Annotated in this window: 72 protein-coding genes, 5 tRNA genes and 1 other RNA gene; 37 read left to right on the forward strand and 41 right to left on the reverse strand. The window is 57.9% G+C overall.

Annotated elements, in window-relative coordinates:
* From K3180_RS10715 to phoB, 9 genes are all read left to right on the forward strand, one after another.
* Window positions 1-75: transfer RNA gene (locus K3180_RS10715), tRNA-Glu, on the forward strand.
* A 68-nt stretch (window positions 76-143) separates the two neighbouring features.
* Window positions 144-1,313 (forward strand): ATP-binding protein, encoded by a 1,170-nt coding sequence (locus K3180_RS10720; protein WP_221540757.1) that lies wholly within the window; start codon window positions 144-146, stop codon window positions 1,311-1,313.
* Window positions 1,314-1,451: 138 nt separating this feature from the next.
* Complete coding sequence (locus K3180_RS10725) at window positions 1,452-2,807, forward strand: porin (RefSeq protein WP_221540759.1); 1,356 nt, start codon at window positions 1,452-1,454, stop codon at window positions 2,805-2,807.
* 126 nt (window positions 2,808-2,933) lie between these two features.
* On the forward strand, window positions 2,934-3,983 hold the full coding sequence (locus K3180_RS10730; RefSeq protein ID WP_221540760.1) for a substrate-binding domain-containing protein: 1,050 nt from the start codon (window positions 2,934-2,936) through the stop codon (window positions 3,981-3,983).
* Window positions 3,984-4,001: 18 nt separating this feature from the next.
* Window positions 4,002-5,387, forward strand: coding sequence for a phosphate ABC transporter permease subunit PstC (gene pstC / locus K3180_RS10735; RefSeq protein WP_221540763.1), 1,386 nt, complete (start codon window positions 4,002-4,004; stop codon window positions 5,385-5,387).
* Window positions 5,380-6,630: a phosphate ABC transporter permease PstA gene (gene pstA, locus K3180_RS10740; RefSeq protein ID WP_221540765.1), complete on the forward strand. Its 1,251-nt coding sequence runs from the start codon at window positions 5,380-5,382 to the stop codon at window positions 6,628-6,630. Before pstC ends, pstA begins: the two co-directional genes overlap by 8 nt.
* The gene (gene pstB / locus K3180_RS10745; protein WP_221540767.1) at window positions 6,624-7,415 is read left to right on the forward strand and encodes a phosphate ABC transporter ATP-binding protein PstB; all 792 of its coding nucleotides are present in this window, start codon (window positions 6,624-6,626) and stop codon (window positions 7,413-7,415) included. The genes pstA and pstB overlap by 7 nt, the downstream gene beginning before the upstream one ends.
* 12 nt (window positions 7,416-7,427) lie before the next feature.
* On the forward strand, window positions 7,428-8,099 hold the full coding sequence (gene phoU, locus K3180_RS10750; protein WP_160726436.1) for a phosphate signaling complex protein PhoU: 672 nt from the start codon (window positions 7,428-7,430) through the stop codon (window positions 8,097-8,099).
* A 61-nt stretch (window positions 8,100-8,160) separates the two neighbouring features.
* Window positions 8,161-8,850, forward strand: coding sequence for a phosphate regulon transcriptional regulator PhoB (gene phoB / locus K3180_RS10755; RefSeq protein WP_221540874.1), 690 nt, complete (start codon window positions 8,161-8,163; stop codon window positions 8,848-8,850).
* On the opposite strand, the gene K3180_RS10760 is transcribed toward phoB, so the two are convergent.
* The gene (locus K3180_RS10760; RefSeq protein WP_221540769.1) at window positions 8,851-9,576 is read right to left on the reverse strand and encodes an extensin-like domain-containing protein; all 726 of its coding nucleotides are present in this window, start codon (window positions 9,574-9,576) and stop codon (window positions 8,851-8,853) included.
* A gap of 277 nt (window positions 9,577-9,853) precedes the next feature.
* Here K3180_RS10760 and K3180_RS10765 point away from each other — a divergent pair, with 277 nt between their 5' ends.
* A complete protein-coding gene (locus K3180_RS10765; protein ID WP_221540771.1) occupies window positions 9,854-10,339 on the forward strand; it encodes a pyridoxamine 5'-phosphate oxidase family protein in 486 nt (161 codons plus the stop codon).
* Window positions 10,340-10,407: 68 nt separating this feature from the next.
* Here K3180_RS10765 and K3180_RS10770 read toward each other — a convergent pair whose 3' ends face one another.
* Window positions 10,408-11,985, reverse strand: coding sequence for an amino acid permease (locus tag K3180_RS10770; protein ID WP_221540773.1), 1,578 nt, complete (start codon window positions 11,983-11,985; stop codon window positions 10,408-10,410).
* A gap of 102 nt (window positions 11,986-12,087) precedes the next feature.
* Window positions 12,088-13,518 carry a sodium-dependent transporter gene (locus tag K3180_RS10775; protein ID WP_221540775.1) on the reverse strand — a complete coding sequence of 477 codons (1,431 nt, stop codon included), beginning with the start codon at window positions 13,516-13,518 and terminating at the stop codon, window positions 12,088-12,090.
* Between the two features lie 128 nt (window positions 13,519-13,646).
* Between K3180_RS10775 and panB the strand changes: the two genes are divergently transcribed.
* A complete protein-coding gene (gene panB / locus K3180_RS10780; protein WP_221540777.1) occupies window positions 13,647-14,519 on the forward strand; it encodes a 3-methyl-2-oxobutanoate hydroxymethyltransferase in 873 nt (290 codons plus the stop codon).
* Window positions 14,520-14,533: 14 nt separating this feature from the next.
* Complete coding sequence (locus K3180_RS10785; protein WP_221540779.1) at window positions 14,534-15,601, forward strand: DUF475 domain-containing protein; 1,068 nt, start codon at window positions 14,534-14,536, stop codon at window positions 15,599-15,601.
* Here the strand turns inward: K3180_RS10785 and K3180_RS10790 are convergent.
* The 5 genes from K3180_RS10790 to K3180_RS10810 all read right to left on the reverse strand — a co-directional run bounded on the left by K3180_RS10790 (window position 15,534) and on the right by K3180_RS10810 (window position 21,990).
* On the reverse strand, window positions 15,534-16,535 hold the full coding sequence (locus K3180_RS10790; protein ID WP_221540781.1) for a bile acid:sodium symporter family protein: 1,002 nt from the start codon (window positions 16,533-16,535) through the stop codon (window positions 15,534-15,536). The genes K3180_RS10785 and K3180_RS10790 overlap by 68 nt on opposite strands.
* 29 nt (window positions 16,536-16,564) lie before the next feature.
* The gene (prsR, locus tag K3180_RS10795; RefSeq protein WP_221540783.1) at window positions 16,565-17,929 is read right to left on the reverse strand and encodes a PEP-CTERM-box response regulator transcription factor; all 1,365 of its coding nucleotides are present in this window, start codon (window positions 17,927-17,929) and stop codon (window positions 16,565-16,567) included.
* Window positions 17,929-20,037, reverse strand: a complete 2,109-nt coding sequence (prsK, locus tag K3180_RS10800) for an XrtA/PEP-CTERM system histidine kinase PrsK (protein ID WP_221540785.1) — start codon at window positions 20,035-20,037, stop codon at window positions 17,929-17,931. The genes prsR and prsK overlap by 1 nt, the downstream gene beginning before the upstream one ends.
* A gap of 188 nt (window positions 20,038-20,225) precedes the next feature.
* Entirely contained in the window at window positions 20,226-20,522 is a 297-nt protein-coding gene (locus tag K3180_RS10805) for a hypothetical protein (RefSeq protein ID WP_221540787.1), read from the reverse strand.
* 85 nt (window positions 20,523-20,607) lie between these two features.
* Window positions 20,608-21,990, reverse strand: a complete 1,383-nt coding sequence (locus tag K3180_RS10810) for a helix-turn-helix domain-containing protein (protein WP_221540788.1) — start codon at window positions 21,988-21,990, stop codon at window positions 20,608-20,610.
* 153 nt (window positions 21,991-22,143) lie between these two features.
* Between K3180_RS10810 and K3180_RS10815 the strand changes: the two genes are divergently transcribed.
* On the forward strand, window positions 22,144-23,742 hold the full coding sequence (locus K3180_RS10815; protein WP_221540790.1) for an isocitrate lyase: 1,599 nt from the start codon (window positions 22,144-22,146) through the stop codon (window positions 23,740-23,742).
* Window positions 23,743-23,753: 11 nt separating this feature from the next.
* Window positions 23,754-23,945 (forward strand): hypothetical protein, encoded by a 192-nt coding sequence (locus tag K3180_RS10820; protein ID WP_425594526.1) that lies wholly within the window; start codon window positions 23,754-23,756, stop codon window positions 23,943-23,945.
* A gap of 111 nt (window positions 23,946-24,056) precedes the next feature.
* On the opposite strand, the gene K3180_RS10825 is transcribed toward K3180_RS10820, so the two are convergent.
* The 6 genes from K3180_RS10825 to efp all read right to left on the reverse strand — a co-directional run bounded on the left by K3180_RS10825 (window position 24,057) and on the right by efp (window position 29,383).
* Window positions 24,057-25,397, reverse strand: coding sequence for an amidohydrolase (locus tag K3180_RS10825; protein WP_221540792.1), 1,341 nt, complete (start codon window positions 25,395-25,397; stop codon window positions 24,057-24,059).
* A 126-nt stretch (window positions 25,398-25,523) separates the two neighbouring features.
* Window positions 25,524-27,359 (reverse strand): SLC13 family permease, encoded by a 1,836-nt coding sequence (locus K3180_RS10830; protein ID WP_221540793.1) that lies wholly within the window; start codon window positions 27,357-27,359, stop codon window positions 25,524-25,526.
* A 103-nt stretch (window positions 27,360-27,462) separates the two neighbouring features.
* Window positions 27,463-27,547, reverse strand: a tRNA-Leu gene (locus K3180_RS10835).
* A gap of 79 nt (window positions 27,548-27,626) precedes the next feature.
* On the reverse strand, window positions 27,627-28,445 hold the full coding sequence (locus tag K3180_RS10840; protein ID WP_221540794.1) for an inositol monophosphatase family protein: 819 nt from the start codon (window positions 28,443-28,445) through the stop codon (window positions 27,627-27,629).
* Between the two features lie 9 nt (window positions 28,446-28,454).
* Window positions 28,455-28,808 (reverse strand): hypothetical protein, encoded by a 354-nt coding sequence (locus K3180_RS10845; RefSeq protein ID WP_221540795.1) that lies wholly within the window; start codon window positions 28,806-28,808, stop codon window positions 28,455-28,457.
* Window positions 28,809-28,819: 11 nt separating this feature from the next.
* Window positions 28,820-29,383 (reverse strand): elongation factor P, encoded by a 564-nt coding sequence (gene efp, locus K3180_RS10850; protein ID WP_221540796.1) that lies wholly within the window; start codon window positions 29,381-29,383, stop codon window positions 28,820-28,822.
* A 141-nt stretch (window positions 29,384-29,524) separates the two neighbouring features.
* Between efp and K3180_RS10855 the strand changes: the two genes are divergently transcribed.
* A complete protein-coding gene (locus tag K3180_RS10855; protein WP_345719468.1) occupies window positions 29,525-29,890 on the forward strand; it encodes an elongation factor P in 366 nt (121 codons plus the stop codon).
* Here the strand turns inward: K3180_RS10855 and K3180_RS10860 are convergent.
* From K3180_RS10860 to thiE, 3 genes are all read right to left on the reverse strand, one after another.
* A complete protein-coding gene (locus K3180_RS10860; RefSeq protein ID WP_221540797.1) occupies window positions 29,887-30,597 on the reverse strand; it encodes a M23 family metallopeptidase in 711 nt (236 codons plus the stop codon). The two genes, K3180_RS10855 and K3180_RS10860, sit on opposite strands and share 4 nt — an antisense overlap.
* Window positions 30,598-30,614: 17 nt before the next feature.
* Window positions 30,615-31,754: a L,D-transpeptidase family protein gene (locus K3180_RS10865; RefSeq protein ID WP_221540798.1), complete on the reverse strand. Its 1,140-nt coding sequence runs from the start codon at window positions 31,752-31,754 to the stop codon at window positions 30,615-30,617.
* Between the two features lie 106 nt (window positions 31,755-31,860).
* A complete protein-coding gene (thiE, locus tag K3180_RS10870; RefSeq protein WP_221540799.1) occupies window positions 31,861-32,493 on the reverse strand; it encodes a thiamine phosphate synthase in 633 nt (210 codons plus the stop codon).
* Window positions 32,494-32,572: 79 nt separating this feature from the next.
* Here thiE and K3180_RS10875 point away from each other — a divergent pair, with 79 nt between their 5' ends.
* A complete protein-coding gene (locus K3180_RS10875; RefSeq protein WP_221540801.1) occupies window positions 32,573-32,965 on the forward strand; it encodes a hypothetical protein in 393 nt (130 codons plus the stop codon).
* Window positions 32,966-32,983: 18 nt separating this feature from the next.
* Here the strand turns inward: K3180_RS10875 and K3180_RS10880 are convergent, their stop codons facing one another.
* Window positions 32,984-33,871: a fructose bisphosphate aldolase gene (locus K3180_RS10880; protein WP_221540804.1), complete on the reverse strand. Its 888-nt coding sequence runs from the start codon at window positions 33,869-33,871 to the stop codon at window positions 32,984-32,986.
* Between the two features lie 125 nt (window positions 33,872-33,996).
* Here K3180_RS10880 and K3180_RS10885 point away from each other — a divergent pair, with 125 nt between their 5' ends.
* On the forward strand, window positions 33,997-34,755 hold the full coding sequence (locus tag K3180_RS10885) for a flavodoxin family protein (RefSeq protein ID WP_221540806.1): 759 nt from the start codon (window positions 33,997-33,999) through the stop codon (window positions 34,753-34,755).
* Here K3180_RS10885 and K3180_RS10890 read toward each other — a convergent pair.
* From K3180_RS10890 to tkt, 4 genes are all read right to left on the reverse strand, one after another.
* Window positions 34,752-35,873 (reverse strand): serine hydrolase domain-containing protein, encoded by a 1,122-nt coding sequence (locus K3180_RS10890; RefSeq protein ID WP_221540808.1) that lies wholly within the window; start codon window positions 35,871-35,873, stop codon window positions 34,752-34,754. The genes K3180_RS10885 and K3180_RS10890 overlap by 4 nt on opposite strands.
* Window positions 35,825-37,024, reverse strand: a complete 1,200-nt coding sequence (locus K3180_RS10895; protein WP_221540810.1) for a phosphoglycerate kinase — start codon at window positions 37,022-37,024, stop codon at window positions 35,825-35,827. The genes K3180_RS10890 and K3180_RS10895 overlap by 49 nt, the downstream gene beginning before the upstream one ends.
* A gap of 111 nt (window positions 37,025-37,135) precedes the next feature.
* The gene (gap, locus tag K3180_RS10900; protein WP_221540811.1) at window positions 37,136-38,143 is read right to left on the reverse strand and encodes a type I glyceraldehyde-3-phosphate dehydrogenase; all 1,008 of its coding nucleotides are present in this window, start codon (window positions 38,141-38,143) and stop codon (window positions 37,136-37,138) included.
* Between the two features lie 15 nt (window positions 38,144-38,158).
* Window positions 38,159-40,159 carry a transketolase gene (tkt, locus tag K3180_RS10905; RefSeq protein WP_221540813.1) on the reverse strand — a complete coding sequence of 667 codons (2,001 nt, stop codon included), beginning with the start codon at window positions 40,157-40,159 and terminating at the stop codon, window positions 38,159-38,161.
* Window positions 40,160-40,338: 179 nt separating this feature from the next.
* Here tkt and K3180_RS10910 point away from each other — a divergent pair, with 179 nt between their 5' ends.
* The 6 genes from K3180_RS10910 to K3180_RS10930 all read left to right on the forward strand — a co-directional run bounded on the left by K3180_RS10910 (window position 40,339) and on the right by K3180_RS10930 (window position 43,468).
* Window positions 40,339-40,521: a hypothetical protein gene (locus K3180_RS10910; RefSeq protein WP_221540816.1), complete on the forward strand. Its 183-nt coding sequence runs from the start codon at window positions 40,339-40,341 to the stop codon at window positions 40,519-40,521.
* Window positions 40,518-40,850 (forward strand): cell division protein ZapA, encoded by a 333-nt coding sequence (locus K3180_RS10915; protein ID WP_221540818.1) that lies wholly within the window; start codon window positions 40,518-40,520, stop codon window positions 40,848-40,850. The genes K3180_RS10910 and K3180_RS10915 overlap by 4 nt, the downstream gene beginning before the upstream one ends.
* A gap of 11 nt (window positions 40,851-40,861) precedes the next feature.
* Window positions 40,862-41,029, forward strand: a non-coding RNA gene (gene ssrS / locus K3180_RS13030) — 6S RNA.
* A gap of 184 nt (window positions 41,030-41,213) precedes the next feature.
* Entirely contained in the window at window positions 41,214-41,786 is a 573-nt protein-coding gene (locus K3180_RS10920) for a 5-formyltetrahydrofolate cyclo-ligase (protein WP_221540819.1), read from the forward strand.
* The gene (locus K3180_RS10925; protein ID WP_221540822.1) at window positions 41,783-41,998 is read left to right on the forward strand and encodes a DUF2842 domain-containing protein; all 216 of its coding nucleotides are present in this window, start codon (window positions 41,783-41,785) and stop codon (window positions 41,996-41,998) included. Before K3180_RS10920 ends, K3180_RS10925 begins: the two co-directional genes overlap by 4 nt.
* A 48-nt stretch (window positions 41,999-42,046) precedes the next feature.
* Window positions 42,047-43,468, forward strand: a complete 1,422-nt coding sequence (locus K3180_RS10930; RefSeq protein WP_221540824.1) for an MFS transporter — start codon at window positions 42,047-42,049, stop codon at window positions 43,466-43,468.
* Between the two features lie 108 nt (window positions 43,469-43,576).
* Here the strand turns inward: K3180_RS10930 and K3180_RS10935 are convergent.
* Window positions 43,577-43,653, reverse strand: a tRNA-Asp gene (locus K3180_RS10935).
* 39 nt (window positions 43,654-43,692) lie between these two features.
* Here K3180_RS10935 and K3180_RS10940 point away from each other — a divergent pair.
* A complete protein-coding gene (locus K3180_RS10940; protein ID WP_221540826.1) occupies window positions 43,693-43,917 on the forward strand; it encodes a hypothetical protein in 225 nt (74 codons plus the stop codon).
* 46 nt (window positions 43,918-43,963) lie between these two features.
* On the opposite strand, the gene K3180_RS10945 is transcribed toward K3180_RS10940, so the two are convergent.
* From K3180_RS10945 to thyA, 4 genes are all read right to left on the reverse strand, one after another.
* On the reverse strand, window positions 43,964-45,283 hold the full coding sequence (locus tag K3180_RS10945; RefSeq protein ID WP_221540828.1) for a dihydrolipoamide acetyltransferase family protein: 1,320 nt from the start codon (window positions 45,281-45,283) through the stop codon (window positions 43,964-43,966).
* Window positions 45,284-45,288: 5 nt separating this feature from the next.
* The gene (locus tag K3180_RS10950; protein WP_221540830.1) at window positions 45,289-46,350 is read right to left on the reverse strand and encodes an alpha-ketoacid dehydrogenase subunit beta; all 1,062 of its coding nucleotides are present in this window, start codon (window positions 46,348-46,350) and stop codon (window positions 45,289-45,291) included.
* Window positions 46,347-47,651, reverse strand: a complete 1,305-nt coding sequence (locus tag K3180_RS10955) for a 3-methyl-2-oxobutanoate dehydrogenase (2-methylpropanoyl-transferring) subunit alpha (protein ID WP_221540832.1) — start codon at window positions 47,649-47,651, stop codon at window positions 46,347-46,349. Before K3180_RS10955 ends, K3180_RS10950 begins: the two co-directional genes overlap by 4 nt.
* Before the next feature lie 90 nt (window positions 47,652-47,741).
* On the reverse strand, window positions 47,742-48,683 hold the full coding sequence (gene thyA, locus K3180_RS10960; RefSeq protein ID WP_221540833.1) for a thymidylate synthase: 942 nt from the start codon (window positions 48,681-48,683) through the stop codon (window positions 47,742-47,744).
* 141 nt (window positions 48,684-48,824) lie between these two features.
* On the opposite strand from thyA, the gene K3180_RS10965 reads away from it, so the two are divergent.
* Window positions 48,825-48,901 (forward strand) — tRNA-Pro (locus tag K3180_RS10965).
* Window positions 48,902-49,144: 243 nt separating this feature from the next.
* Here the strand turns inward: K3180_RS10965 and K3180_RS10970 are convergent.
* From K3180_RS10970 to K3180_RS10985, 4 genes are all read right to left on the reverse strand, one after another.
* Window positions 49,145-49,678: a DUF3251 domain-containing protein gene (locus tag K3180_RS10970; protein WP_221540835.1), complete on the reverse strand. Its 534-nt coding sequence runs from the start codon at window positions 49,676-49,678 to the stop codon at window positions 49,145-49,147.
* A gap of 29 nt (window positions 49,679-49,707) precedes the next feature.
* Window positions 49,708-50,265, reverse strand: coding sequence for a hypothetical protein (locus K3180_RS10975; RefSeq protein WP_221540837.1), 558 nt, complete (start codon window positions 50,263-50,265; stop codon window positions 49,708-49,710).
* Window positions 50,266-50,310: 45 nt separating this feature from the next.
* A complete protein-coding gene (locus K3180_RS10980; protein ID WP_221540838.1) occupies window positions 50,311-51,264 on the reverse strand; it encodes a hypothetical protein in 954 nt (317 codons plus the stop codon).
* Between the two features lie 89 nt (window positions 51,265-51,353).
* A complete protein-coding gene (locus tag K3180_RS10985; RefSeq protein WP_221540840.1) occupies window positions 51,354-51,935 on the reverse strand; it encodes a recombinase family protein in 582 nt (193 codons plus the stop codon).
* A 228-nt stretch (window positions 51,936-52,163) separates the two neighbouring features.
* On the opposite strand from K3180_RS10985, the gene K3180_RS10990 reads away from it, so the two are divergent.
* Window positions 52,164-52,505: a hypothetical protein gene (locus K3180_RS10990; protein ID WP_221540842.1), complete on the forward strand. Its 342-nt coding sequence runs from the start codon at window positions 52,164-52,166 to the stop codon at window positions 52,503-52,505.
* 504 nt (window positions 52,506-53,009) lie between these two features.
* Here the strand turns inward: K3180_RS10990 and K3180_RS10995 are convergent.
* The 5 genes from K3180_RS10995 to K3180_RS11015 all read right to left on the reverse strand — a co-directional run bounded on the left by K3180_RS10995 (window position 53,010) and on the right by K3180_RS11015 (window position 59,942).
* A complete protein-coding gene (locus K3180_RS10995; protein WP_221540844.1) occupies window positions 53,010-54,065 on the reverse strand; it encodes a hypothetical protein in 1,056 nt (351 codons plus the stop codon).
* Window positions 54,066-54,429: 364 nt separating this feature from the next.
* Window positions 54,430-54,699, reverse strand: a complete 270-nt coding sequence (locus tag K3180_RS11000) for a hypothetical protein (protein ID WP_221540846.1) — start codon at window positions 54,697-54,699, stop codon at window positions 54,430-54,432.
* Between the two features lie 197 nt (window positions 54,700-54,896).
* Window positions 54,897-56,630, reverse strand: a complete 1,734-nt coding sequence (locus K3180_RS11005; protein ID WP_221540847.1) for a site-specific integrase — start codon at window positions 56,628-56,630, stop codon at window positions 54,897-54,899.
* 325 nt (window positions 56,631-56,955) lie between these two features.
* Entirely contained in the window at window positions 56,956-58,260 is a 1,305-nt protein-coding gene (locus K3180_RS11010; protein ID WP_221540849.1) for a sigma-54-dependent transcriptional regulator, read from the reverse strand.
* Window positions 58,257-59,942 (reverse strand): ATP-binding protein, encoded by a 1,686-nt coding sequence (locus tag K3180_RS11015; protein ID WP_221540850.1) that lies wholly within the window; start codon window positions 59,940-59,942, stop codon window positions 58,257-58,259. The genes K3180_RS11010 and K3180_RS11015 overlap by 4 nt, the downstream gene beginning before the upstream one ends.
* A gap of 202 nt (window positions 59,943-60,144) precedes the next feature.
* On the opposite strand from K3180_RS11015, the gene K3180_RS11020 reads away from it, so the two are divergent.
* The 5 genes from K3180_RS11020 to K3180_RS11040 all read left to right on the forward strand — a co-directional run bounded on the left by K3180_RS11020 (window position 60,145) and on the right by K3180_RS11040 (window position 67,294).
* Entirely contained in the window at window positions 60,145-61,530 is a 1,386-nt protein-coding gene (locus K3180_RS11020) for a dicarboxylate/amino acid:cation symporter (protein ID WP_345719469.1), read from the forward strand.
* Complete coding sequence (locus K3180_RS11025; RefSeq protein ID WP_247710500.1) at window positions 61,527-62,477, forward strand: alpha/beta hydrolase; 951 nt, start codon at window positions 61,527-61,529, stop codon at window positions 62,475-62,477. The genes K3180_RS11020 and K3180_RS11025 overlap by 4 nt, the downstream gene beginning before the upstream one ends.
* 17 nt (window positions 62,478-62,494) lie before the next feature.
* Window positions 62,495-65,560: a TonB-dependent receptor plug domain-containing protein gene (locus K3180_RS11030; protein WP_221540852.1), complete on the forward strand. Its 3,066-nt coding sequence runs from the start codon at window positions 62,495-62,497 to the stop codon at window positions 65,558-65,560.
* Window positions 65,561-65,684: 124 nt separating this feature from the next.
* Entirely contained in the window at window positions 65,685-66,755 is a 1,071-nt protein-coding gene (locus K3180_RS11035; protein WP_221540854.1) for a M14 family metallopeptidase, read from the forward strand.
* 65 nt (window positions 66,756-66,820) lie between these two features.
* Window positions 66,821-67,294 (forward strand): low molecular weight protein-tyrosine-phosphatase, encoded by a 474-nt coding sequence (locus K3180_RS11040; protein ID WP_221540856.1) that lies wholly within the window; start codon window positions 66,821-66,823, stop codon window positions 67,292-67,294.
* Window positions 67,295-67,312: 18 nt separating this feature from the next.
* Here the strand turns inward: K3180_RS11040 and recG are convergent, their stop codons facing one another.
* Complete coding sequence (gene recG, locus K3180_RS11045) at window positions 67,313-69,376, reverse strand: ATP-dependent DNA helicase RecG (protein ID WP_221540884.1); 2,064 nt, start codon at window positions 69,374-69,376, stop codon at window positions 67,313-67,315.
* A gap of 55 nt (window positions 69,377-69,431) precedes the next feature.
* Between recG and K3180_RS11050 the strand changes: the two genes are divergently transcribed.
* Both K3180_RS11050 and mfd read left to right on the forward strand, forming a co-directional pair.
* The gene (locus K3180_RS11050; protein WP_221540858.1) at window positions 69,432-69,710 is read left to right on the forward strand and encodes an FAD assembly factor SdhE; all 279 of its coding nucleotides are present in this window, start codon (window positions 69,432-69,434) and stop codon (window positions 69,708-69,710) included.
* A 36-nt stretch (window positions 69,711-69,746) separates the two neighbouring features.
* Window positions 69,747-73,238, forward strand: coding sequence for a transcription-repair coupling factor (gene mfd / locus K3180_RS11055; RefSeq protein WP_221540860.1), 3,492 nt, complete (start codon window positions 69,747-69,749; stop codon window positions 73,236-73,238).
* Between the two features lie 9 nt (window positions 73,239-73,247).
* On the opposite strand, the gene K3180_RS11060 is transcribed toward mfd, so the two are convergent.
* Window positions 73,248-74,426 carry an EAL domain-containing protein gene (locus K3180_RS11060; protein WP_247710501.1) on the reverse strand — a complete coding sequence of 393 codons (1,179 nt, stop codon included), beginning with the start codon at window positions 74,424-74,426 and terminating at the stop codon, window positions 73,248-73,250.
* Between the two features lie 267 nt (window positions 74,427-74,693).
* Here K3180_RS11060 and K3180_RS11065 point away from each other — a divergent pair, with 267 nt between their 5' ends.
* From K3180_RS11065 to K3180_RS11075, 3 genes are all read left to right on the forward strand, one after another.
* On the forward strand, window positions 74,694-75,476 hold the full coding sequence (locus K3180_RS11065) for an NAD kinase (RefSeq protein ID WP_221540864.1): 783 nt from the start codon (window positions 74,694-74,696) through the stop codon (window positions 75,474-75,476).
* Between the two features lie 97 nt (window positions 75,477-75,573).
* A tRNA-Asn gene (locus tag K3180_RS11070) sits at window positions 75,574-75,648 on the forward strand.
* A gap of 929 nt (window positions 75,649-76,577) precedes the next feature.
* On the forward strand, window positions 76,578-77,906 hold the full coding sequence (locus tag K3180_RS11075; protein ID WP_221540865.1) for a glycosyltransferase family protein: 1,329 nt from the start codon (window positions 76,578-76,580) through the stop codon (window positions 77,904-77,906).
* On the opposite strand, the gene K3180_RS11080 is transcribed toward K3180_RS11075, so the two are convergent.
* The 3 genes from K3180_RS11080 to K3180_RS11090 are packed head-to-tail and all read right to left on the reverse strand — an operon-like array spanning window position 77,851 to window position 79,902.
* Window positions 77,851-78,231 (reverse strand): GtrA family protein, encoded by a 381-nt coding sequence (locus K3180_RS11080; protein ID WP_221540867.1) that lies wholly within the window; start codon window positions 78,229-78,231, stop codon window positions 77,851-77,853. The two genes, K3180_RS11075 and K3180_RS11080, sit on opposite strands and share 56 nt — an antisense overlap.
* Window positions 78,228-78,956 carry a methyltransferase domain-containing protein gene (locus K3180_RS11085; protein WP_221540869.1) on the reverse strand — a complete coding sequence of 243 codons (729 nt, stop codon included), beginning with the start codon at window positions 78,954-78,956 and terminating at the stop codon, window positions 78,228-78,230. Before K3180_RS11085 ends, K3180_RS11080 begins: the two co-directional genes overlap by 4 nt.
* Before the next feature lies 1 nt (window position 78,957).
* On the reverse strand, window positions 78,958-79,902 hold the full coding sequence (locus tag K3180_RS11090; RefSeq protein ID WP_221540871.1) for a glycosyltransferase family 2 protein: 945 nt from the start codon (window positions 79,900-79,902) through the stop codon (window positions 78,958-78,960).
* A gap of 89 nt (window positions 79,903-79,991) precedes the next feature.
* On the opposite strand from K3180_RS11090, the gene K3180_RS11095 reads away from it, so the two are divergent.
* Window positions 79,992-81,482: a hypothetical protein gene (locus K3180_RS11095; protein WP_221540872.1), complete on the forward strand. Its 1,491-nt coding sequence runs from the start codon at window positions 79,992-79,994 to the stop codon at window positions 81,480-81,482.
* Window positions 81,483-81,815 lie beyond the last annotated feature (333 nt).

Genomic DNA, 81,815 nt, shown 5'->3' on the forward strand with positions numbered 1-81,815 from the left:
GGCCCCTTCGTCTAGCGGTTAGGACGCGGCCCTTTCACGGCTGAAACACGGGTTCGATTCCCGTAGGGGTCACCATCTCTTTGATGACAAATCGACGCTCGCACTAGCGCGCCCGGTTCTGCCTCGCTAAGCGCAAGCACGCAATGAGCGAAAGCCCCTTTCCCTGGTCCGGTTTTGCGCTGGCTCTCGCAACGGCAGTTGGCCTCGTTGCGCTTGGTCTTCCTCCGCTCCCCATACTTCTCATGCTGTTCGTCTGGGCGGGTTCGCTCTGGCTCGTGGGATCGACCCCGCCACCACCAGCGCCTACGAATGGAAACGGGGGTATTTCGCGCGATATGATGGGCGACTTAGTCGAGCATTCCGAGACTCCGGTGATCGTGACGGAGGCTGGCCGCGTGATCATCGCCAATCTCGCCTCGCGGCGTCTTCTTGGTTCGCACATTCTCGGCCAGGACGTGCGTATGGCGCTCCGCCAGCCCGAAGCAGTCAGCCTGCTCGAAAGCGACGAAGATGGAGCGGCAGTGGTCCGGGGACTTGCACGGCGTAAGGACATCTGGCGGATCAACCGCAAGAATCTGGATGGCGGGCTTTCCATTGTCGAATTCGTGAACAAGACGGCCGAGGCGGACATCAGCCGCGCGCACACCGATTTCGTGGCCAATGCCAGCCACGAGTTGCGCACACCCCTCGCCTCGATCCTCGGCTATGTCGAAACACTGCGCGAGGACGTCGACAATTTCGATCCGAAAATCGGCGACAAGTTCCTGGCCACGATACAGCGCGAAGGGCGCCGCCTACAGGATTTGGTCAGCGACCTCATGTCGCTCTCGCGGATCGAGGCGGAAAAGCACGATTTGCCCAGCGATGCGCTCGATTTCGGCAGGTTGGTCGAACGCGCCGCCCGAGACGCTGCGGGCGACCGCGTTGAAAGACTGGATATCGAAGCGCATGGGCAATTCACCGTCTGCGGCGATGAACAGCAGCTGGAGCAGCTGGTGCGCAACCTCGTGGACAACGGTCTCAAATATGGAGACGAGGACAAGATGGTCACCGTCCGCCTCCAGCCGCAGGGCGACAAGCGTGTGGTGCTATCGGTCCAGGACCGCGGCGACGGGATCGCCCCCGAACACCTTCCACACCTGACCCGCCGGTTCTATCGAACTGATCCTGGCCGGAGCCGCGCTTCGGGAGGTACGGGTCTCGGACTCGCCATCGTGAAGCACATCGTCGAGCGCCACCGTGGCAAACTGGCGATCGAAAGCGCGCTCGGCGAAGGCACGCGCGTCAAGGTCACGCTTCCGCTGGACTGTTGAACCTTCTGGGTCGACAATATGCATGTTTCGGTTTGGCCCTGGCTACCGGGCGCGACGCTACACGAACTATGTCACAAAGACGTAATAGAGTGGTCATAGAGGCGACGCCGGATCGTAACCTTGTAAGAGATTCGCAACATGAGTACCGCATACCGGCTCTCCGTCCTCACGACGGCACTGAGTTGCACCGTGGCCACCCCGGTGCTTGCGCAAGATACGACTGTCCCCGCCGAAGACGAACTGGCGGCGATGCGCTCGCAACTTCAGACTTTGGTTACGCGCATCGATCAGCTCGAAAGCGAGCTCGCGGAAACCAGAGCCGAAAATGCCGAGCGGGACACTGTGATCGTGGCCCAGGCGCAAAGCGCCGAGTCCACTGCCAATTCCACGCGAGCTGACGAACTCGCGAATTCCGACGGCTGGAGCTTCAAGCCTCGCGGTCGGCTGATGTTTGATGCCGGTACGCTGAGCGCCCCCGAAACGATCGGTGCCGACGATGGCTTCGGCAATGAAGTGCGCCGCGCCCGCCTCGGCGCTTCGGGCGACATCCCGGGCGGCTTTGGATACAAGTTCGAGCTCGACTTTGCCGGAAACGAAGTCGAGGCCGCCGACGCCTATCTTTCCTATGGCGACGGGCCGTTGGAAGTGATCGTCGGTCATCACAACAATTTTCAGTCACTCGAAGAACTGACCAGTTCGCTCCATACCAGCTTCATCGAACGCGCGGCTTTCACCGATGCTTTCGGCTTCGAACGGCGTATCGGTATTTCGGCTAGCTACGAAGCAGGTATCGTGCTCGCGCAGGTCGGGGCTTTCACCGATAATTTCGCCGACACAGGTACAAACAATCGCGGTGTTGATGGACGCTTGGTGATCAGTCCGAATACGGAAAATACCCAGCTGCATTTCGGCGGTTCGCTGCATTACAACGATCTCGGCGAGGAGGACGCAGCAGCAGTTCGCTATCGACAGCGCCCACTGGTCCATTTCACCTCGACCCGTTTCGTCGACACGGACACTCTCGCTGCAAACAGCGAATTCGGTGCTGGTCTTGAAGCCGCAATTATTTCCGGCCGGTTGCACGCTGTAGCCGAGGGCTATTGGCAAAATGTCGATCTGCCGCTGGCCGACGACAACCTGACCTTTTTTGGGGGCTACGCCGAAGTCGGCTATTTCCTGACCAAGGGCGACTCGCGCGGCTACAAGGGCGGAAAGTTCGATCGCACCAAGCCAGTTGATCCGGTCGGCAAAGGTGGAATCGGATCGGTCCAACTGAACCTTCGCTATGACCACCTCGATCTCAGCGACGCCGGTATCATCGGCGGAATCCAGAACGGATACCTGGCATCGCTTGTATGGAAGCCGACCGATTATACCCTCATCAGCCTGAACTATGGCAGGATGGATTATGAGAACGCCGTGCTGCCGACCCAAGGAGACGAGACCGATTATGGTGTCGACGCGTTCGGTGTACGCGCGCAGGTCGATTTCTGATCCCAACAACCGTATGGGGCGCCCACAGATTCGTGTCGCCTCACAACGAAAGTCACACTCTTGTCGTCAACATGTAACAATTTCGCGCTTCTGCGCGGCTAGTGGACATCTAAGGGGTACCTACCAATGACCAAGACTTTCAAATTCGTTTTCGCTGCGGCTTCGGCCCTAGCACTTGTGGCTTGCGGCAGTAATGGAGCAGGCGGCGGCGCCTCGCGTGACCAGATCAAGGCCGTTGGCTCTTCGACCGTCTATCCGTTCGCCAAGTCGGTTTCGGAAACCTTCACCCGCTCAAACCCGAATTTCAAATCGCCGATCATCGAATCGACCGGGACCGGTGGCGGCATGAATTTGTTCTGCCAGGGCGTGGGTGCGGAAACACCCGACATCGCCAATGCATCGCGCCGCATGAAGGCGAGCGAATTCGAAACCTGCCAGCAGAACGGCGTGACCGACATCATCGAAATTCAGGTTGGTCTCGACGGTATTGCACTTGCTTCTGCACAGGGTGGCATCCAGATGGATCTAACCCCGAAGATGGTCTACGAGGCATTGGCAGCAGCGCCCTATGGCGGCGAACAGACCAATCAGACGTGGTCCGACGTCGATCCTTCACTCCCAGATGTGGAAATCCTCGTCTACGGTCCCCCGAGCACTTCCGGTACGCGCGACGCACTCAAGGAATTGATCCTCGAGATCGGCTGCGAAACCAATCCTGAAATGGAAGCGCTCAAGGAAAGCAACGAAGATCGTTATGCGCAGGTCTGCACAGAAGTCCGAAGTGACGGGAAATACGTCGATCAGGGCGAGCAGGACAATCTGATTGTCCAGAAGATCGAAGGAAATCCCAATGCCGTGGGGATTTTCGGCTACTCCTACCTTGAGGAAAACGCCGACAAGGTGCAGGGCCTCAACATGAACGGCGTCGCCCCGACCTACGAGAATATCGCCAGCTTCGAATATCCGGGCGCCCGTCCCCTCTACATCTATGTCAAGAAGGCGCACCTGGAAGCCATCCAGGGTCTCAAGGAATTTCTCGCCCAGTGGACCACGATGTGGGGACGTGACGGCCAGCTTGCCAAGATCGGGCTCGTCACCAATCCGGAGGATGTGATGGCCCGTTCGATGTCAGCTGCCACCAACTTCGACACCCTCGACGGTTCAGAACTCAATTAAAGGCTGAATGCACGCACGATGTCGCTGACTCTCCTGCTCCTCCTGGCCCTCGGGCTCGGGCTCGCCGGATGGTTGGCGGCTCGTGCGCGTGCTTGGTCGTTCCGGCGCGCCAGCCCCAACGGGCGGTTGGCGAGTCTCCCAACCTACCACGCCTGGTATGTAGCGCTCTGGATAATCCTGCCCGTACTGATCTTTGTCGGCATTTGGAGCGCGATCGCACCGGGTCTTATCACCCAAGCGGTCCTGACTGCGCCAGCGGCCGACCAACTTCCCGCATTCGGCTTCCAGCGACAGACTATCCTCAACGAAGCGCGCGCTGTCGCTACCGGGGCCGCACAGGGGGTCTTCAACCCCCTTGCACGCGAGTTTGTGGAACCCTATCGGGAAGCAATTGGCCGCTATAACTGGATTGGTGTCATCGTCACACTGGCGATCGCCTTCCTCGGCGGAGTTTATGCTTTCCTCCGCCTCAAGCCCGATTTCGCCGCGCGCAACCGCGTCGAAAAGATCGTCATGGCGATCCTGCTTGGCGCATCCCTTGTTGCCATTCTGACCACATTGGGGATCTTCGTCAGTCTCGTATTCGAGACCATTCGCTTCTTCGGAATGGTAAATCCGATCGATTTCCTCTTCGGTCTTCATTGGGGTCCCGACCCCATGTCCAATGCGGAGAATCCGGATTCGAGCCGCTATGGCGCAATTCCGCTCTTCTGGGGGACGCTGTTCATAGGTGCGATCATTGCGATGATCGTGGCCATTCCGCTTGGACTGATGAGCGCGATCTACCTTACGCAATACGCCAATCCGAAGTTCCGCGCATGGGTGAAGCCTGCGCTTGAGATCCTCGCCGGCGTCCCGACAGTGGTTTACGGCTACTTCGCCGCACTTACTATTGCGCCTGCTATCCGCGATTTTGCGATCTCGCTCGGTGCATCGAGCGCTTCGAGCGAGAGCGCGCTCGCTGCAGGTCTCGTGATGGGCGTGATGATCATTCCCTTCGTCAGCTCGATGGCCGACGACAGCATCGCAGCCGTACCACAGGCAATGCGAGATGGGAGCCTCGCCATGGGAGCCACCACCAACGAGACTATTCGCCGGGTTCTCGTACCCGCTGCACTTCCAGGTATCGTTGCTGGCGTGATGCTGGCGATCAGCCGGGCAATCGGGGAAACGATGATCGTCGTCATGGCAGCTTCGACAGCCGCGAACCTTAGCGCGAACCCACTGGATTCGATGACTACGGTGACCGTGCAGATCGTCGCAATGCTGACCGGCGAAGGCAGTTTCGACCACCCGGCAACGCTGAGCGCATTTGCGCTGGGTTTCGTACTGTTCCTTGTTACTCTCGGCTTGAATTTCATCGCCCTGCGCGTCGTGAAGAGGTTCCGCGAAGCTTATGAGTGAGCAAATCGCCCCCACGCGGACGCCCGTCTTCGAGGCGCGGCTGAAAAAGCGCTACGCAGCTGAGAAACGCTTCAGGACCATGGGCCTTGGGGCGATCGTTTTCTCGATCACCGTGCTCCTCTACCTTCTGGGAACGATGACGCTGAACGGCATCGGGGGCTTCCAGCGCGCCGAAGTGGCCGTGCCAATCGACTTCACACAGGCAGGCATTTCTGCCGATCCCGCTGTAATGGACTCTTCCGGGGCGATGCAGTCGCTCGAAGACCAGGGCTTGCCGCAGGTTGTACAATATTTCGCGGATGAAGCACTCGGTGAAGAGGGGGCTGCCCAGATAGGCGGTCAGGCCTGGCGCGATGTCGCGGCTGCGATTGCAGCCGATCCGGGAATTGTCGAGCGACAAGAGACCTTCTGGCTTCCAGCAAGCGCCAATCTCGCTTCGGGATACGAGGGCGAAGGATCGCAGGAAATGCAGGCGCTGGCGGCCAGCCTTGCCGCCGAGGGGAAGCTGGAGAAGAACTTCGACGTAGGTTTCTTCAGCCGCGCCGATGCAACCAATCCCCAGCAAGTCGGCATCTGGGGGGCGTTGAAAGGCTCGATCCTGACAATGATCGTGACGCTGGCGCTCGCCTTTCCGATCGGGGTGCTCGCGGCGCTTTATCTCGAAGAGTACGCACCCAAGAACAAGTGGACAGATGTGATCGAGCTTTCGATCAACAACCTCGCCGCAGTGCCTTCTATCATCTTCGGTCTACTAGGCCTTGCGGTCTTCCTGACTGTCTTTCCCAATTTCCGCTCCGCACCCCTTATCGGGGGTATGACGCTGGCGCTGATGACCATGCCGGTTATCGTGATCGCCGGTCGCAACGCGATTAAGGCAGTCCCGCCAAGCATTCGTGACGGCGCACTGGCTGTTGGTGCGAGCCCGGTGCAGGTGGTGTTCCACCATGTCTTACCCCTCGCCCTACCCGGCATCCTAACCGGCACGATCATCGGCATGGCCCGCGCGCTCGGTGAAACCGCTCCGCTTTTGATGATCGGCATGCGTGCCTTCGTAGCTTCACCACCCGACGACTTCACTTCGCCCGCAACGGTCCTCCCGATGCAGATTTTCCTCTGGTCGGACGAGATCGACCGAGGTTTCGTGGAGCGAACCAGTGCTGCTATCATTGTCCTATTGCTGTTCCTCCTCGTGATGAACGGCCTCGCAATCTACCTGCGCAACAAATTCGAGAAAAAATGGTGACTGTAGTTCACGAAAACCTTGAGAGCACCGAAGCCAAGATGAGTGCGCGGGACGTCTCCGTTTTCTATGGAGACAAGAAAGCGATCGACAATGTCTCGATCGACATCCCCACAGAATACGTGACGGCCTTCATCGGTCCTTCTGGCTGCGGCAAGTCGACCTTCCTGCGTTCGCTGAACCGGATGAACGACACCATCCCCTCGGCGCGGGTCGAAGGCGAAATCACTCTGGACGGCGAAGACATCTACTCGCCCAAGCTCGACGTCGTGCAGCTTCGTGCCCGCGTCGGCATGGTGTTCCAGAAGCCCAACCCCTTTCCCAAGTCGATCTATGAAAACGTGGCCTATGGCCCGAAAATCCATGGGTTTGCAGAGGGCAAGGACGAACTTGATGCGATAGTCGAGAAGTCGCTCCGCCGTGCAGGCCTGTGGGAAGAGGTAAAGGAGCGCCTTCAGGACAGCGGCACTGCGCTTTCAGGCGGACAGCAGCAGCGCCTGTGTATCGCACGGGCCATTGCAGTCGATCCCGAGGTCATCCTGATGGATGAACCCTGCTCTGCCCTCGATCCGATCGCCACGGCCAAGATCGAGGAATTGATCGACGAACTGAATGGTCGTTATGCCATCGTGATCGTTACCCACTCGATGCAGCAGGCAGCCCGCGTCAGTCAGCGCACTGCGTTTTTCCATCTGGGAAAGATGGTGGAATATGGGCGTACTTCTGACATATTCACCAACCCGATCGAGCAGCGGACCCAGGATTACATTACCGGACGCTATGGCTAAGGCCCTGAGACTATGAACGAACATACCGTAAAAGCCTTCGACGAAGACATTACCCGCCTTCGCGGCTTGATCGCGGAAATGGGCGGACTGGCCGAAGTCGCCATTCAGGAAGCGCTCGATGCGCTGGTCAGAGGCGACGACGAACTCGCCAAGAAAGTCGTCAAGAACGACAAGAAGATCGACAAGCTCGAGAGCGAAGTGGACAAGCTGTCGGTTCGCATCATCGCGCTGCGGGCGCCGATGGCGGACGACCTGCGCGAAGTGATCGCCGCGCTGAAGATCGCCGGCGTCGTCGAACGCATCGGTGACTATTCGAAGAATATCGCCAAGGCGAGCCGCCAGATCGGCGACAATCGCAAGAAATTCGAACCGCTGACCCTGCTCCCGGCAATGGCCGAAGTCGCCAGCGAAATGGTTCATGACGTGCTGACCGCCTACGCTGCCAGAGATGCCGAACTCGCGCGGGAGGTCATCGCAACGGATGAGAAGGTAGACGCCTTCTACAATTCCATTTTCCGTAACCTTGTCAGCCACATGGTCGAGAATCCTTCCACGATTTCGAGTGCTGCGCAATTGCTGTTCGTCGCTCGCAATCTGGAACGCATCGGCGACCATGCCACCAACGTGGCCGAAATGGTTCATTTCGCCGCCACGGGCACTTATCCGCCCGACGAGGACGGTTGACACAATTCTGTAGCTTGAGGGTCATACTGCTGTGTCGAAGAAACTGCAGGAAGGGGCCAAGGTGCAGGCTGGCAAGCTACTTCTCGTAGAGGACGATCCCGCCCTCTCGGAACTTCTCGAATACCGCTTTTCGAACGAGGGCTATGGCGTTCGCACCACCGCGGATGGCGATGAAGCACTGCTCCTCGCTTCCGAAGATGTGCCGGATCTGGTCATCCTGGACTGGATGATCGAAGGTACTAGCGGGATCGAAGTCTGCCGCCGTCTTCGGCGAGACAAGACTACCGCCCATGTTCCTATCATCATGCTCACCGCACGCGAAGCGGAAGACGATCGTATCCGCGGACTCGAAACCGGTGCCGACGATTACCTGACAAAGCCGTTCTCGCCACGAGAACTGCTCGCGCGTGTCGCAGCGGTGATGCGTCGCATCCGTCCGGTACTGGCAGGAGAATCGATCGAGGTCGGTGATCTTACCCTCGACCCGGTGGCGCATAAGGTGACGCGCCGAGGCAAGGTGCTCAAGCTAGGCCCTACCGAATATCGCCTGCTCAAGTTCTTTATGGAAAGCCCGGGCCGCGTCTTCAGTCGCAACCAGTTGCTCGACGGGGTCTGGGGTACCGAAAGCGACATCGAATTGCGTACCGTCGACGTGCACATTCGCCGGTTGCGCAAGGCGCTCGAGATCGACGGCGCCAAGGACCCGGTACGCACCGTGCGCAGCGCAGGCTATTCGCTCGAAGCCGCCTGATCAGCGGCAGACGCTCGTCCAGCTATCGTCCATGTCGAAATGGAAATGGTCGGCATGGGCAGCGTTGTAATCGGGTGAAAGCACGGTGGAAAAGGCTCCGCAGGCACCATCTCGCACTTCGCGCAGAAAACGCTGTTTTTCGCCTTCGCCATCCCAGTCTGCCAAAACGCTAATTCGCGTGCCGTCTTCAAGTTCAAATCCGGCGATATCGAGTGCATTGGCGGTGGCATGCTCACTCCAAGGGCCTGCGCTTCGGCCGTACAATCTGCGGCAGGAATATACGCCCAGATGCTCGATAAGTGTGACCTCGCTGCCGAATATCTCCCATGCCAGCGGATCGAGCGTGTCGCGTCTCCACAGCTCCATGGCAACAGCAATTGGACACGTTGAGGCGGGAACGTCCGGGCCGAGTGGATAATATGTCAGCCTGGTGCGGTCTTCTCGACGGCATCCGCCTTCCCCTGCCGGCTCGAGCACGTCGAAAGGCACATCGCTTCGTTCCAGTACTGCGCGGCAGGCCAATACGTCGTCCCTTAGCGCTACCAGTTTCTGCTGCGTAGCCCAGCCCTTCGGATCATTGAGGTCGAGCGGTGCCCAGGGATTATGTTCGGGGTGCACGGCAAGCCAGCTGCGTCCGGCAATGAACAGCCCTACCAGCACCAGCAGCAGCAATACCCGCCGGTCAAAGACGAATTTTCCGATGCGCCGCGAGATCGTAAGTTTCAAAGCTGCGTCCCATAGAGATCGACCGCGATTGCAACCGCTATCAGGATAAATACGATCCCGATGCCAAGATCGATCCAGCGACGCGTGGCAGCGTGCTCCATCGCTTTGCCAACTCTTGCCTCCGCCGATGTACGGTCAGTCGATAAGTCGACAGTTCATGAAGAGTCCGACTCTATTGGTCTGGTTCCGTTTCAAGACTGACGTAATCGTACCTCATGGCGGGACCGAACCCACGCCTCACTCATTGAGAAGATAAACCCATTCTCAGGAGACCATCATGAAACACGCAGAAGGCAATCCCGACGAACTCAAGAAGAAATTCTGGCAAGCGCTGGCCGACAGCCCGGTTCTTTTTCTGCAGCTAGAGGGTGACAGTTCAACAGCCGTGCCGATGAGCCCCCAACTTGACAAGGACGCAAACAGCTCGATCTGGTTCTTTACCCATACCAAGAGCGACTTCTGCAGGCTCGGGCCGGTGACCGCTACCTTCGAAAGCAAGGGCCACGATATCTTCGCCCGCTTCAACGGAAATCTGGTCAGGGAAACCAGCCAGAAACGCTTCGACCAGTTCTGGAACAACTTCGTCGAAGCCTGGTACGATGGCGGCAAAGACGATCCCGACATCTTCTTCATGCGCATGGATTTGGGCGACGCCGAAATCTGGAACAGTGATCTCGGCCTGCTCAACACCGCAAAAATGGCGCTCGGCATAACCGTTCATGAAGAGGCCGAAGAACGCCATGTCGACAAAGTCGATATCTAACCCGGCCCGGCAGCAATGATAAAAATCGAAAGGGCTGCTCCGAATTGGAGCGGCCCTTTCTTGTTACCTCACGCCTTGGGTGGGTGGATGGGGATCATCGTTTCCTCACCTGCAACGTCATCGACCACCTCCACAATGCCACGTCCGAGATGGCTGTTCCTCCGACCGTAGGCGAAATAGACAACCAGCCCGATCGCCGTCCACACCGGCAGCACCAGCATGGCAGCGCTCGGCAGGTTGAGGAAGAGGTAGGCACATCCGCCAATGGTGGCGGGTCCGACAAACCAGAGCATGGGTGTACGGAAATCGCGCTTCCTGTCGGGCGCAGTACGGCGCAACACCATCACTGCAACAGCCACCATCAGAAAGGCATACAGCGTGCCTGCATTGGCAATATCCGCCAACTGGCCGACCGGGAAGAAAGCCGCGCCCACGGCTACGATTAAGCCTGTCAGAATAGTTACGACGTAAGGAGTCTTCCAACGCGGATGCACCTTGGAAAGACCTTCGGGCAACAGCCCGTCACGGCTCATCACGAAGAAGATACGGGTCTGCGCGAACAGCAGGACGAGAATTACCGAGGGCAGAGCAAGGAAAGCGGCAATACCCAGCATATTGCCGATGCCCGAAAAACCGATCTGGCGAAGGACATGGGCCAAGGCTTCGTTCGAACAGACCAGCGCATCGGAATAGGCCGGAAGCGCACACTGACGGGCCAGTTCTTCCGACCCTGCCGGGAAGGGAATTCCCCCCGGTCCCATGATCGGTTGCCCGCCGATAGTGCCGATCGCACCTGCCGCGACGAGGATGTAGAAGACGGTGCAGAAAACGAGCGAACCGACAAGTCCTATCGGCACATTGCGCTGCGGATTCTTGGTTTCTTCCGCGGCCGTGGAAACCGCATCGAAACCGACATAGGCGAAGAAGATCGTCGCCGCCGCGCCGACGGCTCCCACGCCCGTTCCGAAACCGCCAAAAATGCCGGCGGGCAGGAACGGGTTGAACCTGTCGGGATCGAAATAAGCGCTGGTCAAGGTCAGTCCGATAAAGGTTGTGAGCGCCGCCACCTTTATCGCCACCAGGATCGCGTTGACCTTGGCGCTTTCACTGGTGCCGATCATCAGTAGCCAGGTCACGAGTAGAGCGATGACGAGCGCAGGGAGGTTTATCAATCCTCCAGGCTCGCCGCCCAGTGCAAGAGGACCAGCGGACAACCATTGTGGCAATTCAATGCCGAGAAATTCGTTCAGGATCGTCCCGCTGAAATAGCCCGACCAGCCTACGGACACTGCCGATGCGGCAATGGCATATTCGAGGATGAGCGCCCAACCAACTGTCCAGGCGAGCAATTCACCCATTGTGGCATAGCTATAGGTATAGGCCGAGCCTGCCACGGGTATCATCGAGGCGATTTCGGCGTAGCACAATGCGGCAACGATGCAGACCGCCCCCGCTATGACAAACGCCAGCATCAATCCGGGACCCGCTTTCTGGGCCCCGGCAGAAGTGAGCACGAATATCCCCGTGCCGATGATGCAACCTATGCCGAACAACATGAGCTGCAGAGCGCCTAACGAACGGTGCAGCGACTTCTTTTGCGCCGCCGCCAGAATGGCGTCGAGCGGCTTCACTCTGTCGAGGATCATTTCTGGCCGATGGGCTCCACCGGCCCGCAGCGGGCCCTCCCCGCTCTGCCAACCGGAGTGCGCTCATTACGCGCGATTCTCCGGTTGGAAAAGAGAGATTCGTCAGGCGCCGAGGATGCTCGGGAAAAGTCCGGTCACCAGGATGATTGTAACCGCAATCGGGCACAGCCATGCAATGAGAAAGCGCCACAGGCCGAACGCCAGCGGCGAAAGACCGGTAGTCGTCCGCAACAGGTTGGCATCGGCCTTCCAGCCGATGAAGATCGAGGTCAGCAAGGCGCCCAGCGGCAGCATGACCTTCCCGGTGAAGCCATCTATCGTATCAAGGATATCGGTGTTTTCGAACAGCGGCCAGAAACCGAGCGGGCGTACGTCCGACAGCACATTGTACCCAAGCAGACAAAACACCCCGATCAGCAGGGCACCGACGCCGAACACCAAGGCGGATTTCGTCCGACTCCAGCCCAGTTCTCCGATACCCCATGCAGTAGGCACCTCGAGTAGCGAAATCGAGCTGGTGATCGCCGCGACAAGGATCAGAACAAAGAAAAGGAAGCCGAACAGGGCGCCGCCCGGCATGGTCTGGAAAGCAAAGGGGAGAGTCTGGAATACCAAGGTTGGACCCGCCGCCGGGTCGAGACCCACCGCGAAAACGATCGGGAAGATCATCAGGCCCGCAAGCAGCGCCACGCTGGTATCGGCGACTGCGATTATCGCAGCCGTGCCGCCGAGATTGCTCTTTTCCTTGATGTAAGAACCATAGGTGATGAGGCCGGCCACGCCAAGCGAAAGCGAGAAAAGCGCCTGACCCAGCGCAGAGTTCATCACCTCGGGGGTCAGCTTCGACCAGTCTGGCGTGAACAGGAAGGCGAATGCTTCGGCGATATCGCCTTCGATCGCGCCATAGACCACGAGGCCCAGCAGCAGCATGAAGAATACAGGCATGAGATAGGTTGCCGCCTTTTCGATCCCCGAGCTCACCCCGCGCGCGACGATGTAAAGCGTCATACCCATGAAGACGAGATGCATGGCAAGCAGCAAGCCGGGACTTGCAAACATATCGCCAAGTCTTTGCTGGATCTGGGCTTCGCTTTCACCTGCCAGTGCGCCGCGGAATGGATCGGCCGCCATGATAGCTTGAAGAAAATCCCAGCCCATCAAGCCGGCGTAGTAAAGCACCCAACCGGCAACAACCGAATAGAAAGATACGATCAGGAAGGCGGCAACCGCACCGACTCCACCGAAAATCGACCACTTGTGGGAGGCGTTTGAGGATTGCGCCACCTTGCGAATCGAGCCAACCGCATCGGTCTGCCCGACACGCCCTATGAAGATTTCGGACAGCACCAGCGGCAATCCGAGGAGAAAAACGCAAGCAATATAGAAGATCACAAAGGCCCCGCCTCCGCTTTCGCCGGCAAGCGTCGGGAAGCGCCAGATATTTCCAAGACCAACCGCTGCACCGACGGCAGCAAGAATGAATGCGGAACGTGAGGACCAACCCTCACCCGTGGTTTTGCCGGCGGCGACCATTTACGTGATATCCCTCTCGGTTGTCGGCGCTTGCCGCGCCCTTATGTACGAGAGGCTTAAAGCACGGAAATCCGCCAGTGTCCAAGCCTCGCTTCCAACTGTCGACAGGGCTTGCTAGGGCAGCCCCCATGTCGACGACCTTCCAGCTCGATACGAGCACCAGCCGGGCCAATCCCACTCCGCAACCGATGAAGCGGTTGACCGTGCCGAAAATCCGCGCCCACAAAGCGGACGGCGAAACCAAGGAACCGCTGGTCATGCTCACCGCCTATACGGCGCGACAGGCCCAGTTACTCGATGCACATTGCGATCTTTTGCTGGTGGGCGATTCGCTGGGACAAGTAATCTACGGCCTTCCCTCCACCATTCCCGTTACGATGGAGATGATGTCGAACCATGCAGCCGCTGTGGTACGCGGAAGCTATCGTTCGGTGGTCGTGGTAGACATGCCATTCGGCTCTTACGAAGCTTCGAAAGAACAGGCTTTCGCGAGCGCATCGCGCCTCCTCAAGGAAAGCGGCGCTGCAGCTGTGAAGCTCGAAGGTGGGGAGCAGATGGCCGAAACCGTTGCGTTTCTGAACCATCGCGGCATCCCGGTAATGGGGCATGTCGGTTTGACCCCGCAGGCAGTCAACGTGCTGGGCGGCTATATGGCACGCGGGCGCGACAATGCCGAAGCGGACAAGATCGTCGGCGATGCAAAGGCACTGGACGAGGCCGGGGCCTTCGCCATCGTTCTCGAAGGTGTTCTCGAACCCATAGCCATCGAAGCGACAAAGGCAGTGTCGTGTCCCACGATAGGCATCGGGGCCTCGGCCCAATGTGACGGACAGGTTCTTGTGACTGACGACATGCTGGGCATGTTCGAACGTGTGCCCCGCTTCGTGAAGAAATACGAAAATATCGCTGAGGTCATCGAGAATACCGTCGCACAATATGCACAAGAAGTGCGTGACCGAAGCTTCCCGACGTCCGAACAAACCTACCAGCCCAAGGGCTGAGGAACCCCACCCCAATGAACACGATACGCCAGTACTACACCTTTTCGCTCGCCTTCACGGCAGTCTGCTTTGCCCTGGCTGCCTGGTACGGATGGAGCAGCACGGGATCGATCACAGCCACCCTGGGCATCCTCTGGATCGTGCTGGTACTGTCCATTCTCGAAGTTTCGCTCAGCTTCGATAATGCCGTGGTCAACGCCACGGTGCTGCGTGAGATGGATCCGGTATGGCAGCAACGCTTCCTCACCATCGGAATCCTGATTGCAGTGTTCGGCATGAGGATCGTGTTTCCAATCGCGATTGTTGCGATTGCGGCGGGCGTCGGCCCCGTCGAGGCGATTTCCCTCTCGCTGAACGATCCGCAGGAATACGAGCGGATTGTTTCATCGGCGCACATAGGCATTGCGGGGTTCGGCGGCGCATTCCTCGCTATGGTCGGTCTGACTTTCTTTTTCGACAGCGACAAACAAGTCCACTGGATCGCTGTACTCGAGCGGGCAATTAACAAGTTTTCCAATGTCCCGGCTGTGGAGATCGGGCTTGTCTTGCTGCTGATTTATGGCGTCTCGACAATGCTCGCGCCTGCCGATGCGATCGTTTTCCTGACAGCCGGGATTCTCGGCCTCGTCACCTTTATCGGTGTGCACGCCATTGCAGCGATCATCGAACAGCGTGAAGCACGCAAGAAAGCGGCGGGCGAAATCGTGAAGTCCGGTTTCGGTGGATTTCTCTACCTTGAAGTACTTGATGCGAGTTTCAGTTTCGATGGCGTCATCGGCGCATTCGCGCTCTCGAACAACATGGTGATCATCGCGCTCGGCCTTTCAGTCGGCGCGATGTTCGTTCGCTCGATGACCATCCACCTCGTTCGCACCGGGACGCTTGCCCAGTATCGTTATCTCGAACATGGCGCCTTCTGGGCCATCATTGTACTCGGTATGATCATGCTTCTGTCGGCGCGCTACCACATACCGGAAACCATCACCGGGCTCCTCGGAGCGACCCTGATCGGCCTCAGTTTTCTGTGGTCCGTCCATCATAACCGGAAGCATGGTGATGAACCGATCCAGCTAGATAGCTAGCCATAGGAGCTGCCAAGACCAGCTGAAAAAAGTGGTAGAGCAAGAGTGGCAGAACGATAAAGCCTGCCACTTCCGGTGCGAAGAGCACCGTCGCCAACGGCGCACCGATCGCCGCCGATTTTTGCCCGCCCGCGAAAAGAAAGGCGATGCGGTCGGGTGGCTCCAGTCGTAGGGCCGAGCTTGCCAGCCATGCCCCGCCGTGGCCCACGACCAGAAAGACGAGGACCAGGATGCCGGTCCATAACCAGCCGGTGCTATCGATGCGGGTCCAGACGTCCTGCTCGACCGCACCGGAAAACGCCACGTAAACAGCCAGGGCGATTACCATCCGATCGAGCGTGACGATTCGTGGCTTGTGGAGCGCAATAAAACTCTGGATGCGGTTCTGCACCAACTGGCCGATGGCAAAGGGCACAATCAGCATTACAATGATCTTGAGAACGGCATCGGACCCGACCACTCCTTCGCCTGCCCCACCCAGCGCCAGAAACAAAGGCACGCTCAGAAATACTCCGATGAGACTGAGCAAGGCAGCTGAGATGATCGACAGGGCCACATTGCCGCGCGCAAGCGAGCTATAGGAAGTCGACGACTGGATCGTAGTCGGCAGTACGCCGAGATAGAGGAAACCGGCCGCAACGATAGGAGGGACGTCAGCCGGTGCCAGACGCGAAAGCTCTAACCCGACAAGCGCCATAGCCCCGAATACCCAAAATATTAGTGGCAGCAGGAAGCGCAAATTGGCGGCACCGGCGGCAATCTCGCTGCGTCGGATGCGCATACCGTTGAGCAGAAACAGCGCAAAGATGCCGATATTCGCGGCTACTTGAACAACGCCTCGCGCTGTGCCCGTCGCTGGCAAAAGGGCTGCCAAGGCAATAGCCAGCGCAAGCATGCGCAGCATAGGATCGGAGATGATACTGCGTAGTGCCATAATTGAGCTAGCGACGGCGTTTGCCGAAGTCAGGTCTGCAAATCGTACTGCTTGAGCAGATCGTAGAGTGTGGGGCGACTAATACCGAGCAGCTTGGCGGTCATCGAAATGTTGCCCTGGCTGCGGGCCAGAGCCTGACGGATCATCCTTCGATCGGCAGCCTCTCGCGCTTGCTTCAGGTTCAGAGCCATTTCGCCATCCTCGGCGCGTTCCCCAAGATCAAGGTCTTCCGCACTTACCAGCTTGCCATCGGCCATGATCACCGCGCGCTTCACACGGTTTTCAAGCTCGCGCACATTACCCGGCCAATTCCAGGAGTCGATCGCTGCGAGTGCATCCGGGGCAAAACCTTTAACCTGCGGATTCATCTCGGCGGCAAAGCGGGCGAGAAAATGCTTGGCCAGCAAAACCGCGTCACCTGGACGCTCGGACAGGGTAGGAATTTTCACTACCACCTCGGCCAGGCGATAGAACAGATCCTCGCGAAAGGTTCCTTCGCCGATCATGGCCTCGAGATTTTGATGGGTGGCGCAGACGATGCGGGTATCGACCGAAATTGGTTTGCGACCGCCGATACGCTCGATCACGCGTTCTTGTAGAAAGCGCAGCAACTTCACCTGCAACGGGAGGGGAATGTCTCCCACCTCGTCCAGGAACAACGTACCGCCGCTTGCCATCTCTATCTTGCCTTCAGTCGTTTTGACGGCGCCGGTGAAAGCCCCCTTCTCATGTCCGAACAATTCGCTCTCGAGGAGGTTCTCCGGGATGGCTGCACAGTTTATCGCAACGAACGCGCCGCTTCTGCGATCGCTGGCCTGATGCAGTCCCTTTGCCAGGAGTTCCTTGCCCGTCCCGCTCGCTCCCAGCAGCATGACCGAGACGTTGGTCGGGGCCACGCGTTCGATGGTTCGAGCCACTTTCGCCATTTCCGGTGCGGCCGTTATCATTGTGCCAAGTACGGTCTTATCTTCGCCCACCTTCTCGGCCAGGCGACGGTTTTCTCCCTCGATCTGACTGAGCCGGAACGCCCGGTTCACTATTAGCCCAAGTTCCTCGATATCGACCGGTTTCTGATAGAAATCATAGGCTCCACGTTCGATTGCCTGCAGGGCACTCTCGCGAGCGCCATGCCCCGATGCGACGACGACCTTGGTATCCGGCTTCATCGCCATGATCGCATCGAGGACGGCAAAACCCTCGCTCGTCCCGTCAGGATCGGGCGGCAGTCCGAGATCGAGCGTAACCACCGCCGGCTCCTCGCTGCGCAGGGCCGCCAATGCCTGATCGCGATTGCCCGCGATAATCACCTCGTAATCGTCATAGGCCCATTTGAGCTGCGCCTGCAGGCCCTCGTCATCCTCCACGATCAGCAGCTTCGGTGCGTTTTGGGCCATCAGGCGATTTCCTTTCGCTCGGCGGAGCAGGAATTCCCAAGAAGTTCATGCGCCGATTGGAGAGGCAGGTTGAGGGTGAAACGAGTGCCGAGATCCACCCGGGATTCCACCTCTACACGGCCGCCCATCGAACGGATCATCTCGCGCGCTTCGTATGCACCGATACCGAAACCGTCCTCCCTTGAGGAAACAAAAGGCTTGAACAAGCCCGTACGGAGGAACGTCGGGGTCATGCCTCGTCCGCTATCGATAATCTGGACCACTCCGGAAATTCCATCACTATAGGATTCAATCATTACTGCACTGCCGTCGACGCTGGCATCGATGGCATTCTGCACGATATGCGAGAGCGCCTGCTCGAAAGCTTCCGGCTGGCCATTGACCTGCATCGGCTCGCTTCGAACGAGCAGAACCTGATGGTTTTTCGCGAATCTTTTGCAGGTTGCACGGATGATCGCAGACATATCGAATGCGCCCATTTCTTCCTGCCCTCCTTTGGCATAGCGGCCAAGACGTGAAAGCATCGTGTTTAGCTTATCTGCGCTATTGCGCAGGGTGATCAGCATGTCCTTGCGGAACTCAGGATTGTCAGCGTGCTTTTCGGCGTTGCGCAGCAAGAGCGACATCTGACTGGAGAGATTCTTGATATCGTGCATTACGAAGGCCATGCGGCGGTTGAATTCATCGAACCGCGCGGCTTCGGAAAGCGCTTCCTGGCTGGCCTGCTCCGCCAGATAACTGGCCAGTTGCCGGCCAACAATCGCAAGAAGATCGAAGTCCTCCCAATCGAGTTTTCGTTCGATTGCAGGCCGTGCGAGAATGATGATCCCGATCAGTCGATCGAAATGCAGAAGCGGAACCGCCGCCCACACCCGCAAATCTTCCAACAGCCATGCAGGCACATGCTCCAGTTCACCTTGATGTTCTATCCCCGAACGAGCTTCGTCTAAATCGAGGATCAGTCCTTCCTTCTCGAAAATGGTTGCCAATGCGGGAGGGATCGGATGAGCAGGTACTTCCAGCTGCGGCCAACGCCAGTTCGCACCTTGCTCGACCTGTCCTTCCTCGTTCACAAGCAGAAGCAGACCGGCAGGACTGTCCGTGATGTCTGCCAGTGACCTGATTGCACGCTCCGGCAAGCTGGCTTCTTCGGAGCTTCCGAGGCCGATGGTATGTGTGAAACGGATCCATTCGTTGCGATAATCGAAGCGGTGCTTGAACAGATGCTTCACCGCCGTGACCCGTAACCAGCCGCGCAAGCTGTGCGAAGGTAGCCAGATAAGTGCCAATGCACCCGCTGCAATGACGAGACCGACCTGGGTCATTCGCGCAACGCTGCCGGATAGCACATCCAGCCAGCTGGCAAGGCCAACCATCGCAAGCAGATAAACACCGATCACCAACAGCGACAGGAAATGAAAGGTCACGGCCCGCGACGGCCTGAAAGTCAATCCGGCTACACTCTTGTTGAAGCCTGTTGCAAAGGGAACGGCGATGATCGTCACTGCCAGTCCCCGAAGAGCCACCAGCTCGATCGGAAATGATCCGACAAGATATGCGATGGTGTAGAAATTCAGCGTAAAAGCCCAGAATCCCGCCATAGCTGCTGCGTTCCAGCGCAAGATCCTGCGTGATTCCGGGGCGGCGCCTACATAAAGATTGTGCAGCAATACCAGGGCCCCGACTGCCACGAGAACGCGAAAAAGCGCAGAAGTTTGCGTGGCAAGTAACTGAACATCGGCAGCAAACGGATGCCGATGTTCGATGCCGAGAAGCGCAAATTGCAGTATCTCCACGAATGCCAGAGCCGCCACGACCGGCCTGACGAGCCGAAGGCTTTCATCGCGGCCATCGTTGGCAAAGATACGGAAGAGAAAGAAAATCCACGCGAGATTAGCGAATATTTCGGTAAGCCCGACAATGGGATGGTCGAACGCGAGACTTGCAGCCGCAATGCACCAGTTTGCAGTGAATACCAGTGCAACGGCGCCCGCCCAGCGGTCCGATCGATCAGCCGCGCCCTTCCGAGCGATCCAGAACGCAGCGATCCCGCTGACAATCGCACCGATCGAATAGCATATGTACGAAAGGGATGCGGCCCAATCCATCAGACCGGTCCTGCCCCTTCTTTCGCCAGGCTCACCATTTTCGTTCCTCACCTGCGCAACCGAACATGCTGTTCTCTGCCTAGCGGGAGATTGGTGAAATGTCGGTAAATTTTACAACATACGAATCAAAAGGACGAAGCGCGTCCGGAGACGAGCCTCGCCCTTATGTACTATCGGGTGCGGAAATCTCAGTTTTCGACCGCGTCCTGCACTGCCTCGCCAGCATTTTGTGCAGCGTCGCCAACCTGCCCAGCCGCTTCACCTACCTCGGTCGCCGCCTCTGCGACTGCATTGTCCTTGGCAACCTCGGCCCCACTCATCTGCGAGAAGATGAAGATGGCACCAACGGCCAGTACCAGAACGATGAGCGCGATTACCCAGCCAGATCCACCGCCCCTTCGGCTTTCACCGTCGGTTACCACCGTATGGGTTGTATGCGTGTCACCCGAGGGAGTGCGCGTTTCCGTAATGCGTTCTTCGGTCATTTCAATAGTCCTTCCTGAAACCTATTGTGACGAAAACGCGGCGACTTGCAGTGCGGTTCCGCAGGAAGGGGGTTAACCGCGCAATCTAGGGTTCGCCGAACTCGAACGGCGTCGTCCCCCTGCGCATACGGTCGAAACGCAGCTTTCGCCCACGGGGCGGCAAAGATCGTTGAGAGCAATTCTCGCGGTGGCAACGTGCACAGCCGGGGCCGATGGGTTGGGCATCGGCAGGCCGTAGAGATATTCCGCGCGCCTGGGCCAACTCGCTGGCAAGCACAGCTTCGATCCCGACCGCTATGACAAATCGCGCCGAGCCTGCAGCCCCGCTACCTTCGACGCTCCTCATCATGGTCAGCCATCCTCCCTGTCCCTCGCTCGTCTCTTCAAGCGAGACAAATTGCACCACCAGTTCTCCACCACGCTCGAAGGCGCGGTGCGCATCCCAGAGAGGGCAGGAAACATCTTCTCCGGCAAAACGGGCGGTGCTCGCGCCCATAAAGCTCTTGGAGAACTGCCCTGCTCGATCAAGCCGAACCATAAAAAAGGGCAAACCGCGCTGGCCCACGCGCTGAAGCGTAGTGAGGCGATGGGCAAGCTGCTCGAAACTCACCGAAAAACGACGCTCGAGTACGGGAAGATCGTAACCTGTCGCTTCGCAGGCTCTCAGGAAGCGGCCGTAGGGCATGAGCAGGGCGGCTGCGAAATAGCCTTCGAGATGGCGTTTGAAGAGTGCCCGGGCGGCCTCGTCCTTGAATTGAGCCCCTTGTGCCACGGCCATAATCTCGTCGCGTTTTTCGAGTTGCGCGACCTGAAGGGCGAGCTGGAAATTGCGCGAGGCTGGTCCAAGCATTTCCGAAAGCTGGATCTGGCGGGCATGCAGATCGAGCCGGCTGAGGCTGTCGGGCAAAACCTCCTGCGGCAATATTCGCACCGAAAGCTGGTGGCGCTCGCGCAGACGTTCCGTCAGCGCAAGTCCGATGTCCCCGCGTGAGAGACGCATTTCGTCCGCGAGTTCTTCGGCGGCGTGATCGAGGTCGGCGAAATGGTTGCGCCAGCGTTCGATCTCCCGCCGCGAGGCTGCGAGGGGATCGTCTCCGGTATCGCCGCCGGGTCCGGCATTGTCATAGAGCCGTACAAAGGCTGCGGCCGCATGAGGGGCCGTTGCGAGCAGCTCGTCGAGTTCCTCGCGATCGATGGCGAGATCCGCGAACCGCGCATCGGCGAAGCGGCGGACGAGACCATCCAGCCCGCCAATGCTCTCATCTTCGCGGATGCTTCGCGGATCGAAGTCGAACTGCTCAACCAGAGCCATGATAACCCGCGCGCTGACGGGCCGCTGGTTACGCTCTATGAGATTCAGATAGCTGGGTGAAATCGACAATCGACCGGCCATCGCCGCCTGCGTCAGCTTTTCACGCTTTCGAAGACGGCGAATAGCCGGCCCGGCACGCACATTGTCGTCAGCCATGTTTGTAACTTTCTTTACATATTCACATCGATATTAGGGTATATTCACCGATATAGACAAGATATTTTGTAAATTACTCTGCCAAAATGATCGTCTCATGCGCATTGTCGCTGCAACGCCTCATCGGGCGATGACGTATCAGGAGACGACGCCATGACCTATCAGAGCAACATCGCGGAAATGAACGAAGCGATCGGACGGAAGGGAGAAAGCTGGGCCGCGATTGATGCCGCCAGCGCTGCCCGCATGGCTGTCCAGAACCGCTTCCCCACCGGTCTCGATATCGCCCGCTACACCGCGAAGATCATGCGCGAGGACATGGAAGCCTATGATCGCGATCCGGCAAACTACACGCAGTCGCTGGGCTGCTGGCACGGTTTCATCGCGCAGCAGAAGATGATTTCGATCAAGAAGCATTTCGGCAGCACCAAGCGCCGGTACCTCTATCTTTCGGGCTGGATGGTTGCCGCGCTGCGCAGCGATTTCGGTCCACTGCCCGACCAGTCGATGCATGAGAAGACGTCGGTTCCGGGGCTGATCGAAGAAATCTACACTTTCCTCAAGCAGGCGGACGCCCGCGAACTCGGCATGATGTTCCGTGAACTCGACGAGGCGAAGGCCGGGGGCGACGCGGTGAATACGCACCGCCTGCTCAAAGAAATCGACGAGCACCAGACGCATGTCGTGCCGATCATTGCCGATATCGACGCCGGATTCGGCAATGCCGAGGCGACCTACCTGCTCGCCAAGAAGATGATCGAGGCGGGCGCCTGCGCGCTGCAGATCGAGAACCAGGTCTCGGACGAGAAGCAGTGCGGCCACCAGGACGGCAAGGTCACAGTGCCGCATGAGGACTTCCTCCAGAAGATCCGCGCTATCCGCTATGCGTTCCTCGAACTTGGCGTTCCGGACGGCATCATTGTTGCGCGCACCGATAGCCTCGGAGCCGGCCTTACCAAGCAGATCGCTTTCTCCAAGGAACCCGGGGACCTGGGCGACCAGTATAACAGCTTCCTCGACTGCGATGAGGTCGATGCTGAGGACATCAAGAACGGACAGGTCTTCATCAGCCGTGATGGCAAGCTGCTTGCCCCCAAGCGCCTGCCTTCGAACCTCTACCAGTTTCGTGCGGGAACGGGCGAGGACCGCTGCGTGCTCGACTGCATCACGGCGCTCCAGAACGGTGCAGACCTACTGTGGATCGAAACCGAAAAGCCGCATATCGGCCAGATCGGCGGAATGGTAAACCGTATCCGCGAGGTGATCCCGAATGCCAAGCTGGTCTACAACAACTCACCCAGCTTCAACTGGACGCTGAATTTCCGCCAGCAGGTCTACGACGCATGGGAAGAAGCAGGCAAAGACGTCTCGGCCTATGATCGCGCCAAGTTGATGAGCGTGGATTACGACAGGACCGATCTCGCCGCCGAAGCCGATGAGCGTATCCGGACTTTCCAGAAGGATGCGGCACGCGAGGCGGGCATCTTCCACCACCTCATCACACTGCCGACATATCACACGGCAGCGCTGAGCACCGACAACCTCGCCCGTGAATATTTCGGCGAGCAGGCGATGCTTGGTTACGTCAAGAATGTGCAGCGCGAGGAGATCCGCCAGGGTATCGCCTGTGTGAAGCACCAGAACATGGCCGGATCGGACATCGGCGATGACCACAAGGAATACTTTGCCGGAGAAGCGGCTCTCAAGGCCGGCGGTAAGGACAATACCATGAACCAGTTCGCTGCGGCGTAAGGAGAGGAAGGATGACTACGATGACCGAAGACACTCCGAAGACCGAGCCAGGCCGCGCCCGCGCCCTGTTCTCGACCGCCGATTTCCGCCTGCTGCGCACCGCTCTCACCAGCTACGCCCGCCAGACGGAAGACCGCGAAGAACTGGCCAGGATCAACGCTCTGCATCACCGTCTCGGCACATACGTCCCTTCGGACGGCTGACCGTGGTCAAGTAACGAAGCGGTAGCGCGAGAACACGCCTACCCTCAAATCAGTTCTCCTGGGGAGGAGAAGCGGCTGCCGGAGTGCCCCAACGCTCCGGCAGCCGTCAATTTATCCGCCGTTGGCGGGCATCAGGTCGAGTGCCGCAGCAGCGAGTGCTTCGGCGCCAGTCCGCACAACCGCTTCCGCATCTGGCGCCCAGAACGGCGAATGCAGAGAAGGCAGCGGCTTGCCCTCCTCTTCCAGCGCGATGAGCATTTCGGCTGGGGTCCCGCTGATCCAGAAGATCATCGACTTCACGTCATCCGGCGCAGCGCGGCGAAACTGGCTGAAATCCTCGCCCCCCATGACCGCGGGCCACTGCATCACCCGGTCTTCGCCGAACCGCTGGCGAAAACCGGCTGCAAGCTCTTCGCTGAAATCGGGATCGTTGAAGGTCGAGGGTGTATAGGGCTCTTCCACCGTCACTACGGGATAGAGGTCCTCCGGCAGCCCGGCAGTAATGGCCTCGCCCCGGGCTACGCGCCGAATGCCGTCGAGCAGCAACTGTCGGCTTTCATCCGAATAGCTGCGCACGGTCAGTTGCAACTTCGCTTCGTCGGAAATGATGTTGTGCTTCGCGCCCGAATGGAAGCTGCCGACAGTTATAACGGCGGGATCGAGCGGCGAGGAATTGCGGCTGACGATCGTCTGCAATTTCATGACGATCGCGCTGGCAAGGACAATCGGGTCCTTGGTCGTGTGCGGATAGGCTCCATGTCCGCCAACGCCCTTCACCGTGATATCGACGCTATCGACATTCGCCAGCGCATACCCGGGTGTAAAACCGATAGTGCCCGCCGGGACGGGCGCGGCCGCATCGTGGAAAGCGATCACATATTCGGGCTTGGGGAACCGCTCGTACAATCCGTCTTCCAGCATGGCGAGCGCACCCAGCCCCAGCTCCTCGGCGGGCTGGAGGATCATGACCAGGGTCCCTTGCCATTCATCCTTCCTCTCGGCCAGCAACTGGGCAGCCCCGATGAATCCGGCCATGTGCGTATCATGACCGCATGCATGCATGACACCCGTCGTCACACCGCTGGCGGGCGTGGCCGTTTCCTTGCTGGCAAAGGGCAATCCGGTCTGTTCGACAACGGGCAATCCGTCCATGTCGGCTCGCAGCATCACGGTAGGCCCATCGCCATTGCGCATGACCGAAACCACGCCTGTCTGTCCCACGCCTTCGGTCACCTCGAAACCGAGCGCGCGCATCCGCTTGGCCAGCTTGGCGGCAGTTTCGTGTTCTTCGAAGCTGAGTTCGGGATGTGCGTGGAGATCCCGGTAAAGCTCCATCAGGCCGGGCATATCTTCGTCCAGCGAAGTGCGCAGGTCCTGCGCGTTGGCCGGTAAAGCGAAAGCGAGCGCTGTCACGCAAGCGGCAGTGATGGCTGTAGGACGAATGTAGGACATGGTCTGGTTACCCCTCCAGAATGGAAAACATACAACACGGACCCGAAGGGGAAAAATCCCTGCCTTCGGTCCACCCCGCGTTCTGTGCCGCAAGACTGGCAGAGGCACGCGCGATAGGAAAGGCCCTTAGAGCTGGTAGGTCAGGACCAGTCCCACGGAAAGCGCAGCAACCATGATCACCACCAAGGGGATTCCGGTGCGGATATAATCGCCAAATTCATAGCTACCCTCGGCCATTATGAGCATATTCGTCTGATATGCGATCGGCGTCGCATAGCAGAGATTGCAGCCGAACAGCACGGCCAGCACCAATGGCTCTGGCGGCAAGCCGAGTTGCGCAGCGATGCTGAAGGCAATCGGCGTACCGACGGTGGCCGCAGTCGCGTTCGACGCGAAGTTGGTGAGAAGAGTGACGAACAGCATGATCGCAGCGAGTACGCCTGCAGGTGGCAGATGCTGCAGGCCGGATGAAATCAGCAGTCCCAGCCAGTCTGCCGCCCCGCTTTCGAGAACGATCCGTCCGATCGCAATACTGGCGGCGACCAGTACGATCACCTTGCCGGACAAGGCACGGCCGACCCGGTCGAACTTCACGCAGCCGGTCACGAACATCAAGATCGCACCCGCCAGCGCTGAAATGGCGATCGGGACCTTGAGCAAAAAGAACCCCTCGTTCCCGAAAAAGGGTAGCCCGACCGAAGCCAAGGCAACCGATCCGATCATGATGGCCGCGGCCAGCACCGCCTTCGATCGGCGCGGCAATTCGCGCATGCCTTCGAGCTTGAGGAGGCTGTCACCTTGGGCGAAATTTTGCAGGTCGTCAGGTAGGCCCATGACGAGCAAGACGTCGCCCTCGACGATACGCATGTCCCCGCCGACAGAGAACTTATCCTTTTCCCCTACCAGCCGCTTGGGCCTGTGAAGGCCAATCACCGCTACCCCATAGAGGTCCGCAATCCCGGAGGTAGGCAGCGTCCGGCCGATGAGGCGAGAGTCGGCCGTGACGGTCATTTCGACGACGGCAATATCGATGCTCTTTTCCTGGGAACTCCGACGGATACGCTCCATCACCCAAGAAGGCGCAGCGTCCCCGCGCAGAACTCTTGCCGCTTCCTCGATCACCTCGTGAGTGCCGGTCATGGTGAGGCGTTGATTCGCCCGCATTAACCCGGGTGGCACTTCCTCGAACTCGATTCCTTCCGGGAGGCGCTTGACCACTTCGGCCAATTCGCGCCCGTTGAGCATCGAATTCTCGGTCACTCTCAACCGGGTCACAAAGCGGCGTAATTCATGCTGGTCGAACACCCGGTTATCGCCAAGCAGGCGCGGCATAACCAGCCAGAGGTACGGCAGAGCAAACACGGCCGCAAAGAGGACGATCGGCGTGTAATCGAATACGCCCATTTCGCGCATCCCGAGATCCACGGCGATAGATACGACGAGAATGTTCGTGGACGTACCAATCGTCGTGGCCATTCCTCCAATCAGTACCGCAGCGTTGATGGGGATCAGCGTCTTCGACGCCGGCATGCCTCCGCGGTGCGCCAGCGCGACGAAGATGGGCAGGAGAAGCACGAGGACGGGCGTGTCGTTGACCGCCATCGACAGGACCATCGCAACTACCAGCGAAATCAACAGGCCGAGTTGCCCGTTGATCTTGAAGACCCGTTCAAGGAGGCGTGCAGCAGGTTCCAGCGCACCGGTAACAACCAAACCGCGCCCCATGATCATGAGGGCGCAGATGGTGATGAGTGCGTAATGTCCGAAGCCTGAGAACGCAAGCGAGAGGCCGTCGGTAGGTGCCGTGCCTTCGAGCGGGAAAAAATAGAGCCCCACCGCAATCACGGCGATGGTCATCAGCGAGATGATCTCCACCGACATTCGCCCACGCGCAAAGGCGATGAACATGGCGATTGTCACCGCCATGGCTGCAATCGCGTGGTAGGACGGCATCCCGATCATCCGGTCGGATCAATCCCACCGCTATCGCCGAATATCAAGCGATTTCGCGATGATATCGGGGCTGCACCCGCGGATCTTAGAGCCGAATACCGATTGTCCTGGATGGTACCCCTGGCCGGACTCGAACCGGCACTTCGTAAGAAACTCGATTTTGAGTCGAGCGCGTCTACCAATTCCGCCACAGGGGCACTGTGCTGGAGCGCGACGCGTTAGCCGCGCGTCTTTGCCGCATCAAGCTTTCAATGAAAATCGCCCGCAATCGCCACCCTACTTGAGCGCATTCGCGAGCATCTTGTGCAGTTTGGAATGCAACTGATCGTTCGCTGCGAGGATCTGCTTCGAGTGAATCTGCTCCGAACGGCCGCGGAAGTCGGAAACGAAGCCGCCCGCTTCGCGCACGATCAGGCATCCGGCCGCTGTGTCCCAGTCATTGAGGCCGCTCTCCCAGAAGCCGTCGAAACGTCCGGCGGCGAGCCAGGCGAGATCGAGCGAAGCGGCGCCGAACCGGCGGATGCCCGCCACATTGGGCCCGATGGCGTTGAATATCTTCGACCATTCGGAAAAATCGCCATGACCGGAGAAGGGAATGCCGGTGGCGACCAGCGCTTCCGACGGATTGCGGCGAGATGAAACGCGCAGGCGGCCGTCATGCAGCCACGCGCCGCGCGTCTTCTCGGCCCAGAAAGTCTCGTCGGTAACCGGGTTATAGACCACCGCGGCAGTGACATCGCCCCAATCGTCGCTGCCCAGCTTGCGCTCCTGCACCGCGATGCTGATCGCGAAATGCGGGATGCCGTGCAGGAAATTGCTGGTTCCGTCGAGCGGGTCGACGATCCAGCGCGGCATGCCGTCCTTCCCCTCGATCGTTCCGGCTTCTTCCATCTCGAAACCCCAATCGGGGCGCGCGGCCAGAAGTTCGTCGTAGATTGCGCGCTCGGCCCGCATGTCGGCCTTGGACACGAAGTCGGAAGGGCCCTTGCGGCTTACCTGCAGGTGCTCGATCTCGCCGAAGTCGCGGCGCAGGCGGCCACCCGCCTTGCGCGCGGCCTTCTCCATCACGCGGATCAGTCCGGAAATTGCGGCCATTATACTCTCTTATTCGGTCAGGACGCGGATCGAACGCGCCTGCAGGTGGATGTCGCCCCACTCGCAGGCCATGTCGAACTTCGTGCCCTCGATGTTGAATGTTTCGATAGCGAAGCGGCGCTGCATCCCGTCGCCGGCGGTTTCGCGCCGGTCGAGCTGCAGCTTGCTGATCCCGGCGAACTTGAGCAGGCCGGGATGCCAGCAGCACTCTTCGCCCGCGCCGGGCTCTTCATAGTCCGGATGTGCAGGCTCAAGGCAGAAATCCATCTCCAGCGTCAGCTCGTCATCGTTGATGATGACCGCGCGCAGCGTGCTTTTGGCGATGTCGACATTATCGAAACGACTGGCGATGGATTTGCCCATGTCTGCGCCCCTCAGCTCGCCTTGCCGACGTAGCTCTGTTCGTAGACGTCGACGATGATGCGCGTTCCGCTTCCGATATGCGGAGGAACCATGATGCGCACGCCGTTGTCCAGCACGGCAGGCTTGTAGCTGGAGGAGGCGGTCTGCCCCTTCACCACGGCATCTGCTTCGACGATTTCGGCTTCGATCTGCGCCGGAAGCTCGACCGAGATCGGCTTCTCTTCCCACAGTTCCAGCTTCACCTGCATTCCGTCCTGCAGGAACGGACGGGCATCGCCCAGAAGATCGCTCGGCAGAGTAATCTGCTCATAGGTGTTCTGGTCCATGAAGACGAGCATATCGCCATCTTCATAAAGGAACTGGTATTCTTCGGTATCGAGACGGACCTTCTCGACCGTGTCGGCGCTACGGAAGCGGACGTTGGTCTTGCGGCCGTCCTGCAGGTTCTTCATTTCGACCTGCATATAGGCACCACCCTTGCCCGGCTGGGTGTGCTGGATCTTGGCGACTTTCCAGATGCCGCCTTCATATTCGATGATGTTGCCCGGACGGATGTCCACGCCGCTGATTTTCATGGGAGTCTGCCTCGATGTGAAAGAGCGCCGTCCGGCATCGAACGGTCGTGCGTGAGCGCCCTTACAGGCTGGCAGGGCGCACGGCAAGGCGGTGGAAATTTTGCGGCAATATCCCTATAAGAGGGTCTTGGAGGGTATGACGTGAAATCGTTTGCAATCGCCGTGTTGGCGTCCGCTGCGACGCTTACCGCATCTCCCGTACTGGCGCAGGGTCGCCTCGGCCTGTTACCGCAGGGCGAATACGTCTGCGCGCTGCCGGGCAGTGCAGACGGCCCAGCCTGGCGAGAGGTCGAGGGGCGTAATTTCGCTATTACCGGCGCGTCGAGCTACACCGCCGGCAATGGATCGGGGACCTACCTGATGGAAGGCAAGCGCATCACTTTCACCCGCGGCCCCATGAAAGGCATGCGCATGATGCGCGTGTCTTCCGGCATGCTTCAGGAAATCGACCGAAGCGGCAAGCTGGGCCGCTTGCGCTGTCACAGGGCTGGTCCGATAAGCGACTAGTTGTCCTGGGAACCCTTCAGAAGTGGATAGGGATTGATCGCGTTCGCTGGTTCCCACCACTCCGCATCTTGTGTCGTTTGAAGAATTGCAAAATGAAGATGCGGAGCGTCCTCCGAGGCATTCCCGCTTGATCCCACTTCGCCAAGGCGCTGTCCCCGCCGCACCTGCTGTCCTTCCTTGAGCCCCCTCGCATATCGGTCGAGATGGGCATAATAATGGATCGTGCGCCCGTCGGACGAGCGGATATACAACGTATTCCCCCCGGCATCGGATTCGAACATCTTTTCGACAATTCCCGGTCCCGCTGCAATCACGCTGGTACCCTTGGGAGCCATGATATCGATCGCCTCGTGCAATCGCTCGCCGCCGCCACGGGAGTCGGTAAACGTATCGGATAGTTCGGAGGAGCTCACATTGAGTACGGGGATGATCAGATCCTTTGCCGCTCCCTCTTCGATCATCCGGGCGAATTCGGTGTTGAGGGGCTTGGCATTGCGGGCTTCGTCGGAGACCGGCGTCTCCGTACCCGGTTCGGCAGGGCCGGCCCGCGTTGGCGAAGGGCTTGGCGCGGATTCGGCAGGCCGCGTATTCTCGCGCTGACTATCGGCCGTGGCGTTTTCGATCAGGCTGCCACCCGCCACGATCCAGATCGCGCTGGTAATCGTAGCCGTGACGACGATGGTAAGTATTCGATCGATGATTTTCATTCGCACTTCCTAGCCTGTCAGCTTTCGAAAATCACTCTGGTAGATTGAGACACCATTCCGGCGAGCCTGGCGGCGTCCCAATTCGTCAACCGCACGCAGCCGCTCGATTGTGCACGGCCGATCGTTTCCGGATCAGGCGTGCCGTGGATGCCGTAGTGTTCCTTCGACAGATCGATCCAGACCACTCCGACCGGGCCGTTGGGGCCGGGCGGAAAAGTATGGACACCACCCTCCGCATCGTCTTTGCCAAGCACCTCGGGATCATATTGGTAAGTTGGATTGTATGCCTCGCCGACAATGTCCCATTCGCCCAATGGCAGGGGAAATTCGCTCGAGCCAGAGCTGACGGTGAAAAGTGCGACGAGTTCGTCGCCCTGGTACGCTTTCAGCGTCTTGCCCGCCTTGCTGACCACGATACGGTCGACTTCGGGCTGCTCGGTGCCCACTCCAAGACTTGCGAGCGTTGTTTGCCAGTCCCGATCTTCTATCGCGCCCTTCTCGATCCGGTCGGCACCGATATTGGGCACGCGGACTTGCTGACCAGCCTTGAAATAGCCATCGCTCGAGCCAGCGGGTGCAGGTTGATCGGCATTTCCTTCGCTTGCCTCCGCAGGCGAACCGGCCCCGGCAGGTCGGCCGTTCGGGTTGAGTTCGCGGAGCACCTCTACCGTCGTGTGAAAGCGCTCTGCCAGCCGCTCGTCGAGCGACTTGTATCCAAGCCTTTCCATCTCGGCTTTCTCTGCCGGGTCCTCCGGAATCTCGTAATACCGGGCGTCTCCCCAGCTTTCCGGGATGGTGACAACACGTGTCGCAGGAATTGAATCCCAGTCCGCCAGCGCCGTTTCGGTCGCCTCGTCCAGCTCGCCGGTGATTTCCAGATCGTTGGCTTCCTGGAAACCGCGCAATGCGTTTTCCGTGCTCATGCCCATCTTGCCATCGATCACGCCCGGCCCCCAGCCTTGCCGGTCCAGCACGACCTGCGCCTGCATGATCGGGCGCTCTTCCGGATCGGGGATCACGTCATCCTGGCGCGATTCTTCGTCGTTCGATGCCATGGAGTCGGCGAGATTGTTCTCGTCGTAGGTTTCGTATCCGTAATCTTCGGCAGGTTCGGCCTGGACGGTGCCCGTATCGTTTTCCTCTTCGGCACCGTTCATACCGCATGCCGCGAGGGCGATCGAAGAAGCTGCAACAAATAGAAATGTGCGCACGAGGTATCTCCTGAAATTTGGGGAGGCGACCCGCCCCGTTCAGTGAGACAACTCATGCCTTGGAGATTTGCTCCGCAAAGGCTTTCACGGCTGCAACCTCATCGCCCGACCAGACTGCGCCGGATACCGCCAGGAAGTCTGCCCCGGCTTCGATGATCGGCCTGCAATTTTCCGGAGAGATCCCGCCAATGGCGACCGAGGGAATTTCGACCATTTCGTTCCACCATTCGAGCAACTGCAATTCCGCACGATGCTCGGTTTCCTTGGTTTCGCTCGGGAAAAAGGCTCCAAAGGCGACATAATCGGCACCGGCCTCGCCTGCTTCGATCGCGAGGTGGCGCGATGCATGGCAGGTCACGCCAATCTGGGCTTCGCGGCCGAGTTCCTCGCGTGCCTCTTTCACATCGCCATCGCCTTGGCCCAGATGGACGCCATCGGCCTTCAGTCTCTTGGCCAGCGCAATCGAATCGTTGACGATGAAGGCCACTTCGTGCGCCGCGCAGATTTCCTGCAACGGTACGGCAAGCGCAGCGGCCTCGTGCTGGTCGATCCCCTTCACCCGGAACTGGAAAGCGGTGACGACGCCCTTCCCCGCTTCGAGCGCGCGTTCGAGCCTGCGAGGAAAGTCGCCCGAAACGTCGAGCGGCGAGATCAGGTAAAGCTGCGTGATTATCTTTTGGGCCATCGCTCCGCTCCGTATCGCCAAGAACGCTGTTCGTCGACATTCAGATTGGGGAAAGCGAAGCGGGCGCTATCTCACAGCCATGGCAAGAATATTCGCGCTCGCGCTCATCGCCCTCCCGCTCGCTTCCTGCGCGGTAATCCCCGATACGCCCCGCGTCGGGAAGGATGCGGCGGCACAGGGGACCCCGGTCGGCATTGGCGAACCCGTCTGGACGGGCGATGCGATCCTCACCCCGCTCGCGGTGGTGGAGGACAGCAGGTGCCCGGAGAATGCGCGCTGCGTATGGGCCGGCAAGCTCACCGTTTCGACCCGCATTACCTCGACCCACTGGGCGCAGACGGTGGACCTGACGCTGGGCGAACCGCACGAGGTCCTCAGCCGCACCTACGTGCTCGTCTCCGGCCTGCCCGAAAAACGGCAGGACCGCGAAACGCAGCCCGGCGAATACCGCTTCGTTTACGAGCGGCGCTAGCCCGCTCGCTGCGAGGGATCAGGCCACGCTGGCTGCGTGAATGCGGTCAATCGCACCTGACAGCGTGCCGTCGAATTCCTCATCGCTCTGCTGCTTGCGCAGATCCTGCAGCAAGCCGCGGCTGAAGCTGGCGATCATGCCCGGGTTTTTCGCCAGCTCGGCACAAGCCTCGTCGGTCGAATACCCGCCCGAAAGCGCGACCACACGCAGCACCCTGGGATGCTTCGTCAGACCGGAGTAAAGCCCTGCCTCCTTCGGAATCGAAAGCTTGAGCATGACCTGCTGGCCCTCGGGAAGCGCTACAAGCCCTTCCTCGATCGCTTCGAGCATGATCTTCTCGCCCTCGGCACGGTCGGCAGAGGTGATGTCGTATTCGGGCTCGAGCATGGGCACGAGGCCGCAGGACAGTATGCGTGCGCCTTCTGCAAACTGCTGGCGCACGGCTTCCTTGATCCCCACCGGATTGGCCGACTTGATCACGCTGCGCATCTTGGTGCCGAACACGCCGAGATCCTTCGCCCGCGCGCACATCGCCTCGAGATTGGGGTTCTGCTTCATCAACTGCGCACCGTCGCGCTCGTCCTCGAGGCCCTTGTCGACCTTGAGAAAGGGCACGATGCCGCGTTCCTTCAGGCGCGCCGGCACGCTCTTTCCGCCGCTTGTCCCTTCCATGGTCTTTTCGAACAGGATCGCCCCGATGACCTTGCCATTGCCGAAGCAGGGTGCCTCGATGATGCGCTGGCGCATTTCGTGGATGAGGCCGAACATCTGCTCGTCGCCGTCCCATTCGCCATCTTCCACGCCGTATCCACGCAGCGCCTTGGGGGTGGAACCGCCCGACTGGTCCAGTGCCGCAATAAAGCCCTGCCCGTGTGCGATCCGGTCGCGCATTTCGTCGAAAGTCATGTAAGAATCCCCGTGGGTCTGCATTCGTATGCGCGGCCCATACAAAAGGCCCTTCGCACCTGCAACAGCCGGGGTGCAACAATTCGCAATGCCGTTCGTAATCCTTGATAGAGACAGGAGAATCCATGCTCGACGAGACCCAGAAGAAGCTGTGCGACGACCATTCGAACGACTATTCGGATCTCAGGGCGCTGACGATCAACTGCACCTTGAAACGCTCACCCGAAGGCTCGCATACCGACAAGCTCCTCGGCGTGGTCGAGGCGATCCTGGTGCGGAACAATGTCTCACTCGATCAGGTGCGGCTAGTGGATCACGAAATTGCGCCCGGCATCTATCCCGACATGGCAGAGCATGGGGCGGAACGGGACGACTGGCCGAAAATCTGGAAGAAGGTCGATGCATCCGACATACTCGTGATCGGCACCCCCATCTGGCTGGGCGAAAAATCCTCCGTCTGCCAACGCCTGATCGAAAGGCTCTATGCTCATTCGGGCCAGACCAACGACAAGGGCCAATATGTTTTCTACGGCAAGGTCGGAGGGTGCATCGTCACGGGTAACGAAGACGGCATCAAACATGTCGGCATGGGCGTCCTCTATTCGCTCCAGCATGTCGGCTATACCATCCCGCCGCAGGCCGATGCGGGCTGGATCGGCGAAGCGGGACCAGGCCCGAGCTATGGCGATGCCAAGGAAGACGGCAGCGGCTATGTCGGCTTCGACAACGACTTCACCCGCCGTAACACTACCTTCATGACATGGAACCTGATGCACATGGCGCGCATGTTGAAGGATGCGGGCGGCATCCCGGCATGGGGCAATTCGGTCGATTTGTGGAAAGATGGCCGCCGCTTCGACGCGCCCAATCCCGATTATCGTTAAGCCGGTTTCTTCAGTGCCGCGTCGCTTGCGAAAATATCGAGGAAAGTTCGGGCGATGATGCTCTCGACCACCTCCGCCTTGACCAGTGAATTATGCCACCAGATTGCTTCGGTATTGGCGAGCACGATCAGGGTCAGGTTCTTCTTCGGCACCTTGAGATAGAGCGCCGATCCTTTCTGCTCATCCCATCCGGAGTGCCACAACAGGCGCTTTCCTTCCCAGTCCTCGAGGAACCAGCCGAGACGATAATCTCCGAGCGGCCCGATTTCGCGCTCGACCAGTTCCTGCCTGTAGCTCGGTGGGATCAGCGTTCCCGCATCGAAGGCTATATCGAATGCTGCCAGCGCACGCGGGCTGGCAATGATCCCGGCAGCTGCGCGGAAATCGTCATCGGACAAAGGTTGCTTCTGCACGCGGCCATCGACGACATGGTATGCGAAAGCGAAATTGCGTAGCGCTGCCCCGCCCTTGGGATCATGCCATCCTAGCGCCGAATCATGCATGCCTGCCGGATCCGCCACGCGTTCGCGCACGATGGCGCGCAAGGACCGCCCCCCGGCACCCTCGATGGCACGATCGATGCGGGCAAACAGGATCGGGTTGTAAACGAATGTCTCACCGTTCGCCCGCATGTCGAGCATCTCGGCAAGAGTCGTCATTTTCTTGCAGTCCACCGGGGCTATCGTGTTGCCGAGCCGGTCTGTGCCGCCTTTCATGAAGGGAATGGGCGTGGTGGCGAAGTAATCGCACAATTCCTGCCACCCTTCGTCGCTGCGCATGGGCAAGTCGAGATCGAGGCCCCCTGCCAGATGCTCGGCTAGAATGGCGGTGGCCGATATCGGCTTGGTGGTGGAGGCGATCTTGTAGGTTGTATCGGCGTTGGTCGGCCGTTCGCCCTCGTCGTCGTAATAGCCGTAATAGCCTTCCCAGGCGACTTCGCCATCGCGCACGATGACGGCGCTCAACGAAGGGATCATGTGCTCGCTACGGAACTCTTCGAGGAAGGCGTCGAACTGCTCCTCGGGCTCTTGTGCCAAGGCGGCAGCGGGAGCGAGCAACAGCGCGCCGATCAGCGAGAGAGCGCGGCGACCCCGGGTAGCTGTTTGCCTTCCATCCATTCGAGAAATGCCCCTCCGGCAGTCGATACAAAGGTGAAATCGTCCTTCACGCCAGCATGCGCGAGTGCGGCGACGGTGTCACCCCCGCCTGCGACCGAGGTCAGCGAGCCATCCTGCGTCAGTGCAGCCGCCGTCTTGGCGAGTGCCACGGTCGCCGTGTCGAAAGGCTCGGTCTCGAATGCGCCCAGCGGGCCGTTCCAAACCAGTGTGCGGCAGGTCTTGAGCACGTCGCCCAGTGCCTCGACCGCCTGTGGGCCGACGTCGAGGATCATCTCGTCCGAGGCGACTTCGTGTACGTTGCAGATCCGCATGCTCGGCGGATTGGCCGCGAATTCTTTCGCGACCACGACGTCATACGGCAAGTGGACGGTGCAACCGGCATGGTCGGCCCGGTCCATGATGCGGTTCGCCGTATCGGTGAGATCATGCTCGCATAGCGACTTGCCTACATCGACACCGCGCGCGGCGAGGAAAGTATTCGCCATTCCGCCGCCGATTATCAGGTGCTGCACCCTGCCAACAAGGTTCTCCAGCACATCGAGCTTGGTGGAAACCTTTGCTCCGCCAACGACCGCAGCGACCGGCTGCTCCGGACTGCCGAGAGCAGCATCCAGCGCCTTGAGTTCGGCCTCCATCGCGCGGCCCGCATAGGCCGGCAGATGGTGCGCCAGGCCTTCGGTGGTGGCATGGGCGCGGTGCGCGGCGGAAAAGGCGTCGTTCACATAGAAATCGCCGAGAGTGGCGATGCCTTTGGCGAAGTCGGGATCGTTCGCCTCTTCGCCGGGCCAGAAGCGGACATTGTCCAGCAATCCGATATCGCCATCCGACAGGATGCCGATCGATTGTTCGACTACCGGTCCCATGACCTCGGGAATGAACATGATCTCCTTGCCAAGGACCTTCTCGACGTCGCCCTGCACGAAGCTGGTGCTCATTGTCGAATAGCGCTGGCCCTTGGGACGCCCGTAATGCGCAAGCAGCAGGACTTTCGCTCCGCGCTCGCATAGTTCGAGGATGGTTGGCTTCACAGCTTCGACCCTTGTGACGTCGGTGGCCGACCCGTCCTTCATCGGAAGGTTCAGGTCGACCCGCACGAGCGCGACCTTGCCGGTGATGTCGCCAAGGTCGTCCAGGGTCTTGAATTTCGCCATGAGTCCGGTTCCGTTAGGGCTGAGCCTGTCGAAGCCCCGTTCTTACTTCCGGCTCAGCACTCAAAGAAAGGACGGCCCTTCGACAAGCTCAGGGCGAACGGGTGAGATTTGTCAGAGGAACTTCGCCATCACGCCGGTGGTGTCGATCATGCGGTTCGAGAAGCCCCATTCATTATCATACCAGCTGACGACGCGGGCAAGCTTGCCTTCCATGACGCTGGTTTCGAGGCTGTCGATGGTCGAGCTGGCCGGATAGTGGTTGAAGTCGGAAGAGACGAGCGGCTGGTCGGTGTAGTCGAGCACGCCCTTCATCTTGCCTTCCGAAGCAGCCTTGAGCGCTGCGTTCAGTTCCTCTGCGCTCGTATCGCGGCCGGAGGTGAAAACGAGATCGACGAGACTGACGTTCGGCGTCGGTACACGGACCGACGATCCGTCGAGCTTTCCGGCCAGCTCGGGCAGAACCAGGCCGACCGCGCGCGCTGCGCCGGTGGTGGTCGGGATCATGTTCTGTGCACCGCCGCGTGCGCGGCGCATGTCGCCATGCATCTGGTCGAGCATGCGCTGGTCGTTGGTGTAGCTGTGGATCGTGGTCATGAAGCCACGTTCGATACCCACGGTTTCGTGGAGCACCTTCGCCATGGGCGCGAGGCAGTTGGTGGTGCAGCTGGCGTTGGAGACGATTACGTCTTCCGCCGTCAGCGTTTCGTGGTTCACGCCGTAAACGATAGTGGCGGAAACGTTCTTCGCCGGAGCCGAAATGAGCACACGCTTGGCGCCCGCCTTCAGGTGCGGTTCGGCCTGCTCGTGGCTCTGGAAGAAGCCGGTGCATTCGAGCACGATATCGATGCCCTGCGCTGCATGAGGCAGGTCGCCCGGGTTACGTTCGCTGGTCACTGCAATCGACTTGCCATTCACGATGATGGCGTTGTCCCCAACCTCGACGGTGCCGGGAAAACGGCCATGCGTGCTGTCATACTGGAACAGCAGGGCGTTGGATTTGGTGTCGGCGAGATCGTTGATGCTGACGAGTTCGAGATCGTGATCGTCGCGTTCCAGGATTGCGCGCGCCACGAGGCGGCCGATACGTCCGAAACCATTGATTGCAACCTTGGTGGTCATGCGAAAAGCTCCTGCTTAACCGTTCAATTTGTTCATGATTTGCGGAACGATGGCGTCCGCCGTGATGCCGAATTTCTCGAAGAGATCGCTTGCCGGTGCACTGGCGCCGAAACGATCGATACCGATATTGAGCCCGTCCACGCCCGTGTAACGCTCCCAACCGATGGTGACGCCCGCTTCTATCGAAACCTTGAGTGCATCGGCAGGCAATAGGTCTGCACGATAGGCCGCGTCCTGCGCATCGAACAATTCAGTGCAGGGCATGGAGACGACATCGGCGCCAATGCCCTGCGCTTCCAGCGCCTCTGCGGTAGCGACGGCCACTTCGACTTCGGAGCCCGAAGCGAGCAGCACCACCTTGCGCGTCGCCTCGGCCGAACGCAGGCGATAACCGCCCTTCGCGCAGCGGTTGCTTGCGCCGGTCCAGTCTTCGTCACCCTCGCCACGCACGGGGGTGAGGTTCTGGCGGGTCAGCGCCAGCACCGAAGGCGTTTCGGGAGTCTGCAGCGCCAGTGCCCAGCATTCCGCCGTCTCGATGGCATCGGCGGGGCGATAGACGCTGAGGTTGGGGATAAGGCGCAGGCTCATCACCTGTTCGATAGGCTGGTGTGTCGGTCCGTCTTCGCCCAGGCCGATGCTGTCATGCGTCAGCACATAGACCGTGCCGATCTGCTGGAGTGCGGAGAGGCGGATGGCATTGCGACAATAATCGCTGAAAATCAGGAATGTACCGCCATATGGTACCACGCCGCCATGCAGCATCATACCGTTCATCGCGGCTGCCATGCCGAATTCACGGATACCGTAATAGACATAGCGGCCCGCGTAATCATCAGCGCTGAAAGGCGTGGTCGAAGGGGTCTTGGTGTTGTTCGAGCCGGTCAGGTCGGCCGAACCGCCTATCAGCTGCGGCAGCTTCTCGGTCAGCGGGCCGAGTGCCATTTCGGAGGCCTTGCGCGTTGCCACCTTGGGAGGATTGGCGGCAATACCCTGAATATAGGCCTCGAGTGCCGGAGCGGCGAGATCGGATACGCCCATCATGTGATTTTCGAACCGCGCGCGCCGATCAGCATCGCTTGTCAGTCGCTTATGCCATGCGGCATGAGCAGCTGCTCCACGTTCGCCCGTCGCGCGCCAGTCGGCGAGTATCTCTGCGGGAACCTCGAACGGCGCGGAGGTCCAGCCCAGCGCTTCGCGCGTGGCGGCGATTTCCTCTGCCCCCAGCGGAGCGCCATGGACATGATGCGTCCCGCCCTTGTTCGGCGCACCCTTGCCGATCACCGTCTTACAGGCGACCAGCGACGGGCGCGGATCGGCGGCAGCTTCTGCCAGCGCGCGGCGGATATCGGCGAAATCATGCCCGTCACACGTCGTAACGTGCCATCCGGTCGCCTCGTAGCGCGCCTTGATATCCTCGCTGGTCGAAAGGTCGGTATCGCCGTCGATGGTAATGCGGTTATCGTCCCACAGCACATTCATCCGGCCGAGCTTGAGATGTCCGGCAAGCCCGATCGCTTCGTGGTTGATGCCTTCCATCAGGCAGCCGTCGCCAGCAATCACCCAGGTGCGGTGGTCAACCAGATCATCGCCGAACAGCGCGTTGAGATGACGCTCCGCAATCGTCATGCCGACTGCCATCGCAAGCCCCTGCCCCAGCGGACCGGTGGTGCATTCGACGCCGTCGAGCAGGAAGTTTTCCGGATGGCCAGCGCAGGGCGAACCCAGCTGGCGGAAATTGCGGATATCGTCGATCGTCGGGCGTTCATAACCCGAAAGGTGCAGCAGGCTGTAGATCAGCATCGAGCCATGACCGGCCGACAGAACGAAGCGGTCGCGGTCGGCCCAGTCAGGCGCCTTGGGATCGTGCCGGAGAAATTCGCTCCACAGCACGGTGGCCACATCCGCCATCCCCATCGGCATGCCGGGATGCCCCGAGTTTGCCGCCTGCACCGCATCCATGGAAAGTGCCCTGATGGCGTTGGCCATCCGGACCATGCGAGCGGTGTCGAGACTCATGGGGATCATTCTCCGAAAATATGGGGCGATTCGACGCGCGCGCACCCTTCGCGGAGGGCGCGCGCAAGGTCAACCCGAGGCGCGGTGAGGAAGACCACTCCGCCTTGCTTGCGCGATTTATCAACAGGCAGCCGCAAGCCTTTGCCAAGACAGCCTCTTGGCGTTAATTCGGGGCAGGTATGAGCGAGCAACGTATCTCCGGCGCTATCGACAGGATCGAACGCGCGCTTGCGCGGATCGAGGCGCAGGCAAGCCAGCAAGGCGGCGATGGCGAAATCGCCGCACGGCACGAGGCGCTGAAGGCCCGTGTATCGGCAAGCCTCTCGCAGCTCGACGATCTCATCGAAAGCCTCGAGAAATGAGTGACGTGCGGCTCAAGGTCGGCGGACGGCACTATACCGTTTCCTGCGCCGACGGGCAGGAAGAAAACGTCCAGCGGCTCGCAGCGGTGATCGATAGCAAGCTGGCGTCAATGGGCCCGAACCTGTCGAGCAACGAGGCCAAGAACCTGCTCTTTGCCGCGCTGATACTGGCCGACGAACTCGAGGAAGCTCAGGGCACGGCGGCACAGTCAAGCGCGCCGCCGCCGCCAGCCATCGACACCAATGGCGTCGCCGAAAAGCTCGAACGGCTCGCAGCCTCGCTCGAAAATGCAGCGACGAGGCTTGAGGGTAGCTCGCACACCTCCTAAATAGGGCAGCGGCGGGGCTGCCCGGCACGAGCCGCATGAACATCCCTGAGGCTATAAGCAATCCAAGGGAGCTGTCCCTACCGGATTGGCGGGTTCGTCCTGGCAATCTGGATATACGGCGCCCACCTGACGTGAAGGCGTCAGAGGATTTTCCGGCAACGACCCATGGCGGTCCCGTCACTTATATTCGCGCTAATGCTGCGCCGCTTGAGCGCGGAAGTTCTATTTCGGCTGTGCGTTTGATAGCCGTTCGGGCTGAGCTTGTCGGAAGCGAAGCTGGGCATTGCCCACCCCCCGCACTTCGCTTTATGTGCCACTCAAGAAGGCAGACCGGTCCTTCGACAAGCTCAGGACGAACGGCTTTTGGACAAACAGTCTCTCCGCAAGCATTTGCGCGCCGCCCGGCGCGATCAGGTCGCGGCGCTGCCCGACTCCATGCGCGCGCTGGTGTTCCACCGCCCGCCTGCTCCGCTGCTCGAACTTGTGCCCGAAGACGCGGTGGTCGGCCTCTACCGGGCAAACCCGTTCGAGGCACCGGCGGCATCCTATGCCAAGTTCTTCCTCGATCGCGGCCACGAGATCGCCCTGCCCCGCTTTGCGAGCCGCAATGCCGCAATGGAATTCGCGCGTTTCTCCGATCCCTATGACGAAGAGGATCTGGAGGTCGGGCCGTTCGGACTGCTCCAGCCCTTCGCAGACGCGCCCGTGCTCATCCCCGACGTGCTCTTCGTGCCGCTCATCGGCTTTTCCGGCAGCGGCAACCGCCTTGGCCAGGGCGGCGGACATTACGACCGGTGGCTGGCGGACCATCCTGAGGCCACGCCCATCGGTCTCGCCTGGGACTGCCAGCTGGTCGAAGACCTGCCCACCGAAGATCACGACCAGCCCCTGCGGGCTGTCGTGACCCCCACCCGGATTTACGGACCCTTCGCATGAGAACCGAACCGACCTGGCGCATCCCCGTCGGCCTGCTCGGCCTGCTTCTGGTGCTGATCGTCTATGGCATCGTGGTCGCGCGCTACATGCCGGACCTGATCGGCGACTGGCCGACGCTGGTTCAAACTGCGATCTATCTATTCCTCGGCCTCGTCTGGCTGCTGCCGCTGGGCCGCTTCCTCAAATGGATGGAAACCGGCAACTGGCGCTGATTGCCAAGGGCAACCTGCTCCGATAGCGTCCCTCCCGAGGGAGAGATTATGGCAGGTGATGGCGCGGGCGCCGACAAACCGTCGGTGGGATTGAAACTTGCGCACGGCTTCGGCGCCGCGGCGTTCGGTATCAAGAACAACGGTTTCGACTATTTCCTGCTGCTCTTCTACGGCACCGTCATCGGGCTGGAGCCGGGCCTCGTCGGGCTCGCCATCCTGATTGCACTGGTGTTCGATGCGGTATCCGATCCGCTGGTGGGATACTGGTCGGACAATTTCCGCAGCAAATGGGGCAGGCGCCATCCCTTCATGTATGCCGCCGCTTTGCCCGTCGCATTCAGCTATTTCCTGCTGTGGAACCCACCCGAACTGAGCCAGACGGGTCTCTTCCTCTATCTGACCTGCCTCGCGGTGCTTATCCGCACCTTCATCACTTTCTACGAAACGCCGAGTTCTGCGCTCATCCCCGAACTTTCGACCGACTATGACGAACGTACCAGCCTCCAGTCCTACAGGTTGTTTTTCGGCTGGTCCGGCGGGAGCATCATGAGCGTAGTCATGTTCGGCGCCCTGCTGACCGGCCCGCTCGGCATGCTCGACCGGGAAGCCTATGCCACCTACGGCATCATTTCCTCGGTCCTGATTTTCGCCGCGATCATGGTATCGGCACTTGGCACCCACAGCCGGATACCCTTCCTCCACCGCCCCGTCGCCACGGGCGAGCGATACAGCGTCACGCGCATCTTTCGCGAAATGATCGAAACGCTGAGCGAGAAGAGCTTCCTCGCCCTGTTTTTCGCCACCGTCCTCTTCGCCATTGCCACCGGGCTCTCGGCTGCCCTCGCCTTCCTGATACTGCGGTATTTCTGGGGCTTCGGCGAATTCCAGATCTTCATCTGGACCTGCACCGTCTTTTTCTCCGCGCTGCTGGGTTTCCTGCTCGCCCCCTGGGCAACGCGGCGACTGGGCAAGAAACGCGCCACGATTACGCTTGGGCTGCTTGCCTTCACCATCCAGCCGGCGCCCGTCCTCCTCCGCCTCGCGGACCTGATGCCAGAGAATGGAGATCCGCTGCTTTTCCCTCTGGTGCTGGGGATCAACGTGATCGACCTCGCTCTCATCATTGCGGTGCAGGCGGTGTCCTATTCGATGATTGCCGATCTCGTGGAATCGAACCAGCTGCGCACCGGCCGCAGGAGCGAAGGGGTCTATTACGCAGCGATGACCTTTACCCGGAAAGTTACCCAGGGAATCGGGGTGGCGGCTGCCGGCGTGATCCTGTCGCTCATCGCCTTTCCCGAAGGCGCCGACCCCGACACTGTTTCGTCGGAAACGTTGTGGCGTCTGGGGGCTTTCTATGCCCCCACTCTCCTCCTGCTGTGGCTGAGTGCGCTGTACTGCGTTTCTCGCTACAAGATCGACAGGGCCGGTCATGAAGAGAACCTGCGCCGCCTGCGCGCAGCGGGTTGAGCGGAACTGTCAGAAACGAATCTTGGCGCCCGACGCTCGAGCGCGAAGGTCGGCGGACGAACCGCCTATTTTTGCGACAAGCATCAGGAATGAGGTAATATCCCAAGGTGGCGCGAGTGACGGGACTCGAACCCGCGACCCTCGGCGTGACAGGCCGATACTCTAACCAACTGAGCTACACCCGCGCATTTGCGCTGTAGCGCCCCTTGGGAGCCGCGCATCTAGTGGAGGCTCCGATTCCTGTCAACGCAAATTGGATGGGAAAATTCGCACTTTTTGCCGGAGCTGGACGGGCGGCCGAAATTTACCCGAAGTTTTCTCTTCGGGCCGGTTTCGGGCGGACGAAATCGTATGGGGCAAAACGGGCTGACGAAGGCATTCTCGCCGTATATCTCGTCATGCTGGGCGGCGATATCGGCGATAGGCATGTCGTATTCAGCCGTGTCTGAACCGCCTGCCAAATGAAAACTCCCGCCGAAGCGGAAGCTTCCGAAATCAGTCGACCAGGATCAGCGCCGGGGTTTCCAGCAGCTTTTTCAAGGCCTGGATGAAGCTTGCCGCATCGAAGCCGTCGACAACGCGGTGATCGCAGCTGATCGATATGTTCATCAGCTTGCGCTTCTCGATCCGCTCTGCACCATCGCTGCCTGTCACATACATCGGGCGTTCGATGATGCGGTTCGGGCCGATGATGGCCACTTCGGGACGGTTGATGACCGGCGTGGTCGCAACGCCGCCCAGCGGGCCGAGCGAGGTCACGGTCAGCGTGCCGCCTTCCATGTCTTCTTTCTTCGCAGTGCCGTTGCGCGCGGCATCGGCGAGACGCGAAATCTCGTTGGCGAGCTGCCACAGGTTCCTGGAATGCGCATTCTTGATGACCGGGACCATCAGCCCGGCATCGGTCTGCGCCGCCATGCCCAGATTGACCGCACCGTGGCGTGTCACCACGCCTGCCTCGTCGTCATAGCGGGCGTTGATCATCGGGAAGTCGGGCAGCGTCTTGCAGATCGCCGTGATCAGCAGCGGCAATATGGTGAGCTTGGGCTTGTCGCCGCGGCTGCGGCTGTCGTTGAGCTGGGCGCGCAGCACTTCCAGATCGGTGACGTCGCATTCCTCGACATAGGTAAAATGCGGGATATTGCGTTTCGAAGCGGCCATGTTTTCGGCGATGCGGCGGCGCATCCCGATGACTTTCCGCTCCTCGTCCTCGCGCGTTCTCGCGGCAGGCGCGTAACCCGAATTGTAGGACAGGAACTGGTCGAGATCGCCGTGGCGGATGCGGCCTTCTTCGGAAGGCTTCACCTGGCCCAGATCGACGCCGAGTTCCTTCGCACGCTTGCGCACGGCCGGACTGGCAAGAACCTTGGCGGCAGCTGCCGGTGCCGGTTCGGGTGCCGGGGTCGGCGCGGGCGCAGGCGGCGGTGCGGGGTCGGCCGCCATCGCATCGTCGGCATCGCCGGCGTCCGAATTCTCGACCTCGATACGCTCTTCGACTTCCTTGGCCTTCGGCGAAGGAGCAGGCGTCGCTTCGGTTGCGGCCTCGTTCTCTTCGATGACCTCGTCGGGCACTTCGCCTTCGACCTCGATCACCACCAGCATCGAGCCGATCGAGACCATGTCGCCTTCTTCGCCCGCCACTTCGAGGATCTTGCCGGTGACCGGGCTTTCCATCGGCACAGTGGCCTTGTCGGTCATCATGTCGACGAATTCCTCGTCCTCCTGGACGGTGTCGCCGACTTTCTTGTGCCACTGGACGATTTCCGCCTCGGCAATGCCTTCGCCGATATCGGGCATGTTGAATGTGAACTTGGCCATTGCGGTTACTCGCTCAGAATCTTGTCGAGGGCCTCGCCGATGCGGATCGGACCCGGGAAATACGCCCACTCGAGGCTGTGGGGATAAGGCGTGTCGAAGCCGGTCACGCGCAGGACCGGGGCTTCCAGATGGTAGAAGCAGCGTTCTGTGACCAGCGCGGAAAGCTCCGCACCGAAACCGGCGGTTCGGGTCGCTTCATGGACGATGAGGCAACGCCCGGTCTTCCTGACCGATTCCTCGATCGTTTCGATATCGACCGGCACGATGGTGCGCAGGTCGACGATGTCGGCCTCCACGCCCTTTTCGCGGCAGATCGCTTCGACCACATGGACCATGGTGCCATAGGCGAGGATGGTAAGCTCGTCCCCCTTCGTGGCATAGCGCGCCTTGCCGAGCGGGATGTTGTAATAGCCTTCGGGCACGATGCTGGCCTCGAAGCGCTTCCAAGGTTCGACCGGCTTGTCGTAATATCCCGAGAACGGGCCGTTGTAGATGCGCTTGGGCTCGAAGAAAATGACCGGGTCGTTATCCTCGATCGCACTGATCAACAGGCCCTTCGCGTCATAGGGGGTCGCCGGGATGACCGTCTTCAGGCCGGAAACATGGGCGAAGATCGCCTCCGGGCTCTGGCTGTGCGTCTGGCCGCCGAAAATGCCGCCGCCGAAGGGGCTGCGCACGGTAATGGGCGCAGTATATTCCGCCGCAGACCGATAGCGCAGGCGAGCCGCCTCCGAAATCAGCTGGTCGAGACCGGGGTAGATATAATCGGCAAACTGGATTTCCGGCACCGGGCGCAGGCCGTATGCCCCCATCCCCACTGCCGCAGCGATAATGCCGCATTCGGAAATCGGCGTGTCGAAAACGCGGGTCTTGCCGTATTTTTCCTGCAGGCCCGCCGTGCACCGGAAGACACCACCGAAATAGCCCACGTCCTCGCCCATGATGACGGTGTTCGGATCGCGTTCCATCATCACATCAAGCGCTTCATTGACAGCCTCGATCATGTTCAGTCGGCGGTCTGTCTGGCCCTCGGTGGCGGATGCGTCCTTGGTCTTGGTGTCGCTCATGCCTCGGGCAACCCTTCTGGGAATTTGGTTTTGCGCTCGTGAATTGCCTGCTCGCTCTGCTCTTTGAGGTGCCAGGGCAGCTCTTCGAAAACGTCTTCGAACATGGTGCGGAACGGGTGGTGGAGACCATGCCCCAGAATGCCGTTGGCCTCGGCCTCCTTGGTGGTCTTCTTGACGTATTCCGCCGCCTCGAGATCCATCTTTTCCTGCCTCTCCTCGTCCCACTCGCCGAGCTCGATGAGGTGGTTCTTGAGACGCATGACCGGATCGCCGAGCGGCCATTCTTCCCGCTCCTGCGCGCTGCGATAACCGCTGGGATCGTCGGAGGTAGAGTGGCCTTCAGCGCGGTAGGAGAAGAACTCGATCAGGGTCGGTCCGGCATTGGCACGGGCGCGATTAGCAGCCCACTGCTCCGCCGCATAACAGGCCAGCGGATCGTTACCGTCCACCCGCAGCGAAGCAATGCCATAGCCCACCCCGCGCGCAGCAAAAGTGGCGCGTTCGGCCCCGGCAAAACCGCTGAAGCTGGAAATCGCCCACTGGTTGTTGACGACGTTGAGGATAACCGGCGCGTTGTAGACGGTAGCAAACAGACAGGCGGAATGAAAGTCGCCTTCCGCGGTGCTGCCCTCGCCTACCCAGGTCGCTGCGATCCGGCTGTCGCCCTTGATTGCCGATGCCATTGCCCAACCAACTGCCTGCGGGGTCTGCGTGGCTAGGTTGCCCGAGATGGTGAAGAAACTGTGCTCCTTGCTGGAGTACATGATCGGCAGCTGGCGGCCCTTCAGCTTGTCACCCTTGTTCGAGTAGATCTGGTTGATCATCTCGATCATCGGATAACCACGCTGGATCAGGATGCCCTGCTGGCGATAGCTGGGGAAGACCATATCGTCCGCCGCGAGCGCCATCGAGGCCGAAACGCTGGTCGCCTCTTCCCCGGTGCACTTCATGTAGAAGCTGGTCTTGCCCTGGCGCTGCCCGCGGAACATCCGCTCGTCGAAGGCCCGCGTCATGGCCATGTGACCGAGCATTTTTCGCAAGGTTTCAGGGTCGAGCTTCGGGTCCCACGGCCCGTGCGCCTTGTTGTCTTCGCCCAGGACCCGGATCAGCCCATGGGCGAAATCGAGCATATCCTTGGGATCGGTCGTTTCGTCGGGCCGTGGCTGCGCCCCCGCCTCCGGAACTACGATATGCGAGAAATCGACCGCATCACCAGGGCGGAATTTGGGTTCGGGTACGTGAAGCGAAAGCTTTGGACGGTTATCACCGGCTTTCGCAGTACCTTGAGGCCTGTCGGCCATAGAATCGTCTCCCAGACGTAATCTTACGCTTGCGCGTTATTTTATTTCGCGCGAGCGTAGCGGTCAAGTGAAGCTTGAGTCCGCTTCGTGTCACACCGCTACGGGGGCTTTGATCGGCCCGTGCGGCGTGTAGTCGTGAACCGCGAAATCCTCAATCCGGTAGTCGAAGATAGTCGATGGACGTCGCACGATTTCAAGCCGTGGCAGGCCTTGAGGTTCCCGCGACAACTGCTCCTTCACCAGATGTTCGTGGTTGAGATAGAGGTGCGTATCGCCCCCCATCCAGACGAACTCGCCGGGCTCCATACCCGCCTGTTGCGCCAGCATGCGCTGGAGCAACGCAGCCGACCACAGATTGAACGGCAGGCCAAGTGCCACGTCGCAACTGCGTTGATAAAGGATGCCGTTGAGGCGCGGCTCTCCATCGATCCCGGTCGACACATGGTACTGGTAGGTCTTGTGGCAGGGGGGGAGCGCCATTTGCGGAACCTCGGCGACGTTCCATCCCTCGATAATGTGCCTGCGGCTCCCGGGATTCTCGCGTAGAGATCGAACTACTTCGGCCACCTGGTTGACACCCCGACCTTTGCGGAACAGGCCGCCCTTCACCGGCTGATAGGTTGGCCAGTCGACCCATTGCTTGCCATAAACCGGGCCCAGATCACCCCATTGTGCGGCAAAATCTACATCGTCGGCGATCCGCTGAACGAAGTCGTCAATCGCGATATCCTTGCCCGTCTCCTCCACATAGCGTGCATGGGGCCACTCGTTCCAGATCTTGACGCCCTGTAGCACCAGCGGGCGAATGTTGGTTTCCCCTGTGAGAAACCATAGAAGTTCCCGGGTCGCGGTCTTCCAATAGACCCGCTTGGTGGTGACTAGCGGCATCGCGCCATCGGAAAGGTCGAACCGCAGTGTCGCGCCGAAGATCGAACGCGTGCCAACGCCCGTCCGGTCACGCCGCTCGTCTCCCTCGAGCCAGATGAGGCGCATGAGGTCGAGATATTGCTGTTCGAAATGGGTGTCGGGCACGGGCAATCGATACTCTTGTGGTCGGTACAGACCCTAGGAGCAAAATAAGGCAAAAGCGCGCTTGCGCCAGTTGCAATCCACACCTATAGGCCGCGCCTGCTTCGCACCCGCTGGCTTTTAAACGCCACGGGCCGATCCGGTCGGGGAGTAGCTCAGCCTGGTAGAGCACTGTCTTCGGGAGGCAGGGGCCGGAGGTTCGAATCCTCTCTCCCCGACCAATTTCGCAAAAGTGATATATTTCAGTTAGATAATGGATTTTATCGCTTGGCGTTTATACATTCTTCTATACATTCTACGGGGCTGATTAGCGACTAAACTCGCGCCTTTTTGCACCACAGGGACTGATCTTGATCAGACCAGCCGCATGTGGCGAGAAGCGGATGCCAAAACGGTCGCAGATAGCGCTACGCGTGGGCCCCCGTAAGGTTTTTTAGGTGCACCCTCGGCAGGACTAAGGGCGCTTATAATGCGTTCAGCGTCATTGCCTGAGGTTCAGCTTGTTCAATATTGATATACCCAAGCTCACTGGGTTTGGCAGAATCCAACACAAACTCCACCTCGTTCCAGCTCCCCGGTTGCAAAACAGCGGAGACGCTCAAATCAAATGGTTTTGCGGTGTCCATATCCGGAGCACCTTCGGCATTAAGCTGCCCCCACTCTCCGGACAGCGACAATTTCGTGATTCTCGCGGTTGTTGGATTTCCAATCGTGACTGCGACACGGGACCCCTGCCCACTCGCCTCAATTCCTTCCAGTTGGAAAGAAAGCGAACCCAGCTCATTTCTGAGGTAGGAATATCCATCATCCGATTGCCGAAGCCATACAGAGCCGGGTGTATCTTCGATAACGTGTCTGAGTAGCCGGTCTTCGGACGCTTGAAGCCGCGTTTCGAGCTCTCGTATCTCCGCCTCAAGTGAGCGATACGCAGCGTCGTCTGATGAAGGGCTGCTACATGCCCCCAGCGCTAAACAGCACAGTAGCATTACTCTTCCCATCCCGCCCCCTTAATAACAACTCGTGAGAATTAACGGTGCATCCGGTCAACTAGATAGTGCAAACCCACCAGAGTAGCGACCAGAAGACTTATCAGTAGCCAAAGATAAAAAAACCATAGGACATAAAAGGCCAACTCATTAAATATCTTGGCGTAGGAAGGGCCTTCAATCGTGAACGACACGTTTAGCTGCAAAACACCAAAAATATAGATAATCACAGAAACTAAGGCGCAGTATCCCAGGACCATCGCGAGGTAACGGCGTCTCGACAGTTGGTCTTCTACCATGCCGCCCTTTGCGCGCCTCTTCAACGTTGTGGGAACACCTTCAAGTGGCTGGTCAAGCAGACTATTTGGAAAGGTTGAAACCGCTGCAAGTGCCGCGATGTAGAATCCCACCAAGACGCCGACTAAACTATTCACGTCGCGCAACAGTGTCGGAATGTGAAAACTAAGCCCCCAGCCGAAGGGATTCAGGACGAACATGTAGAGAAATATTGTACCAAATGTGGGGAGAACCCACTGATAGAGGATCAGATCTGGGCTCTTTAGGCGCAGGAAACTAATCGGAGTAAAGAGCTTACTCACATTGGCAGGAAGAGCACGGAAGAAATGGCGAGCCCCGCTTCGCATCTATAGATTTGCCCCCAATGTCCGAACCTTTGCTAAGAGCTCAGGATGAAAGGTGGCATATCGAGGAGGCAGAGGTTCGTTGAAGTCAGTCACCACTTCATTTTGAATGAACGATTGCTCAAGCATTTGAGCATTATCCAAGTCGATCTCTGTTCTTTTTATCTGACCGTTTTCTGTTTTTATTCTAACAAATGTGCGGGAGTTTTCAGGGTCATCCGAAAAATCAGAAAAGTATTCCTTTGCCTTTTCGAAAATGCCTTTAGCCACCTCTCCCGTGACTTTCTTACCTATTTTCCATCTTGCTTGGCGAACCACCTCATCAACATTGGGCAATTCATCGTGACCCAGCGTAAAGTCCTCTTCGATTGCGACAAATTCAATGTCAGCAAAAACACCTTCGGTTAGCGCCTCGCCAATCGTCCGTGATTTGTAACCATCTATGTCAAAAAGAGCCCGATACTTTCTTGGCTTACCGTCCGGCCCCTCAGCCTCTTTCTCGTATGCAGCATCGTGGCAGGCCCACGTGAAGTAATCCCTTACCGAGCCAAGAAAAATTCCCGGGACCTTTTCCACTAATATGGGGTGACGCCCTTCGGCATCGGCAACTTTAGTAATGATGACGTGGGCTGAATAGTGCCCCCCCTCCTCTTCATCTTTCTCGATATCCCGAAAATCGAGATTCTCGAAATGAAAGAACGAAAACCCTGTCACATCTTTATCGCCAGTTTGTATCAGGAGCTCGAAGAAATCGTCAGACTCGATAACGTGAGAACACCACATCACTCGATTTTCGCCATTGTAAAAGCGAAAATGATCTTCCTTTTCTATCCGGTCATTCAACGCGGCTATCAAGTCATCTATATGAAATTCTGGTGCATTTTCAGATGCATTTAGTCGGTTTCGAATATTTAAACTGCCTACCGCAACCCAACGATACCTAGACGAAACAGCCATCTAAAATTCCCAATTCCTTGTCAGAGGTTGGCTTACATGGACGAGCCAAATCACCAAATCCTTATTCCGTAAAGAGATTCATATCTGCATTACGAAAGGGCCGCACAATAGCGCTTCACTGTAGCAGCAGACAATCCAAACTCCTGTGCTGTCTTAGCTATGCTTGCGCCGTTCTCTCTGCGCCACTCAGTGACAGCGGAAGCATCAGCAGCAAATGGGCGCCCTAGGCTAGCTTTGCCCCTATGGGTTCTCCCATTTGCAGCGAGAGAAGCTCTAGCTGCCGCTCTACCAGCGTCACAGCGTTCTTTGATACGCTGGCGCTCCATATCGGCAATCTGGGCAAGCACAGCCACTACAAGCTCACCAACACCTTTGGCTATTGGCCCTAGGCCATGCACATCAATGACAACGCCCTTGCTGATAAGATCACGGACTACGCTTTGAACATCCAAAGCATCGCGGCCTAAACGGTCAATGGCCGTTACGCACACCGTGTCGCCTTCTCGCACATAGGAAAGAAGCTTTCCGAATCCTGGCCTATCAACGGCCCTTGTCGCACCAGACACACCTTCGTCGACGAACTCCTTATCGAAGCTACCCCCAAGGGCCTTGCGCTGGCTCTCAATCGACTGACCTTCGGTAGATACCCTGAAATATGCAATGCGGCTCATATTAAACTCCGACTCGCTCATAAGTTAGAGTTATTTTATGAGCCTAGCGCATAAAAGAGTCCAGCTACCTTGTGCACTAGTTTTTCACTTAGTTTTGGATAGGAGTTTAAGTTACAAGTTTCGAGCCTTAGAAATTCGAATGGCCGGAATTGGTAATTTTCCCCCAAAAGCCGACTTTCTGCTAGCGACGCCATAGCTGACATCCGCCAATCGGTGCATACACCAGCAATGAAGCTCAAAATTTTCGAGGCCGACAAACTGATCGGCGACGCAGAAGTCTATGCGCTCGACCCACCAATGTGTGTCGCAACGGCGAAGTTTGATCCGGCAGCGGATTATGATGCGACAAGACACGCAAATGTGATCGACGCAGATTATGTTGGCGACCGTAGCGACATCCTACGCCTTGAAATGGCGGACGGTTCGTCGATGAAAAGTGAAGCGATCTCTATTGAGGATTATCCTTCACTCAACGAGCGGGAAGTTCATATCGTCGGCATCTATGAGCCGAGCTTTGATCAGCTCTTCGCTGAGCACCCAAGTTTTAAAGCATATTGGAACCAGAGCTAAGGTCTGCTCCCCACCCCAAATCAGTCATTCTCTTCCGTTTCTTCGATGCGGAAAAGCAGTCATTCGGTTTGTGAACTCAGAAAGTTTTCGAGCAACTGACTGCCAACAACCCCATAAACTCACAAATTCAGCACAAATACGGTTAGCAAAAAAGCCTGTGAGGACGGATTACTCATTCATGGCTGAACATACCTGAATATATCTGAACATACGTGAACCTAAATAAGGTTCGGTAGAGTGTGAAAATTGAATATTTTTAACCGTTGGCTGTAAATGAGATAGTATGACATATATCTATTCACTCTAAGGCATCGCCTTTCCCAACCAATACATTTCCATTAAATAGCTCTTACTTGAACAGTATGCCCTGTATTGCGATTTAAGGCCCCTTCTGTGCGTTTTCTTGTTGCTGAGCTACCCAAGTAGCCAAATGCTATGAAAACGCATTCTTGAGGCATTTTAGGGGCATCTAGCGCATACTTTTCGCGGACGCTGATTATCAATTCATTTGGTCGCAAGAGCTGGCTCAACTCCAACATGCTTTTTGAAGTTGGCCTTTAACACCGAGCACGCCAACTCCTGTTTCGATGCTGGCACAATTATTGAGTCATGCACCGGGAGCGCTGGAACACTATTTTCAAGGGCCAGCAGGTGAACGGTATCAATCACCGCGCAGCTTTCGATGAATTGCAAATCACCCCACCGAATATCGCAGGTGGGCCATTCGCTCAGCACTGGGTGGAGTTGCAAAGCCTCTTTCCGAACCTTCTTGATTGGGAAGTCTCTGCCAAGGTCGCCCCCTGTCTTGTTGTGGTAATCTGCCTTCTTATCCTTCGTCCAAGCTCGATGAAAACGGTCATGCCCTAGAGTCATCGCCACCCAGCCCTTCAAGACTTCGCGCGGAATAACAGGGTGGAAATAAGGGTCGATAGAACTTGGGTCGAACTCCTGGCCTAATTTGGCGTGGAGGATGGTTAGGTGACTGGCCCTAATATCAATCTCCACAACAGGCTCGCCATCTAGCTTCATGAAGGAGCGCTCCTCCTGCTTCCGTTGCTGGTAACTATCGCCCATGGAATAGAGGCGACCACCTTTGTTCCAAGCAAACCCCCGAAAATCCCCTTCATTAAAAATGCGATGGAAAGCGAAGTGATGGCCTGCGGGTTCGATTTGAATGTCTGCAAAAAAGGAATTCAGGTCGTTCACTTGCTCAGCAAGCCCAGCCGCTTCAGGCCTTCCGTAATCGATCGGGATGTTTCGCCCCTGCTCCTTCTTCCAACCCAATTGTCTAGATGATGCTCTCAGCAACAAGGGATAGGCAATGCGTTCAGGGCGAGGAATAGGGCGGAAATGCGTGTTCAGCTTTTCCAGTTCAACCCCGCATTCCCGAGCTAGGCTAATCAGTGATGCCTTTGCCTTGAAGCGAGTTGCCATCCCAATCTCGTTGCCTCCACCAGTTCCCGTTAGAACCGATACAAGCTTTGCAAATACTGAGCCTTCCACCAGCCGTTTGAAGACACGATAACCGATGCGCTCCCCTGTGAAGCTGGATGCCATCATGGGCCGGTAGAGACACCTTGTTGGGTCTTGAGCATAACAGGTGAGCAAATCAGCTACGAAAGCCCCTGTAGCCTCTGTGTGCAGTTTCGAAGGCTTAGATCGCTTGCCACCACCCAAAGCCCAAGTCTGATTTGAAACCCTACTGACAAGCGCCTCAGCCTCACCCGAATAAGGTTCTAGGCGCAGGTTCAAATAGGATGCGTTCTCCCGTCCTGTTTCCAATGACAATTCCCAAAGTGTTTCTAGTATAGCCCTTCCCCCCTCCCTCCCCCTTTAATATAAATATTAAAGTTTATCTCATGAATAGGGGATATGAAATTGAGTCCGCTCATTTAGAACGGACTCAATATATTCAATGTTATATTCAATATTCAGATTCAATTGAAGGTGGGGAATTTTCGTTTTCCAATGAAACCTTGATGAAACTTAAATCACTTAAATCATCAAATGATGATAGGTGGCTAAAAAATGAACTTAATATTTTCGAAGCCCCGCTTCTATCAACGCCTGTCTTTTGAAAATGATCTGAAAAGCTATCGTAGACAAAATCATTGGAGCCAGCGAAATCTACAAGTCCCTTCATAAGAGGACTAGAATCTGCTCTATCCGTTCGCGGTTCAATTTTAATTTTCATTTGTGATCCTTTAAAATGTGCACCCCTTAAGCGCGGCGCACACCAAGAATCGGATGATCGAAGTAATCATCAATGCTTCTCGCACGTTTCTCCGTCGTAGCGTGCGTATTTTGCGACAAAATAGGAGCTTAATTTGTATATTTACTTTCTTTATACTGGATAATTTAGTATATTGAAATTAATTAATTACTTTTATATTAAATGGTACAATACAGTTCGAATCGGACTGACTCAATCATCGTGCTAATGCGCCCCACCGTTCCCTGTCGAACCTTGCCGTAACCAGCGGTCACAGTCTTTTGATTGTGCCCTAGAGCTACTTCAATCTCATCATCGAGATAGCCTGCGGTTCGCAATGCATCGGCCATGGTATGCCGGAAAGAATGCGCGCCAAAACCATCGCTTCCGGTTTTGATGCCAATCCGTTTGAGATAATCGCGCCAGAACCTAGAAGGCTTGGCTCCTATGTGGCCCCGGTCATTCTCTTTCAGTTCGGGGAAGAGTTGGCTGTTCCCTGTGTCTTTGGCGGCCTTAAGCTGCCTCTCGACAAAGCTCAGGAAACCTATCCGCTGCAAGTCACTGTGAATTGGAACAACGCGGCTAAAACCAGACTTTGTGCGCTGGCCTGTTTTTTCGTCATGCCGAATGAGCAGAAACGGAATGCCCTCCTCAGATTGAACATCGTCAATCCGTAGCTGAGCGATTTCCCCGATACGTGCTCCGGTGAAAAAGCAAATAATCGGAATCCAATATCGCCAATCGTCTGCTTTCTGGACTCCAGGCTTATGCTCTTTCCCGTTCCGTAAGAAGCCAGTGAATAGAGGCGACGAGAAGATTTGCCGAAGCTGTTCTGCCGTGAATGGGGGCCTCGGATTCTTTCCCTTGGCTACATCGAAGAACAAGCCGTCGCAGGGATTACGTTCTGCATAGGCGTTTGTAACGCACCAGCCCAAAAAGGGTGAAACGGTAGAAAGATATTTGTTTACTGTAACAGGGCTAATGCTCTTCACACCGATGGCCTTCGCTTTGGCCGCAGCATCTTGCATCGAAAGGCCTTCGTAGGCTTTCGCTTTGCGGTAGGTAGGGGGCAGTGCTGCGAGCGTATCGCGCCAATTCCGTATCTCAATTGGTGTTATGGAACCTACGCTGCGTTTACCGCCAACAAAGCTGGCAAAGCTTTCGATGACCTTTCTGTCCTGCGCCACCCCGTCTTCGCGTTTTCGCCCTTCTGCCAGCCGATACGCTGCATAACGGTCGAAGAGTTCTAAAATGGTCTCGCCTTGCTCAGCAGTCTGCTCCTTCGCTTCAAGACCATACTTCACAACGAGACTTGTCGGCTCTGCTCCGAGGCTTCCCTGTCGCTTCGCAAGCTCTACCGAAATAACCTCGATAGCTGCTTCGGCAATCATCCCGACAAAGGAACGATAGCTTTCCGAGTCTTTCGGTAACTTCCAGTTGCATCGCTGAATTTGCTTGTCAGCTAGCTCTAACCATATTGGCAAAGGTTCTGATGCTTTCGCCCGAAGGTAGTGGTCACGACTTGAACGAAGAGTCTTTAGATAGCCATCGTAGGCTACCTTGGTGTCTAACTTTTTATGCCTGACTAGCTGCTCAAGCTTCGGCTGAATGCGCAAATACGCAGTCTCTGTCGCCGCCAACATGAGTTCAAGATTGTCCGGCTGGTATGGAATTGCGCTTGGGATGCCCTTTAAGCGCCCTTCCCATTCCGCATGTAGATCGGCCCTCATCTTACCAGCCAACAAAGAGGCTTGGCGAATGTCAGACGTTTTCAGCGATGCTTGGATAATCTTCCGTGTTTCGACGGATTGATACCGCTTCGGCACACCGTAGCGAAACCAGTAAATCGCTCCGCGTAGCCAGAGGTATTTTTCAGGGGTGGTAGGCTTCGCCCGCTTGCGTGTCGTGCTCATCCCCAAGCCTTTATGCTCGCAGACCGTGCCGGGAAACCGAGCTTGGTTTTGAACTTGATTGGATGAGTGAATGCGAGACTGGCTAGACGAAGCAATATGATATTATCGGTCAAAGTAGCCTCGTAGGATGGCGGAAAGTATACAATCTCATATACATCCTGATCATATTTTTTGGAGTCCAATCAATAACTTATCAGACTCAACAAGTTACAAGAACGGTGTTGGGGGGTCCTCTCTCCCCGACCATCACAACGTCACGAAATTGCTGAACTTTTCATTTCCCTTTGCCTTCGGCCAGGAATATCGGCTTCGGCAACAATCTATATCAATCTCGAAAAGTGTCGGGCTTGATGCCGTACTTGTTAAGTTTATCGTAAAGGGTCTTGCGTGGGATCGATAAACTACGCTGCACCTCTGAGATTTTGCCGTTGGTTCGGACCATAGCGTCCTCCAAGATCGCTTTTTCGAAATTTGCGATCATTGAACGAAGGCTCACGTCCTTCTCTAAAACAGTGCTCGAAGTGGCCAGATGGGTCAGTCCGAGTACGAAGTTTTGCGCAAACATCCGCAATTCTCGCAAATTTCCTGGCCAGTCGTGCGAGATGAGGTGCTTCCATTCCATTTCGTTTACGGGTTCGGCCTTCCGGCCGAGGCTTTCCTCATACTCGCGCACGAATAGACGGAAGAGTTCGGGAATATCCTCTTTTCGTTCGATCAGAGAGGGGAGTCCTAATGTTATCCCGCCGAGCCGGTCACGGAGACCGCTAGCGTCAACCTCGGTTGAGCTACTGGTACCAATTATACGCAGATCAATTTTTCGCGGCCGCTCTGCACCAAGTGCTAGAAAGCTACGATTGTCGATCATGCTCACCAGACGTGCACGCGCCTGGGATGGTATCCTCTCGATCGCATCAAGCACCAGAGTTCCGCCGTTGGCACGCTCGATCATCCCGGACCGCGAGAGGGCTGCCGAGGGATCACGGCCATAGAGAAGAAGATCGGCCTCTGCGTTTGCGAATACACCCGGATCGACCACCACAAATGGCCTGTCGGCGCGGTGGCTCAGATCGTGGATACGCCGCGCGAGAAAACTTTTGCCGGTTCCAGGAGCACCTTGAAGCAGCAAATCGGTTTCGGTGCGAGCCACTTCCTGCGCGATAGTATTGAGGCGGATCGATGCAGGTGCGCGCCCCACCATTGCGGTCTTCGAATGGCTTTTCAGTTCGGCCCGCAATTTGCGGTTTTCAATCTTGAGGGAGCGCCTCTCACTGGCACGCCTGATAGCGTGGGCCAATCGCGAGACCGAATAGGGTTTCGGAAAGAAATCGGCAGCGCCGTTCTTCATCGCATCGACTGCCATGTCGATATCGCCATGGGCCGTCGTAAAGATCACCTGCATATCGGGGTCACGCTCGCGCAGGCGGGCGAAGAACTCGATTCCATCCATTCCTGGGAGACGCACGTCGCTGACCACGACACCGGGAAAATCTACGTCGATTTCAGACAGGGCGAGGCTGGCCTCGGCGAACGCAGATACTGCAAACCCTTCAAGTTCCAGCGCCCGGCTCGCGCCGATGCGGAGCGCCTCGTCGTCTTCGACAAAGATCACATCGGGTGACTGTTCGCTCATGAGGCAAGTGGGATGATCATGGTGAAACAAGTCGCGTCATTACGGCGTTCGAATTGCAGCTCGCCGCCAAGGTCGCGCATGATATCGCGCGAAATGATCAGCCCGAGGCCCAGCCCGTCCTCCTTACTGGTCGCGAAAGGCTGGAACAGCTTGTCCTCCCGGCCGACGGGAATTCCTTCGCCGTCGTCGACAACACTAACATGCAATTGCTCTCCATCGAGTTCGATCTCTATGGCAATACTGCCTTCGTCGTCGGTCGCGTCGAGGGCATTCTGAAGTAGGTTGACCAGCACCTGTTCCAGCCGGACATGCTCTGCTGCGACTTCCACTGCGCGCAAGCTCTCATCCGGCAATCTCACCTGATTGCCCCGAGTGACTATGCGATCGCGAAGCAGCATGAGTGCACCCTCTATGATCTCGCCAATAGCGACGACTCTGGTTTCACCGGGCTGTCGTCTGCTGAAGCGCCGCAATTCGCCCGTAATCCGTCCGATCCTGTCGGCGAGCCCCATGATTTCCCGGAAATTTGCCGCTGCCTGTTCGAACTTGCCTGCAGCAACCAGTTTCTCCCCGCTCTCGGCGAAAACGCGCAGCGCTGCGACCGGCTGACCGATTTCGTGATTAACTCCCGCCGAAATTTGTCCGAGTGTCGCAAGACGGTTGGCCTGCGACAATTGGTCGCGAAGGGTTCCGGTGCGTTCAGCCACGATCGCTTCCTCGCGAGCAAGTCTGCGGCGCCGGACCAGCAGGGCCCCGAAAACCAACGCTATGAGTACTCCAAGCGCCAGTGCCAATGCCAGCCGGCCCGTCGCCACTGCTGCCGCTACCCGGGGGCCAGGGTCCAGAACAAGATGAAGGTCCCAGCCTGCAGGCGAAATATTCTGCTGCGTCCTTGTCACCGGAACCTGCACCACTGTTTCGCTGAGACCCGAGAGCTGCGGCGCCAAGGGAAGTAGCGGAGAACGCCCGAATTGCTGCAAGTCGCTGGCAGCATTGCGGCTGTTCGACACCCCGCCGCTCGCCAGATGGAACCTCCAGCTTTCGTTGCTACTGAGCAGGACAACGCCTTCCGCATCGGTAACATAGACGCCTCGTGTCGCGCGCCGCCAGTTCGCTTCGGTCCTGTCGAATTCCACCTTCACGGCAACGATACCCAAGGGTGCAGAGGCCGGACCGATGCTGGCCGCGATATAGAGACCGGGCTTGCGGCTCACAGTGCCGAGCGCAAACTGCGTCGACGATCCATTCCGCATTGCTTCGCGAAAATATTCCCGGAATTCATAGTTTGAGCCGACGAAACTGGTCGGCAAGTTCCAGTTGCTCGCTGCCAGGGTTCGACCATCTCCGTCCATTACATAGATTGCAGCGGCGCTGGACTGCGTTGCGAGGGCCTCCAGCCGCAGGTCGAGCGAATGCGCCTCCTGCGACATTCCGGCGACAAGCGCTTCGACCTGCGGATCTTCGGCCAGTGCCAAGGGCAAGAGACTGAACTTGTCGAGCTCGCTGGTGAGACTGGTAGCGAGGATCACAGCATCATCGCGCGCGGCGAGCTGTTCCTCGGCTATGGCTCGAGAGCGCATCGTTCTGTCGACCAGCAGCAAAGTGCCAAACGCAACGCCAGTGAAGATCGCGGCTATGACAAGCCAGCGCTTAATTCCGGGACCGATGATTGGCTTTGACACAGCAGGAGGAGTGCGGATTTCCGCACATTTTGCAACATAATTGTGCGAAAATCCACACAATATGAAAGATAAATAGAAGTAATTTTTTGAAAATAGGGTGTTTTATTTTCGTGCGCCACGACATTGCATGAATGCACTCTCCCTGCACAAAATGGCTGAAATGCGGTGTGAAGCCGCAACGAAAGGGAGAGTATCATTGGTCGTGAGCGAGCAAGCACCTGCTGCTGCGGGTCTGTCGGACAGCGGTAAGCCGATCTACAAGCGCCTCTATGCGCAAGTTCTGGCAGCCATCGTAGTCGGCGCGCTGACGGGTCATTTTTACCCAGAACTGGGAGCTTCGCTTAAGCCACTTGGCGATGCTTTCATCAATCTGGTGAAGATGATTATCGCGCCGGTAATCTTCATTACCGTCGCCACCGGCATCGCGGGGATGAAGGACATGTCCGCGGTCGGCAGCGTCGCCTGGAAGGCCTTTGCCTATTTCCTCTTCTTTTCGACGTTGGCACTGATCATCGGACTGATCGTAGCCAATATTGTCCAGCCGGGATCCAGCCTCAACATCGATCCTGCAACGCTCGATACAGCAGCGGTAGAAAATTATGCGAGCACGGCTGAGGAGCAAACGCTCTCAGGCTTCTTGCTAGGGATCATTCCGACCACACTCTTCAGTGCCGTTACCAGCGGGTCCATCCTCCAGGTTCTGCTGGTTGCCATACTCAGCGGCGTGGCGATAGCCGCCACCCGGCCGCACAGCGATCTCGTGTTCGACGTGCTCAGTTCGTTCGGGCAGGTGATTTTCAAGCTGGTCCACATGCTGATGAAACTGGCGCCAATCGGCGCGTTCGGTGCCATCGCTTTCACGATCGGCGAATTCGGTATCGGTTCGCTGGCTAGCCTCGCGGCGCTGGTGGGGACCTTCTACCTGACTTCGCTGCTCTTCGTGATCGTTGTGCTGGGCATAGTCGCGCGCCTCGCCGGCTTCTCGATCTTCGCTCTGATTAAATACCTGCGAGAGGAATTGCTGCTTGTTCTGGGCACTTCATCCTCCGAAGCGGCGCTGCCCAGCCTGATGGAGAAAATGGAAGTCGCCGGTTGCCGCAAGACCGTGGTCGGGCTCGTGGTGCCAACAGGCTATTCCTTCAATCTCGATGGAACAAATATCTACATGACGCTGGCTGCGCTTTTCATCGCGCAGGCAGTGGGCATCGACCTCACCTTGGGCGAACAGATCGCATTGGTGCTGGTGGCGATGGTCAGTTCGAAGGGCGCAGCTGGCGTCACCGGAGCAGGTTTCGTTATCCTTGCAGCGACTCTTTCGGTCGTTCCCTCGGTTCCCGTAGCGGGAATGGCGCTTATCCTCGGGATCGACCGGTTCATGAGCGAATGCCGCGCCTTGACGAATTTCGTGGGCAATGCGGTAGCAACCGTAGTCGTCGCAAAGTGGGAGAACGCGCTGGATCGCGACCGGTTGCGCGCCGCAATGGCCGGTAGCCCTATGCCTTTGCCGGAAGAAGATATCGAGCGCCACGAACGTACGGGACCGCATAGTGAAGCGATAAACAAATCTTTGGGAGAAATCGCATCATGATCGATCGACGGCGCTTTATTTCTGCCACCGCGCTTGCTGCTGGAGCTGCTGGGGTCACGCTGATCGGCACTCCCGCGTTGGCGCACCAGCTAGAGGAAATCGAACTCTGGCCCGGCACCCCGCCGGGCAGGGGCGGAACAACCGGACCGGAAAAAATCGGGGGCGAAGGAAGCGGCTATGGTGCCGTATCCAACATCTCGAAGCCGCGCATGCGGGTCTATCGGCCCAATCATCCTAACGGCAAAGCAGTGCTTGTTTGCGGCGGCGGCGGCTATTTTCGTATCCAGCTTTGGAAGGAATCGACGCCCGCAGCACAGTGGCTGCAGAATCAAGGGTACACAGTCTTCGAACTGATCTTCCGTCTGCCCAACGACGGTTGGGATGCCAGTGCCCCATTTGCCGATGCCCAGCGCGCGATGAAAATCATTCGGACCCGCGCCGGTGACTTCGGCATCAGGCCTGACGCTATCGGTATCATGGGATTCTCCGCCGGTGGGCATCTGGCAGGCTACACCGCGCTTCAGCGGGAAAAAGCGTTCTACGAGGGGAACGACAGGTACGAGGCGGCAAGCGCCCGCCCCGATTTCGCAGTTTTGCTGTTTCCAGTCGTGTCTCTTCGGAAGCCATACGATACGACGCGGACTCGCCGCGAGATCATCGGTACCGACCCGAGCTTGGCTGCACAGGAAGCATGGTCGCTCGACACGCACGCGTCGGCGGACGCACCGCCTACGATCATATTTTCTGCCGCTGACGATCCGATCACGCCGCCGGGTCACGGTATCGCCCTGTTCCAGTCGCTGGTTGCCAAGGGCGCGCCAACAGAATTGCACATTTTCGAACAGGGAGGCCACGGCTGGGGACTCGGCAAACCACAGCAAATCCTGAGCCAATGGCCGGACATTTTCGAGGCCTGGCAAACCAGGCGCACGACAGAACAGATTTGAAGGGAGGGAGAAAGCCCATGAATACCAAGAGTAACACAAAGCTTGCACTGCTGTGCGGCGCAAGCGTTTTCGCTGCGGTAACGGCTACGGGTGCCTCCGCACAGGATGCCCCTCAACCCGAACAGGAACCGCAGGCCGTAGATACCGTGCCGGAGGTCGAGCCGAGCGATGCGGATACTATCGTCGTAATCGGTAGCCAGATCCGGGGAGCCAAGATCAACGACGTACTTCCCGTGACAGTGCTCGACGAACAGGCGATCGAAAACACCGGTGCAGCTTCGGGCGACGAGTTGTTCCGCGCCATCCCGCAGGCCGGGACGGTCGCTTTCAACGAACAGAATGAAACCACGGTCAACAATGCCCGCGGCGATGTAGGATCGATCAACCTGCGCGATTTGGGCACCGGCAACACGCTGCTGCTGATCAACGGTCGCCGCATGACCCTACACCCGGGCTTCCAGACGGAACTCCTGGTGCCGGTCGTCTCATCCGACACGAACGAAATTACACCGGGCAGCGTTCGCCGGATCGAAGTGCTTCGCGATGGAGCCTCGGCCATCTACGGTGCTGATGCTGTCGCTGGCGTTATCAATACCGTCCTCAAAGGTAACATGAATGGCGGGTTCCTCGAAGCCGACTGGCGGGGATCGCAGGGTACAAGCCTCTACAACTACCGTCTCAGCGGAGGCCTTGGCTTCGATTTTGCCGAAGGACGCGGCAACCTGACCGTGTATGGCGGATATTTCCACGAGAACGGAATGCCCGCTTCGGAGCGCGACTATGCAGCCGACGACGACCGGACTGCGCTGCTTGAAGGAACCGACTTCGAAGGCGATACCCAGTTCAACAATCGCAACACTTTCGGTCCCTATGGTCAATTCGATATCCAGGCCCCGCGCAGCGCTACTCCGATCGGCGATGACGACTTCTACCTCCAGCCCGACTATTTTCCCGGCTGCGATCTGGATTTCGGCGACGGGATTTGTGCCAGAGGTGGAACAACGCCGACAAGGGATGTGCGGTATAACCGGAACTTCGGCAATAACCTGATCAGCCGCAAGAACCGCTACAACGCAATGGCGTTGCTCAACTACGAGCTCACCAACAACCTCAAGGCTTATGTCGAGGCAAGTTACTATCGGTCGGAAAACCGGCGAAACATCACTCCATCAGCCATATTGAGCGCAGTCCCGGTGGGCATTGCGCGAAATGCTTACTGGAATCCCTTCGGGCCGATCGACAGTCCTAACCGACTGCCCGACACCGCCATCAGCGACGATGGCGCCGATCTGATCATGGAGCGGTATCGCTTCGTCGATGTCGGTAATCGCGACGTGTCGGTTACTAAAAACACTTATCGTATCGTCACGGGCCTGCGCGGCAATTTCGGCGCGTGGGACTTCGATACCGGCTTGCTCTATTCGGAAGCCGACACCATCGACCTTGCCCGCAACCGCGTTTCGCTCACGCTAATGCAGCAGCAGATAAATCTGACCACGCCTGACGCCTACAACCCCTTCAACGGGGGGTGCCTTGACGATCCGGGCCAAGGAGACTGCACACCAAATCCACAATCGTCGATCGATCCGTTCCGCATCGATGTCTATCGCAAGGGCGGTACTTCGCTGGCACTGGCCGACTTCAAGCTCAGCCGAGACGATTTGCTTAGCTTGCCGGGTGGCGATCTTGGCGTGGCAGCCGGCATTGAATGGCGCCGCGAGACTTTCTACGATGATCGCGATCCGCGCCTCGACGGCACGATAACCTTCACCGACAGTGTGACGGGCGAGTTCAACGGTAGCGACGTTGCCGGCTCCAGTCCCTCACCCGATACAAATGGCAGGCGCGATGTTTATTCGGCATACGCCGAAGTCTTTGTGCCACTTGTCGCACCCGAAATGGACATTCCTTTGATCGAGGAGTTGAACCTTCAGATCGCAGGGCGTCTCGAGCACTTCACCGACATCGATGAGACTGCCGCAGTCCCCCGAATTGCCGCGTCGTGGACGACCTTGCCGGGCGTGACCTTCCGCGGTGCGTGGTCGCAAGGTTTCCGTGCGCCGAACCTCGTGCAGGTCAATGACGAGGGCACCACGCGGTCGAACACCAATGCAGACTATGTCATCTGCCAGGCGCAGGTACAGAAGGGCATTGTTGACGACTTGGGCGACTGTGCCCGCGGAGGCATCATAAGCTTCCGTTCCGGCACCGAAAATCTTGTCCCGGAAGACAGCACGAGCATCAATCTGGGCGTGGTTCTGGAACCGGAATTCATTCCGGGCCTCACTCTTACTGCCGATTACTGGCGTGTGAAGCAGGAAGGGCTGGTCGGCACCTTCGGTTACGATAATGCGATTGCCCTCGACTTTCTTCGCCGCTTGAACGGCAGCACAAATCCCAATGTGATCCGCCTTGACCCTACTCAGGACGAAATCGACCTTTTCGTCGGCACCGGGCTCGCTCCGGCCGGACAGATCGATTTCGTGCTGGATGATTACCTCAACCTCGACGGTCGTATCTCAAAGGGCTGGGACTTCGGCCTGTTCTACCGCGTACCTGATTTCGGCCTCGGCAATTTCCGGCTGCGCTTCAATGCAGCGCGGCTCGAAAGCTTCGTACAATCGGCAGGCACTGATGGTCAGGAGTTGCTCGATGCAGTCGAAGCCGGCATCCTGCCCGACGAAATCACGGTCGACGGGCTGGGTGAGTTGCTGGAACAGAACGGCCGTCCCAAGTGGCGATTTAGCAGCTCTATCAACTGGGATTATGGCCCGGTCGATGTCGGATTGTTCGGGCATTATGTAGGCAGTGTCTATGACACCAGTGTATCACGCGACGACCCGATCGAAAGCGACGATCTCAACGCCAATTACTTCCCCGTCGACGAGATGTTCACTGTAAATTTCTCGATCGCTTATACAATCAACAATGATACCGCTCTCGATGGCACGCGGCTACGCTTCGCCATCAACAACCTGTTCGACGAGGATCCGCCCCTGGCCGATGAAACCTATGGCTTCTTCAGCGACTTGCATAGCGCGCGGGGCCGCGTCTTCCATGTCGAGCTACGTAAGAAGTTCTGACGTGCTAAACTGGGGGAGAGCGCTTGGCCTTCTTGCGCTCTCCTTTGCTGCAGGAGCGTGCGCCAGGTTCGCGCCGCTCTCCGATAGTGCCTATATTGCGGCTCCACCGTGCTCGACGAGCGCAGTGACTATTGCCTTCGACTTTGAAGGAGCATCGCAATCGCACTGCGTGATCGAGGGCGAGCGCGCATTCCGGATTGTTGTCACACCCGAGCATGCTCCGCCGATCAATCCTAGTCCATGGTATGCTTTTCGTTACGAGGCAAAGCCGGGCGTAGATGTGGCGATTACGCTGGATTATCCGGTCGGAAGGCATCGCTACCCGCCCAAAGTGGCAACCAAAAGTGCCACAAATGTATTTGAGGTCGACGAGGGAAACGAGGGGAAATCGGCTCTTTTCCACCTCCGAACCGGTACGGGAATTGTGAGCGGGCAGGAGTTGTTTGACGCCACGCGTTATACCGAATTTTACGACCGCATGGAGCAATCCAAGCATGTGAGTCGCCAGGCCCTTGGGCGGAGTTTGGATGGAAACCCGATTGTAGGGCTAAGGATGGGAAATCCCGCGGCGCCTCACCTCATCGTTCTACTTGGTCGGGCGCATCCACCCGAAGTGAGCGGTGCCGTCGCTATGGAAGCATTTCTGGAAGAGCTGGTAGCAAATTACGACAGAAGCAAAATCAATCCCGCAAAATACCAGGTGCTGGCAGTACCGTTGCTCAATCCCGATGGAGTGATGCGCGGGCACTGGCGCGCCAATCTCGGGGGGAAAGACCTGAATCGCGACTGGGGTTCATTCTCGCAGCCCGAAACCAGGGCAATCGCAGCCTGGCTGGAAAAGCTCGATCCTGCAGTCAGACCTACCGCCATGATTGACTTCCATTCTACCAGATCAAATCTGTTCTATGTACAAGGAGCCGACGAAAACGATGCCGTCCAAGAGGCCTTCCTGGAAGATTGGCTGGGACGCAATAAGGACAGAATAGAAGGCTACGCATTCGATATAGAGAGGCGCAATGCGAACCCCGGCTCAGGGACATCCAAGAACTGGTTCCATACTCAATTCGGCATCCCAGCATACACTCTCGAAGTTGGTGACGAAACCGATCGAAACGCTACTTCGGTTGCTTCCCGGATCTTCGCACGGACAATGTTGCCCGCTCTCGATGAGATGCTGAAGAAGACTCGACGCTAACTGGTACAAGCACAGATGCATGAATGACATTCCGTGCCGTACCGCGTAACGGTTGCCGTCCCGATATGAGCAAACCCAGAGTACTTTTCGTCTGCCTCGGCAACATCTGCCGGTCACCGCTCGCCGAAGCCGCCTTGCGTCGAGCTGCCGCAGAAGCCGGGTTCGAGGTCGACATCGAAAGCGCAGGCACTGCCGATTACCACGTGGGGGAAGCCCCGGACCCGCGCGCAATCGAAGAAGCACGTAAGTACGGGATAGATATCAAGGAGTATCGCGGTCGCCAGTTGAGGCCCCAGGACTTTCGCGAATTCGACTATATCCTGGGGATGGATCGTTCGAATATGGCGAACATAGCCCGGATCGATCCGGGCGATGGCATGGCGAAAGTGGCGATGCTGCTCGATATTGTTCCTGGACAGAAAGGGCGCGAGGTGGCCGATCCTTGGTTCGGGGAACTGGACGGCTTCTCCGCCACCTGGAAAGAAGTCGATGCAGGAGCGCGCGCGCTGCTCGAGGTGTTACTCGAGGAGCATGGTTGAAGCGGATATTGGCGGCCGTCAGCCCCCGCGCAATGTCTTCACCCCAAAATCGCGCTCGAAGAGATACAGCAGGATCCGCGCGGCCGCACCTCGCTTTCCTTCGAGCCCGCCATCCCGCTCCATAAGCAGCCGGGCATCGTCATGCGCCTTGGGAAGCAGTTCGGTGATCTGTTCAAAGCTGGCAATGGCGAAGGGCGTATCGCCCGACTGGCGCGTACCAAGCAGTTCCCCGCCACCGCGCAGGCGCAGATCTTCCTCGGCGAGGAGGAAACCGTCCTGCGTTTCGCGCATCAGCGCCAGTCGTTTCTGCGCTGTTTCGGGCAGCGCTTCGCCATGCAGCAACACGCAGAAGGACTTTGCGCTCCCCCGACCGACACGGCCGCGCAGCTGGTGCAGCTGGGCAAGGCCGAACCGTTCCGCCTGTTCAATCACCATCAAAGTGGCGTTCGGAACGTCCACTCCTACCTCGATCACGGTGGTGGCGACGAGCAAGCTGGCATCGCCCCGGGTGAACCGTTCCATCGCGGCATCTTTCACCTCGGGCGCAAGCTGGCCGTGGACCATGACCACATCGTCCCCGAACCTTTCCTTCAGCGCCGCATAACGCGCCTCGGCAGCAGCAATCTCCTCCGGCCCATCTACTTCACGCACCATGGGGCAGACCCAGAAGGCTTGCCGCCCCTCGGCGAATTGCGCCGCGAGCCGCTCGACCAGCGCGGGGATCCTGTCCTGCCCCATCACCACCGTGTCGATCGCCTGCCTCCCGGGGGGCAGCTCGTCCAGTTTACTCACGTCCAGCTCGCCATATTGCGCCAACGTCAAGGTGCGCGGGATCGGCGTAGCGGTCATCGCAAGGACATGTGGCGCACGTTTGCCCTTGCTTGCGAGCATCAGACGCTGGCCCACGCCGAACCGGTGCTGCTCGTCGATCACCACCATGGCGAGATTGCGATAGGCGACAGTGTCCTGAAAAATTGCATGGGTTCCGACAACTATGTCGATGCTGCCGTCGAGCAGCCCCATCAGCGTACCCTCGCGCGCCTTGCCCTTATCGCGCCCCGTCAGCAGTGCGACCTGCACACCGGTGGACTCGGCCATCCGTCGCAGGCTCTCGTAATGCTGGCGGGCGAGAATTTCGGTCGGTGCGAGCAATGCAGCCTGCGCCCCGGCCTCGACGGCGATCAGCATGGCTTCCAGTGCTACTACGGTCTTCCCTGCGCCCACATCGCCTTGAAGCAATCGAAGCATGGGCGCTTCCTGCGCCATGTCGCCCTCGATCTCGGCAATCGCACGCTTCTGGGCACCGGTAAGCGGAAACGGCAGGTCGAGCTTGCCGCGATAGCTACCATCGCCCTGCAGCGCCTGCCCCTTCCGCTTGCGATTGTCGGCCCGCACCAGCATCAGCGCGAGGCTGTTTGCCAGCAATTCATCATAAGCCAGCCGATCGCGAGCCGCCTTGTGTTCGCCCTTATGCGCCAGGTGCAGTGCATCCTGCCATTGGGGCCAGTCGGATTTCTCGAATTGGGTTGGTTCGATCCATTCGGGCAACTCCGGCAACTTCGTCAGAGCCTGCTCGACAAGTCCCGCCACACGTGGCTGGGTGAGCCCCTCCGAGAGGCGATAAACCGGTTCGCAGAGACGCTGCAGGGTGTCGCCGCCCTCCTCCACCACGTGATCGGGATGGACGATCTGCAACATGTCGCCATAGCGCTCGAGTTTGCCGGCTACCCAGCGCGTCTCGCCCACCGGAAGCTGTTTTTTCGCGCTGTAGGATGCCCGTCCGAAATAGGTGAGTGCCAGTACGTTGCCGATACTGTCCTGCGCCAGCACACGATAGGGCGCGCGAGGCGAACGCCCTCCACGGTGTTCGATAACTGCAAGCTTGAGGACGATATGTTCGCCCTCGCCCGCTTCGTCGACATTATCAACCGCGCGGCGCATCACGAAGCGTTCGGGCAGGTGGTAGGCGAGGTCCTTCACGCGCTTGAGCCCGAGCTTGTCGAGCGGCCTTTTGAGCTTCGGCCCGACGCCATCCAGCGTTTCCGTTTCAGCGAAAAGAGGGTTGAGAACGTCCGGGCGCATCATGGCCAGTCTATAGCCGCTTGCGCCGCTTTGGCGAGTGCCCTACCCGCGCCCCATGCCCGAAATGCTTACAACCGAAGGTCGTCTCGCTCGCTGCAAGTTCCGCAGCTGGCATCGTGGCACGCGCGAAGCCGATTACATGATCGGGGGCTTCTTCGACCGCTATCACGCAGATTGGGGCGAAGCGGAACTCGCCTGGTTCGAGGCACTGCTCGAGGAAGACGATGTGGACATCATGGCCTGGGCGCTGAAAACCCAAGTTACCCCACCGCGCTTCCAGGGCGCTTTGATCGAAAAGATGCAGAAGCTCGATTACGTCGACATTCCGCGTTGACGGGAACGGCGCGGGCGCTACGGCGCTGACCCCGTGATGCCCGATATCTCCCGTATCCTGAAAGCCGACAAACCGCTCACGCTGGCGCAGGTCGCTCGCGGCGCGCAGCCGCTGGTAATGGCCGACCTTGCCCGCGCCGGAACCGGACGCGCGATCTTCATTGCACCCGACGATGCAGCGATGCGCGGAATTGCCGAAGCCGCGAAGTTCTTTGCACCGGAGCTGGAAGTCATCGAGTTTCCAGCTTGGGACTCCCTGCCTTACGATCGCGCCAGTCCCGCATTGTCGGTCAGCGCAAAGCGTCTTGCCGCACTACACCGCTTGCAGACCGGAAAAGCGAAGGCGCAATTGGTCGTAACCACCGCGAACGCCGTGCTTCAGCGCACGCTTACGCCCTTCCGCATCCGCGAAAGCGTGCGCGAGTTCAAACCCGGCATCGAGATTGGGCGCGACAGCCTCTCGCTCCTGCTTCAAAAGCAGGGATACAGCCGAACCGACACGGTAATCGACAAGGGCGAATACGCCATCCGCGGTTCGATTGTGGACGTCTTCCCGAGCGGGCTGGACGAAGCTCTGCGTCTCGATTTTTTCGGCGATGAACTGGAAAGCCTGCGCAGTTTCGATCCCAATACGCAGATGAGCACCGGGCGCCTCGATACCCATCTCCTGCTCCCTGCCAGCGAAGCGCTACTGGACGAGGACAGCATCAAACGTTTTCGCAGCCGGTATCGCGAGATGTTCGGTGCGAATGCCACCCAGGATCCCTTATACGAGGCCGTGAGCGAAGGCCGGCGCCTTGCAGGGATGGAGCATTGGCTACCTTTGTTCGAGGAACGGTTGGTCACTCTGTTCGACCATCTCGACGACAACGATACGGTGGTCATCGACAACGCTTCGCTTGCCGCCGCCGACGAGCGGATAAAGGATGTCACCGACTATTACGAACAGCGCAAGGCGGCGAGCGGACAGGCCAAGGGCAGCTATCGCCCACTGGAACCGCAAGCGCTCTACCTCACCGAAGGCGAGTTCAAGGCAGCGCTCGCCGAAACGCCCGTCCACCGCGCTACGACCTTCGACGAACCGGAAAGTGGCACGGTCATCGATTTCGGCTTCAAGTCAGGCCGCGATTTTGCGCCCGAGCGTGCGCGCGGAGACAATGTCTATCCCGTTCTTGCCGAACACCTGAAAGCGCTCGGCAAGGCGGGCAAGCGTCCTCTACTTGCCGCCTATTCGCCCGGCAGCCGCGCGCGCATTGCTTCGATCCTTGCCGAGGCTGATTCGCCAGTGCAATTGGCCGATAGCTGGCAGGAAGCGCTCGGCCTGAGCGCCAAGGGCAAGCCAGCGGCGATGGTATTGCCTCTCGAAGCCAGCTTCGCCAATGACGAAATGGAGCTGCTCACCGAGCAGGATATTCTCGGCGACCGGCTTGTGCGGCGCAAGAAGAAGCGAAAAGATGCCGACGCCTTTCTTGCCGAACTGCAGGCACTCAGCATCGGCGATCTGATCGTCCATACCGAGCATGGCATCGGCAAATACCTCGGCCTCGAGCCAGTCACGGTGGGCAAGTCCAAGCACGACTGCGTCCAGCTGGAATACAAAGGCGGCGACAAGCTGTTCATTCCGGTCGAGAATATCGACGTACTGAGCCGCTATGGCTCTTCCGAAGAAGCAGTCATGCTCGACCGGCTTGGCGGCGAAGCCTGGCAGAAGCGGCGAGCACGCCTCAAGGAGCGCATCCGCGAGATTGCCGGTGAACTGATGCAGGTCGCTGCCCAGCGAGCGCTCAAGAAGGCGCCGGTGTTCGAGGTGGACGAGGCCTCGTTCAACCAGTTCCTCGACCGGTTCCAGTACGAAGAGACCGACGACCAGGAACGTGCAATCCGGGACGTTTTGAGCGACCTCGAAAGCGGTAAGCCGATGGACCGCCTGGTCTGTGGCGATGTCGGATTCGGGAAAACCGAAGTCGCATTGCGAGCCGCCTTCGTCGCGGCAATGAACGGCCAGCAGGTCGCGGTGGTGGCTCCCACTACCTTGCTCGCCCGCCAGCACTACGAGAATTTCAGTCAGCGCTTCAACGGTTTCCCGCTGAATGTCGGTCGCCTGTCACGCCTCGTACCGACCAAGGAATTGAAGGAAACGCGGGAAGGTCTGTCGAAAGGCGATGTCGATATCATCGTCGGCACACACGCGATCCTGTCCAAACAGACGAATTTCAAGAACCTCGGCCTAGTCATTGTCGATGAGGAACAGCGCTTCGGCGTCACGCACAAGGAAAGGCTGAAGCAGCTTCGTGCCGATGTTCACATGCTGACGCTGACAGCAACGCCCATCCCTCGCACGTTGCAGATGGCGATGACAGGCCTGCGCGAACTTTCCACCATCCAGACCCCACCGGTCGACCGCCTCGCCGTTCGCACCTACGTCATGGAATGGGACGACATGGTCATGCGCGAGGCGCTGCTGCGCGAACATCATCGTGGCGGGCAGAGCTTCATTGTTGTCCCTCGGATCTCGGACATGGAGCAGATTTCCGACTGGCTTCACGAGAACGTGCCCGAGGTGAAATTCGTCTCTGCGCATGGCCAGATGAGCGCGGGCGAGATCGAGGAGCGGATGAGTGCCTTTTACGAGGGCAAGTACGACGTCCTGCTCGCCACGACCATCGTCGAGAGCGGGCTCGACCTGCCGAGCGCGAATACCATTATCATCCACCGTGCGGACATCTTCGGCCTCGCTCAGCTTTACCAGCTGCGTGGACGCGTGGGACGCGCGAAATTGCGCGCCTATGCCTATCTCACCTATGAGAAAGACGTCGCCCTGTCCGAAGTGGCGGAAAAGCGGCTCAAGGTACTCGGCGATCTCGACAGTCTCGGCGCGGGCTTCCAGCTTGCCAGCCATGATCTAGACATCCGAGGTGCAGGCAACCTGCTGGGCGACGAGCAGTCGGGCCATATCCGCGAGGTCGGCTTCGAACTTTACCAGTCGATGCTCGAAGATGCGATCCTTGCTGCCAAAGCAGGCGAACTGGGTCTGGAGGCCAAGCGCGAAACGGTCAGCCCGCAAATCACGGTCGATGCGCCCATCATGATTCCGGAAGACTATGTGCCGGACCTGGCTGTGCGAATGGCACTATATCGCCGCCTCAATGATGCCGAAACCCAAGGCGAGGTCGAAGCAATGGCCGCCGAAATGATCGATCGTTTCGGTCCGCTGCCGTCGGCGACCGAGAATCTCGTTCGCCTCATCCAGATCAAACTGCAGGCAGTCGAAGCCAACATCTCCAAGATCGACGTTGGCGCAGCAGGTACGCTGGTCACCTTCCATAAGGACGACTTTCCGGACGGTCCGGGATTGATCGCTTATGTAGATCGCCTTCGGGGCACGGCCAAGCTGCGCCCTGATATGAAGCTTGTGATCAGCCGTGCATGGAATTCCCCTGAAAGCCGTCTCAACGGGCTGTTCCAACTTACCAAAGGCTTGTCGGGGATCGCGCGGAAAGCGAAAAAACGGGGCAAACAGGCGGCTTGACGAAGCGGGCTATTGCCTTGCCAAGTTGAGGAACTCCTGCGGCGCAATCGGCTCGGAACCCAGAAAACCTTGATAGCACTCGCAATCCTCCGCCGCCACGAAGTCCCGCTGGCGATCGGTTTCTATTCCCTCTACCAGAACGCCTAGTTCGAGCGCTTTGGCCATACCCATAATTGCCCTGAACACTGCCCGATCGCGCTCATCCTCGAGAACGCCCTCCACCATCGAGCGATCGAGTTTGATGCAGTCTATCGGCAGCACCTTGAGATATCGGAAATTACAAAAGCCGGCTCCGAAATCATCCAGTGCTATGCGCACATCAAGCACTTTAAGCTGGTGAAGCACACGGCTGACACGATCGAGATCGGCAAGCAGCACCTGCTCGGTAATCTCAAGCGTGATTTGCGACAGCGGGAATCCGATCCTGTCCGCCAACCGGGCAAAGTCGATTGCGAAATTGTCTGCGGCCAGATCTACCGGAGTGATATTGATCGAAAGGCGGAGGTCGCTGGGCCAGAAAGTTGCCGCCTCGAGCGCACGCCGGACTATGTGACGTGAAAGATGTGCGACATGATCCGCACGCTCTGCAATCTGGAAAAGCGCAGCGGCCCCGATTCTTCCGACAATCGGATGATGCCAACGGGCCAATGCCTCCGCACCAATAATCCGACCATCTACGAGTGAATATTGAGGCTGGAACAGGATTTCGATCTCGCCCTGATCGATGGCTGCCAAAAGGTCCGCCTCGAGCTCGATATTGGATCGAGGCGCCATTTCCAGTGTCCCGCTGGACCATTCGATCCGACGACCGTGGGATTGGCGCATCAAGGCCGTCACTTCGGACAAGCGGTCGAGCATTCGATCGACATCGTCATGTTCCCCTGCGCGCATCAGGGCGATCCGGGGCCACAGACGCAAGCTGCCGCCGCCTTCCGGATTTGCGATAGGCGCCGCAATCGCGTCGGCCAGCGCCTCCGCAAGCCATTGCCAGCGCTCTTGGCTGGCATTTGCATGCGCCACCAACATGAATGTCCCGCCGGATAGTCGAGCGGCTAGCCACGGATGACTTTCGAGTTCGTCATTTGCAAAATGGCGGATACGATGCGCGACTTCGACCAACGCACCATCGCCTGCCGTTTCACCGAATGCAACGTTGACGGTGTCAATTCGGCCGAGCGAAATCAGCATCGCATGGACCGGGCACGCTCCAGCCGAAATCGGCCAATTATCAACCCAAGAGCTGACAACACGTCGTATCTGGGGAAGGCCGCCCAGCCCGGTCAAGGCGTCGCTCGACTCGTGAGCTACATTATGGTGCACGGTTGCCATTTGTGCACCTTACCATTGCTTTGCAAGATAATCTCAAAAAATCGACGTTGTTGCCAAACGGCACAGCCACCCATAGGGATGCGAACCTTACAGCCGAAATCGAGTGTGCAGCCTAACGGGACGGATATGGCCGAATTTGAGCGACTTGCACTCCTCGTATCCGATTCCGAGCGGGCACAGGAGGCCGCCGAAACGATTTTCGCTTCACTGGCCGATTGGGTCCCTGTGAGCCAGGCGGATGCCGTGGTGGTCCTCGGCGGCGACGGATTCATGCTGCAAAGCCTGCATGCGATGCTGGATGCTGGCCGTATTCTACCGGCCTATGGGGTAAATCTCGGCACCGTCGGTTTTCTGATGAACAAGAACCGTCAACCGGAGAAATTGCTGGGCAGGCTCGCCCGTGCGAAGCTGCACACTATCGCTCCCTTGGCGATGGAAGCAGAGACGCAGGACGGGAGCATCCACCGTTTCTGTGCTATAAATGAAGTCTCGTTGCTGCGTGAGACACGCCAGACAGCAAAAATCGAAGTCGCAGTGGATGACAAGATACGTATCAAGGAACTGGTTTGCGACGGGGTGCTCCTATCGACCCCAGCCGGCTCTACCGCTTATAACCTCTCCGCTGACGGGCCAATCCTCCCGCTGGATTCGCAATTGCTGGCATTGACGCCGATCTCGGCGTTCCGGCCGCGCCGCTGGAAGGGGGCAATCCTGCCCGACCGCAGCCGTGTGACCTTCCGTGTAATGGAAGCGGAGAAGCGCCCCGTTTCGGCTGTCGCCGACCAGCGAGAAATCCGCAACGTAACGGAAGTCCGCCTTGAGATCGCGAGGGAGAATGTCCTGACCTTGCTGTTCGATCCCGGCCACGCTCTGGACGAACGCATTGTTTCGGAGCAATTTGTCGTTTGACAAAACGGTGCTGGAGAATGCTCGGCGAAAAATTGCAAAAGCCCGCTTGCCAAACCGGAATGCCGCCCATATAGGCGCACCCCTGCCGAGAGGCTGCTCCCCGATAGCTCAGCGGTAGAGTAGGTGACTGTTAATCACTTGGTCGTTGGTTCGAATCCAACTCGGGGAGCCATTCACTCTTCTTAGAGTTTTTAATTGCCTCGCCTTCTTAGACCTGTCGCCAATCCGCTCTCACACTCTTTACCATAGCGCAGCACACGGCCTTTGCGAACCATGCCACATGCCGGAACAGCCCAGTAAACAACGGAAAAACTATCACATTATGTAGGGTCAAATTTAGTGCCGCTTCCTGCGATTTCTCAGCAAATAGCGCAAAACAAAGCGCTAGTGCAGTTGACTGGCGCCTCGACAGTGCGGGCAGTAATGTAGAGCAGGACGCACCCCCGTATGTGAGGGTAGGACTTGATATCGTCACAGAATAGGCATGCGAAACTAGGAAGACCGACTTTGGGCGCCGGCAGATCCGTTTCCCCCGGCAAACGCCGTGGATCTTAGCAATAACATCGCATTTCAGCCGATCCACTTAGTGTACCACGACTGGTCCACCAGCGCGCCGATCCGCGAGATATTTCACCGCGCCTTTGAGGGGGCTGGCCTACCTTATCTCAACCCACATTCGTTCCGCGATATGCTGAGGGTCATGCCATGACACTGGTCTTGTCTGCGGAAGAAATGAAGGCCTGAAGCTAAAACGGCGACCATAGCGATATACTGACAACCTTCACCAACTACGGCACGGTCCCGGCTCACAAGCAGGAGGAGTTGGTACGGGCAAGGCATACGGTGAATGCCCCCAATCAAAGCGAAAAGGCTCGCCTATTGGCAGCGCTTGATACAGTGGGCTGATAACGCGACCGGGCGGCTTAGCGAAGCAAGCCATTGCTTCAACCGTACTCATGAGTAACAAAGCTGCCTGACTCTATTCACAACAGGAGCGCAGGTCATGATTTGGAAGAGTCGTAAAGTCCGAGCATGACACAAGCGCGAAGACTTCTCCCCTTCCTAATTTTTGCCGTTATCGCATTAGCGATAACTCTTCCAGTGGCGTTTCAACCACCGCGAGCGTTCCAATCGTTTTGGATTAATGCAGTTTGGCTCGAGCAATTTAGCGAGCAACTGGCTGCCGGGAATTTCTACCCACGGTGGTTACCGGACTCACATAACGGACTGGGTTCTCCCGTTTTCTACTATTATCCGCCGCTTGCCTTTTACATTTCGGCTATTCCCGATTTGCTGGGACTCTCTCCTTACAGTGCGACCCTTGTTGGGTTTACATTTGGTTCGTTCGCTTCAGGAGCGACCATGTATTGGTGGCTCAAAGACAAAAAGCATCGGCTTCTAAGCTCAATAATCTTTATGCTGATGCCATATCACTTATTCGATTTTTGGTTTCGTGGCGCACTCGCAGAACACATGGCAATCGCATTTATACCACTTCTGGCTATTGGAATGAAAAGGCAACCGATCATTCTAGCCATCGCATATGCCGGGATCATCATAACCCACTTGCCATTGGCATTGCTAGCCAGTCTATTCTTTATCGCACCTTATGGAATATGGATTATATATAAAGATTTTAATAACTTAAAGCCCATAACGCTGGGGTTAACAGCTGGCTTACTTATGTCCGGGGTATATTTGTATCCCGCTCTCGCACTGCACGATTTTCGCAAAACTGACGAGCTATATCGCTTTCAAGAGTTCCAAGCCGTCGCCTGGAGTTTTTTCGACCCTGCAAACTGGCCAAAGCCCGCCACAATGACCAGACTCATTCTAATCACAAGCGCGATCGCCCTTGGTACCTTAACGCTCTGGAGGCGTGACTTCTGGCCGAGTTTATCTCTCGCCGTCTGTATTGTCATATCTGGCGCCCTGCCAATTTGGGAAATCCCGCTGCTTGCGATGGTCCAGTTTCCTTGGCGAGCTTTGCCACTTGCTGAATTTGCTCTCGTCACAGCGTTGGCTAGCGCGTCACTTTCTAGAGCAGCCACTGCAGCATTTTCGCCGCTCTTGATTGCAGTTTTGATCCCGCCGCATCCGATGTCGCAAGCGGGTGGGCTTGACCGATATATTGAAAAACATGTTGATGTAGCCGAATACCTACCCCCCGCTGTTCCGCGAGGAGTATCAAACTACAGCGAGTGGGCTCAGGAAACGGCAAAAAGGTATCCGCACAAGACTTTCTATTTCCCATCTATCGGCCAAACAGATGATGGACTGTTCTTAGCGGGTGAGCCGAATTTGAGGCGTTTGCCTGCCGAATGGATCGGCCTGATTTTTACTCTTTTAGGTTTTGGTCTAACTTGCATACTAATCAAGCGGGGCGAAAGACCCAGAAGCGGGACAGTAGCCAAGTCACCACGGGAATAGAGCAGGCAACTGCCACTGAGGCAGCGACAAAGCTATAATTGAATACGTCCACGACGAAAAATACGATGAGATTCGTAAGCGCATAAGTTGAAAGAGAAACCAGGATAAACCTTGGCCCCTGCACCCGGTGTGCCTGTGTCGAGCGAAAGGTAATATGAGCATGGCCGAAATAGGAAATCGCCACGCTCGATACATATCCCACAAGATTTGCCCAATAGGCTCCAACGCCCACTGAGTTGGCGGCAAGACTGGCGAGCAGATAGGTCAAGGTCGCGGCCGCTCCGACCATTCCGAACCGGAACCATTCGGCAAGAAGACCCTTCATCGGGCGCTGCAGATTGCACAGAGTGAGAGTCCGATCGGCAATCGTGCGTGACGTAGGATGCGGCGCTCAACTGCAAATATCCGCCCCAGTATCGTGTTGGCAATCTTGGGCGGCACACCATCCAGAGAAACCTCGCTCTTTCCGAAGCGGCTGGCAAGGCGCTGAACGACCGCTGCGGGCAGGAGCAAAGAATTGAAATAGGACATGTAGTTCACCTGCAATTCGGCCCTCTCCAGCACGTCCTGCAGACGTCTTCCGGAATACCGCCGGCGATGGTGATGGAGGACATCGTGCTGCGACCACAGAAACTGCAGAGCTGGCACTGTAAGTATCAGCTTCCCATCCTTCGCAAGCAGCCGACGCAATGATCGGAGGCTATCTTCATCGCGATCCAGATGCTCCAGAACATCGAACAGCGCGATCAATTGGTAAGGACCAGACAAATGCTCAATGCCATCGGGAAGGCTTCCCGCCTGAACGTCTATGCAAGATTTCCGGCTGGCGATCTCGCGTGCCTGCGCATCAAACTCGAATGCCTCGACAGTTCCAAACTGTCGCAGCAATGCGAGATTACCTCCCGTGCCGCAGCCCGCTTCAAGAATTCTGGAAGATCTGTCGGGGCGAATGCGGTGCTTGATCAGTGCCTCAAGGATCGCACGACGCCCGACAAACCACCAGTGGCTGCCCTCGATTTCAGCCATGGCTTCGTAAGCTCGACGTTCCACGTCAGAAGCCCTCTTTCGACTCAATAATGTAAAGGGGCCGTCGCCTCACTTCGAGCGCGATGCGACCAAGATATTCGCCGATCAAGCCAAGGCTGAGCAAATTCAGCCCTCCCAGAAACAGCACCGCGACCATGATCGACGCGTATCCCGGCATGTCACCGCCAGTAATGAGCGTGTAAACAATAAGCGCGCCGGCATACAGGAAAGCAAGAAATGCAATGCTTGCGCCGAGATATGTCCAGATGCGCAGCGGCAATGTCGATGACGAGGTTACGCCGTCCAGAGCCAGAGACCAGAGCTTCGTCGGTTTCCACTTCGTTGTTCCATTTTCACGCGGCGGGCGGACCACTTCAACTTCCGCCACCTTGAAGCCGATCCAGGAAAATAGGCCCTTGTTGAAACGGGTGTTCTCATTGAGCTGGTTCAGCGCTTCGACGGCCTGCCGATCCAGCAGGCGGAAATCCCCGACATGCGCATGCACTGGCTGGTCGGCGATCTTTTCCAAAATCGAATAAAACAGGTTTGCTGTTCCACGTTTGAATAAGCCGTCACTGGAACGGTCAACCCGCTTCGCGTTTACAACCTGAGCCCCCTGCTTCCATCGACGGATCATCTCGACGATGATCTGTGGTGGATCTTGTAGATCGACATCTATCGGTATGACTGCATCTCCCGATGCGTGATGCATACCAGCCGACAAAGCGGCCTCTTTGCCGAAATTGCGCGACAGATTGATAACCTTTATTTCAGCCTGGTTACGGCAGAGATGCTCGAGAGTGCTTCTCGTGTTGTCCAGACTGCCATCATTAACGAAAATGAACTCCAGTTTCGCCGGAGAGCCCAATTCAACCTCAAACTGTGACCGCAACTGTGCCATCCGATCAAGGAACGGACGAATGGCGTCATCCTCGTTGAAAACCGGTATGATCAAACTCAAGGTTGTCATGATGACCTCGTCAGCTATTGGCCGGCAATCTCTTAGTCGAACTTTGGTTAATGGCCTGTAAGAGAATGCCCAATTTCAGGAGTGGCGCTTTGTCGAAAGTTCGTGAAACCTGGTGGGTTACGGGCGTATTGGTTCTTTGCGTGGTGGCAAGCTCGCTCTTCTACTCTCATTTCTCGCTCAACCACGATGCAAGCTGGTACCTGGTGTCCACCCGAATGTTTCTAGATGGAGCCACGCTCTATCAGGATGTCGTCGAGATCAATCCTCCTCTCGCATTTTACCTGACCGCACCAACACTCAAAATCGCAGAGTTGCTGCAGCTGGAACCGGCGACCGCGCTAAACATATACGTCTCCGTCCTTGGCGGTATAACGACGTTATGGACATATACTCTCGTCCGCCGGGCAGGCTTTGGCTTGGTTGCGAGGACAACCCTCTTCGTTGCAACGATCGCCGGCAATTTCCTTGTAGTTATCCATGAGTTCGGTCAGCGCGAGCATCTGCTGCTGGTATTTGCAATGCCCTATCTGTCGTTTCTGATATTCCGTGAAAATCTTAGATCATTGAATCCGCCGGAGGCAACTGCGCTCGGCATCACGGCCTTCCTTGGTTTGGCTCTGAAGCCCTATTTTCTCCTTATACCGGCAGGTCTTATCCTGGCTCGTTTTGCAGCGACCCGTGACGTCAGAGAGTTTTGGAATCTTTCGAACGTGACACTTGGGCTAATACTATTCGCCTACCTCGCCTTTATCTGGCTGGTTCACCCCCTCTATATCCAAGAAATTGTTCCAGTTGCATCAATAGTTTATTCTGCATTTGAAACGTCTTGGCTTGGAGTTTTCGTTAAGCCTGAGACTTTCGCACTGACCGCCCTTATGGCGCTTGCGTTCGCTTGTCGCACAAAACTGGACCTAGCTGCTTATGCCATTCTTGGTGCGCTTGCCGGAGCCGTTGCCACCTATCTACTTCAATTCAAAGGCTGGAACTATCAAGTCGTCCCGGTCTCCTTTTTCATATTCTTTGCGGCAGTTTGGGTGATTTTACGTTCCCGCGAACGCGTGCGCGAAAATGTCTTGCTTGGCGCGCTTGCAATGAGTGCAATCATTTTCAGCTTGGGCTCTCAGTTCGCAAAGGGTCCATACGATGCTTACACGACGGCAAAGTTCGAGCCTTTTGTTCGAACTCCCGGTGAGCGAATTCTGGTTCTTTCCACCAATGTTTCTGCGTCCTTTCCCTTCGTTAATGAAGTTAATGGAGAATGGACCAGTCGATATTCTGCCCAGTGGATACTTCCTGGAGCGATAAGATTGCTCGCCCAATCAAATTGCCGCGAGGAGCGCGGACTCTGCCTGAGATATAGAGAAATCCTATCAGAAACTCGGTCGGCAATGGTCCAAGACTTTATTCGCGGTCGGCCCGACCTCGTGTTTATCGATGACCGAGATCGCAAATCCTATTTCGGTGACGTGCAGTTCGACTATATTGCGTTTCTCCTTGAAGACCCCGGCTTTGCAGACCTTTGGCAAGATTATCGCCAAGTTGGCCAGGCCGCAGAATATCAAGTCTGGGAGCTTAAGTGACGGATGGGTTGAATCATTCGCGTCTATTGGGGCTGTGAGCAAATGGCGAGCGTTTCCAAGCTCCCGAAATTGCGTCTGGAGTGAATAGTTGGGCGTATCTTTGGAGGCACGTTCCATTCCAATCGCCAGTAACCGCAAAATTATACGCTTGGCAGCCCACCTTTGGATTTCTTCTGCCCTCACTGCGCTGCACGGGCGTCGAATGCCACAAGGGTCTGACCCATTATGGTCATTGCGACACGGTTATAGCGAAGCACTAGGCCCTGTTGACAAACTGATTGGTCCAGAGGCGGGCGGCGGCGATATGTATGAAGCCGAGATAGCTTGCTGAGG

It is taken from the genome of Qipengyuania huizhouensis (genome assembly GCF_019711635.1).
Classification (GTDB): Bacteria; Pseudomonadota; Alphaproteobacteria; order Sphingomonadales; family Sphingomonadaceae; genus Qipengyuania; species Qipengyuania huizhouensis.

Bases quoted from the DNA above. Each gene is read 5' to 3' on its own strand.
- K3180_RS10720 (WP_221540757.1), top strand. From the start codon at position 144: ATGAGCGAAAGCCCCTTTCCCTGGTCCGGTTTTGCGCTGGCTCTCGCA.
- K3180_RS10725 (WP_221540759.1), top strand. From the start codon at position 1,452: ATGAGTACCGCATACCGGCTCTCCGTCCTCACGACGGCACTGAGTTGC.
- K3180_RS10730 (WP_221540760.1), top strand. From the start codon at position 2,934: ATGACCAAGACTTTCAAATTCGTTTTCGCTGCGGCTTCGGCCCTAGCA.
- pstC (WP_221540763.1), top strand. From the start codon at position 4,002: ATGTCGCTGACTCTCCTGCTCCTCCTGGCCCTCGGGCTCGGGCTCGCC.
- pstA (WP_221540765.1), top strand. From the start codon at position 5,380: ATGAGTGAGCAAATCGCCCCCACGCGGACGCCCGTCTTCGAGGCGCGG.
- pstB (WP_221540767.1), top strand. From the start codon at position 6,624: ATGGTGACTGTAGTTCACGAAAACCTTGAGAGCACCGAAGCCAAGATG.
- phoU (WP_160726436.1), top strand. From the start codon at position 7,428: ATGAACGAACATACCGTAAAAGCCTTCGACGAAGACATTACCCGCCTT.
- K3180_RS10765 (WP_221540771.1), top strand. From the start codon at position 9,854: ATGAAACACGCAGAAGGCAATCCCGACGAACTCAAGAAGAAATTCTGG.
- K3180_RS10770 (WP_221540773.1), bottom strand. From the start codon at position 11,985: ATGATCCTCGACAGAGTGAAGCCGCTCGACGCCATTCTGGCGGCGGCG.
- K3180_RS10775 (WP_221540775.1), bottom strand. From the start codon at position 13,518: ATGGTCGCCGCCGGCAAAACCACGGGTGAGGGTTGGTCCTCACGTTCC.
- panB (WP_221540777.1), top strand. From the start codon at position 13,647: ATGTCGACGACCTTCCAGCTCGATACGAGCACCAGCCGGGCCAATCCC.
- K3180_RS10785 (WP_221540779.1), top strand. From the start codon at position 14,534: ATGAACACGATACGCCAGTACTACACCTTTTCGCTCGCCTTCACGGCA.
- K3180_RS10790 (WP_221540781.1), bottom strand. From the start codon at position 16,535: ATGGCACTACGCAGTATCATCTCCGATCCTATGCTGCGCATGCTTGCG.
- prsR (WP_221540783.1), bottom strand. From the start codon at position 17,929: ATGGCCCAAAACGCACCGAAGCTGCTGATCGTGGAGGATGACGAGGGC.
- prsK (WP_221540785.1), bottom strand. From the start codon at position 20,037: ATGGATTGGGCCGCATCCCTTTCGTACATATGCTATTCGATCGGTGCG.
- K3180_RS10805 (WP_221540787.1), bottom strand. From the start codon at position 20,522: ATGACCGAAGAACGCATTACGGAAACGCGCACTCCCTCGGGTGACACG.
- K3180_RS10810 (WP_221540788.1), bottom strand. From the start codon at position 21,990: ATGGCTGACGACAATGTGCGTGCCGGGCCGGCTATTCGCCGTCTTCGA.
- K3180_RS10815 (WP_221540790.1), top strand. From the start codon at position 22,144: ATGACCTATCAGAGCAACATCGCGGAAATGAACGAAGCGATCGGACGG.
- K3180_RS10820 (WP_425594526.1), top strand. From the start codon at position 23,754: ATGACTACGATGACCGAAGACACTCCGAAGACCGAGCCAGGCCGCGCC.
- K3180_RS10825 (WP_221540792.1), bottom strand. From the start codon at position 25,397: ATGTCCTACATTCGTCCTACAGCCATCACTGCCGCTTGCGTGACAGCG.
- K3180_RS10830 (WP_221540793.1), bottom strand. From the start codon at position 27,359: ATGATCGGGATGCCGTCCTACCACGCGATTGCAGCCATGGCGGTGACA.
- K3180_RS10840 (WP_221540794.1), bottom strand. From the start codon at position 28,445: ATGGCCGCAATTTCCGGACTGATCCGCGTGATGGAGAAGGCCGCGCGC.
- K3180_RS10845 (WP_221540795.1), bottom strand. From the start codon at position 28,808: ATGGGCAAATCCATCGCCAGTCGTTTCGATAATGTCGACATCGCCAAA.
- efp (WP_221540796.1), bottom strand. From the start codon at position 29,383: ATGAAAATCAGCGGCGTGGACATCCGTCCGGGCAACATCATCGAATAT.
- K3180_RS10860 (WP_221540797.1), bottom strand. From the start codon at position 30,597: ATGAAAATCATCGATCGAATACTTACCATCGTCGTCACGGCTACGATT.
- K3180_RS10865 (WP_221540798.1), bottom strand. From the start codon at position 31,754: ATGAACGGTGCCGAAGAGGAAAACGATACGGGCACCGTCCAGGCCGAA.
- thiE (WP_221540799.1), bottom strand. From the start codon at position 32,493: ATGGCCCAAAAGATAATCACGCAGCTTTACCTGATCTCGCCGCTCGAC.
- K3180_RS10875 (WP_221540801.1), top strand. From the start codon at position 32,573: ATGGCAAGAATATTCGCGCTCGCGCTCATCGCCCTCCCGCTCGCTTCC.
- K3180_RS10880 (WP_221540804.1), bottom strand. From the start codon at position 33,871: ATGACTTTCGACGAAATGCGCGACCGGATCGCACACGGGCAGGGCTTT.
- K3180_RS10885 (WP_221540806.1), top strand. From the start codon at position 33,997: ATGCTCGACGAGACCCAGAAGAAGCTGTGCGACGACCATTCGAACGAC.
- K3180_RS10890 (WP_221540808.1), bottom strand. From the start codon at position 35,873: ATGGATGGAAGGCAAACAGCTACCCGGGGTCGCCGCGCTCTCTCGCTG.
- K3180_RS10895 (WP_221540810.1), bottom strand. From the start codon at position 37,024: ATGGCGAAATTCAAGACCCTGGACGACCTTGGCGACATCACCGGCAAG.
- gap (WP_221540811.1), bottom strand. From the start codon at position 38,143: ATGACCACCAAGGTTGCAATCAATGGTTTCGGACGTATCGGCCGCCTC.
- tkt (WP_221540813.1), bottom strand. From the start codon at position 40,159: ATGAGTCTCGACACCGCTCGCATGGTCCGGATGGCCAACGCCATCAGG.
- K3180_RS10910 (WP_221540816.1), top strand. From the start codon at position 40,339: ATGAGCGAGCAACGTATCTCCGGCGCTATCGACAGGATCGAACGCGCG.
- K3180_RS10915 (WP_221540818.1), top strand. From the start codon at position 40,518: ATGAGTGACGTGCGGCTCAAGGTCGGCGGACGGCACTATACCGTTTCC.
- K3180_RS10925 (WP_221540822.1), top strand. From the start codon at position 41,783: ATGAGAACCGAACCGACCTGGCGCATCCCCGTCGGCCTGCTCGGCCTG.
- K3180_RS10930 (WP_221540824.1), top strand. From the start codon at position 42,047: ATGGCAGGTGATGGCGCGGGCGCCGACAAACCGTCGGTGGGATTGAAA.
- K3180_RS10945 (WP_221540828.1), bottom strand. From the start codon at position 45,283: ATGGCCAAGTTCACATTCAACATGCCCGATATCGGCGAAGGCATTGCC.
- K3180_RS10950 (WP_221540830.1), bottom strand. From the start codon at position 46,350: ATGAGCGACACCAAGACCAAGGACGCATCCGCCACCGAGGGCCAGACA.
- K3180_RS10955 (WP_221540832.1), bottom strand. From the start codon at position 47,651: ATGGCCGACAGGCCTCAAGGTACTGCGAAAGCCGGTGATAACCGTCCA.
- K3180_RS10970 (WP_221540835.1), bottom strand. From the start codon at position 49,678: ATGGGAAGAGTAATGCTACTGTGCTGTTTAGCGCTGGGGGCATGTAGC.
- K3180_RS10980 (WP_221540838.1), bottom strand. From the start codon at position 51,264: ATGGCTGTTTCGTCTAGGTATCGTTGGGTTGCGGTAGGCAGTTTAAAT.
- K3180_RS10985 (WP_221540840.1), bottom strand. From the start codon at position 51,935: ATGAGCCGCATTGCATATTTCAGGGTATCTACCGAAGGTCAGTCGATT.
- K3180_RS10990 (WP_221540842.1), top strand. From the start codon at position 52,164: ATGAAGCTCAAAATTTTCGAGGCCGACAAACTGATCGGCGACGCAGAA.
- K3180_RS10995 (WP_221540844.1), bottom strand. From the start codon at position 54,065: ATGATGGCATCCAGCTTCACAGGGGAGCGCATCGGTTATCGTGTCTTC.
- K3180_RS11000 (WP_221540846.1), bottom strand. From the start codon at position 54,699: ATGAAAATTAAAATTGAACCGCGAACGGATAGAGCAGATTCTAGTCCT.
- K3180_RS11005 (WP_221540847.1), bottom strand. From the start codon at position 56,630: ATGAGCACGACACGCAAGCGGGCGAAGCCTACCACCCCTGAAAAATAC.
- K3180_RS11010 (WP_221540849.1), bottom strand. From the start codon at position 58,260: ATGAGCGAACAGTCACCCGATGTGATCTTTGTCGAAGACGACGAGGCG.
- K3180_RS11025 (WP_247710500.1), top strand. From the start codon at position 61,527: ATGATCGATCGACGGCGCTTTATTTCTGCCACCGCGCTTGCTGCTGGA.
- K3180_RS11030 (WP_221540852.1), top strand. From the start codon at position 62,495: ATGAATACCAAGAGTAACACAAAGCTTGCACTGCTGTGCGGCGCAAGC.
- K3180_RS11040 (WP_221540856.1), top strand. From the start codon at position 66,821: ATGAGCAAACCCAGAGTACTTTTCGTCTGCCTCGGCAACATCTGCCGG.
- recG (WP_221540884.1), bottom strand. From the start codon at position 69,376: ATGCGCCCGGACGTTCTCAACCCTCTTTTCGCTGAAACGGAAACGCTG.
- K3180_RS11050 (WP_221540858.1), top strand. From the start codon at position 69,432: ATGCCCGAAATGCTTACAACCGAAGGTCGTCTCGCTCGCTGCAAGTTC.
- mfd (WP_221540860.1), top strand. From the start codon at position 69,747: ATGCCCGATATCTCCCGTATCCTGAAAGCCGACAAACCGCTCACGCTG.
- K3180_RS11060 (WP_247710501.1), bottom strand. From the start codon at position 74,426: ATGCTGATTTCGCTCGGCCGAATTGACACCGTCAACGTTGCATTCGGT.
- K3180_RS11065 (WP_221540864.1), top strand. From the start codon at position 74,694: ATGGCCGAATTTGAGCGACTTGCACTCCTCGTATCCGATTCCGAGCGG.
- K3180_RS11080 (WP_221540867.1), bottom strand. From the start codon at position 78,231: ATGAAGGGTCTTCTTGCCGAATGGTTCCGGTTCGGAATGGTCGGAGCG.
- K3180_RS11090 (WP_221540871.1), bottom strand. From the start codon at position 79,902: ATGACAACCTTGAGTTTGATCATACCGGTTTTCAACGAGGATGACGCC.